This is a genomic window from Ensifer sp. SL37, from assembly GCF_026672675.1.
Classification (GTDB): Bacteria; Pseudomonadota; Alphaproteobacteria; order Rhizobiales; family Rhizobiaceae; genus Ensifer; species Ensifer adhaerens.
Window position 1 is genome coordinate 1 of record NZ_JAPPRN010000003.1, and the last position, 115,343, is coordinate 115,343.

The following is a 115,343-nucleotide window of genomic DNA, read 5'->3' on the forward strand; positions in this document are numbered from 1 at the left end:
GTCGAACGGCAAGGGCTTCGGGATGAGCGGGGCTGGCCGCTCGTCCATGTCGAGCTCGTATTTGCCGAACCGGCGGATATGCTTGCGGGCGTAAGGGCTGAGGGCTGCGGCGAACTCCGGCGTGACACGATGCCCGTCTGCGGTCATTGACGAGAGTACGTCCGTCAAATCGGAGACATTGGAGAGCATGATCGCGTTGGCGACCAGGCTGGCATATTTGAGCTGCTTTTCCTGTTCGACCGGATCGCCGCTCTTGATGATTGGACCGCCGAAGGTAATCCAGTCGAGGAAATCGTTGAAGGATTCGATTTTCGTGGTCTCGGCGCGGATTGTGCGCCGAATCTCGGGATTGGCGATGTAGCGCAGCAGGAACAGCGTGCGCTCGACCCGACCGAGTTCGCGGAATGCTTGGTACAGTCGGCTTTTGCGGTTGTGCGAGCCGAGTTTGCGCAGCAACATGGAGGGCAGGACCAAACCGGCCTGGATGGAGAGGATCACCTGCATCATGTCCTGCCAATGGGTTGCGATCAGGCGCCAATCAATTTCGCGGGTGAAGAGCCTGTCGATATGCTGGTAGCGCACCGATTGGTCGGGACGGTAAAAGGCGACGTCGCCCCAGTTGCGCATGCGCGGCATCAGCATGATGCCGAGAAGGCGCGAAAGACCAAAGACAGGCTCGCTCTGGCCTTGGGTGTCGGCATGGAGGGTATCCGGTTGGACCGTGGATCGGTTCTTCATAAGCCCATCCAGGATATGGACGGCCTCCCAGACGCCGCAGGGGATGAAGGTCGTGAACAGCGCGATATAGTTGTCGGCGATATGATGGTAGGCGATGCCGCCATAGGCGCCGTAACGGATGTGTTGGGCGCCCAGCAGGTTGTTTTCGCGAAGCGGGACGTGGGTGCCATCGGCGATCGCGGCGCGTCCCGCGCCCCAGAGTTTTGGCAAGGCAAAGCGATTGTAGGCGTTGATCAGATCGGTCATCGCGGCTTCGAGCTTGGGCGTATCGATATGCTGGGCATTGAGCCGGCGCAACGTATTGGCGCTGGCGATGCCGGGTGCGTGCCGAGCGGCTTGGACCGGGCCAAGATTGCAGCCGTAGCCGAAAGTGGTGAAGACATAGCGCTGCTCCGCTCTGCCGAGCTTCGGGTCAGCCCCCGACGGCGGGCCGAAGTGGCGCGTGAAGTTGGTCCAGAAGGTGCCGTCCCTGAGAATGTCGAGCAGGTGACGCTCGCGCATGCGGGCATGGATTTCCGTTTCGAAGGCCAACAATCCCTCGGGCTGGCATTTGGCCTTGAGCTGCTTCAGGTGGGGTACGCCGTCTGCGTCAATCGTCAATTCGACGTTGGAGGGGAAGCCCGCATCGACCGCCCCCGCCGTAGCCGTCAGTTCCTGCCGCAACTGGCCGACAAGCTGTTCGCCGCTACCGGGAAGGCCGAGGGCACCGCAATAATTCGCCAGCCGCGCCTCGCAGTCCGACCAAGGCAGGAGTTGGGTCCTGTAGTCATCGAAGGTTTCGGCGCCGACGACGAAGAGGTCGCCGGCCTGTAGCGCGTCCGCCAGATGAACGAAGACGCAGACTTCGAGCGCCCGCCGGTCCAGCACGACACGGCCCTTGCGGCGCTTCATCACGAAGCTTTGCCATCGCTGCGAGGCGAATCTCAGGTCAAGCTGCCCGGCCAGTTCGTCACGGCGCGCGGTACGGTGCTCGATGACGACCGTCAGCGCATCGAGCAGGCTGCGGTCCTGTGTCGCCGGGCGAATCTCCATCAGTTCCAGCAGCCGGAACAAAAGGCTGCGGGTTTTGGCGTGGATTGGCCACAGCAGCGGCAGATCGTTGTTACGATGCCAGGCGCTGACCGTTTCGCATTGTTCCGAGAGCGCCTCGACGCCGCCCTGCTCGGCCAGGAGGGCGCGGATGCGGTGTCCCGTGTCAGTGTCGCTCTCGCCGTCCTTTGCGGTTTCCAGCACCTGTCCCAGGACCCCGATCAGTTTCTCCTCCATCTCCCGGTGCTGCTCCTGAAGCGTCTTAAGCGCTTCCTTGGCGGCCGCCTGGGTCTTTCGAATGCGGCGCAACAACATTTCGATCAGCTCGTCACGACATTGTGCTCGGACCTGTCGAAGCAAGCTCAGTATCAGGATGTGGCGCCGTCCTGGCCGGGCAATGGCGAGAACCTCGCTCACCTCCAAAGCCCGGGCTTCGGCGGCGAATTGGCGGAGCTTGGTATGGGTAATGCCGTCCAGGAGCGGATCGGGATCGATCAATCGGGTCAGCCAGTCGAGGCGCTCTGTCCACAGTTTGATCGTCTCGGGGCGCGCCGGTCCCGGCGTCTGCTTGAGGCGGTTGAAGGCCGTTGTCGCGGCATCCGGCGGAACCGTCAGCAGCCCATCCAGGCCCGCGGTAACATCCGGCGTCAGCCGCCCCGCGACCTGGTCATACATGCGTGTGTGGACCTGGGCCCGCAGATGGTTGACCAGCCGATCCAGTGTGCTGAAGGCCGGCAAATCGATCGAGGCCTTACCCAGGACTTCAATGGCTCGATTGATCAGGTCCGCCGGATCGCTCATCATTTCTACCGCCGCAAGCACGGCGGCCGAAACCAGCTGCTCGGCCGCTTCAGAATAAGGCGACACGCCGAGATGAATGCGTACCGCCGTCCGATAACGGTGGAGCATCGTCTTTTGACGGGTCTCGTCGAGCAGCGGAGATGCGGCGGCCAGGTCCAGTTGCGCCCCCAGATGGGCCACCGTATCGATGTGAACGTCGGACGGCGCTGGAAAGTAGCCAAGGTCCTGCCGGCCCTTCAGCAGTGTCGCCAGTGTCAGGCGGCCGATATCGCCGGGCGCCTTGTCACGAATAAAGAAAAGGTCGGCTTCATTCAGGTGGTAGCGGGCGTCCAATTCCTCAGCCGTCAGAGGGTCGCCTGGACGCGGGTAAGCGGTGCGGTCAATCGCGGTCATGAGGTGTCCGGAAAAGGGTCCGCCGGAGGCGTGGCGAAACATGCGTGAATTGAAGGCGTTAGGACATAGCGATTCCTTGTCCGAAAAGGAAGACATTCTAGGACGGAACCGCCATCACATCCGGCCAAAAAACCGCACGGCGCTCTATCTGCGCGTCTCCACGCCGGACCAGAAGCCGGATCTCCAATATGACGGCCTGCACGGCTACGCCGCGCGCGCCGGGCTGGAGATCGTCGGAGACTACTGTGACGTCGCGGTGTCAGGCCGCCGCGAGGGACGCCCCCGGCTCAACGCCTTGATGGCGAGTGTTCGCAACCGTGAGGTTGACTGCGTCCTGGTCTGGAAATTCGACCGTTTCGCCCGTTCCACCCGCCACCTTTTGACCGCACTCGAGGAATTCGACCACCTCGGCGTGCGCTTCATCAGCGTCCAGGATCAGATCGACACCGCAAGTCCTATGGGGCGCGCCATGTTCACAATCATTGGAGCCATGGCTGAGCTGGAATCCTCTTTGATCAGCGAGCGCGTTACCGCCGGCATGAAGGCAGCCGCCGCGCGCGGCAAGCATCTCGGCCGACCACCGCTTGCGCCTCGGCTGATTGTCGAGATCGAAACGCTTGCCGCCTCTACCAGTCTCAGCGTGCGGCAAATTCATAAGAAAATTGGCGAAAAAGCCAGTCGCGGCCGCGTCGGCGAAATCGTCAAACGCATCCGATCACCAGGAGCACCGACCTTGTGAACTTTTTACACGTACTTTCAATCTACCCCATCTTCCGCCAGAACCATCCACCCGGTCGCCAGGGCATGTCGGACTTTACCGACTGCCGGTCGCTGGGCGTGACCATTGCCGGCGTGCCACTTGACCATCGGCTGTACCACTTCGTTCTGGTTTACAGCGGCTGGGAACACGGTGAAGTCGTTCTGGGCGGCGAGAGTTTTACTGCTCTGGCCAGCGGCCTGCAGAACGCATTGTGGAGCCTGGGTGCTTGTCCGATTGAGCACCGCAGCGATTCGTTGTCGGCGGCTTTCACCAACCGTGCCGACGAGACGCAAGAGGACCTGACCCGGCGTTACGAGGCACTTTGCGCCCATTACCAGATGACGCCGACCCGCAACAACCGCGGCGTCGCCCACGAAAACGGCAGCATTGAAAGCCGCAATGGTCATTTGAAGGACAGGCTCGAACAAGCGTTGCTGTTGCGCGGCTCGTACTGACTTCGCCACGCTCGACGACTACCGCCGCTTCGTCGCCGAGCAGATCAGCAGGCATAATGCCTTGCGCCGACAGGAACTGGCCGTCGAGATGGATCATCTCAGGGCGTTACCGCAACGCAAGACCACCGATTACGATGATGCCGTCGTTGTGGTGACGTCGTCTGGCGGCTTCACCTTGCGCAGGGTCTTCTATACCGCCCCTCCACCTATATCGGCCACCGCCTGCGGGTCCGGCTCTACGACGATCGCCTGGAATGTTATCTCGCATCCAGCCATGCCTTTACCCTGCCGCGCGGACGTCCACCGTCCAGTGGCAAGAGCGGCCAACACGCACATGTCGTCGATTACCGCCATGTCATTCACAGCCTTCGCCGTAAGCCGCAAGCGCTGGCCAATCTCGTTTACCGCGACCAGTTGTTTCCCCGTGCCGCCTTTGCCCGGACCTGGCAGGCCATGAACAAGAGGCTCGATCAGCGCACCGCCTGCAAAACCATGGTCGGCCTTCTCTGGCTTGCCCATTCCTGCGCATGCGAAGCCGAACTCGCATTGGCATTGGAGATGATCCTCGACGCAAGGAAGCTGCCCGATCTGGCCGCCTTGCAATCCCGCTTCGATGTCGCCGGCAATAGCGTCCCCGACATCGAGGTCGTGCTGCCCACAGCAGCCGACTATGACCGCCTTCTCACAGCAGGAGCAATGCAATGAACACCTCATCCGTCGATGTCGCAAAACTGCCGCTCATGCTGGCGAACTTGCGGCTTCCCACCTTCGCACGCCTCTGGTCTGAACTCACTCAACGGGCCGACCGCGAAGGCTGGCTTACCGCACGGCTGTTGGCCACGCTTTGCGAATTGGAGATGGCCGAGCGCGTGCAACGGCGCATCCAGCGTCATCTCGCCGAGGCCCGGCTACCAGCCGGAAAAACCCTCGACAGCTTCGACTTCGCAGCCGTTCCCATGATCTCAAAGGCTCATGTCATGGCGCTGGCAGCAGGCGATGCCTGGCTCGCCAAAGGCGGCACGATCCTTATGTTTGGACCGCCAGGATCAGGCAAGACCCACTTGAGTGCGGCCCTCGGTGCTGCTCTCGTCGAAAAAGGCTTGCGGGTTTTGTTCACGAGAACCATCGATCTCGTTCAAAAACTCCAGACGGCCCGGCAGGAACTCGCATTGACAGCCGCCATCGACAAGCTCGACAAATTCGATCTGCTCATCCTTGATGACCTGTCCTACGTTCACAAGGACCAAGCCGAGACCAGTGTGCTGTTCGAGCTCATTGCCGCCAGGTACGAACGGCGATCCATCATGATTACAGCAAACCGGCCATTTGGAGCCTGGGATAGCCTCTTTCCCGACAAAGCCATGACCATCGCCGCCATCGACAGGCTCGTGCACCATGCAACCATCTTCGAGATGAATGTCGAAAGCTTCCGACGCCGAACAGCCACAGAGCAACGGCACTCAGCGACAGTGGCCACCAGCGCCAGCGACATCGATCAAACAAATGAAAGCCAACACAGCATCAACAGACCGATGTCGCTCCACGACATCGATCAGCGACATCGCTCTTGATCAAAAGAAACGGATCAGTCACTACCTAAATGTGGCCGTAGAATCAGTCACCAGCGATGTCGCTCGCTATGTCATCTGCGATGTCGCGCTATAATGTCCTCAACGACGCCGCCTTCGACTATCTCGATCGCCGTCGCGTCGAGCCGGCGCTGGTCGCCAAAATCCGCAGCCATGAACCAAAACATTTCTGCAACCAGGTGCCGTTCCTCGAGCATTTGGCTGCCAGGGGGATCGACATCTTCGACCGGCAGGCGGTGCGTGTGCTGGCGGAAGCCGGCATCTGGGGATCGATCCGCCATCATGGTCTCATCGGTGATACCGTCATCGTCTCCGACGACGCCGGCCAGTTTCGGGTCGGCAACCATGCGCTCTGTTGGGTGCATGCGGAGCGGCTGCTGCAAAAGCTAATGCCGACAACGCCGCGGCAGGTGCGTCTGGTCGAGACGGTGCGCGATCTCGTGTGGCAGTTCTACCGGGCGCTGAAGAGCGTCAAACGGAAGCCGCCGCCTGGGCTCGCTGCCGCGTTCCACAAACGCTTCGACCGCATCTTCTCGCTCAGTACCGGTTACGAGGATCTCGACAAGCTTTTGGCGCGCCTGTTTCGCCGCAAGGACGAACTGCTCAAGGCGCTGGAACGACCGGGAACGCCGCTCCACACCAATGCGTCGGAGAACGATCTGCGCAGCTTCGTCACCAAGCGCAAGGTCTCCGGTGGCACGATGAGCCGAGAGGGCCGCGTGGCGCGCGACACCATGCTCGGGCTGATGAAAACCTGCCGGAAGCTCGGCCTGTCGTTCTGGCACTATCTCGGCGACCGCCTGCAACTCGACGGTCCGCCCATCCCGCCGCTGGCCACTCTGGTCGCGGCTAAGGCTTGAACACGCCTCTCCACTTTACAAACGGCCCTGGCTAGAAGAACTGCCTTGGTTCAGCGTCGATGCCACCGACATGTGTGCACGACGCCGCAAGACTGCTCCCTCCTCGACCCAATGCCCGCCGTGCTTCCGCGACTCAACCCGTCTGTGCTAGGCTGCGCATATAGAGCTTTTGCCTATCTCATCAGCACCGCCACAAAATCTGCCCCGGTTACGGCGTCTTGCGGGTGCTGCCTGTTCGCAGCCTCGCGTGAATGATCTGAGCGGACAATCTGTCGTTGTCCGATACCGTCTCGACCGGCAATCCATTGATGTCGTAGCGGACCGACCCCGGCTGCGCCATCGCAAGCTGATAGCCACGCGAGTACACATAACATCCGGTAGCCTTGCGCAAAGTCGAAACGCTTAGTTCCGGTTTCAGAAGGCAGCGGATCTCCTTCCAAAGCCCAAGGGCGAAGGGCTGGATTGGGTCGCCGACATTTGCGGGCAAGACTGCGATGCGCCGCGTCAGAAGTTCATTGATCGCCGCGCCGCGCGACACGTCCTTTTCGCGAGCCAAAACCTGGCCTGAGCTGCCTTTGAAGGCTCTTGTTGGGGACGGTCTGTCACGCATGGCGGTTGGTTTCTGCTCATCTCTCGCATGTAACCGTGGTTGACTTTCGAAGCGACTATCCATTCGCGGGTTCGCTACCGTATTTCCCATTTTTGTCGCAGGCCTTCCTCACTCAACGACGGGCGAAGCGAGACGCTTCCCCCAACGTGTCTCAAGGATTACCCACAGGGACCCCGCTAGCAATGGGCATCTCAAAGGACTGAGAGACGAGGGTGCCCTCGTGTGCCCTCGTCTCTCGCTTCGATCAAGGCGCGGCGGTTAGCGACGGTCGAGATCCATCACCTTGGTCCAGGCCTCGACGAAATCCATCACAAATTGCTGACGGGCATCATCGGACGCATAGGCTTCGGATACGGCGCGCAGCTCAGAGTTCGAGCCAAACACCAGATCAATTGGCGTGGCCTTCCACTTGAGTTGGCCGCTCGTGCGATCCTTCCCTTCATAGAGGCCGGCATCCGCCGCTGATTTCGACCATTGCGTGTCCATCGACAAAAGGTTGACGAAGAAGTCGTTGGTAAGCTGGCCGGGACGTGCGGTTAACACACCGTTGGCCGAGCCGCCCTGATTGGCGTTGAGGGCGCGCATACCGCCCACCAGCACGGTCATTTCCGGCACGGTGAGGGTGAGCATGTTGGCCTTGTCCACCAGAGCCTCTGCTGGGGGCAAGCGGTTATCCAACGCGTAGTAGTTTCGGAAACCGTCAGCCTTGGGTTCCAGCACCGCCAAGGTGGTCACGTCGGTCTGATCCTGCGAAGCATCGACCCGGCCCGGTGCGAATGGTACAGCCACGTCATAGCCTGCTGCCCGCGCGGCTTGCTCGACAGCGACATTGCCGCCCAGCACAATCAGGTCGGCAATCGACACCTGTTTCCCGTCCTTGCGTCCCTTGCCGAAGTCGGCCTGGATGCGGGTGTAGGCCCCCAGAACCGTTTTCAGCTCCGCTGGGTCATTCACCGTCCAATCGCGCGCCGGGGCGAGCCGGATGCGCGCGCCATTTGCGCCGCCGCGCATGTCCGTGCCCCGAAATGTCGAAGCGGATGCCCATGCAGTACGGACCAATTGCGGCGTGGTCAGTCCCGCCGCCAGTATCTTCGCCTTGAGCTGGGACACGTCCTGCGCGTCGATGGTTGTATAGGTCGCTGTCGGGAGTGGGTCTTGCCAGGAGAAAGCCTCCTTCGGCACGTCTTTACCGAGATAGCGCGAGCGCGGCCCCATATCGCGATGAGTCAACTTGAACCAGGCGCGGGCGAAGGCTTCAGCGAAGGCGTCCGGATCCTTGTGAAACCGTTGGGTGATAGCTCCAAAGCCTGGATCCATCTTGAGCGCAAGATCTGTGGTGAACATGATCGGCGCATGGCTCACATCTTGACGGTGAGCGTCGGGCACGAGCTTTTCCGCGTTCGGGTCGCTCGGCACCCACTGAATCGCGCCTGCGGGGCTGCGCGTTTGAACCCAATCGAAGGCATAAAGATTGTCAAGATACTGCGTCGTCCATGCGATCGGATTGGCTGACCATGCACCTTCAAGGCCGCTCGTGATTGTATCTTCGGCATTACCCTTGCCGCATTTGTTTTCCCAGCCTAGACCCTGCTGCTCCACACCGGAAGCGGACGGATCGGCCCCACGGCATTCTTCGGGCCTATGGGCGCCGTGGGCCTTGCCAAAGGTGTGACCGCCTGCGATCAGCGCGACCGTTTCATCATCACTCATCGCCATTCGGCCGAACGCTTCACGGATGTCATGTGCAGCGGCGAGTGGGTCGGGGTTGCCGTTGGGACCTTCGGGATTGACGTAGATTAGGCCCATCTGTGTGGCGGCGAGGGGGCCTTGCAGCCTTCGCTGGCCGTCGAAGCGGCCCTCGTCCGCATCCAGCAGTTTGGATTCCGGCCCCCAGAAAACAAGATCGGGCTCCCAGCTATCGATGCGGCCGCCGGCAAAACCGATGGTGGTGAAGCCCATATTTTCGAGCGCGACGTTGCCGGCGAGGACCATGAGGTCGCCCCAAGAGATTTTTCGGCCATATTTCTGTTTGATCGGCCAGAGCAGTCGACGAGCCTTGTCGAGACTCACATTGTCGGGCCATGAGTTCAGCGGCTCGAACCGCTGCTCGCCGCCGCCGCTGCCGCCACGCCCGTCGATCGTGCGATAAGTGCCCGCGCTATGCCAGGCCATCCGAATGAAGAACGGGCCGTAATTGCCATAGTCAGCAGGCCACCAAGGTTGCGAGGTAGTGAGTGCAGTGTTGATGTCGCGCTTTACGGCCGCGAGATCGAGCGAGGCAAATTCCTTCGCATAGTCGAAATCCGGGCCATAGGGATTGGACTGCGGCGCATGTTGGCGCAGTGGTGAGAGATCGAGCAGGTTCGGCCACCAATCGCGGTTCGCAATCGGCGTCGCGGTCTGCGCGGCGCTTGGTTTCGCCATGGCGGCCGAAGACATGGCGACGGCCGCCAATGCTATCAGTGATACTGCAGTGAAACGCATGTTCCCCCCAGTTGGGCTGTTAACGAAATGAAAAATTGGTCATCCCCACGTCCCATGGGCCTGGGGAGGTGATTAGATCGACGACGCGTCCATCCTTGGACTGCTCGTGCCATGGAGGGGTTATTCAGCCGGTCTAATCTGAATGCCCCCTAGCCGCACCCGATCTCCGAAAGATGAGGCTAATCTCTGCTACCATAGATTTTACCTAATAGCTGAATAAGGCGCAGGTTGCTGGAGGGTGGCGATCAGGGGTGCGATCGCACCGCGACAGGGACCGGCTGTAGATGTTGTATGTGGGCCATAGCACCTCGGCAACCTCGATGGCAGCCGCATGTTAGAATGAGATCATCGACGTGGCCCTGCTGCGAGTGAGCCAATTCCCGGCGAGGCCGGCAAAGCGCCTAGGTGACGCGTGCTGACGCAGAGGCAGTTCGGGTATTCCTGTACGGCGGGACAGGCAGGTGACGGTCGCAGAAGTGGCACCTTCACGGATGTGGCAGCTATTCACCGCTCGGGCGAAAGGCGGCAAATACGCTGCCAGGCGTCAGAGCACTTTGCGGGTTGGGGTGCACAAGGTCGAGGCATTGGTTTCTCGGGCAAGCATGGAATCAACGCGATCTCAAACCATCCGTTGCATTCCATGTCGGTGGAGCAGCTTGTCTCACGGTCGCCATCAGCAGAGACAAAGTGGCTTGGTCGCCGTGCTCACGATCCTCTTTACATGAGGGTTCAACTGTCAACGTGATTATCGCATTTGTTTCTCCGGTCGAGGATGGTCCTGCTTCGGTACGGTTAGGGTCCGGGGCTTCTGTGTCTCGCAGCTACAACTGCGTCACCTTACATACGGTCGGGCCACAACAATGGCGCGCACCAGAATGCCTCTTGCACGAGGCGTAGCCCCGGCGAGACGCGACCCACCTGAAACGCGGCAGCTATACGCTGCCAAAGAGGAAGACGGTCGCACTCCCCGTATCGCAGCCGACCAGGTCAGCGGCGAATCCTGGTTGTCTATGCTGCGGCTGCGGCCTCCGCACGGATATCGACGCCTGCCGGCACCACCCCGTCTTCGGCATAGCGCCAGAGTGCAAATCAGCAACTTTCGCGCCATTGCTACGATTGCGATCCGCCGTGTACGTCCGGTCAGCGTACCGACGCGATCACGAAACCACTTGGCCAGATCGCTACCTGGCTGGTAGCGAAGCCAGAGCCACGCAAGCTGAATCATTGTCGTTCTTGCGCGAGGGTTCCCGGCCCGACTGATCTGCCGATCCCTGTCCATGCCGCCGCTTTGGTAAGGCATCGGCGTGATGCCGACGTAGCTTGCCAGTTGCCTCCGGTTTTCGAATGAGCGGTAGAATACCTCGCGCGTGAGAACTGCCGCGAAGTTCGCGCCGACGCCGCGGATAAGACACAGGCTTGCAATCTTTTCGCAGGCCTGGTCTTTTGGATCGGCGTTGGTCGCCTCGTCACGTTCGGCTTCCACCTCCCGGATCAATTCCAAGGTCATGACGAGCCGTCGACGCAGGCGGTCCAGTTCAGCCCGAAGATGGTTCGGCAACTCACGGCCATCGCCGGTCCGGACAGAAGCAAGATCACGCTCCCAGAAGCGCAGAGAAGGCCTCTTGTGGATCCCCTGCGTGAACAGCAATGCCTGGATGCGGTTCTCGATGCGCAGCCGCTCTTGCACCAGGTGCTGGCGCTTGCGGTGAATACGTTTGGCGTCCTCCTCGTCGGGTGTCGGCACACGCACCATGCTGCAAACCTGTCGGTCTCCTTGAAGGTAGGCCGCCAACACGCGCAGCATACCTTCCGCATCCAGCCGGTCGGTCTTCGCCCGACGGGCTCGCCGATTGACGAGAATGCTGGTCGGCTCGAGCACATGGTTGGCGATGCCGTATGCGGTCAGTAGCCGGTGCAGCCAGAAGCCGTCACGCCCTGCCTCAAAGCAGCCGACTAACCCGGCCACTGCACCTGTCTTGGGCAAGACACGGGTTTGCAGCGCTGAGAGATACGATAGGAGAGCGGCGGTGTCGCCGGCGTCGATCTTGTTAAGCCGCGCCTTTTCCACCCCCGGTAAGCGGGCGGCAACGAGCCACGTTGAACGGCTGAGTTCGATCGCGATGTAGATTGTGTTCTCAAGGTCAATTTTGTTCGAGGACATGATGGCTTCCTTCGCGTGAGGTCGGACATCCGCCACTCTCGACGATCTCCGCTCTCATAGCATCTGGAACCTGTAGCCTGTTGGCTTTGCAAGCAGTTGCCGCCGAGATTTCTTTCGCAGTTCCGGTTTTTAGCGTGCGTTGACAAACAACTAGGGCAATCAGATAGTCGCCACCGAGGGGCAACTTCCAACAGGAGACGCAATAGATGATTCGCACGGTGCTTATCTCATCCTTCGCTCTGTTTGCTACTGCAGCGCTCACTTCTCCAGCATCTGCTCTTTCAATGAAGGAATGCAGCGTTAAATACCAGGCCGCCAAGGCTGACGGCTCGGCAAACGGCATGAAATGGAATGATTTCCGCGCTAAGAACTGCGGCTCCGACGCTGCTGCGGAAGATGCGGCAGATGAAAACGACATCGCCGCCACCCCGGACAAGGAGCCGGCGAAGTCCACGAAGAAAGCCTCTAAAAGTGTTGTCTTCCCGAAGGCCGTTGACAAGAAGTACTCAAGCGAAACCCCCGGCAAAGCCCGTCTTCATACCTGCGTCGATAGCTACAGGGCGAACAAGGACAACGGCACCCTCGGAGATCTGAAATGGATTCAGAAAGGTGGCGGTTATTGGAGCCTGTGCAATACCGCTCTGAAGAGCTGACAAGTCGCAAATAGATGCACAGTTGAGCGGCTGCCGATGAAAATGTGGCGGTCGCTTTTCGTAATTGTTTTGAGCCATGCGTCTATGAGGATAGCTGCCGCCCGCTATTGGTTGATCCGACAAGACTACGTTACACCTTGCTGGACTAGTCTCACGCATATGCGTCCATAAAACCGCGTTGGTTGAAGGGAGGGCAGCAGCCGCATATGCGCTAACTTAAGGGCTGGTGAGGCTTTCTGGCGGCGTTTGCCTGACTTTCCCGACGTCGCGGGGGATCGCAGATATGGCGCATGACGGTGGCAAATCGCTTCGAGATTTTCTTCATCGTGCGCACCGTCAATATTACGGACAGGATCGTATGCTTCAGGAGGCTATGCAACCTCGACAACGACAATGACCTGAGCGCCTGAGATGTCGTCTTCACAGGGGGGAGAGTCGACAGCGTCGGTGACGGCCTCGTCGATCAACAGCGCTACGATTAGATGCGCCATGAGCCAGCTTCGTGCGAGACGCTCGTCCCTGGCTGGCAGTTTGTGGATGCCCAAGCCGCTCTTTAAGCGTTTGAAGGCAATCTCTACCTGCCAGCGCAGCCGATAGGTATCGAGAACATCCTTGGCGGTCATCTCGCCGGCCGATATCGACGTCAGCAGAAGCAGAAACCCTGACGTAGCAACCGTCAATGGATGCATTGCTTTGCCATCTGCGCGTTTTTGATGTCGGCGGCGGGCGGACTTTTCTGCGCGAGCCGTCGCTTCCTCGTCTTTCCGCCGGACAATGAGCCGGGCATGAAACAGCGGTTTGCCGCGGTGTTTGCAGCCGGGGCCGGAATATTCGACCCGCACCTCTTGTTCGCAAACGTCACCGGGCATCATCGTGCTGTAAATTGTATTCCAGTCAATCAGCCGGCCATCAAGCGACGTGAGCCTGACATTGGACCAGGCCATACGCACGATGAAGTCCGCCCCGGCGGACACGACTTTATGGAGCGCCGGAGCGCGAGCATAGGCGCGATCGCCAAGAACGATGTCGCCCGGATCGATCGGCACGCGTGAAAAGCTTTCGCCACCGTGAACATCAGTGAATTCCAGATGCGTGAAGCGGGCGAGAGCGGGCTCATATGTCGCATGAAGCCGGAAATCCGTGCCAGTGCTGCCGGGCTGCGAGATGGAACTACCATCAACAATACGTAGGCGGCGCGCAGCTGTGGTGCGTGCCGCGTCTGAAGCATTGCGGAGCAGCGCTCCGGCGATGTCCCCCAGCCAATCGACCGATCCGCGCAGTCGCTTCAAAAGAGCAACGTCGGAAATCGCCGCCACATCATTCAGACCAGCCCAGGCGGCGGCTGAACGCAAGCTCATGCCGCCGGGCCCGTAAGCCAATGCCAGCCGCAGCAAGGTCGCGGCGTCACCAACACCACGTCGCCGCACAAGCGCACCCGAAGTACGCGCGGTCGCGCCGAGATCAATGACACGCTCCAGCTTCGACAGCAGCCTGGACCAATCGGGATCGATGGAATCAGTTGTTCGCATCTACCTTATGAATCACAGACAGATTCAGGTCGTCCAGCCCTTAAGTTAGCGCATATGGGCAGCAGCCGTCACTCGATGCGACGGCAGCTGAAAGTCCTGTCAGTGAGAGCTGAGAATATAGCGGTTACCGGCGACGACGGGCCGCGCGTTCCTTGCATAGAGTGCGGTGAACCTTTTGATGTCGGCGGCGTCGACCTCGACCGGTTCCATTGCGACCATCCAGTCGACGATCTCACTGCAAGGCGGGGTGGTGAGCGACCCTTTGTAGGCCCAATAATGGAGTGAGGCGGGCAGAAGGCCAGCCGGATCGACGGCGTCGAGTGCGACCTTCTCGCCGGCCTTCTGCGGGAACCTCGCCGCGAGGTTGGCGAAGGTCGGGTTTGCCGCGCCGGCCGTCAGAAAAACGCTGAGCACGCCAAGCGCGCTCGTTCCGGTTTGCCCATGGACGAAATGCACTTCCATCGGAAAGTCCTTGCCTTCGACCAGATGTTCGCTCGGGGCGTGGAAGTGGTATTGTAGCAGATCGTAGGATCTGTCGCCGCGCTTCAGCGTGCCTCCGGCTGCCTTCACCTGGATCGTATGGCCATTGTTGAGCAGCGTGCCGCCGCTCTTCCAGTTGATCGCAAGGGCAGGGATGTTGGCTTTGATCGGGTCGGTGATGTCGATCGGTGACTGTTGCGAGCCGGCCGAACAGGCCCTGTCTTCTTGGGCGAGCGATCCCCAATGCTTGGGCCCCGCGTCGCTGTCGTAGCTCCAGGGCACAGCTTCGGCGGCGTAGGCCGCCTTGACACAGAGTGGGCAAGCGGCCAGCAACGCCAGGCCCTGAAGGAAATCACGCCTTTCCATATGGCCCCCCCTTCGAAACGTCTCGGGTAAATGCCGCAATACCGTTCCGCTCTGGCAAGGTCGCTTTCCCGCAGCGGGATCTCACAACCCGCTGCGCTTGTCTGATGGCAGCGGCATGGCGGTTCATAACCGTCGCACCAAGGTAGATGCGGGGTCATTCGGCCGGCTCCAGTCCAGGGGAAACTGGCCGGTGCCACCTGAATGCCCCCTGACCGCCCCTGCTGCGCCCGCGGGGCGACCGAAACCCTTGTGCGAGAGATATCAGCTAATAGGCGAAGAAGGCGATGCGCCGACGTCGCGTCGTAGCCGGTCGATCTCCCGCGTGCCGCTTGCCGTTTCTGAATAGGCCTGTATAGGGCTCTCAATGAGAAGCCCCTAAACTGCGGGAACAAAGCGCGTCAGGGACTAGTACCTCTGCACAGAGGATTTGACGAGTTGGTTGGGTTGCAGCGTGGGTAGGCAGTTGTTGCTGACGAGCAGTTCGATGCTGCGGGCGACGCCGGGTTTCCTTCGGATTAATCCGGCCCGCTCGAGGGAGAGCACCATTTGGTGGACGGATGGTGGGGTGACGCCGAAATAGCGTTGCAGGTCACGCTCGGCCGGCGGCCGTTCGTTGATTTGGCTATAGGCCCAGATGAAGGCGAGGTACTGGCCCTGCTTTTCGGTGAAGTGGGGTGGCGCTGCCGGCTGCCCGTCAAGTAATTGATTCATTTTTCGATTCATCCGGAACCTCCGCAATTGAAGGAGGCTTTCCGGATGAATGTACGCCATCGTGTCGACCTCGACCAACCCGAACGCGACGAACTCTTGAGCATGCTGCGCGGCGGCAAGCACCCGGCGCGCAAGCTCAAGCGGGCGCAGATCCTGCTCGCCGCCGAGGCGGGGCTCAGCGACGAGACCATCGCCGCAACGGTGGCGGTCGGCGGTTCCACAGTCTACCGCACCAAGCGTCGCTTCGTGGAGATGGGCCTGGAGGCGGCGCTTGGCGAGGAGCCGCGCCCGGGCGCGCAACGCAAGCTGACCGGCAAGGAGGAAGCCCTGCTGGTGGCCACCGCCTGCTCCAGCCCGCCGCCGGGCTGCGCCCGCTGGACGCTGGAGCTGCTGGCCGACGCGTTCGTCAAGCTGACCGAGCACGAACAGCTGTCGCGCGAGACGGTGCGCCGGCGCCTGGCCGAGAATGATGTCAAGCCATGGCGCAAGGACATGTGGTGCATTCCCAAGATCGATGCCGAGTATGTCGCGCGCATGGAGGATGTGCTCGACCTCTATGCCGAAGCGTCCGACCCGCAGCGGCCGGGAGCTATGACGGAAACTGGGTGATGACGGTTTGAGGAGGGCGGCGTATCGAGGCGGGTGACAAGCCTGCCAGAACCTCATGAAAGAGCGATACGCCATGAAGACAGATAGCACTGTTGTTTCCTTTCCGCATCCCGAGACGCTCGATGATCCCCTGACATCGGTTCTACGCGAAGGCGCGCGCCGGCTTCTGGCACAGGCCGTGGAGGCGGAAGCCGAGGCGTTTCTTGCGGCCATGGCCAGCGAACGCCTGAGCGATGGGCGGGACCGGGTGGTGCGGCACGGCCATGGGCCTGAAAGAACGATCCAGACGGGGATCGGTCCGGTTGCGGTGCGCCGCGTCAAGCTGCGCGACCGGGCTTTGGAGACTTGCGGCGAGGATCGCATCACCTTCACGTCGGCGATCCTGCCGAAGTGGGCACGACGCACGAAGAGCCTCGACGCCCTGCTGCCGGTCCTTTACCTGCGCGGCATCTCGACCGGCGATTTCCAGGAGGCGCTTGCCGCGCTGCTCGGCAAGGACGCACCGAACCTGTCCCCCTCGGTGATTGGCCGGCTGAAGGAGGAGTGGCAGGCCGACTATGATCGCTGGCAACGCCGCGACCTGTCAGCCCGCCGCTACGTCTACATCTGGGCCGACGGGGTCTATCTTCAGGCACGCATGGAGGACGATGCCGCTTGCATGCTGGTCGTCATCGGCGCGACGCCGGAAGGCAAGAAGGAACTTGTCGGCTTTCAAGTCGGCGTGCGCGAAAGCACCCAGAGCTGGCGCGAGCTGCTCGTCGGGCTGAAGGCCCGCGGGCTTTCGATTGCGCCAGAAATTGCCGTGGGCGACGGCGCGCTCGGCTTCTGGAAGGCGCTGGAGGAGATATTCCCTTCGACCCGCCATCAACGGTGCTGCCAACACAAGCTCCTCAACATCCTCAACAAGGTGCCGAAGTCGGTGCAGCCGAACATGAAGGCCGATCTCAGGGAGGTCCGCGATGCCCCGGATCGGGCAACCGCCGAGGTCGCGATCGCCGTCTTCGTCGACAAATACAAGGCCAAATATCCCAAGGCCGTCAACTGCCTGACGAAGGACCACGAGGCATTGCTGACCGTCTTCGACTTCCCGGCCGAACACTGGGACCATCTGCGCACCTCGAACCCGATCGAAAGCGTCTTCGCCACCGTCAGGCACCGCACGGTGCGAACCAAGGGAGGTCTGTCCCACAACACAGCACGGCTCATGGTCTTCAAGCTCGTCATGAGCGCCGCCAAAACCTGGCGCCGGCTGAAGGGCGAAAATCAGTTGCCAAAGGTCATCGCCCGCGTCAAATTTACCGACGGTGTCGCCGACTCGACGACCCCAGACCATCGCGCCGCCTGATCGCCCTCGTCACCCATTTCCGACCATAGCTCAGCGGCCGGTGGTGTGCTTCGACGAAAGCCCGACCCAGCTCATCGGCGAGGTGCGCCAGCCGATCCCGGCCGAACCCGGAAGGCCGCAACGCTACGACTGCGAGTACAAACGCAATGGCACTGCCAACCTGTTCGTCTTCCTCGACGCGCACCGATCCTGGCGCAAGGTGAAAGTCACCGAACGGCGTACGGCCGAGGACTTCGCCCACTGCATGCGCGATCTCGTCGATGTCCATTATCCCGAGGCCGCCTGCATCCGCGTGGTGCTCGACAATCTGTCGACCCACACACCCGCTGCGCTCTACCAGGCCCTGCCTACCGATGAGGCGCGCCGAAGCCTCAGAAGGCTGGAATTCCACTACACGCCCAAGCACGCCAGCTGGCTTAACATGGTCGAGATCGAAATCGGCGTCCTGCGCGGCCAATGCCTCAACCGCCGCATCGAAAGCCGCGACCGCCTCGTCGACGAGGTTGCAGCCTGGGAACGCCGACGCAACGCCAGTGGTGCCCGCATCAAATGGATGTTCTCTACCGAGAAGGCCCGCGTCAAGCTGGCCAAAGCCTACCCAAAACCAACGGCCAAAGAATCATAACCTCTGTGCAGAGCTACTAGGATACACTGAAGTATGGCGGCGATCTGAGTTCGATCCGATCCTAAAATCGACGCTTGATAAAATCGGCTTGAAGAAGGTCTTCTAACCCTCCCTTGCGGCAGTCTATTCCCGCTTCTTTCGCTAGCGTTGTTCAGCGGGCAACCAACGCGATGCCCTCTAGAAAAGATTGAACTAAGCCGCTAGTCGCGGCAATTGGTGGCCTCTTTGAGAGATGTCTCCTGTCTGAGAGGATTTGGGTGTTGCAAACCCACCCTTCAGACAGGAGATCCAGATGGCCGAGATGAGCCCTCTGCGTCGCCGGATGATCGAGGACATGACGGTCCGCAATCTTTCTCCGGCCACGCAGCAATCCTATCTTTATGCAGTCGCAAAGTTTAGCCGCCATTTCGGCCGATCACCGGCTCGGCTCGGCCTGGACGAGGTCCACGCCTTCCAGGTTCACCTTGTGTCGACGGGCATCTCCTGGTCCGGATTGAACCAGATCGTCTGCGCCCTCCGGTTCCTCTATGGCGTGACGCTCGGCCAGAATACGATCCCGGAGCATATTCCGTATGCGCGCGAGCCACGCCAGTTGCCGGTTGTTCTTTCGAGCGACGAGGTGGTCGACTTTCTGCAAGCCGTCTCCAGCTTGAAGGCGCGGGTGGCTCTGACAACGGCTTATGCCGCCGGCCTGAGGGTTTCGGAGGTCTGTGGTCTTCGCGCCAACGATATCGACAGCTCAAGGATGGTGATCCACATCACGCGTGGCAAAGGCGGCAAAGCCCGCTACGTCATGCTGTCGCCGGAACTGCTCGGGATCCTGCGCAGCTATTGGCGGTTGGCGCGGCCCAAGGACATTGTGTTTCCTGGGCGCGATCCAGACAAGCCGATCGCGCCGTCGGTGCTGCATTCCGCCTGCCGTTCGGCGGTTGCGGCGGCGGGTCTTTCCAAGCACGTCACCGTCCATACGTTGCGGCATTCCTTTGCCACTCACCTGCTCGAGAACGGGACCGATATCCGCATCATCCAGGTCCTGCTCGGTCACGCCCACCTCTCCACGACAGCGCGCTATACGCAGGTCTCTACCGACACGATCCGGTCGACGGCCAGTCCGCTCGATCGGTTACGACTGGAGGTGACACCGCCGGAATCGTGATCGGTTGCGTCCCACCTTCGAAGTCGCCGACATCTTTCGGCGACATGGGAGCTCCTACAGACGTGAGAACGCCGGTCATCTTGGCCGCGGCAAACGACGCGTCATGGGCGCGATCGAAGCCTGCCGGACGCCGAGGCTCGGCGGTCACGTCGATGCCTGCGACGATTGCGGCAGGACCCGCATCTCCTATAATTCCTGCCGCAATCGCCATTGCCCGAAGTGCGAAGGCGCGGCCCGCAAGGAGTGGGTCGCTGCACGCGTCGCCGATCTGTTGCCGGTCCCGTACTTTCATGTGGTCTTCACGCTCCCACCGGGCATCGCCGAGATCGCTTTCCACAACAAGGCGGTCGTCTATGCATTGCTGATGCGCATCGTGGCCCAGACGCTGCAGACCGTTGCCGCCGATCCCAAGCGGCTGGGCGCCGAGATCGGCATCGTCGCCGTGCTTCACACCTGGGGCCAGGCCATGACCCATCATCCCCATGTTCATTGCGTCGTGCCCGGCGGCGGTCTCTCGCCCGACAGAGCTAGGTGGGTGGCATGCCGGCCGGGCTTCTTTCTGCCCGTGCGCGTACTGTCGCGGCTGTTTCGGCGGCTCTTTCTGACGGCCCTTGCTAGAGCCTTCGCTCACGGTGAACTCCGCTTCTCCAACGAACTCAGCCATCTCAACGATGACGAGGCGTTCACCCGCCATCTCGCGCGTGCGCGCCGCGTCGAATGGGTCGTCTATTCGAAGCCACCGTTCGGCGGCCCCGACCAGGTGCTCGCCTATCTCTACCGCTACACCCATCGTGTTGCCATCGCCAACAGCCGCATCGTCGAGGTCGATGATGACCACGTTGCCTTCCGATGGAAGGATTACCGTGGCAAGGGTCGCGACCGCGAGAAGATCATGCGCCTTGACCCGCACGAGTTCATCCGGCGTTTTCTTCTACACGTGCTCCCGGACGGCTTCCACCGCATGCGCCACTTCGGCTTTCTCGCCAATAGCCACCGACGGGATCGTATCGGCCTCTGCAGGCAGATCCTCGATCAACCATCATCAGCAGGGGAGCGGTCGCAGGCAGGCAAATCACAGCCCGGGCAATCCCACGAATGCCCTGACTGCCGGCGTCCCATGCGTAGGACAGGAATCACTGTTGCGCCTGTTTCGCCGCCCCGGCCATCATCTTTCTGGTGCGATACATCATGAACTCCGACAATCCGCACCCCCTCCCATATGCCCACAAAACCAAGCGCCGCGCCGGCGCGCGATACCGCGTGGCCCTGGCCACACCGAAAGACCGACAGTGTGCATTGAGAGCGCAAAAATCGCTTCCTATCGTCCGGCAAGCTGCTCGCGAAGGTCGCCAGATCACCACAAAAATCGGCGGTGCGATTGCCGTCCACGACGAATCCGCTATCGTCATCAAGCGGCGTGCTTTACTATTCCCATAACGGCGCCAAACAACCCGCGCCTTACTTCAATCCGGCTTATGTGAGGTCGCTCGAGCTCGCCGCGACGACGGATGCGACCTCACATAACCCTCCAGATTCACACTATGTGGCCCGACATACGCTATTGAGTACCCTTCTCCCAGCGCTGTTCTCATGAACCCGTTCGCCCCGACGAGATCTGTTCTGACGACGCTATCTCCCGTGAGGGAACTGATTTGGTAATTTGCCCGTAGCCACGAGCTTGCCCGCTCGGACAAAGCAAAGATCTCCCACAGGCGCTCTGCCGTCCTTTGGATGCGAAAATCAGCGCTCTGCGCGGTTTGCAAGGCAGAGCTACTTTGCGGGAACGGCGTATCTGCCTGCGCCTTGGTCAAATCTTTCGAGTGAGCCATGATCCTCCCCTATGCATTTTTCTGACATGCACCGCAGCGGTACCGCTATTGATTGCAGGCGTGAGCCTTAGACTAAGACTAGCCCGCCCTCTGCGCAGGGCTTCTGCTTCGGGTGATTGAAGAGAGGGTTGCATCTCACGGCGTGAATTGCCAACATAGATAGTAATGACTTTCCGCTCCATCGTTTGGTGGTTAACGCCAACCATAGTCCGGGTCACGCAGTTGGGGTTGCAAGCTGCTCACCTCGCCGGCCATCAGTGGCGTCGTTTTCAGATGAGCTTGTCGAACGGCGCTGCGCCCAACAGCAATCTGCCCGCCCCTTTAGACCGGCATTTTTAGCCAGATTGATAAATAGCGATCAATACGCCACGCGCGCGAAACACGTCTAGCATTACAGTTGCATTTTGGTTTTCACATCCGACCTATCTGAAGGTGCGCGAGGGCGGGCGTATCGTGTCGGTGGCGGCAATAATCGCGGTGGCGGTCAATACGGACGGGAAAAGGGAAATCGTCGGACTGCACATCGGTCCTTCCGAAGCCGAGCCGTTCTGGACGAGCTTCCTGCGCGATCTGGTGCGCCGGGGCCGATGCTCACGAAGGGCTCAAGGCTTTCCGCCACGATCCGCGCCTTCACAGCATCCGGCCAACGCCGGTTTCCGCGGCGCGGCTACGACAACTTCGTAGCGCCCAACAAATCCATCAGCTGCCATGCAAATCTCCAGATAGTCCTGGAAACCTTCTCGCACGCCCGGCCAGCCTCAAAATACAGCCTATCCAATGGGGCGGAGACGGCGCTTACCATAGACCCGGCTGATGAAACCGAAAAGCGGCCGCAAGGGGCCGCTTGCTTCCTCCGATATTCTCGGCGCCATCTATGCGCGCTTTTGGACAGCCACCAACATTCTTCTTCAGTTCACTGCGCCAGGTGTAGATTTTGCTGCCGCGTCACATCGTGCCGACGAGCCACCTCCGTCACCGTAGCGCCAGAAAAGTTGGAGTTAGGATGACGGAAATTTCGGCGGTTCCGGCTTGCAGCCCCACCTAGCGCATCACCCTGCCCGCATCGGGCGCCCCGGGTTTGCTTTCATCAAGGCCATCAGCACCGGACCAAGCGAAAACTCTCCTCGCCGTGTTTTTGCGGTGAGATTGCGCCGATAGCCGCCGGCGGAATTGATGTGCCCTGCCCGTTCGAGGATGCAGGCCATCGTCGCGGCGGCGTTTTCCGGCCCCATCACGTCGCAGGCCTCCTGGTAGGCGCTAGGGCTGACGCCGAGCATCGAGCGCACCACCACGGCGGCCGCCATCAGGTCGCGCCAGCTCGAAACCGCGCCACCTGGCCCATACATCGCGATCTCGGGGCAGGCCTGCAGCACCATTCCCAACGGAAACGCCTTCAGCGGCTTACGCCGGCGGTCCAGTTTTGGCTCGGCTTTCGCCCCCACCTCCTCTCCAGAGCTAGGTTCAAGTTCATGGATAGATTCGGGATTTGAATTCTGTATGTGACGCTCAAAATGAGCATCATTGGTGCTCAAATTTTCGAAATCTTGCTGAATTTCCAGCCGGTTGATGATTTCCTCACGCAACATCTCCATTTCTTCGAGGATTGGGGCTATATCCGCGTGCGTCGGCGTACGGGGGATGCGGCCGGTCAGCTCGAGGAATAACTCCTCGATGCGTCCCCAGTCGCCGGCAGCCCCTTCTTCGATTGCCGCCGAGATCAGCTTGCGGACATCGCGGCGGCAGATGGTGAGCGCTTCCTTCGCCTTGCGCAGGCGGGCGCGATCGGCGGCGACCTGCTGGGTCAATCGCGCGAGCTCATCGGCGCGAGCGAGCAATGGCGCCAGGTCGAAGCCGAAAGCATCGTCGATGTCCCCTGCTCCGTTCTTCCGCGCGAAACGCTTGCCGTTGGCGCTGTCGCGGCGGACGATCAGTCCGGCCTCCACCAGCGCGGCGAGGTGCCGGCGAAGCGTCGCGTGGGCGATGCCGTGCGCACGCACGGAGAGCTGCGCGTTCGACGGGAACACGATCAGGCTGGCGGTCGCGCTCAGTTCTGCCTCCGGATAGAAGCTGAGAAGCGCGTTCAAAACTGCAAGCGCACGATCCTGCAGGCCGAGAAACGCCCTTGCCTCGCAGGCATCACGAAAAATCTTCCACTTGTCGGCGGCCCTCGTCGGGCGCGCCTCTGCGGTTCGGATCTGCTGGCGCACGAGCGCAAGCGATACCGGCCGCCGCCCAAAGGGCGTCGTCACATTTCCGGTCTGCATTTTTCTTCACCTTTCATAAGGCAAAAGAAATCCGCTCACCAAAACGGCGCCAAAGACTCTTGACTAAGATTCGTGGAAATGTGATTCTCAGGTTGCAACATCCGAGAAGGGCTTCCACGATGGCGACGTTTGGGGGGCCTTTTTCTTTTGCGGGTCAGTCTCCTTTGCCCATTTCGGACTGCCGGAATTCGTCATAAAGCGCGGCAAGCCGGTCTTCGACAAATGAGCCAAATCTCGGGTCGACCGATTTATCGAAAGTGAGGCTAAGCTTGTCACTGGTCTCGTGAATTCTAACTGGCCGCATGCCGTTGTTCACTGTCCAGACAGCAGACCTTGCGTTTTCTTTTACGGGGCGAAGCCGATCATAGATCGCTTCAAAGCGCGAATCCGACGAAAGGGCTGCGAATTCGGGTTTTCTACTCATGTTAAGAGCGGTGGATTTATTCTCTGCGTGTTCAAGAAATGCAGCCAACTCAGCCCATCTCATCCGCCCGAAGCTCGGTGCTGAACCAATGGCCTCAATGAGCTCGATTGGAAACTGCTTCACGAGCGCGATCATGCGCGACAAGTTCGCTTTGTCGATACTGAGAGCGGACGTTATTAGGCTTCGCTCGAAGCCGCGGTCTTCGAGCCGCGCGGCGAAGACCGCGCGCTCGATAAACGTCAGGTCCTGGCGTGAGCTATTTTCCTGCCCCTGACTGACGATAAGTTGCTCATCAGTAAGGTTCTTCACAACGGCCTTTACCGGAATGCCTAAACGGCGAATGACGACGAGACGCCGATGACCATAAGCGGCCTGAAATCGTCCTTCATTCTCGGGATGTGGCCGAACTAGGATGGGTACTAACTGTCCGTCTGTACGAATCTGCAGTTCGAGGCCGTCCAGTTCCTCTGCACTCATCCCAAGGCGATCGGCCACGAATGAGCTATCGACCAGATTCGGATCTAGGTCGACAACCTGTTGACCGGAGGCAAGCGCTTTTTCGAGCGCGTCTGCCCGGTGTGCTTTGTCGTTAATGCTATTGAGTGATTGCGAAATGACCCCGACCGCGCTCGCTCGATTAAGCGGCTTTTCAAAACTCGCTAGCGGACGATTTGCCGATAGAGGTGCGGGCGCCTGGTCATCAACCGCTGCATCCGGACCAGCAATGTTAAAGACGTTCTTACGAGACATGGATTACTTTCTCCCCCAGGTCTGCTTGATCAGTTGCTCGATCTCGGCATTAACGGCAGTGAGAGATTCCAGAGCGCGTTCATACGTTCCCCGGGTAAATTGGTTCCGTTCAACTTCGTAAAGTGTCTGCTTTGTCAGGCCGGCGTCTGAGACGGCGGTTGACTTCACCATGGCGTTCTCAAGGACACGATTTCCGAAGATCGAACGCATAAATCCCGTCATCTGCGCTTGCGGGCCATCATTTGGCTCGTAGCGGGTGACCAGATAACGCAACCAATCGTACTCCATGGATCCGCCTGCATTCTCCACCACCTCCAGCAAATCACCGGTCATCTGGAGGAATTGGGACATCGACATGACGTCGAGCATTTGCGGGTGAACCGTAATGAGCACGGCTGTCGCTGCGCAAAGAGCAGAGAGGGTGAGAAAGCCCAACTGAGGTGGGCAATCTATCACGACTACGTCATACGCACTTTCGATATCGGCTAAGCTGAGCCCTACCCTCGCGAAGAACATTGAGTCGTGGGCTTGGCGATTCACCAACGCCTTGGGCGTCTCGTGCTCGAACTCCATGAGTTCAAGATTGCCCGGAACGATGTGGAGACCGGGGGTGTAAGTTGCTCGAACGATCTCGGTGATGTCGCGCCGGTGCTCGTCGTATCGGATGGCGCCGTAGAAGGTTTCGTTTTCGCCGACGTCCAGTTCGGGTTGGTGGCCGAAGAGCGCGGAAAGGGAGGCCTGTGGATCAAGGTCAATCGCGAGAACGCGATAGCCACGCAACGCGAGATATTGAGCGAGATGCGCAGAGGTTGTTGTCTTTCCTGATCCGCCTTTGAAATTCATGACGGATATGACTTGCAGCTTTTCAGTGGCTCGACGGTGTCGAACGTACTTGCCGGCACCACCCTTCGCTCCATCGTCCAACACTCTACGCAGTTGGTCGAGATCCTCAACGCTGTACATCCTGCGGCCATTCGGAAGCGGTGCGGGTCCATATCCCTCCGCAATTATCTGGCGTAGGTAACCCTGGTGAATGCCAATAAAGTCAGCAGCCTCAGCAGGCGTAAACAGGCGAATTGACTTCCGAGCCGAAGGCGGGAAGGTTCTTTGCTGGTGAGCCCTGAGTTGTCTGCCAAGTTCCTCGGCATCTGCCGTAATAAGGGAGCGCAGACTATTGGTACTGGTTTGGCGGACTGTGTTTTGCATTGAACCCTCGGAGGCAATCAGCGCTTACGCGACGAAAAACATTAGATATGCGCTGATATCTATGTAGCCCGATTCCCACGAGATTGGCAAAAGCTTTTTTACTACTAAAACGTTAACGCTCGGGGGCGCTTGAACCCATCCGGTTGCGCAAAGTCGGCTGATATCTTCCGGGACGTTTTGGTCGTTGTACGTGTACAACAGATCCGATTTTCGAGAGCTCTGTTGTACACGTAACAACGCATATCGTGCTCCAGTCGACGCGCTCCGGGTGGAGCGCGTCATGGTCCGGACAAACAATAGTCAAGTTTGACGACCGCCAACTTTCGCCAGTCACCGCGCCCGCGGCTAGAACAAACGCAACTGCTCGGTCTTTTCGCTGTCGAAGCGGCCGAGGTTGGCGTTTTTCCGTATCCGGTGCTGACGGAGAGGCTGAAGTATTTGCCTCCGTTCTGGTTTTCCTTTTCCCAGATACCGCCGATCTCGACGCGGCGGCCGCGGGGGGATTTGGCGAAGAGGCGGTAGACGGGCGCCTTCGGGTTGGTGCTTTGGTATGCCTCGCCGAAGATGTCGAGGTCGTAGGCCATTGAGGCGATGTTGCCGGCAAGATTGCCGTCTTCTTCGAACCGGATGAAGTTGACGAGATCGGTCATGGCAGTATCTCCTTTGTTTGCGTTGCCGATGGTCACGCACAGGCGGCCGGAAGACGGGCGGATTGAACCCGAAGGGGCGTAGCGAATGCGGAGCGCCGCCTACAACGGGGAATTTGTCTCGCGAGGAATGGCGCATGCCAGGGGAAATTCGTCGATGTTGGCGGTTGCTGTCCGGGCGGCCGGCCGCAGTGACCCATCGACTGGGGCAGCGCAAGCCAAGGGGATACGGGGGACTGGCGGTTTCTTCCTGTCCGCCTCGAGCACGACAAGCTCGCCCGGCAACATTATCTCCATCGGCGTTGTTCGCTGGCATCCTGAGAAAGCCATGACACACCTATAGGCAAGTCTCCGGTCTACCGGCTCTTTGCAAAGACGCGCCGCGGCCGCGTCAAGATCGGCGATGCGTTACGGAAGGCAGACGATGGCAGAACCAAGTCACGCTAAGCCTCGACACCGGATACCGGAAGGGTCAACGCGATGTCGATCCTTGAGGATCCGTTTGATGACGATCGCGAGCGGTTGCGTCCGGATGCGATTGACCGACAACCACGGCTGACGGGCAGGGGTCTAGTCGCGATCCGCGTCGTCTGCAGAACCAAACCAGAAAGAGAAAAAGGGGGCGGGCAGGGGTGCGCGAGGGGGAAGGGAACATGGGCAAATGCGCTAACTTAAGGGCTGGACGACCTGAATCTGTCTGTGATTGATAAGGTAGATGCGAACGACTGATTCCATCGACCCTGATTGGTCATTGGCGCGACAGCGCGTACATCCAGGGCGCTTGTGCGGCGACGCGGTGTTGGTGACGCCGAGACCTTGCTGCGGCTGGCATTGGCTTACGGGCCTGGCGGCATGAGCTTGCGCTCTGCCGCGGCCTGGGCTGGTCTGAATGACGTGGCGTCGATTTCCGATGTTGCCCTTCTGAAGCGATTGCGCGGATCGGTCGATTGGCTGGGGGACATCGCCGGAGCGCTGCTCCGCAATGCTTCAGACGCGGCACGCACCACAGCTGCGCGCCGCCTACGTATTGTTGATGGTAGTTCCATCTCGCAGCCCGGCAGCACTGGCACGGATTTCCGGCTTCATGCGACATATGAGCCCGCTCTCGCCCGCTTCACGCATCTGGAATTCACTGATGTTCACGGTGGCGAAAGCTTTTCACGCGTGCCGATCGATCCGGGCGACATCGTTCTTGGCGATCGCGCCTATGCTCGCGCTCCGGCGCTCCATAAAGTCGTGTCCGCCGGGGCGGACTTCATCGTGCGTATGGCCTGGTCCAATGTCAGGCTCACGTCGCTCGATGGCCGGTTGATTGACTGGAATACAATTTATAGCACGATGATGCCCGGTGACGTTTGCGAACAAGAGGTGCGGGTCGAATATTCCGGCCCCGGCTGCAAACACCGCGGCAAACCGCTGTTTCATGCCCGGCTCATTGTCCGGCGGAAAGACGAGGAAGCGACGGCTCGCGCAGAAAAGGCCGCCCGCCGCCGACATCAAAAACGCGCAGATGGCAAAGCAATGCATCCATTGACGGTTGCTACGTCAGGGTTTCTGCTTCTGCTGACGTCGATATCGGCCAACGAGATGACCGCCCATGACGTTTTGGAAACCTATCGGCTGCGCTGGCAGGTCGAGATCGCCTTCAAACGTGTCGATTCCAGAAGACGACTTCAATGAGTGCTGAGAGTTTTCAATCGGTTACCGGATCAGCGCTGCCGCGGTTGTTCAAAAGACGCTTTCAGTAAACCAGTTTTTTACCAGTAGTCGTGTTCAGTGGCCGGCATGGTAACCTCCTGTTCAGCAGCCGATATCCGAGCCAGAATTCGCGCGATCAAGTCCGATCAGGCAGTCAGGCGCAGGCATGGCGGCGCTCGCAGCAAGGCCGCCCGGCGTCTGCAGGCAGCGGCGGGACAGACGCCGGAAACGACAAGACCCATGGAGGTGCTGCAGATCGACCATACGCCCGTCGATATCATCCTCGTCGACGAAACCTTCCGCCAGCCGCTCGGACGCCCTTACCTGACAGTGGCGATCGACGTTTACAGCCGCTGCATTGCGGGTTTTCTGCTGTCATTCGATCCACCGTCTGCGACAAGCGTCGGCCTTTGCATCGCACATGCGGCATCCGCGAAGGATAGCTATCTCCGGGCGCTTGGCATTGACGATCATGAATGGCCCGTCTCGGGCATCCCTGGTGGGCTCTATGTCGACAACGCTGCCGAGTTCCACTCGGAGGCCCTGACGCGGGGTTGCGAGCAGCACGGCATCGCGCTGAACTACCGCCCGGTGGCAACACCGCATTATGGCGGTATTGTCGAGCGTCTGATCGGTACGTTGATGCAAATGATCCACGAAGTTGCCGGTACGACATTTTCCAATCCGGCCGAGCGCGGCGACTACGACAGTGACGGCCAAGCTTGCATGACACTGGCCGAATTGGAGCAGTGGATGGCATTGGCGATTGTAGGGCGATATCACGATGACTTGCATGGCGGGCTCCTCGAACCGCCGATCGCACGATGGCGGCGTGGCGTGTCGGTTATTGGCGCACCGCGATCCATCACGCAGTCGCAAGCATTCCTGGTCGACTTCCTCCCGGTCCTTCGTCGTCGGGTTACCCGCGAGGGCTTTCGGCTCGACCACATCAGCTATTTCAGCAACGCATTGCATCCATGGATCGCAGAGCGTGATCGGCTGGGGCTTTTCATGATCCGGCGCGACCCGCGAGATCTTTCGCGTATATTTGCGCTCGATCAGGCCGGACAATTCTATGTCGAGGTTCCATGCGCGAGGCTCGATCGGCTAAGCATCACCCTATTTGAGCATCGGCAGGCCGTCGCCCGGCTGAAGGCTGAAGGACGCTCGCATGTCGATGAGGATTCCATTTTCCGTGCCGTGGGGAAACAACGAGAATTGGCCCGCGCAGCCGCTGCAGCTCGGCCCGGCGTAAACTTGCCCGGATCGCTGGAAACAGCCGTCCTCTGAATCAACCCGAACACGTGGAGTTGGAAGGAAACGCCGAGCCGCCGATCGTCGTGACCACGCTCTATCCGGCGACAAAATGGTGACAAGCGTAAAAGAAGGCCTCCCAAACCAGACAATCGACGCAGCGTCAGAACTTGATGACGCCCTGCGGCTCGACCTTTTGGCGGGCGCTCAATGGTCGATCGGCTACGATCGGGCACAGGACGCGCTGCGACGGTTCGAATACCTTCTGCAGTACGGGCCGGGGAAGCTTCGCCCGCCAAACGCCTTGCTGCTCAGCCCCACCAACAACGGCAAAAGCATGGTGGTCGAGAAATTCCGTCGAGATCATACGCCGGCTCCGCAGGAAGAGACCGATGCCGAGAATCTGCCGTTGTCGTCGTACAGATGCCGACCAATCCAACCATCAGCCGATTTTACGCCGCGCTTCTTGCCGAGCTCGGGGCGCCTGGCCCACGCGCCGGTGGAGGGGTTCGCAGTCATGACCTGGAACAGATGGCGCTGAATATCCTGCGCGCGGTCAACGCACGGGTGCTGGTGATCGACGAACTCCACAATATGCTGGCCGGATCGGCTTCTGCGCGCCGAGAGTTTTTGAACCTGCTGCGTTATCTGGGGAACGCACTTCGTATTCCCTTGATCGGAGTTGGCACACAAGAGGCCTATCTCGCCATTCGCACCGATCCACAGCTTGAAAACCGATTCGAGCCGATCATCCTTCCTCTGTGGGAGCCCGGATCAGAGACGGCGAAATTACTTATGAGCTTCGCTGCCTCCTTGCCACTGAGACGGTCCTCGCCTGACCTGTTGCGCCCCGATGTGATCAAACTGCTCCTGATAAGGACCGGAGGCACGATAGGGGAAATGCTTGCCTTACTGCGCGCGGCAGCAATTGCGGCGATCGAAACCGGTGACGAATCGATCAGCGAGCGCACGCTGCGCATCGCGGACTACAAAGGACCGGTGGAACGCCGCATCAGCATCGAGCGCCAGCTTGTTCCGGGTTGATGAAGCGGCTGCCGATCCATCCTCAACCTTTGCCGAATGAGGCGCTATCCTCGTGGATCTATCGTCTGGCAGATTCTTACGGCTTGCCATCATCGACATTCATGGAGCGAGCTTTCGGCTACGCCCATCTATCTGACCAACAGCTCGACCTTGCGCCTCCGGCCGATCTACTCATGGCGCTCGCCGAGCGGACCCGGGTATCGACCAGCAGACTTCATTCGATGACACTGGCCGGGTACACGCCGCTCGTCCTCGATTCGGTAGCGCCGGCAGAGGGTGTATTCGCAACCTACATCAGTCAGTTTCCATCCTTTGCTTCTGTCGAGAAGCGGTTCGGGCGCGCAATATGCCGGCTTAATGAAGGGGACTGGTTACCGTGGATACCGGGATTCTCGCGCGAGCAGCCACCCATTTGCCGGAAATGCGTGGCGCAAGATTCAATCCCGTATCGGCGGATATACTGGTGTGCGGCCTGGATGACGTGCTGCCCCGATCATCATGAAATGCTGGAAGCCCAGTTCTTCCAACCGGGCATCAGGCGCGAAAATCTTTATGCTTTCACACCTCCCCGCGCCGCGTCGAGGGAAGTTGTGGCTCTCGACAGGTTGACCCTGCAGGCCGTCACCGGAGGCAGCGTCTTGCTGCCGCACGGTCGCGTGATCAGTGCCGTGGTCTGGATGCGGGCGCTACGCAGCCTCATCGACGAACTAATTCGTCCCGTATACACCTTAGCTCGCTCGAAACAGATCATTGTTCGCGCATGGAAAGCTGCCGGGATGTCCTTGCACGAGGGTCTGGGCCTAGTCCGCGTTTTTGAAATCATGTCGGCGGAACAAAGAGAAAGGGCATTTGCGGTGGCGGCGGCGGCCGTCGATCGTCTGCTGGAGGGTAGTCTCGATACCCGACCCGCCAACGTCAAATACTGGTCGATGTCGACCATCTTCGACCCGCCGCCAAAGCACCCCGAGGAAGATCTTCTTTCTCGCCCACCGCCGGGGCGCGCACACACCCAGCCAGCCCCCGCTAAGACGTGGGGGGAGCTATGGGAGGCGGCTGTCGCTGCCGCGAAACGCAGTCCACTCGAGGCGTATCATCTTCGTCAACTGATGATCTGGAATCTGGAGGGTTATGTGAGGTCGCATCCGTCGTCGCGGCGAGCTCGAGCGACCTCACATAAGCCGGATTGAAGTAAGGCGCGGGTTGTTTGGCGCCGTTATGGGAATAGTAAAGCACGCCGCTTGATGCCGATAGCGGATTCGTCGTGGACGGCAATCGCACCGCCGATTTTTGTGGTGATCTGGCGACCTTCGCGAGCAGCTTGCCGGACGATAGGAAGCGATTTTTGCGCTCTCAATGCACACTGTCGGTCTTTCGGTGTGGCCAGGGCCACGCGGTATCGCGCGCCGGCGCGGCGCTTGGTTTTGTGGGCATATGGGAGGGGGTGCGGATTGTCGGAGTTCATGATGTATCGCACCAGAAAGATGATGGCCGGGGCGGCGAAACAGGCGCAACAGTGATTCCTGTCCTACGCATGGGACGCCGGCAGTCAGGGCATTCGTAGGATTGCCCGGGCTGTGATTTGCCTGCCTGCGACCGCTCCCCTGCTGATGATGGTTGATCGAGGATCTGCCTGCAGAGGCCGATACGATCCCGTCGGTGGCTATTGGCGAGAAAGCCGAAGTGGCGCATGCGGTGGAAGCCGTCCGGGAGCACGTGTAGAAGAAAACGCCGGATGAACTCGTGCGGGTCAAGGCGCATGATCTTCTCGCGGTCGCGACCCTTGCCACGGTAATCCTTCCATCGGAAGGCAACGTGGTCATCATCGACCTCGACGATGCGGCTGTTGGCGATGGCAACACGATGGGTGTAGCGGCCGAGATAGGCGAGCACCTGGTCGGGGCCGCCGAACGGTGGCTTCGAATAGACGACCCATTCGACGCGGCGCGCACGCGCGAGATGGCGGGTGAACGCCTCGTCATCGTTGAGATGGCTGAGTTCGTTGGAGAAGCGGAGTTCACCGTGAGCGAAGGCTCTAGCAAGGGCCGTCAGAAAGAGCCGCCGAAACAGCCGCGACAGTACGCGCACGGGCAGAAAGAAGCCCGGCCGGCATGCCACCCACCTAGCTCTGTCGGGCGAGAGACCGCCGCCGGGCACGACGCAATGAACATGGGGATGATGGGTCATGGCCTGGCCCCAGGTGTGAAGCACGGCGACGATGCCGATCTCGGCGCCCAGCCGCTTGGGATCGGCGGCAACGGTCTGCAGCGTCTGGGCCACGATGCGCATCAGCAATGCATAGACGACCGCCTTGTTGTGGAAAGCGATCTCGGCGATGCCCGGTGGGAGCGTGAAGACCACATGAAAGTACGGGACCGGCAACAGATCGGCGACGCGTGCAGCGACCCACTCCTTGCGGGCCGCGCCTTCGCACTTCGGGCAATGGCGATTGCGGCAGGAATTATAGGAGATGCGGGTCCTGCCGCAATCGTCGCAGGCATCGACGTGACCGCCGAGCCTCGGCGTCCGGCAGGCTTCGATCGCGCCCATGACGCGTCGTTCGCCGCGGCCAAGATGACCGGCGTTCTCACGTCTGTAGGAGCTCCCATGTCGCCGAAAGATGTCGGCGACTTCGAAGGTGGGACGCAACCGATCACGATTCCGGCGGTGTCACCTCCAGTCGTAACCGATCGAGCGGACTGGCCGTCGACCGGATCGTGTCGGTAGAGACCTGCGTATAGCGCGCTGTCGTGGAGAGGTGGGCGTGACCGAGCAGGACCTGGATGATGCGGATATCGGTCCCGTTCTCGAGCAGGTGAGTGGCAAAGGAATGCCGCAACGTATGGACGGTGACGTGCTTGGAAAGACCCGCCGCCGCAACCGCCGAACGGCAGGCGGAATGCAGCACCGACGGCGCGATCGGCTTGTCTGGATCGCGCCCAGGAAACACAATGTCCTTGGGCCGCGCCAACCGCCAATAGCTGCGCAGGATCCCGAGCAGTTCCGGCGACAGCATGACGTAGCGGGCTTTGCCGCCTTTGCCACGCGTGATGTGGATCACCATCCTTGAGCTGTCGATATCGTTGGCGCGAAGACCACAGACCTCCGAAACCCTCAGGCCGGCGGCATAAGCCGTTGTCAGAGCCACCCGCGCCTTCAAGCTGGAGACGGCTTGCAGAAAGTCGACCACCTCGTCGCTCGAAAGAACAACCGGCAACTGGCGTGGCTCGCGCGCATACGGAATATGCTCCGGGATCGTATTCTGGCCGAGCGTCACGCCATAGAGGAACCGGAGGGCGCAGACGATCTGGTTCAATCCGGACCAGGAGATGCCCGTCGACACAAGGTGAACCTGGAAGGCGTGGACCTCGTCCAGGCCGAGCCGAGCCGGTGATCGGCCGAAATGGCGGCTAAACTTTGCGACTGCATAAAGATAGGATTGCTGCGTGGCCGGAGAAAGATTGCGGACCGTCATGTCCTCGATCATCCGGCGACGCAGAGGGCTCATCTCGGCCATCTGGATCTCCTGTCTGAAGGGTGGGTTTGCAACACCCAAATCCTCTCAGACAGGAGACATCTCTCAAAGAGGCCACCAATTGCCGCGACTAGCGGCTTAGTTCAATCTACCGGAAGCGAAGATCGGGTAGGCGCAGGATACGTGTAAAAACCGGTCACAAGGGTATTTCGAAGGGCAGAGGTGCCGGGGCGAGCGGCTTTGGGATATCCTGCATATCGATTGAGTATTTCCCGAAGCGCCTGATTTTCGCGCGGGCATAGGGGCTGAGGGAGGCGGCCAGCTCTGGCGTGACCGGCAGGCCGTCGGCGGCCATGGAATTGATGACGTCGGTCAGGTCGGCGACATTGGACAGCATGATGGCGTTGGCGACGAGGCTCGCATATTTGACCTGCTTTTCCTGTTCGACGGGATCACCGCTCTTGATGACTGGTCCGCCGAAGGTAATCCAATCGAGAAAGTCGTTGAAGGATTCGATCTTGGTCGTTTCAGCCCGGATAGAGCGCCGGACCTGCGGATCGGAGATATAGCGCAATAGAAAAAGTGTTCTTTCCACACGACCGAGCTCCCGGAAGGCCTGGTAGAGCCGGTTTTTGCGGTTGTGTGAGCTGAGTTTTCGCAGCAACATCGAGGGCAGCACCAGACCGGCCTGAATGGAGAGGATCACTTGCATCATATCCTGCCAGTGCGTCTCGATCAGCCGCCAGTCGATCTCGCGGCCGAAGAGCGCGTCGATGTGCTGATAGGAGACCGACTTGTCGGGCCGATAGAAAGTCACGTCCGCCCAGTTTCGCATGCGCGGCATCAGCTTGATCCCAAGCAGGCGCGCCAGACCGAAGACCGGTTCGCTCTGGCCCTGGGTGTCGGCATGCAGGGTGTCCGGCTGCACGGTGGAACGTTTTTTCAGGAGCCCGTCGAGGATATGGATGGCCTCCCAGACACCGCAGGGAATGAAGGTGGTGAACAGCGCGACGTAATTGTCGGCGATATGGTGGTAGGCGATGCCACCGTAGGCGCCGTAGCGGATATGCTGGGAGCCCAGCAGATTGTTCTCGCGCAAGGGAATGTGAGTGCCGTCGGCGGTCGCGGCCTGACCGGCACCCCACAGTTTCGGCAGTTCGAAACGGTCATAGGCATTGATCAGGTCGGTCATGGCGGATTCGAGCTTGGCCGTGTCGATATGCTGGGCATTGAGCCGGCGCAGGGTGTCGGCGCTGGCGATACCGACGGCATGACGGGCAGTCTGAACCGGGCCGAGATTGCAGCCATAGCCGAACACGGTGAGGATATAGCGCTGAAGCGCCCTTGCCACCTTCGGGTCGGCTCCCGATGGCGGCTCGAAGTGGCAGGTGAAGGCAGTCCAACTGGTGCTATCCTTCAGAATATCAAGCAAATGCCGCTCGCGCATGCGGGCATGGATTTCGGCTTCGAAGATCATGAGACCCTCCGGCCGGTTGGATGCCTTCTGTTGCTTCAGGTGTGGTACGCCGCCAACATCGATGCTCAGTTCCGTATTTTCCGGGAAGCCGGCATCCACGGCGGCGGTGGCGGCCATCAGCTGCTCCTTCATCCACGCGGCAAATTCTTCCCCATAGCGCGGCAATCCAAGGTCGGCGACGCGAGGGCCGCCCCAGACTCAACGCCCTGATGACCCGCGCCCGCAACCGCGAACTCGATTGCGTCCTGGTCTGGAAGTTCGACCGTTTCGCCCGCTCAACACGCCATCTCCTGACGGCGCTCGAAGAATTCGACCATCTCGGCGTGCGTTTCATCAGCCTGCAGGACCAGATCGACACGGCAAGTCCCATGGGACGGGCGATGTTCACCATCATCGGCGCCATGGCCGAACTGGAATCATCCCTGATCAGCGAGCGCGTCACCGCCGGAATGCAGGCCGCCCGATCGCGGGGTAAACATCTCGGCCGGCCGAAGCTCAGCTCCCATCTGGTCGAGGAGATCAAGACCCTCGCTACCTCCACCGATCTCAGCGTCCGCAAAATACAGGAGACGATCGACGGTCGGGCCAGTCGGGGCCGCGTGGGTGAGATCGTCAGGCAAGCGCGATTACACAATCAAAACAGCATGCGCCCTTCGGCGCCAGAGGACCGTCCATGAACGCAAACCACTTCAACTTGAACGAACTCGTCAAATTCCTGGGCCGCGACGACTGGGCTCTACAGTTCGAGGAGGTGATGGGCGACCACTTCTGGCCCGTCATGGACGAATTCGGCCTCGATCACGAGGAGATCGATGAGGTGCTTGGGCCCCATTGGACAATGACCCTTTGGGGATGCGCCTTCGAGGATTTCCTCACCCAGGCCTTCGAGCCGGATGGCCGGACTTTCGTCGATATCTATCTCAAGAGCCGGGGTTTTAAGGAAACCGCCCGCAGCAAGACCTATCTGAAGGCGATCAGCACCTCCGTCATCAGCCTTTACGAGGTCAGCGAGATCGTGCCTTGCAAATCTTTTCTGGCGCGCGATCTCTTGCGCGGTGGCGACCCCGTGACCGTCAGCGAAGGCACCGCAACCCAGACCCTGCGGCAATGGGAGAAGATTGCCGCCCGCATCGTCCATGTCGGCGACACCAACGTCATAACCGGTGGCCTGCTGCCATATTCACCGGAAGCATCGGAAGCCCTGCTCGAAGGGCTGAAGGAAATGTCCGGCAAAAAGCGGTCGCGCAAAAAACTGATTCTTGATGACGACACCCTGCGCCTGGCAGCGCCACTGTTCACCCATGCCTGGCTGTTCGACACCTTGCCCAGGATGCTTGGCGACAACCAGGCGATCGTCTGCAACAGCGATGGCGACGATATCGTGTTTCATGAGGTGCGATTTCCCCTCGAAACCGGCATCACCGAAAAAGACATCGCCGAGCGCTTCGCCGGGCTCGTGGACCTGCGCCAGGAGAACCCGACGTTCTGGAACTGGCTCGGCCGACCGCCGGCCAGAGGCGCAGCCCGGCCCGGTCACCCGGACGCTCTGGTCGCCGGCGTCACCATGGAAGACGGCACGCCTGTCCTCGGCAGCCTCGAAGTCAAGGGACGTTTCCTCGTCCTTATGGTCAATTCCGCAGAGCGGGCACAAAGAGGCACCGAACGCCTGCAAAATATCCTCGGTAAAATGGTTCGTACGCCGCTCACCAGTATCCAGACCATCGAACAGTTGAAAGCCGTGCATCAGGGGACGAGGCCGTCAGCCGACGATATCCCGCCCGAAGTGGCGACGCCTCTCGTCCATGCCATGCTCGACAGGCAATATCGCGCCACCCTGGATGAACCCGTCGGCATGCTCGGCGATATCTCCCCGCGCGCCGCGGCCCGCACCAAAGCTGGTCGCCAAAAGGTCGCCGAATGGCTCAAATATCTCGAAATGCGGTCGTCGGCCGCGCCAGACCCGAACGATCCTATGGCAACCTACGATTTCGGGTGGATATGGAAAGAACTCAAAGTCGAAGACCTCAGACGATAGCCTTCAAAAACGCTTGTGACCGGTTTTTACACGTATCCTGCCCCTACCCGAAAATCAGTTGCCAAAGGTCATCGGCGGCGTCAAATTCACCGACGGTGTCGCCGAAACGACGACCCCTGACCATCGCGCCGCCTGATCGGCCTCGTCACCCATTTTCGGCCATAGCATCCATTCGATGCGGATCGCAATCAGGCGCTGCCGCTGAAGTGCTTCGAAAATCCTTTCAAGCACGCCTTGCTCGGCCCACCGGCAAAGCCGCGTGTGGATGGTGTGCCAATTGCCGTATTCTTTCGGCAAGCGCCGCCATTTGCAGCCGTTCTCGGCAATATAGAGCAACGCATTGAGCAATTGCCGGTTATCGATTTTCACGTTGCCGCGTTGCACCGGCAGAAGCGGAAATAGCAGCGCGTATTGCCAATCAGTCAGTTCCATCCAAACTTCATGGCCACCTTAACCTTTCATTAGTGTTAACGGGCCCTAGCTTAGCTAAGTCTAGCGTCGTAATCAGGATCCGTCTATGCCAGCCTCTTCTCTCGCCGCCCTGCCGACTTTGGCCCATCGCAGCGCGTTGACCAGTTCTGGTTCTGTGCGCTGATGGACGAGTCGTTCTCGAGCCCTAAACAGGATCTCCCGGCTCTGCTGATCCGCGGATTTTGGCTCCACGAAGCGCATTTCCAGTCGCTGGGCAGCAATTACGATAGCCTCCGCGTCTGTCGATGCGCAGGATTGCGAACGCCGTAGCCCGATATTTGGCTATATTAGTTCTCCATAACATTTACTGCAGTTAGTTTGCCTGTGAACATTGCGCGGAGCACACTTCGTGACGAACTTTGAACGCCCGGCCCGAACCCGAACAACCGCTTGATGTGGTTGTTCCGTCAGTCCCGCGGAATTGACGGACAAGCGCCGGCAATCGCAACCAGCTCGTCTGTCTGAATGAACGCAAAACTGCAGCATCGGCTGGCCCGGGATCTGAGACGCCTCAGAACGCGGCTTCCGCTCAGTGCTGAGTGCACGTTCAGTTTCAGGTTGGAAGACGCACTTCGCAGTGCAAACCCAGTCATCAATGAGAACATCCATGGTTGTGATATCTGCTGCTTCCCAGTCCGCCTACGTACCTGTTCAAGAGCCGCCGAACGATAGTAGTGCGCCGGTATCTTCCTCTGAAGGCAAGTCTGCTGCAATCAGGCAAGCGCGCGCAGCACCTGATACCGCTGTGCAATCGACTGCAAGCACGGTCCCGCCGGAAACAGCAGAACCGGAAAGCGAGCTGGATACGTTTGTGACGGCTTCGCATGGGTTTGTGACAGATCCGTTGCGCAAGTATTATGAGGGGCTGGATTCGACCGGCAAGCGAGAGCTGCTGCGACACCAGCTATATTTGACCCAGACCACGTTCGGCGCCAAAAGGATTTTGGCCCTGGGAGATCTAAAAGAAAAATTCCTGCAGGACGACGCGGCCACCAAGCTGAACAACAATACGCCGGAACAGCAGAAGTTCCTGACTGCGCGGCGTCAAATGACGCTTGATGTTCTTCAGAGTATATTCAAGAATAGGAAAAATTCCGAGGTCGTTGACGAAACCGTGAAGGCGGCCCGGAAGGCGCTGATTGATCATGAAGACCCCGATTTCTCGGTCGAATCGGATCTGGACTCCCTGAATTCAATTCAGAGGAAGGTTATCGAACGCATCGAGGACTATGATTCTGACGTTGGCGATGACATCGACGCCTACGATAAGGCAGATGTACAGGAAGCCCTCTCCAGGTTTTTTGCGCAGTCTCCCCTCAGCCCTCGAGACGCTGACGTTATCACGACCGGCCCCGAAGTGCGCACGCAGGCCTTTGGCGATGTTGGGTACTTGCCCTACCTTCTGTGCTTCAACGATAGCCAGGGGCCATTCCGGCGCACAAACATGACCGATTCAGCCCTCAACGCCGCCTACGAGATCGCGTTTAACTCAAAGGAACTACAGGGTTTCCGCGCTGAAGTGCGCGCTTTGGCCGATCGTCCATCGCAAGATGGCGGTACGCTGGAGGCGCGCCGAGAGTATCGGAACGCAACAGCGCTTGCCTTGCCAGTCTCTGCGTTCAAAACCGAGCCTTACATCAATGCCGAGCTGCAGAAGATCGACCCTGAACTTTTCGCTGTGACCGAGCTGAGTGGATATCAATCCAGCGAGCACTTTACCCAGGAGACCTTGAGCAATGGGGTCACCACCCTCGCGATAGCTGCGCAGGGAGCCGCCCAACACGCCGCGCAGACGACACTCGGGGCAGATTTTGACGGGATACAACCAGGCCAAGGCTCATTCCATTCCCAAAGGCCGGAGATGTCGCAGATCGATATTGGTTTTTTCAAGCAAGCGCTGCTTGCGCAAATACCGGACGAGCCGACTGAATTTCTTGATGATGCCGACAGATACGATCCGGTTTTCTCGAGCGGAAAGTCGACCTTCCGCAACCCACTTGGGGGATTTTACAACGTAACCGAACCACTGGCGCGGACGTACTCGTACCGCGCCAAAAACGGTGAACTGTTCATCTACAATCCCTGGCCCCCGGGCTATAAGGAGCGCCAGAAGCTGGGGCAACCCCCTCTATTGCAGAAAGTCAACGAGACCCCAGGCAACCAGGAATACAGTGATGGAGAAATCATGACGTATCTGGGCGAATCGTTGAACTATACCGGCAGGGATAATGTCGTCATCGTTCCCAAAAGAAAGCAAGCGACCGCCGCCAGCGTTGCGCAAAAACGAGGAGAGGTTGTCTTTCCTTTCGGCATGAGCGAAACAGTCAAGAAGGTGTGGAACCTAAACCTTTCTCCTCGCCACACGCAGGATGTCGACCAATTCTTCCAGAAGAATCGGGATGAACTGGTCGTCAATGTCAGCCAGTCTCTGGATGCCATTCCTGTGTTCACGACCATTGCTCAAGAAGGTGAGCTGAATTCCACTGAACAAAAGAGAATTCAGGGGTATTTGTACGAGTTCCTCGACGGAAAACGCAAAGCTCTCAGAGGCAGTGCCTCTGAGCTATCCCTATCCGGGCGCAAAGAAGTCCTCAATCCGAATACACTCTTTTTGCCAACAGGAGAAGATGAACAATTTTCCGGCATGCTGATCAATCTAAATCAGCAAAAAATTGCGGTCATACCGAAAGGTCTGAAGGCGCAGTTGGCTCTCTTTAAGAGCGAGCAGTTCAGAGAAATTTTCGCCGAAGGGATCGACGCCAAAACCAAAGGCGAGATGGCGTCGAAACTAAAGAAGATGGAGCAATACAACAGCGGCAAATATCTGACCAATCCGAGTGTATACCTTAAGGCCTTGGAGGCCCGCGGGGGCAAATTCTATCTCCCAATTGACCGCCCTACGGCAGATGAGGCGGATGCTTTGGAATACGATCTTCGTGATTACATTGCGTGGACGGCCTCAGGGCTTGTGTCTCCCAACGACGAGGATATCGATTCGATCGTAAAGATCGCGGATATCCTATCTGAGGCGCCACGCAAGTCGGGTGCCAAAGAAAAACTGGTTGATTTTACCCGCACTCTCTATTTGAACAAGATAAAGCAGAGTGCCACGGGCCAGAGCATCGACGAACTGAAGTCTAAAGATAGCAATCCGATCGTTTCCGACTGGAAGAATTTGCTGAAGAGCGACTGGGATTATAACACCACGTCGGCATGGGAAAAATCAACCAAAGACGCTTTGCGCGTGTTGCGACCAGCACTAACCGGAGCTGGCTATGCCTTGTCCGTAGGATTGTCGGTCGCTTTTCCCGGAGTGGCAGCTGGCGTAATTGCTGGCGTCGCGGCAACGGCGGTGACAGACATAGCAGCAGACGCCGCTGAACTTGCCGCGACGGATGACCTGGAGGAAAGAGACCGCTTGGCCAGGGGCATGGTTGAAAAATTCTACACCTCGATCGCAGCCGAGATGACGCTGGGAGGCGCGACGAAGGCCATCGCGGTCTTGGCCAAGCAGACAATTGGCCGGCTCGTACGAAAAAGCGCTTCGCAGATCGAGGGCGTTGGGCGAGAAGCCGATGTATCGCAATTGATCCGTGACATCGAGACAGCCGTTGACGCTGAAGTGAAGAATTTGCCTGTTGGGCCTAAATCCAAGGCAGCATTACGTGGCTCCCGGAAACCCGCAGCCAGTCGTCAAGCATCGGACCCGCAGCCAGTCGAAATTGGGTCTGAGCTAGCAGAATTGTTGGTGAAGTGTGCTGACAACAACGTTTCACAGCTTGTCTGGTCTGAAGTCTACAAGCAGTCATTTATGCACATGCTCGCGTCTAACCCTGAGGGGTTTAGCGGCGACTATAAGGCATTGTTGAAAGCTGTTCAGGGGAAAATCGCAGCGGAGGCCGCCAAGGGTGGTCGTATCAGCTTGGAACAGTCACGAAAGATACTTGATGCTGGCAATCGGATCGATGAATCCAAGATGGTTCAAGAGCTCCTCGATGCCGGTGTCATTCACAAGAATACGAACGGGGCGCTAACGAGCCTCATTGAAGATCGGGGCGCAGCCACATTCAACAGAGCTGAGACTGCCTCGCCGTCAGGTTCCCTTGACGGACAGCGGACAAGCCCAGCCCCTCGGAGGAATTCTGATAGTGTATTGGCGGAAGTTTCGGCCGACGTATCAGGCCTCAAATATGGGCTCGGAATCGGTGAGCCTGAAAGCCTGATCACCGAAAAGCACGTGAAAATGTGGAAAGCCGGCTTCAAGGGCTGGAAGCCAAAACAACTGCAAGACGTCGCGGATGTTCTCGACGAGCTTCAGGGCAAGAATCTGGATACGGTTGACGCCCAGGCTCTGCTGGTCAAGTTGGGAGAGAAGCTCAACGCGCTGTCTATACCGGCGGATCCGTCAAGCCGAGCGTTTCAGGAAAAAACCAGATTGCTGGCTACCATTGACTGGCACAAGCCGATGAGCTCGGATGAGATTGACGCCTATGTCACCGCGAACAGAACCTCCCTGTTTCCACCTGTGGCAGAGGGCGATCTCGCGGATCCGGCAGTTCGCCAAATGCGAGAAACCATACTCAAGAGAAAAATGAAAGAAGAGGGCTATTCGAGACATCGTCTTGAAATCTCAAGGGGACTTTCGCGCCGCGGCACGAGCTTTGATGATCGCCAATGGACCGGATTACGCCTCTGCCAAGAGGCGACCGCTGCCTTGGGCGGACCTGTCCGGGAGTATACGCCAGCAAACAGCGGCTCGAACATTACGACAAATCACTTCATTATCGACAACGGCAAAACGTGGCGCGATCCCACCTGGAAACAATTCTTCTCCGAAAGTGAGACGCTCGGCAAGCCGCCCATATTCAGCGGGACCGCAGAGCAGTTCCGTGGGATGGGGCTGGATCGAAATCGAACGGAGAACTACCTGAAACTGATCCGAAAAGGACGGGCTGCTGCACCGAAAAAGCGGGTCTGGGACCCTATCCAAGGGTGGCATGAGAGCAGCGGTAGAAAAGTCGGAGGGTAGCGGCGGAATAATCGTAAGAGCGGGTAGGCCATTCGAGTATTCCGGCCCCGGTTGCAAACAACGCGGCAAACCACTGTTTCATGCCCGGCTCGTTGTCCGGCGCAAAGACGAAGAGGCAACGGCTCGCGCAGAAAAAGTGGTCCCGGTAGGGACGATGGTTACCCATCGCCCCCCGGTCAGATCCGTACGTGCGGCACTACCGCACGAAATGTGGCCGGCCACATTTTATGCGGGAAATCTGCACGTCCGGATCTGTGAGGGGCGGGGCTCGGTAACGACCCCGCCTACTCGGCATCCTGCAAGCTGGATCGTTTCGTTGCTGCCGGTTTTCGCCCGCGTCTTGGCGAGACTGGTATAGGCCGAGTAGCCATCCACTTGCAGGATGCCGCTGAATCCGGCGAGATGACGCGTCACGCAATCCGCGCCTCTGCTGTCTTCAAAACGATAGGCCACCATCGGCGGACTGGTCCCACCATAGGGGCGATCGTCGCGCGCATAGGTCCATATGTGGACGGCTCCCAATTGCAAGCCTTTTTGCAGATATTTTGAGCGGATCGCTTGCTTCCATATGTGCGGCCTTTCGATGTGGTCGCACATGACCACTGGCCAAGATGATTTCCGCAACGTGTGTTCCTAACATAGCCTCGGCCTTGGATGGCCATTGGACCTAACGGAGTTTGACACGTCTTGGATCGTCCGATCGCATCATCTGCTCTTCTCTTGCAAGATCACAGCATCAGCTCAACACGGTAGCACTTTTGTCGCCGCTTCCCGTGATGGCTAATCGCTTAAGCTGCTTGTATCTGTCGCTCGGCCCGCTGGTACGTTTCTCCGCTAGTCATCAGCTTCCATGCAATTCGAGCGATCTTATTGGCGAGCGCTACGGCAACCAGCTTTGGTCTCTTTCGTTGCAGAAGCCCAAGAAGCCATGGGGAGGCATGCCTGCTTCGACCCGATCGGACATGCTGAAGCAGAGATGTTGCACCGACAACCAGTACGCTTCGCAGCATTTCATCTCCGGCTCGAGTGATCACCCCAAGCCTCACCTTTCCGGCAGTCGAATGGTCTTTCGGTGTGAGACCAATCCAGGCTGCGAAGTCGCGGCCCGATTTGAACATCCGCGGATCTGGGGTTTTCATCATCAGAAGTGATGCCCCTACGGGGCCGACACCGGGGATTTCCGCTAGGCGCTTGCTGCACTCGTCAGCATGATGCAACTTCATCAGCTTTTCATCAATCGCTTCAATTTTGCAAATCAACTCGCGATGTTCCTCGCCATGCATGGCAAAGAGTTCGTGGGCCAGTTCCGGCAGGGATTGATCTGCCGCTAGGCGCTCTAGTAGCGGTTCGATCCTGCACATGCCCTTGGCCGCGACGATGCCAAACTCCATCGCAAATCCACGAATGGCATTCGCCAGCTGCGTGCGATTATGAAGTAATCTTTGCCTGACCCCGATCAACATCAAGGCTGCCTGCTGACTAGCTGTCTTTACCGGAACGAAGCGCATGGTCGGGCGGCTCATCGCCTCGCACAATGCTTCGGCATCCGCAGCGTCATTCTTGCCACGCTTGACATAGGGCTTGGCGAGCTGCGGGGCGATGAGTTTCACATGGTGGCCAAACGACCCCAGTAATCGGGCCCAGTGATGCGAACCACCGCATGCTTCCACCGCAACAGTTGTTGGCGGTGTCTTCTCGAAGAACTTCAGCATTTCCTTGCGCGAGAGCTTCCTGCGCAGGATTGGTTGCTCAATTACGTTCACGCCATGCAGCTGGAAAATGCTCTTTAACGTATCCATGCCAATTCGAATAATCTGTTCCACGGACGGTCTCCTTCGATTGAGATTTCAACGAACTCATTCTGGCACATTCGATGCCGCTGGGAGCCGTCCACTTCAACAAAGCCAGGCCTTGGTGGTTTTGCCCGAACCGGGCGCAAGAGTGGGCAGGGTCGTCTCGTCGGCAAAGATCCTTTCGCCCTCCTTGACCCTCTCCAGGATATAATCGGCCAGCATCTGCAGTTCGAAGCCGAGATGCCCCATCCATTGGGCCATCAGCGATCGGCTGATCTCGACGCCGTCACGCAGATAGATTGCTGCGCGACATCGCACTTGACTACTCAGCGACATCGCTGGTGACGCGCGGGGCCGACCGGAGGATGGGCGTAGCCCGTCCGTAGGTTGGCCCCGCGCGGCGCGGATTTTTCCGCGCCTTCGGCCGCGACGATTGCCTTAAGTCCTGGATCTTCAACTGCGAGGAAGAGGACCTGGATGCCAGGCAAACCGATCACGGATCAGCAAGCGAGACTGTATATGAGATTGAACAAAAAACATCCTCGGGAAACCGCCGCGGCGATGTCTGGCTTTAGCGCCAGCACCGCCTTTCGGCTCGACAAAGACCCGCGCCTTCCCTCCGAGAAAAAGGCGCAACGCGGCCACGGCGGCGCTCGGCCCGATCCTTTCACCGATCTCTGGGAAAGCGAGGTGGTTCCGCTTCTCGAGCGCGCGCCGAACTTGCGTCCGGTGACCATTCTGCGTGACCTTTGCCTGCGCTACCCCGAGCGCGAGCTGACAGCGGCACGGCGCACTCTTGAGCGGCGCGTGCGGGAATGGAAAGCCGCCCATGGGCCGCAACAGGAAGTGATCTTCCGCCAGAACCATCCACCCGGTCGCCAGGGCATGTCAGACTTTACCGACTGCCGGTCGCTGGGCGTGACCATTGCCGGCGTGCCACTTGACCATCGGCTGTACCACTTCGTTCTGGTTTACAGCGGCTGGGAACACGGTGAAGTCGTTCTGGGCGGCGAGAGTTTTACTGCTCTGGCCAGCGGCCTGCAGAACGCATTGTGGAGCCTGGGTGCTTGTCCGATTGAGCACCGCAGCGATTCGTTGTCGGCGGCTTTCACCAACCGTGCCGACGAGACGCAAGAGGACCTGACCCGGCGTTACGAGGCACTTTGCGCCCATTACCAGATGACGCCGACCCGCAACAACCGCGGCGTCGCCCACGAAAACGGCAGCATTGAAAGCCGCAATGGTCATTTGAAGGACAGGCTCGAACAAGCGTTGCTGTTGCGCGGCTCGGACGACTTCGCCACGCTCGACGACTACCGCCGCTTCGTCGCCGAGCAGATCAGCAGGCATAATGCCTTGCGCCGACAGGAACTGGCCGTCGAGATGGATCATCTCAGGGCGTTACCGCAACGCAAGACCACCGATTACGATGATGCCGTCGTTGTGGTGACGTCGTCTGGCGGCTTCACCTTGCGCAGGGTCTTCTATACCGCCCCCTCCACCTATATCGGCCACCGCCTGCGGGTCCGGCTCTACGACGATCGCCTGGAATGTTATCTCGCATCCAGCCATGCCTTTACCCTGCCGCGCGGACGTCCACCGTCCAGTGGCAAGAGCGGCCAACACGCACATGTCGTCGATTACCGCCATGTCATTCACAGCCTTCGCCGTAAGCCGCAAGCGCTGGCCAATCTCGTTTACCGCGACCAGTTGTTTCCCCGTGCCGCCTTTGCCCGGACCTGGCAGGCCATGAACAAGAGGCTCGATCAGCGCACCGCCTGCAAAACCATGGTCGGCCTTCTCTGGCTTGCCCATTCCTGCGCATGCGAAGCCGAACTCGCATTGGCATTGGAGATGATCCTCGACGCAAGGAAGCTGCCCGATCTGGCCGCCTTGCAATCCCGCTTCGATGTCGCCGGCAATAGCGTCCCCGACATCGAGGTCGTGCTGCCCACAGCAGCCGACTATGACCGCCTTCTCACAGCAGGAGCAATGCAATGAACACCTCATCCGTCGATGTCGCAAAACTGCCGCTCATGCTGGCGAACTTGCGGCTTCCCACCTTCGCACGCCTCTGGTCTGAACTCACTCAACGGGCCGACCGCGAAGGCTGGCCGGCCGCACGGCTGTTGGCCACGCTTTGCGAATTGGAGATGGCCGAGCGCGTGCAACGGCGCATCCAGCGTCATCTCGCCGAGGCCCGGCTACCAGCCGGAAAAACCCTCGACAGCTTCGACTTCGCAGCCGTTCCCATGATCTCAAAGGCTCATGTCATGGCGCTGGCAGCAGGCGATGCCTGGCTCGCCAAAGGCGGCACGATCCTTATGTTTGGACCGCCAGGATCAGGCAAGACCCACTTGAGTGCGGCCCTCGGTGCTGCTCTCGTCGAAAAAGGCTTGCGGGTTTTGTTCACGAGAACCATCGATCTCGTTCAAAAACTCCAGACGGCCCGGCAGGAACTCGCATTGACAGCCGCCATCGACAAGCTCGACAAATTCGATCTGCTCATCCTTGATGACCTGTCCTACGTTCACAAGGACCAAGCCGAGACCAGTGTGCTGTTCGAGCTCATTGCCGCCAGGTACGAACGGCGATCCATCATGATTACAGCAAACCGGCCATTTGGAGCCTGGGATAGCCTCTTTCCCGACAAAGCCATGACCATCGCCGCCATCGACAGGCTCGTGCACCATGCAACCATCTTCGAGATGAATGTCGAAAGCTTCCGACGCCGAACAGCCACAGAGCAACGGCACTCAGCGACAGTGGCCACCAGCGCCAGCGACATCGATCAAACAAATGAAAGCCAACACAGCATCAACAGACCGATGTCGCTCCACGACATCGATCAGCGACATCGCTCTTGATCAAAAGAAACGGATCAGTCACTACCTAAATGTGGCCGTAGAATCAGTCACCAGCGATGTCGCTCGCTATGTCATCTGCGATGTCGCGCTATAGAGGCCCGTCTAATCTGGAATTCTCCGCCACATAATACTCAAATGCTGTTCAGTAGTTGCAGCACGGCGTCATTTGGTCGGAAACGGACGCCAAGATCGCCGGCGACTCCAGCCTTCTCGAGACCTTTACGCATCATCTCGACATCGGCGGCGGCATAGCGATGGGTTGTAGCGACCTGTGCGTGCCCGAGCCAGGCTTGGATCGTCAGAAGGTCAACGCCCGACTGGAGGAGCTTCATGGCCAGTGAGTGTCGGAAGATGTGCGGCGATACAGGCTTTTGGGCCAAGGCCGGCCTGATGGTCATGGCCTGGGCCACCGCTCGCCGCACGATGTGGGTTGCTCCGAAGCGCGTCAAGCGCTCGTTGCGGGCGCCGACGAATATCGGTCGCGGCTCGTGGTTCGCGATTCCGTGTTCGGCCAACAAGGCTGTCAGTGCTCGCGCCAGATCCTGAGGAATGGGGATGACGCGGTCTCTGCGCCCTTTGCCGCGCAGCAGCACTTGCGGGTGCGACCGTTCCAACTGAAGGTCGTTTGCGTTGACGCCGGTAGCTTCGGAGACCCGCGCGCCGGTCCGTGCCAGGAACAGTAAAAACGCACGGTCACGCCGACCGCGGGGCGTCCTTGGATTAGGCGCCTCAATGAGGGCGTCCACTTCGGCCTTGATGAGGTGATGGGTCACCTCGATGTGCGCTCGTTTTATGGGAATCGTCAGCACGCGTTGGGCGACACCGAAGGACGCCGGATCGGCGGCTGCGACATGGTGGAAGAACGATCGGATCGCCGCTAGGCGGGCGTTGCGCGTGGCGATGGTGTTGTTCCGCTTCTCCTCGAGTTCGTCGAGAAAGGCGAGAATGAGGTCTCGATCGAGCTCCTCGAGCACCAACGCCGCCGGCTTCTTCCGCAACCGGGTGGCGGCAAAGAGGATGAGCATGCGCAAGGCGTCGCGATAGCTGGCCATGGTCGCGGGAGTCGCGTTGCGTTGCTTGGTCAGGCGCCGGCGAAAGTAGGACTCCAAGAGCGGCGCCAGGAGTAAGTGTTCATTCATGCTGCGCCTCCATCGAGGAAGGCGCGCTCCGCCGCCATGGCGAGAAGCTCCACCGAGCCAGTGAGGTAGTAGGCTGTGTCACTGTAGTTGGCGTGGCCGAGATAGGTGGCGAGCACCGGGAGTAGCGCCTGGACGTTGGCGCGTTGTTGATGCCAAAGGCTCATGCGGGTCACGGCAAACCGGTGCCTAAGATCGTGCGGCCGCAACGGCTTGCCGTCATCAAGGCCGGCGAACTTGCGGACCTGAGCAAATCCGCTTTGCAAGCCAGTCGCCGAGAGGCGGTTGCCACGAGAGCTGAGGAAGAAGGCCTGGTCCTTGGGACTGGGAAAAGCGGCATCGCGCTCACGGGCATAGCGGCGAAGCGCTGTTTGGGTCGTCGTGTGAACTGGAACGAGACGGTCCTTGCGGAACTTCGTCTTCCGAATGAGAAGAACCCCGTTGGTCAGATCGACGTCGGAACGATCAAGCCTGACCACTTCGCCGGATCGCAGTCCCGAACTTGCCAACAATCCGATCAGCGTCGCCATCGTCCGCCCCCTGAGGGGGATGCCTGGCGAAATGCGGGTGCATGCGTCGATGAGCGACGCCAACTCTGCCTCGCTGAGGATACGTGGAGGTGGAATCGCCCTGGATCTAGGAAAGGCTCTGCGCTCCAAGGCTTCGGTTTGGGCGTCATAGACGGCGAGATACTCGTAGAAGCGGCGGAGCACGCCGTGACGAGTAGCGCGGCTGTTGGCGGCGCCGCCGAACGACAGGACGAAGTCCAGCGCCATCGTCCGGGTGGCGGGCGCATCGAATTGAGTGCGTTCAACGTAGCGGACGAAAGCGCGCAACGTACCGGCTTGTTTGCTGAAAGAGTAGCCGAGTGAGTGGCGCAGTTCGATGTAACGCTCGACCTTCTCGCCGAGGAAACGGGAAAAGGCGGTCATGCAGCGCCTCCCGGAAAGGGGAGTGCGACCTCGGCGAGCTGCGAGGCCGCAACCTTCACGTACAGCGCCGTTGTGTTGATGCCCCGGTGACCAAGAAGATCGGCGACCTCGTTGATTGGCCTTCGCTGCCCGACAAGCTGGGTGGCGAGGCTGTGGCGCAGGAGATGTGCACCGGCGACCCGCCCGAGTTCGACCCCGCCATGCCGCAACCGCTTCCTCACGATCCTTGAAACAGGCGCCGCAGACTTGAACGCTCCCACCGGCGGCGTGAACGACAGGAACAGATACGGACTGTCCACCTTCGGTCGAGCGCGCAGGATGTAGTCGACGAGCGCCGCGCCGGTCTCCTCGAGGAGTGGCACCACCCGATCACGCTTGCCCTTGGTACGCCGGATAAAAACCTCGCCAGTACGCCAGTCGATATCCTGCAGCCGAATGGCACGTAACTCGCCGTTGCGAATGCCCGTGGTGGCGAGCAGCAGCAGGACGGCTCGATCGCGGATAGCGACCGGCGTCGTTGGGCCGATCGCATCGATTGCGCGCCGAACGTCACCCCATGCAAGGCGCGGCGGCAGATGCGCCAAACGCCAATACGGCGTTCTCGGGACGATGCGGGCAAGATCTTGGTGATGGTGGCCAGCCCAACATAAGAACCGAAGAAATGTTCGAATGTGAGAAGTCGCTGCCGTGCGGGTGCCGGAGGTCGCCGATAGCGACAGCCGATGCTCGACAGCAGCAAGCACGTGCTCAGCTGTCAACGCCTCAAGACTTTGGCCGGGGTGGCGATGGCGGAACCAATCCAGAAAGCGGCGGCCGCCCAGAAGAACGCCTTCGCGGGTCTTCGACTCCAGGCCCCGTACCCTGCGCAGATAGTCCGAAAAGGAGGCCAGAAGGGGAGCATCCGGATCATCCTCTTCACTTGAAACGGAAATAATGAACCGCTCCGGAGCCACTCGCCGAGCATGTGCCAGAGCCGATACTGCCCCAATGCGCGGAGTATCAGTGGTAAACGCGCCCAAATAGCTGTCGATGACATCTTGATGGATTGGCATCGGACCACAGCGCGTCAAGGCAAACTGGCTAAAACGCGCAATCCGGCTCAGGTAAATCTTGGCGGACGCCCGCTTATAACCGAGCGCGAAAAAATGCTCCGCGAGGCGATCCATCTCGCCACCAAGCGCACCACTACGCAGGCGCTTGAGCACCCCACGATACGAGAAATAGAACTCGAGCATGTTGTCCCTCCGAATAGCGGCGCGGGGGGATCCCGCACCCATCCCAAGAGGCACGAAATATTATGTGGCGGAGAATTCCAGATTAGACGGGCCTCGGCTGGCGCGGGGACGGAACCGCCACATAATCTCGCCCGGCACATAAGAACGGGTCGAGACCGCCATCTCTGACCAGAGCCATCAAGGATGCCGCACCTTTGCGGAAGTCGACCGGCTGGCACGACACGTAAACGACGACGCCGGACGCGATCATGCCTTGCGGACCGCCCGCAGTATCTTCGCCAGGTGATCCGACTCGATATCGCCGGCGACGCGCACCACGACATCACCGATGACGATTTCCACCGTAGAGCTTGCCACCGGCTCAACGCGCGCGAACTTGACCTCCTCCTTCGCGGCTTCCGTCAGGGGCGCAACCAAGCCTGATGACAGTGCCTTGCGCCGCCATCCGTAAAGCTGCGAAGGATCCAATCCCTCAGCACGCGCGATCGCCGAGACATTGGCGCCAGGCAACAACGTCTCGGCGATCAGGCGCTCCTTCTCCTCGTCCGGCCAGTCGCGCGGCTTGCGTCGCGCCCGCACCGGCGCCGCCGTCAAAACCTCGAATGTTCGCGGCTGATTCACACTGTCGCTCATAGGATTCTCCGCATGATTCATGCAGAAAATCCCCGATCAGCGGACCAAATGATACGTGGGGGTCCCTACGCGCTTACAAACCAACGACTGAGCGCTGACGCTGGCTGATTGCGTAGCCACAGCCACGACAGTTGAATCATCATGGTGCGCAGCCGAGGATTGAACTAAGCCGCTAGTCGCGGCAATTGGTGGCCTCTTTGAGAGATGTCTCCTGTCTGAGAGGATTTGGGTGTTGCAAACCCACCCTTCAGACAGGAGATCCAGATGGCCGAGATGAGCCCTCTGCGTCGCCGGATGATCGAGGACATGACGGTCCGCAATCTTTCTCCGGCCACGCAGCAATCCTATCTTTATGCAGTCGCAAAGTTTAGCCGCCATTTCGGCCGATCACCGGCTCGGCTCGGCCTGGACGAGGTCCACGCCTTCCAGGTTCACCTTGTGTCGACGGGCATCTCCTGGTCCGGATTGAACCAGATCGTCTGCGCCCTCCGGTTCCTCTATGGCGTGACGCTCGGCCAGAATACGATCCCGGAGCATATTCCGTATGCGCGCGAGCCACGCCAGTTGCCGGTTGTTCTTTCGAGCGACGAGGTGGTCGACTTTCTGCAAGCCGTCTCCAGCTTGAAGGCGCGGGTGGCTCTGACAACGGCTTATGCCGCCGGCCTGAGGGTTTCGGAGGTCTGTGGTCTTCGCGCCAACGATATCGACAGCTCAAGGATGGTGATCCACATCACGCGTGGCAAAGGCGGCAAAGCCCGCTACGTCATGCTGTCGCCGGAACTGCTCGGGATCCTGCGCAGCTATTGGCGGTTGGCGCGGCCCAAGGACATTGTGTTTCCTGGGCGCGATCCAGACAAGCCGATCGCGCCGTCGGTGCTGCATTCCGCCTGCCGTTCGGCGGTTGCGGCGGCGGGTCTTTCCAAGCACGTCACCGTCCATACGTTGCGGCATTCCTTTGCCACTCACCTGCTCGAGAACGGGACCGATATCCGCATCATCCAGGTCCTGCTCGGTCACGCCCACCTCTCCACGACAGCGCGCTATACGCAGGTCTCTACCGACACGATCCGGTCGACGGCCAGTCCGCTCGATCGGTTACGACTGGAGGTGACACCGCCGGAATCGTGATCGGTTGCGTCCCACCTTCGAAGTCGCCGACATCTTTCGGCGACATGGGAGCTCCTACAGACGTGAGAACGCCGGTCATCTTGGCCGCGGCGAACGACGCGTCATGGGCGCGATCGAAGCCTGCCGGACGCCGAGGCTCGGCGGTCACGTCGATGCCTGCGACGATTGCGGCAGGACCCGCATCTCCTATAATTCCTGCCGCAATCGCCATTGCCCGAAGTGCGAAGGCGCGGCCCGCAAGGAGTGGGTCGCTGCACGCGTCGCCGATCTGTTGCCGGTCCCGTACTTTCATGTGGTCTTCACGCTCCCACCGGGCATCGCCGAGATCGCTTTCCACAACAAGGCGGTCGTCTATGCATTGCTGATGCGCATCGTGGCCCAGACGCTGCAGACCGTTGCCGCCGATCCCAAGCGGCTGGGCGCCGAGATCGGCATCGTCGCCGTGCTTCACACCTGGGGCCAGGCCATGACCCATCATCCCCATGTTCATTGCGTCGTGCCCGGCGGCGGTCTCTCGCCCGACAGAGCTAGGTGGGTGGCATGCCGGCCGGGCTTCTTTCTGCCCGTGCGCGTACTGTCGCGGCTGTTTCGGCGGCTCTTTCTGACGGCCCTTGCTAGAGCCTTCGCTCACGGTGAACTCCGCTTCTCCAACGAACTCAGCCATCTCAACGATGACGAGGCGTTCACCCGCCATCTCGCGCGTGCGCGCCGCGTCGAATGGGTCGTCTATTCGAAGCCACCGTTCGGCGGCCCCGACCAGGTGCTCGCCTATCTCGTACCGCTACACCCATCGTGTTGCCATCGCCAACAGCCGCATCGTCGAGGTCGATGATGACCACGTTGCCTTCCGATGGAAGGATTACCGTGGCAAGGGTCGCGACCGCGAGAAGATCATGCGCCTTGACCCGCACGAGTTCATCCGGCGTTTTCTTCTACACGTGCTCCCGGACGGCTTCCACCGCATGCGCCACTTCGGCTTTCTCGCCAATAGCCACCGACGGGATCGTATCGGCCTCTGCAGGCAGATCCTCGATCAACCATCATCAGCAGGGGAGCGGTCGCAGGCAGGCAAATCACAGCCCGGGCAATCCCACGAATGCCCTGACTGCCGGCGTCCCATGCGTAGGACAGGAATCACTGTTGCGCCTGTTTCGCCGCCCCGGCCATCATCTTTCTGGTGCGATACATCATGAACTCCGACAATCCGCACCCCCTCCCATATGCCCACAAAACCAAGCGCCGCGCCGGCGCGCGATACCGCGTGGCCCTGGCCACACCGAAAGACCGACAGTGTGCATTGAGAGCGCAAAAATCGCTTCCTATCGTCCGGCAAGCTGCTCGCGAAGGTCGCCAGATCACCACAAAAATCGGCGGTGCGATTGCCGTCCACGACGAATCCGCTATCGTCATCAAGCGGCGTGCTTTACTATTCCCATAACGGCGCCAAACAACCCGCGCCTTACTTCAATCCGGCTTATGTGAGGTCGCTCGAGCTCGCCGCGACGACGGATGCGACCTCACATAACCCTCCAGATTCCCTGCTTTTGAGACACCCTGTTCATGATCAATCGTCCCGCTCATCCATGGGGTGGGTGTCAACCCGGCATAGGCGGCAATCTGCCGCCGATTATCAAAATGCCGGGACAGTGCTTCGGTCCAAAGAACGGCGGCAAATTCAGCGCCAACACCCTTTAAGGATAGCAGCATCGCTGCGGGCGAAGTTGCCTCAACCGCTGGCTGCTCGTACGTCGATAGGAGAGAATTACGCTCGCTCTCCACTGCAGCAATCTGTTCTAGCAGCAACTCGAGGCGGTCGAGTTCGCGATTGATCTGAGCCTTCAGGTGTTTCGGTAACTCGCGCCCATCTCCCGTCTGGAGCTCCTCCAACCGTTTACGGCGATCCTTACGGAGCGGTTGATAGCCGCTGACGCCTTGAGCGAAGAGTAGCCCCTTCACTCGGTTTACATGCCTGACCCGTTCAGCAATCAAAACTTTGCGTTCCCGGCAAATCCGACGCCGATCTTCGTCCTTCGGATCTGGTGCTCTGACCATCGCACATACACGTGGCTCGCCGCGCTTGAACGCGAGCAATGTGCGCGTCAGAGCCTCTCCATCGATCTTGTCGGTCTTCGCACGCCGACGTCGACGGGAGGTCGCTATCGAAGCTGCGTCGACGACGTAACTCTCGATGCCGTGAGCCTCCAGCACGCGATGTATCCAGAAGCCGTCTAATACCAACGAGCGCGATTTCTGACTCTCGTGGGATTCCTTTTGGGCTTCGAATCTGAATCGATGCTGCAAACAGGAGGTTTGCGGTGGGTTCAGCGATATCTTTGCGACAGGACTTTAATGGGTTGGCGCTCCGGCAGTTGGCTCGGCAAACGAAGAATGCCGATCAAGCCCGGCGCTTGCTTGCGCTGGCGTCGATCTACGACGGCGGCTCGCTCGCCTCGGCAGCGTGACGGTGCAGATCGTCCGCGACTGGGTCGTGCGGTTTAACGAGCGCGGTCCCGATGGACTGATCAACGGAAAAGCGCCGGGTGGACGCGCGAAGCTGAACGACGCGCAACGGCAGGCGCTGGCGAAGATCGTTGAAAGCGGTCCGATCCCCGCTATCCACGGTGTGGTGCGGATTTCGGATTAACGGGACAGCGATTCCGGTAAATCCCGGACAGTCGTTTCACTAAATCGCGGACAGTGGAGTGCACCCCCAGACTGAGACAAGGAAAATCGCACCGCCGTCATCGCGAACTGCCCTTCGGCAATGACAGCGAGCGCAACAGGTGTTTTTTTGGGCCGGTGGCGATCTCAAGCGCTTCCTTGAGGATTTCGCCTTCCATCGTCTTCTTGCCCAACAGGCGCTGCAGTTCCTTGACCTGGTTCTGAAGGGCTCGATATTCGGATGCCGGAACGACGTCTTCCTGCGATGCGGTTGCGGTGAAGGCTCCCTGCGCTGCAAGCTTGCGCCAATTGAACAACTGGTTCGGCTGGATGCCGTGACGCCGGAGCTATGGTCGGAAATGGGTGACGAGGCCGATCAGGCGGCGCGATGGTCTGGGGTCGTCGAGTCGGCGACACCGTCGGTAAATTTGACGCGGGCGATGACCTTTGGCAACTGATTTTCGCCCTTCAGCCGGCGCCAGGTTTTGGCGGCGCTCATGACGAGCTTGAAGACCATGAGCCGTGCTGTGTTGTGGGACAGGCCTCCCTTGGTTCGCACCGTGCGGTGCCTGACGGTGGCGAAGACGCTTTCGATCGGGTTCGAGGTGCGCAGATGGTCCCAGTGTTCGGCCGGGAAGTCGAAGAAGGTCAGCAATGCCTCGTGGTCCTTCGTCAGGCAGTTGACGGCCTTGGGATATTTGGCCTTGTATTTGTCGACGAAGACGGCGATCGCGACCTCGGCGGTTGCCCGATCCGGGGCATCGCGGACCTCCCTGAGATCGGCCTTCATGTTCGGCTGCACCGACTTCGGCACCTTGTTGAGGATGTTGAGGAGCTTGTGTTGCCAGCACCGTTGATGGCGGGTCGAAGGGAATATCTCCTCCAGCGCCTTCCAGAAGCCGAGCGCGCCGTCGCCCACGGCAATTTCTGGCGCAATCGAAAGCCCGCGGGCCTTCAGCCCGACGAGCAGCTCGCGCCAGCTCTGGGTGCTTTCGCGCACGCCGACTTGAAAGCCGACAAGTTCCTTCTTGCCTTCCGGCGTCGCGCCGATGACGACCAGCATGCAAGCGGCATCGTCCTCCATGCGTGCCTGAAGATAGACCCCATCGGCCCAGATGTAGACGTAGCGGCGGGCTGACAGGTCGCGGCGTTGCCAGCGATCATAGTCGGCCTGCCACTCCTCCTTCAGCCGGCCAATCACCGAGGGGGACAGGTTCGGTGCGTCCTTGCCGAGTAAGGCGGCAAGCGCCTCCTGGAAATCGCCGGTCGAGATGCCGCGCAGGTAAAGGACCGGCAGCAGGGCGTCGAGGCTCTTCGTGCGTCGTGCCCACTTCGGCAGGATCGCCGACGTGAAGGTGATGCGATCCTCGCCGCAAGTCTCCAAAGCCCGGTCGCGCAGCTTGACGCGGCGCACCGCAACCGGACCGATCCCCGTCTGGATCGTTCTTTCAGGCCCATGGCCGTGCCGCACCACCCGGTCCCGCCCATCGCTCAGGCGTTCGCTGGCCATGGCCGCAAGAAACGCCTCGGCTTCCGCCTCCACGGCCTGTGCCAGAAGCCGGCGCGCGCCTTCGCGTAGAACCGATGTCAGGGGATCATCGAGCGTCTCGGGATGCGGAAAGGAAACAACAGTGCTATCTGTCTTCATGGCGTATCGCTCTTTCATGAGGTTCTGGCAGGCTTGTCACCCGCCTCGATACGCCGCCCTCATCAAACCGTCATCACCCAGTTTCCGTCATAGCTCCTTGCCATTCCAGTCCGCTTCGAGTGCGTCGGCAACCAAGCGATTGTCGGGATCGACCTTCAGATAGCGGCGGCGTGCGAGTTCAGCCTCATACCGGGCGCGCTGTAACTGCTTGTCGCGCAGCGAGGCAGCTTGTTCGACACGTTGCGAGATCTCCTCCTGCACCGCAAGTGCGACCTCTATCGCCGTGGGTGCCATTGCTTCGAACAGCAACGCGCTGACCGCTTCATCGATCGCTGGTCCTCTTGCCCATTGGCAAGCCTTGCCCGCGTGGCGCACGACGGCCTCGTTGCAGATGTAATAGGGACGAAGCTTGCCCTCGAACTGTTCGTAATGGACCCGCATGCGAGCGCCGCAACGACCGCACAGAACTCTTCCTTGCAATAAGCCGTTGCCCTGGCGAGGCATACGACCCCGCAGGCCCGGAGAAAACCCGACTGCATTTTGTTCGAGACTTGTTTGATTGCGCTCGAACTCGTCCCACGAGATGTAGCCTTCATGGGCTTGAGGAATGAGCACCTGCCAGTCGGACCTCGGCATCTTCTGCTGTACGGACTTAAGCTTGGCATTGTAGACCGTGCGGGTGCGTCCGTATGCGAAAGCACCAGCGTATCGTGGATTGTGCAAAATCTGGATCACGCGAGAATGGTCGATCGCGCTCCACAGCACGTCGCCCTTGCCGATGCCGCGACGGATACGACGGGGAAACAGGATCTTCTCGCTGCGCAGGCGGCGCACGACCGCACAGGCTGTGCCCACCTCCCGGAAGGTATCGAACAGCATGCGCACCGTGTCCTGGATCTGGCGATCCGGATCGAGCACCACGCGCATATCAGGCGTGTAGACCAGTCCGATCGGCAACGGCAACTCGAGCTCGCCACGACGCGCCTTGTTGAGAATGCCGCCTTGCAGTCGAGACTTCAGGATGTGCAGTTCGGCCTCGCTCATCGTGCCCTTCAGGCCGAGCAGCATACGATCGTTGAACGACGCCGCGTCGTAAACGCCATCTTCGTCCATGATGAGCGTGCGCGACATGGCGGCCAGTTCCAGAAGGCGATGCCAGTCCGCATTGTTGCGAGCCAGGCGAGACACTTCCAGCCCCATCGCGACCTCGCTCACCAAGCGCTGAAATCCGTCGCGGTCCTGCGACTGTGCACCGGAAAGGCCGAGGTCGTTGTCGATGACGTGGACACGCTCAATCGGCCAACCCAGCGCCACCGCGCGGTCCCGCAGTGCATATTGCCGCTTCGTGCTCTCGGTGTTCTCAAACACCTGACGAAGGGAGGACTGGCGGACGTAGAGAAACGCATCGCGCCGCAGGTGATCGGCGCTAATCTTCATGGCATTATCAGTAGACATGGCTTCCTCCTGTCTCTGCTGCCAGCACCATATTGGCGAGCATGTGCACGAGCTGGCGATCGTGCGCGACCAGTGAAGTTGTCTTGAGCCGAGGCGTCGACTGCTGTCGCGCTATCGCGGATTGATGTGGTGCGATCAGTACTGCCAGGCCGCGCCACAGTCCGTGGAAGACGATGGCGCCCATGCGCCTCGCGCAAGCCGTACCGCAAATAACATCGGCGCGGAGCGCTTCGTAAACATCCTTGCCGTTCTCCGACATGGCGATTGCGTGCGTCGGCTCTTCATCGTTTTTTTTTACGCGCCACCGCGCGTTCGATGCTGCGAGGATGGACGCTGATGCCCAGTCTCGCATGCACTAGGTCCGCCAGAGAACGGGCCTGCAGTTGGCCGTTCGCATCGAGATGCTCCTCGACGAGACGCATCACCTCGCCAGTAAGCTTGTGGGCTGACTTCGGCCCGCGGGTGCGCGGCAAGAGGCCGGACATGCCATCGCGCTCGAACGCGGCCTCCGCTTGATAGTAGGTCTGCCGAGACAGCCCGAAAAGCGCGGCCGCATCCGCTTTGTTGGTGCCGTCTTCGCGGGCGTGCCGAAGCATCTCATACTTCACTTGCACGAGATCGAGCGGATCAAAGAAACCTGCTTCCCGAAACCAGGGGGCGCGGACGCCCTCGGGCTTGGGGTTCAGAGCGCCCATCTGGCGCAGGCGATCGGGCTTGCTTTCTTTGGTCATGGGAGCCTCCCTGTGTAATGCAAATTATGCCGCCCTTTGCTCACACGTCAATCAAATTATATCTCAAATACCGCCGAAACCCATGTAACATCGAGCCTTACCTATTGCTAGGACGATCAATGACATCGCGTCTCGGCATAATTAGGCTTACATATGCGGCGTAATTTACTTGACGCTTCGTCATTCTTCCTGGCGGCGCTTAATGCGATCAATCAACGACGCCAGCGCCGACAGATCGTCTGGGCGGGAGAAGGACCGACCTGCAGCAACCTGACTGAACAAGTCGGCCTCATTGACATCGGTCCACGAGGCCGGAAGCGAACGCAACCGTCCTTGGGCGTCGTAGAACATGACGCGGTCTTCGCCCCAGTTCTGTTTGCGTGTCGACAGCACGAAGCGCTGTCCGCGCCACGGATGGAACGGGTGCGTAACCTCGAACTCTATGCGGGCTTGAGTGTCAGTACGAACTGCAGTCCTGGACTTGAAAGAAGGGAATGGCGGAAGCCTTCGTCAAAACCTTCAAGCGCGACTCCGTCTCGGTTAATCCCATTCCGGACGCCGAAACCGTCATCGCCCAACTGCCCCTATGGTTCGAGCATTACAACACGCTTAACCCGCACAAGGCATTGGGATATCGATCACCGCGCGAGTTCTTAAACCGTCAAACAGAAACCTGATCCTGTCCGGTTTTTATGGGGCAACTCCAGGCACACCCTATCGTCAAACGCGCACATCTGATTTGCTCATAACGATTTCTTATGAAGGGATTACTCTTTGAGAGTTTTGATCTTCTACGTTGTGTCCCACATTTGACGGCTGAGTAGCGCATGGACAAAGCTGGCATGGTCTTCATTATGCTCATCTGCGGACTCGCTACGCTGGTTCTGAGCATTCTGATCATCACTCCGAGATTGGAGACCGCGCCCCGGGTGGCAACTGCGATAGTTCCTGGCTACTAGTGCGCGGCGGCAGAATAACGGCTGCATTCTATCTCGCGGCTTGTCACGAAATGGAAGGAGCCTCCACATAAGACGGATCGCGATTAACATGGCGGGCTGCTCTCAAGTTAACTGAACCTTGGCTAGCCTTTGCGCGTAGCAAGGTGTTCAAAATATCGAACTAGGGGAAAATGCTCAATCTGAAGGGAGCGGGAGAGATTGCCGTTAAAGGCGGATGGTTAAGTCTGACGCCCGCCGCCTTCCAGCGCGCCGTGCTCGACAGGGCCAAGCTACGCCGTATCAAGGCAAGGGAAACGTTGCACTATGAGGGCGACGACTCCATCGGGATGTACGGGCTTGTCGGCGGAAGCCTCAAGGTTAGGCATCGGCGGGTGAGCATGGCCCATATCTCGTACACATGCTGTGGCCGGGCACATGGATCGGAGAAGGTCCCACCATCACAGGCCGACCGCGGTTGGTCACCCCCATCGCCACGGAATGCTGCGATCTCCTGTTCCTGTCGCGAGCGGCGATTCACGAAATCGTACGGATCGAACCCAGGTTCTGGTCGCTTTTCCTTATCCCGCAGCAGAACCTTTTCGAGTTGGCGGTGCTGGCTGTGGCCGATACCATGCTTCCGAGCCACCTCAAGCGCCTTATCGCGACGCTCCTGCGCCTTGGCGGCGCGCGTAGTGGCCCTGCCAAGGACGCCCCCGGCCGCATCGATCTCGCTTTCAGCCAAGAAGAGATTGCCGTCATGACCAACGTCACTCGGCCGACCGCGGGGAGGGCGTTGCGCAGGCTCGCAGCCAATGGCCTCATCGAGGTGGGCTATGGTCGGCTCACCCTCACGAACATTGTAGGACTGCAGGCTCTACTCGAAGAATGAGGGGAACCTTCGACTCCGGCGGCGGTAGCCGTTCTGAGTACCCATTTAACGACGCATCACTCCGAGAGTGGGCCGGCCGAAGCTGCCTCCGCTCCCCTTCATTTCAATTCCGCGGGCCGGTAAACGACGACCAGTGATAACGGCGTGCGTGCATGTGTCCTGTATGCGCCGCCTACATCCCATTGATTTTGCGTGTTTGTGACCATTGAGGTTTCTGCCTTTCTGCCAAAAAGTGTTCGGCGACAGCTGGAGGTTTGGCATGACGGATGGCGGTGATGGATTTTTCGGGCGATGCGATGTTGTTGAGCCTCGTCGTGGAAACCGACGATGGCCTGACGCCGTGAAGGCGCGGATTATGGCGGAGAGCCTTCAGCCTGGAGTTCGGGTCGCTGACGTTGCGCGTCTTTATGAACTCGCTGCGCATCAGCTTTCGGACTGGCGACGGCAGGCGCGTCAGGGTCTGCTGACGCTGCCTGCCGAACTGATGAACTGATGACCTCCGTGCCGGCCTTTGCGGATGGCCTATCGTACCCGCCTTTGTGCCACTGGCGATTACGACGGAGCCGAAGACGGCTACCGAGGCTTTGTCGATCCCGGATCCCGACGCGGCCGCTTCACAGATCGTGACGGTAGAAATAGGCGCAGATTTCGTGGTGAGGGTTCCCGGCGATGTGCCGGTTGATCGGGTTGCAGCTTTGGTGCGTGCGATGCGAGGGACGGCGTGATCGTCGCGGGCCAACGATTACCGATCCTGATCGCGACGCGGCCGGTGGACTTCCGCTGTGGCCATCAGGCGCTGGCCTTGATGGTGCAGACCGAGTTCAAGCTTGAAACGCGAGGCCCAGGCGCTCGGAGTGTCCGACGAGCTGCCGGGGGAGTGCCAGGAATTCTGTGCGGTGGGCCGGTTTCATCAGTTGAAGAACCGCTCGCCGAAGATGACGGCGAACTGTGTCTTTGCCTTGATCCACTCCCTCGGCGCGCGCTTCCACTGCTCGGCCGCATTGTTGAGGACCAGATATAACAGCTTCATCGCGGCTTCGTCACCCGGGAAATGGCCGCGCGAGCGCACTGCCCGACGAAGTTTCGAGTTCAACGCCTCGATGGCGTTCGTCGTGTAGATGATGCGGCGGACGCCCTCTGGGAAGGCGAAGAAGGGAACAACGTGTTCCCAATTGCGCCGCCAGCTTTGAGAGATGGCAGGGTATTTCTGGCCCCAATACCCTTCCTCGAAAGCCTCCAGCGCCTTCATTCCAGCCTCGGCATCTCGAGCACGATAGATGGCTCTCAACGCCGGTACGACGGGTTTGCGATCCTTGTAGGACACGAACTCCAGAGAATGCCGGATCAGGTGGACGATGCAGGTCTGGACGATCGTCTGAGGGAAGACGGCCGTAATGGCTTCGGGAAAGCCCTTCAGGCCATCGACCACGGCGATCAGGATGTCCTGGCAGCCACGGCTTTTCAGCTCATTCATCACGCGCAACCAGAACTTTGCCCCTTCGGTCTGCTCGATCCAGAGCCCGAGGATTTCCTTTGTGCCGTCCGCCAGAACTGCGAGCGCGACATAAACGGCCTTGTTGCGAACGAAGCCTTCGTCCCGGATCTTGACCCGGATGGCATCGAAGAACACGAGGGGATAGCACAGCTCGAGCGGGCGGTTTTGCCACTCGCCAACGGCCTCCAGAACCTGGTCGGTCACCGCCGAGATCAGGTCCGGCGACACGTCGATACCGTAGATTTCTTCGAGGTGGCCCTGGATTTCCCGCACCGTCATGCCGCGCGCGTACATGGAAATGATCTTATCATCGAAATCGGGAAAGCGGCGCTGATATTTGGCGATCAGCTGCGGGTCGAACGTACCGGCCCGGTCGCGCGGGATGGTCAACGTCATCTTCGAGGTACCGGTCAGCACCGTCTTTTTCGAAGATCCATTCCGCCGATTGCCCGACGGTCCTTCGCTGCGATCGACGGCGAGATGTTCATCAAGCTCGGCGTTGAGAATACGCTCCGACAGTGCCTTCTTCAGGTCATCCAGCAAGCCGTCCTTGCCGAAAACATCGGATGGATCACGACCAGCAAGAAGTTGGTCCAGAAGTTCTTTTTCGATAGCCATGTGATGATTCGCTCCTTTTCATGAGCTATGACGGAAACTGGGTGATGACGGTTTGAGGAGGGCGGCGTATCGAGGCGGGTGACAAGCCTGCCAGAACCTCATGAAAGAGCGATACGCCATGAAGACAGATAGCACTGTTGTTTCCTTTCCGCATCCCGAGACGCTCGATGATCCCCTGACATCGGTTCTACGCGAAGGCGCCCGCCGGCTTCTGGCACAGGCCGTGGAGGCGGAAGCCGAGGCGTTTCTTGCGGCCATGGCCAGCGAACGCCTAAGCGATGGGCGGGACCGGGTGGTGCGGCACGGCCATGGGCCTGAAAGAACGATCCAGACGGGGATCGGTCCGGTTGCGGTGCGCCGCGTCAAGCTGCGCGACCGGGCTTTGGAGACTTGCGGCGAGGATCGCATCACCTTCACGTCGGCGATCCTGCCGAAGTGGGCACGACGCACGAAGAGCCTCGACGCCCTGCTGCCGGTCCTTTACCCGCGCGGCATCTCGACCGGCGATTTCCAGGAGGCGCTTGCCGCGCTGCTCGGCAAAGACGCGCCGAACCTGTCACCCTCGGTGATTGGCCGGCTGAAGGAGGAGTGGCAGGCCGACTATGATCGCTGGCAACGCCGCGACCTGTCAGCCCGCCGCTACGTCTACATCTGGGCCGACGGGGTCTATCTTCAGGCACGCATGGAGGACGATGCCGCTTGCATGCTGGTCGTCATCGGCGCGACGCCGGAAGGCAAGAAGGAACTTGTCGGCTTTCAAGTCGGCGTGCGCGAAAGCACCCAGAGCTGGCGCGAGCTGCTCGTCGGGCTGAAGGCCCGCGGGCTTCGATTGCGCCAGAAATTGCCGTGGGCGACGGCGCGCTCGGCTTCTGGAAGGCGCTGGAGGAGATATTCCCTTCGACCCGCCATCAACGGTGCTGCCAACACAAGCTCCTCAACATCCTCAACAAGGTGCCGAAGTCGGTGCAGCCGAACATGAAGGCCGATCTCAGGGAGGTCCGCGATGCCCCGGATCGGGCAACCGCCGAGGTCGCGATCGCCGTCTTCGTCGACAAATACAAGGCCAAATATCCCAAGGCCGTCAACTGCCTGACGAAGGACCACGAGGCATTGCTGACCTTCTTCGACTTCCCGTCCGAACACTGGGACCATCTGCGCACCTCGAACCCGATCGAAAGCGTCTTCGCCACCGTCAGGCACCGCACGGTGCGAACCAAGGGAGGCCTGTCCCACAACACAGCACGGCTCATGGTCTTCAAGCTCGTCATGAGCGCCACCAAAACCTGGCGCCGGCTGAAGGGCGAAAATCAGTTGCCAAAGGTCATCGCCGGCGTCAAATTCACCGACGGTGTCGCCGAAACGACGACCCCAGACCATCGCGCCGCCTGATCGGCCTCGTCACCCATTTCCCGCCATAGCTCAAATCAGATTCGCTTCGGTCATGCCGAAGAAGCGCCTCCCCTCACCCGAGCACGCCGACACGCTATCGCTGAACGCGTTGCGGTCGTTTGTGACGGGCCTGGTCAGTGAGGTCAGGGAGCTCTCCGCAGAAGTCACGAAGCTTCGCGCCGAGAACGCGGAGCTTCGTGAAGAGAATGCAGCGCTGCGCCAGGAAAACACCCGCCTGAAGGTGGAGAACCAGCTACTGCGCGACGAGATCGCCAGACTGAAGAACCTGCCGCCGCGGCCGCCGTTTCGCCCGTCGGGCATGGAGAAGGCGACGGATTTCAAACAGGATGATCCGCCGGCAGCCAAGAAGAAGCCGCGCGGCCCGAAGCTCGACATCAAACGGGTGAGCCGCGAGGAAGTGCTCCGCATGACGCCGCCTCCAGGTTCCCGTTTCAAGGGCTACAAGAGCTGCCATGTGCGTGACCTGATCATCTCGGCTGAGGTCGTTCATTACCGGCGCGAGTGCTGGCTGACACCGGACGGCAAGATGCTGCTTGCGCCATTGCCTGCAGGAATCATCGGCAGCTACGGCGCCAACCTGCGACGGTTTTGCCTGATGTTGCACGCGCAAGGACAGGTGACGATGGAGCGGCTGACGACGCTGCTCAACGATGTCGGCGTCGACGTCTCCAAGCGCCAGGTCGTGCGGCTGATGACCCAAGGGCTGGACAGCTTTGTCGCCGAGGATGCGGCGGTACTGCATGCCGGGTTGCTTTCGGCACCCTATATCACCGTCGACGATACCGGCGCCCGGCATGCGCGCGCCAATTTCCATACGACCCAGATCGGCGGGGCGCAGTTCACCAATTTCCGCACCACGCCCTCCAAGTCCCGACTGAACTTCCTGTCGCTGCTCAGAGGCAGCTATCAGGACTATGTCCTCAACGACGCCGCCTTCGACTATCTCGATCGCCGTCGCGTCGAGCCGGCGCTGGTCGCCAAAATCCGCAGCCATGAACCAAAACATTTCTGCAACCAGGTGCCGTTCCTCGAGCATTTGGCTGCCAGGGGGATCGACATCTTCGACCGGCAGGCGGTGCGTGTGCTGGCGGAAGCCGGCATCTGGGGATCGATCCGCCATCATGGTCTCATCGGTGATACCGTCATCGTCTCCGACGACGCCGGCCAGTTTCGGGTCGGCAACCATGCGCTCTGTTGGGTGCATGCGGAGCGGCTGCTGCAAAAGCTAATGCCGACAACGCCGCGGCAGGTGCGTCTGGTCGAGACGGTGCGCGATCTCGTGTGGCAGTTCTACCGGGCGCTGAAGAGCGTCAAACGGAAGCCGCCGCCTGGGCTCGCTGCCGCGTTCCACAAACGCTTCGACCGCATCTTCTCGCTCAGTACCGGTTACGAGGATCTCGACAAGCTTTTGGCGCGCCTGTTTCGCCGCAAGGACGAACTGCTCAAGGCGCTGGAACGACCGGGAACGCCGCTCCACACCAATGCGTCGGAGAACGATCTGCGCAGCTTCGTCACCAAGCGCAAGGTCTCCGGTGGCACGATGAGCCGAGAGGGCCGCGTGGCGCGCGACACCATGCTCGGGCTGATGAAAACCTGCCGGAAGCTCGGCCTGTCGTTCTGGCACTATCTCGGCGACCGCCTGCAACTCGACGGTCCGCCCATCCCGCCGCTGGCCACTCTGGTCGCGGCTAAGGCTTGAACACGCCTCTCCACTTTACAAACGGCCCTGGCTAGAAGAACTGCCTTGGTTCAGCGTCGATGCCACCGACATGTGTGCACGACGCCGCAAGACTGCTCCCTCCTCGACCCAATGCCCGCCGTGCTTCCGCGACTCAACCCGTCTGTGCTAGGCTGCGCATATAGAGCTTTTGCCTATCTCATCAGCACCGCCACAAAATCTGCCCCGGTTACCCCCCGGTTACCATCGCTCCGGCGATTTTACCGTTCCTTAACCATCTGATTTAGCTTCTCAAAATACACAAAACGGAAGCTAAATCATTCTAAATTACCGCCATCCGGACGCCGCTTTGCAGGAGACATCACTATCGATAGGTATCAAGTATCGATAGTGAAACGTACACTCTACTTGTACGCCCTGTGACTCAATGATATTCTCTCTCAGCGCTCAAAACAGCCGGAGATCGCGATGCCCCAGACCCTGTACAAGATCAGCGAGGCCCGCAAGCATTTCGCCGAGGTGCTCGACCGCGCCAACCACGGCGAGGAAATCATCATCATGCGCGGCAATGAAGTCTACGCCCGTATCGGTCCGGCCGACGGCGGCAAGCGCCCGTTCGGGCTCTTGCGCCAGCGTGGCCTGCCTGACGACCTTTTCGACGACGTCGACGCCGAACAAACCGCGATCGACGCCGGTGACTGGAACGACGATGTCGGCGTCTGGCAGGGAAAATCCAGCAACCGCGACACCTCCAAATGAAGGTTCTACTCGATAGCCACGCCGTCTACTGGTGGACGATCGGCAGCGACCGCCTCTCCCTGAGAGCTCGATCGCTGATCGAGGACAAGGCCAACACCATCCTCGTCAGCGCCGTCTCCTTCTACGAACTCGACAACAAGATGCGGCTGAAAAAGCTTGACCTGAAGCCACAGGAGTTGCGCGCCGCAGTCACAGCCAGCGGCTTGCAGACCCTTGCCATCACTGATCTGCATGCCGAGCTGGCTGCAAGCTTCGACTGGGACCACCGCGACCCGTGGGACCGACTTCTTGCCGCCCAGACGCGGCTGGAACATAGCACGTTTGTTTCCGTCGACGGCGCTTTCGATGCAGTGCTGCATGAGCGTATTTGGTAGGCAAGCGGATGAAGGTTTTGATCGAGCTCGAGGAGGCGGCAGAACGGCTGGAGGAGCTAATCGATTTGGCGCTACAGCAGGAGGAAATCTATGTGTGCCGGGGCGGACGACCCGTAGCTCAGCTCACCTCCTTCCCTGGGACGAAAGATGATACCCCTTCAGACGAATTCGCAGAGACACTTACTGATGTAGGGCTAACCGCCGCAGGCGAGCTGCCGCGATGACTGTCGTGTCATCGACATCCATTGCCGGCCGCGCCGAAGTGCTAGACGCGCTCGACGCCATCCTGCCCTTCGATCGGCGCGATCAGCTCGCCACCCTTCTGACCGACGAAGACGTCGCGACGCTCAAGCATCTCGCCAGTGAGGGCATGGGCGACAACACGCTGCGAGCACTCGCGTCCGACCTCGGCTATCTCGAGGCCTGGTGTCAGCTAGCCACAGCCACTCCCCTCCCGTGGCCGGCGCCGGAAAGTCTGCTGTTGAAGTTCGTAGCCCATCATCTCTGGGATCCGGCCAAGCGGGCGGAAGATCCGTCCCATGGCATGTCGGTGGAGGTGGAAGCGGGCTTGCGTTCCGGGCGACTGTTACGTGCCGACGGGCCGCACGCTCCAGAGACTGTTCGACGCCGGCTAACGAGCTGGTCGATCCTCACCCGTTGGCGGGGCCTGACCGGAGCCTTCGCTGGTCCTTCGCTCAAGTCGGCGCTGCGGCTTGCGGTCCGCGCCAGCGCCCGGCCGCGGCAACGTAAGAGCAGGAAGGCCGTCACCGGCGATGTCCTGGCAAAGCTGCTGCAGGCCTGTGCCGGCGAGCGCTTTGTCGATCTACGGGATCGGGCTCTGCTTTTGACCGCTTTCGCCTCCGGCGGCCGCCGCCGCTCCGAAGTAGCCGCGCTGCGTGTCGAAGACCTGGTTGACGAAGAACCAGTTCGAGCGGATCCGGCCGATCCCGCCTCCGCTCCCCTTCCCTGCCTGTCGATCCGCCTCGGCCGCACCAAGACGACGATCAGTGATGACGACGAGCAGGTGTTACTGATCGGTCCGCCGGTCGTGGCTCTAAGAGGGTGGCTGGAGCAAGCGGGCATCTTGGAAGGCCCGGTCTTCCGTCGCATCGACCAGTGGGGAAACATCGATCGACGTGCGCTGACGCCTCAGTCGGTCAATTTGATCCTGAAAGCCCGTTGCAAACAGGCAGGGCTCGAACCCAAGCAGTTTTCAGCGCATGGCTTGAGATCGGGGTATCTAACCGAAGCTGCCAACCGCGGCATTCCGCTGCCGGAAGCGATGCAACAGTCGCTGCATAAGTCCGTCACCCAGGCGGCGAGCTATTACAACAACGCCGAACAAAAAAACGGACGCGCGGCGCGACTGATTATTTGAGCTGCATTTCGGACACCGACAGGTCCATGGCCGCCGCTTAGCGAACTTGGAATAGAGGAAAGCGTCCCTTGGTTCGTTCGACAGGTTCGGATGGAGAAGGTACCGCCGAAGCAACGCCTCCTGAGTCATCCCGGCCTTTTCCATCACACGTGCCGAGGCCACATTCTTGACATCGCAAGCTGCCTCGGTGCGATAGATCATTGGATGGGAAAGAGCATGTTCGATTGCCCAATGCACCACTTCGGTCGCGACACCGTGCCCCCAATGGTCTTTGCGGATTAGCCACCCGTAAGAGACGCGCGGTCGAGCCAACCGAGCATCAATCCTCCCGACAAGTTCGCTCGGCGTTGAGCGCAAGCAAATCACGGCCGGAAAGATGGACCCGCCTTCCCACTCCAGGTTAGAGCGTTGCGCTGCTTCCCGTGTTTCGGAAATGTCCGTATGCGGACGCCAAGTGAGATACTTCGTCACGTCAGGATCAGTCGCCCAACCACCAAAGATGGCGTCGGCATCAGCCGGCACAATCCGCCTCACCAAAAATCGGTCGGTGAAGAACTCCTCCGGGAGGCGATATGTCGAGTTCATTCTGCAAACCTTTAACTGCTCGGCGCTTCTCCGCGCCGTCCCATCCAGCGAGTACGACGTTCACGATTTAAAGTCGAGTAGGGCCCAGTCGATGGGGTGGACGTCTCCTCGACTATAGCAACGTTTCGACACCGCTATATTGGCACATTGCGATGCCGTTAGGAGGCGTCCACCCCATCGACCGGGCCAACAGGATCAACATGAAGCTGATCGCCGACCATTGGGACGATCTGCTGCGTCTCGCCGGCTCCCTCAAGCTCGGCGTTGTCCAGGCCGCTGGCCTCACCCGAACCCTCCAGACCAACGACCGGCCAACCCGTCTCGCTCGCGCCCTGCAGGAACTCGGCCGGCTCATCAAGACGCTCTACCTCCTGCGCTTCATCGACGATGAACGCTACAGGCGCCGCATCCTCATCCAGCTCAATCGCGGCGAAGGTCGCCACCAGCTCGCCCGCGTCATCTTTCATGGAAAGCGTGGCGAACTACGCCAGCGCTATCGTGAAGGCCAGGAAGATCAGCTTGGAGCGCTCGGCCTGGTCGTCAATCTCGTCGTGCTCTGGAATACGATCTACATGGACGCCGCCATCAACCAGATCGTCACTGAAGGCTACGATGTCCGGCCGGAGGATGTTGCGCGCCTGTCACTACTCGGCTTCGGCCACGTCAACATGCTCGGCCGATACGCCTTCACACTTCCGGAATTCGTCGCTCGCGGTGAACTCAGGCCGCTGCGCGATCCGAAAACCGCCGACCCGGATGACGAGCCTTGAAATCCTTATGTAGGTTTTCTGTTCCGTTGCTACTCAGACCCCGAGATCGAGCGCCTGATCGAACTGCTCAGAAAGAAGCAATGAACCTCGAATCTGGTCTACATCGGCGTACTGGAGTTCCGTCCACGGTCGATTGCCAGTCCGTAACGGTGTGTCCTCTCCCACACCTTTCGAATTGATCGCGCACGCCTGCGCCAGAGGTGCGCCTATCGCATCAACCGGCCCGCATCGGGCGCACAGGGTTTGCCTTCATCAAAGCCATTAACATGGGGCCAAGCGAGAATTGCTCGCATCTAGCCTTGGCAGTGAGATCGCGGAGATAGCCGCCGGCGGAGTTGATGTGCCCTGCCCTTTCGAGGATGCAGGCCATCGTCGCGGCCGCGTTTTCCGGCCCCATCACGTCGCAGGCGTCCTGGTAGGCGCTCGGACTGACGCCGAGCATCGAGCGCACCACGACGGTGGCCGCCATCAGGTCGCGCCAGCTCGAAACCGCGCCGTCCGGTCCATACATCGCGATCTCGGGGCAGGCCTGCAGCACCATGCCCAACGGGAAGGCCTTCAGCGGTTCACGCCGGCGGTTCGGTTCTGGCTCGGCTTTCGCCCCCGGCTCCTTTCCAGAGCTAGGTTCAAGTTCATGGATGGATTCGGGATTTGAATTCTGTATGTGACGCTCAAAATGAGCATCATTGGTGCTCGAATTCTGGAAATCTTCCTGAAGATCCAGCTGGTTGATGATTTCCTCGCGCAACATCTCCAATTCTTCGAGGATTGCCTCTATATCCGCGAGCGTCGGCGTACGGGGGATGCGGCCGGTCAGCTCGAGGAAAACATCCTCGTTGCGTCCCCAGTCGCCGGCAGCTCCTTCTTCGATCGCTGCGGAGATCAGCTTGCGAACGTCGCGGCGGCAAATGGTGAGCGCTTCCTTCGTCTTGCGCAGGCGGGCGCGATCGGCGGCCACCTGCTGGGCCAATTGGGCGAGCTCATCGGCGCGGGCGAGCAGCGGCGCCAGGTCAAAGCCGAAAGCGTCGTCAATGTCGCCTGCTCCGTTCTTGCGCGCGAACCGCTTGCCGTTGGCGCTGTCGCGGCGGACGATCAGCCCGGCCTCCACCAGCGCGGCCAGGTGCCGGCGGAGCGTCGCGTGCGCGATGCCATGGGCGCGGACGGAAAGCTGCGCGTTCGACGGAAACACGATCAGGTTGGCGTCCGTAGTCAGCTCGGCCTCCGGATAGAAGCTCAGCAGTGCATTCAGTACCGCGAGCGCGCGATCCTGCAGGCCGAGCAGCGCCCTCGCCTCGCAGGCATCACGGAAGATCTTCCACTTGTCGGCGGCCCTCGCCGGGCGCGCCTCTGCGGTCCGGATCTGCTGGCGCACGAGCGCAAGCGATACCGGCCGCCGCCCGAAGGGCGTCGTCACATTTCCAGTCTGCATTTTTCTTCACCTTTCAGAAGGCAAAAGAAATCCGCTCACCAAAACGATGCCAAAGACTCTTGACTAAGATTCGTGGAAATGTGATTCTCAGGTTGCTACATCCGAGAAGGGCTTCCACGACGGCGACGTTTGGGGGCCTTTTTCTTTTGCGGTTTAATCTCCTAATTCGTTCCGTTTGAAGTCGCGGTATAGCTCCTCCAGCCGTTCGGCGACGAAGGTTCCAAAGCGAGAAGCATCCTTTGACTTCAATGCCATGGTGAAGGCTTTGCCGCGCTCGCTTACGGACACCTGAACGTCGGTTCCGGTAACAGCCCAACTTCTTGAGCTCGGCTTGCGCTCTGGCCTTGCCTTTTTCCCTTTTTTCAGATGTTCCAACAATGAATTGAAGCGCTCGTCAGACGAGGAGATACTGAAAGCTTCGCCCTGGACGAATTCAACGGCTTCCGCGGCCTTCCCCGGCACAATCACCAGCTTTTTCAACTCTTCCCATCGATCTCGTCCAACGCCTCGCGCGTTGCCGACAGCATCCAATACCGTTTCCGGCACGTTCTCGACTACTGAGAGCATCCGCGAGAGCAACGTGTCGTCGACAGTCAAAGCCGCCTTGATGGTATCCTTGGACATGCTGCCGCGCGCCAGCTTTTGAGCAAAAAGCGACTTCTCGATAAATGTCAGGTTCGCGCGAGCGGTGTTTTCCTGCCCCTGCGCAATTACGTGAGCAATATCCTCGATCGGTTTGATGACGGCGCGGACTGGGACTCCGAGTTCCTTCGCTACGCGCGCGCGTCTGTGGCCGAAGACGATCATAAAACGTCCACTGACCTCTGGGTGCGGCCGGACCAGGATCGGTGATGATTGACCGTGCTGCCGAATGGCATCTCGAAGAAGAAGATAGTCATCATCACCGACATCGATGCGATCAACGACGAACGATGCATCGAGAAGATTGGCGTCGAGCGAAACCACAGTCTCACCCTCAAGCACTCGCATTGAGTTTTCGGCCATCTCATCCAGAGACTGCATCATCGACCTGGAAGCGCCGCGTTTAGCGTACTCCGCGCGACTTCCGGAGGGCGACGGTGCGCTGTCGGCGACCGCGATCGACGCCGTCACATTTGCCAGTAGGTTCTTTCTAGCCATGCACGTCTCCAGAAATGTTCCTTATCGCTCTGAAATCACAGAGCAAAAGACGATTCTGCACGGCTGTCAAAAAGCCGTTCATTTCCGTCCCCAGGCTTTGTGAATAAGCTGTACGATTTCGCCGTTCACGGCGTTCAGGCTCTCGATCGCACGGTCGTAAGTGGACCGAATGAACTGGTTCTTTTCGACTTCATACAAGGTTTGCTTTGTAATGCCGGCGTCAGAGATCGCCGTGGACTTAAGCATGTGGTGTGCGAGCATCCGTTTGTTGAACATCGCTTGCATGAATCCAACCATCTGGGCCTGTGGCCCGTCGGTTGGCTCGTATCGTGTAACCAGATAACGGAACCACTTCAGCTTGACCTTGGCTCCCGCACTTTTAATCGACTGCAGTATGCCTCCGAGCATGAGCAAGAACTGGCTCATCGACATGATATCGAGCATCTGGGGGTGCACGGTAACAATGACCGACGTTGAGGCCGTCAACGCCGTGAGCGTGAGGTAGCCGAGTTGGGGAGGGCAGTCGATGACGACAACGTCGTATTTATCATCAACCTCCTTCAGTGCCGAGCTGATGCGAGTGAAGAACATCCGGCCTTCGGGCGAATTCTTGTTTGAGGCGGCAAGCGGCGTCTCGTATTCGTATTCCTGCAGCTCCAAATTGGCCGGCACAATATCGAGGCTAGGAAAGTTGGTGGGCAGGATTACGTCTTTGATCGGCGACTTCTTGTCGTCGTAGCGCAGCGCCTCGAACAGGGAAGGGTTCTTGTCCAATTCAGGCTGAATGCCGTGGAGGGCCGTTAGAGATGCCTGAGGGTCCAAATCGATCGCGAGAACTCGGTGACCGGTAAGCGCGAGATATTGGGCCAGGTGTGCGGCAGTTGTAGTTTTTCCGCTACCGCCTTTGAAGTTTACCACGGAGATGACCTGCAGGGTCTCTCCGGATCTGCGGTGTGGAACGTACCGTTTAAAGTCGGAACGACCGTGCTTGTCTAGGAAGTGACGTAGCTCCAACATCTGCGCTGCAGTGTACGATCGGCGCCCGGAACTGGACACTTCGGGCGCGGGCCCTTTACCTTCGAGGTGAAGCTTCTTGATGTGATTCTGCGTGACGCCCAGGTACTCGGCAACTTCCGCGAGGGAGAAGAGGCGCAGGCCCTTTTCCGCGTTTGGTGGGTATTGTTCAAGCCGAAGCAAGTGGAGTTTGTCCGAGATGAGTTCACCTTGCTCAAGAATCTCGTCGTCAAAGTCCAGCTCTGCGCTAATGTCAGCCGCTATGTTCATTTGCGTCCACTTTTAGAATAACGCTTTTCCGAAAAGAAGTGCTTCGAAAGCGTGATTAGTATGTCCGATTCTTTGCATGGAGCAATAAGTTTTTCGTTAACAAAACCTTAACGGCGCATCCAACCAAGCATGGTGAGCAACTGCGGTCCGAAGACGCCCGCTCCCGGCGTGCGTCCTCAGAAATGGCGGCGATGGGGAGGGCGGCAGGGTCAGCGCAGGAACTCCCCATATCAGAACAACCGCAACTGCCCGTTCGTCCCGATCTGAGGCACTGATGACCCCGTTCGAGTCGCGGTGGTTTTGACGGCCACGGCCTCGGTCTGTTCCAGCATGGATCGGGGATGGTCCCCTTTTTCCGCCCGGCCGACTCTATCTACCCCTGCAAGCTTCCACCGCCAACCACCGATGACATGAGCGAGGGTCACCCACTCCTCGCGGAATTTCATCGCCAGACTGTCTCCTTCGATGACGACGGCCGGAATGTGCATGAGGGAAAACTGAATGTAGGCCATATGGACGGCGCGGCGGTCGATATCCACGGCGGTCACATGGAGGCATTGCTGGTAGTTGTGGCCGGCTTCCTTCATGGCTTCGGCAAGAGCGATGATCATTGCGCCGGCGCCAACGGCTGGCTCCTGAGCGACGATGAAGCCGCGCCGGTTTATCGTGCGGGCGAGTTCGTCGGGTGAACCGATCAGCATCCGGGCCATCATCTGGCAGAGGGGGTAGGGAGTGAAGAATTGGCCCCGCGCCGTGTTGTGCAACTCGAGAGCGTGAAACACCTGGCCGAGAACGTCGCGGGGTGCCTGTTCCATCGCCAGGGTGAGCTCACCGAATATATGGGTGAAGGTTTCGAGTTCCGAGCGCTTGTATTTGCGCGCGATTTCCAGATAACGCGCTTCTCGCTTGTCGCGATGGCTGAGATCGGCGGCATTGCTGATTGAAATGGCCGCACATTCACACCAGTCGGAAAAGGTGGCGTGGAGGTCGTGCTTGTAGCGGAAGGTCTCGAAGAGTTTGACGATGGCTTTAAGGTGGTCGGTCATGTCGCGTCCCGTTGTCTGCAAGGCAGGAGGTCGTCTCCTGCCTCCCGGGGCCGCGCGAGCGGTGGGTTGGAGGGGGAAAACAGTCTTTGCGGGGAACCGCCTGCACGGAGTGGCAGGAGGCCGCGCAGGAAGGTGGGCGAAAGGCTGTTTGGGGAAGAGAAGGGCGAAGCCCTCGGCCCCCATCTTCGCAAAAAATGAGCTAAGTCCGCTTGCTCGTTTTCCAGCCGTGCTGCACCGGAGGGTCAAGGCGGCCCCTACTGGGGAGAGGGGGCAACGCTCTTTCTCCCCCTCTTAAAGGATCCAACCAGGACCGCCCTGGCGGGCCACCTTTTACGCTTCCGTGGTCGTCACCCGAAGGGCCGAGACGATCCGGGCGCCTAGCTCAACCCGATCGAGAACGAGCAATCGGTTCGGTCGCCGGCGTTCGGCGCCGGCGATAGGGCGCGGGCCGTGGCCGTTGATCGGTCGCGGATGCCCTTAGAAAGTCATCGCTGGTCTGCTAGATTCGGTTGCATTCAATGAATCAGGAGATGCAGATGCAGGAAATGTACGGACAAATGCTTCTGGAACTGGCCCGACGATTTTTAACGGCCGTGATTTTTGCCGCGGGGCTGTTTTCTGTGATCCTGGCCGCAATTCCCTACGTTCGTGTACCGGGGCTCGTCGTTGCCTACCTCGGTGAAATTCACCCGGTTCTCGGTATTGTGTCCGCTGGCCTCGGCTTAATTGTTTTCTTTCAAATTCCGCTCCGCGCTCCGACCATCACCGATCGGTCCTTGGATCTTATCTACAGAGGCGTGAAACGCGTTTTCTGAATGATGCCTCGTCAGAGTTTGCTTGCCAAAAGAAGGCCGGTGCTCGTGGTTACTACCGGCCCAGGTTTCCCACGAGGCTCCGGAAAACCCTACGGCGCTATGGGGAGCGCGGGTTTCCTCCGCCTGCTTCGCTGCGCCGCGCTTGCGGCTTGCTCCGGCCGCTGTCGCGCCGCCCAGCGGCACGGCGGCTGGAAAACAGGCATCGACCACGACGGCTTGAGCCTTTAAGGAAAAAGGAGATACCCCGACCCTCATGGACCGGGGTATCGGGTTGATCAATCCCAGGGGATGACTGCCATCAGATCTTCGTCGTCCTGGGCGGGGAAGCGGCCGAGGTTGGCGTTGAGTTTTCCGTATCCGGTGTTGACGGAGAGGCTGAAGTATTTGCCTCCGTTCTGGTTTTCCTTTTCCCAGATACCGCCGATCTCGACGCGGCGGCCGCGGGGGGATTTGGCAAAGAGGCGGTAGACCGGCGCCTTCGGGTTGGTGCTTTGGTATGCCTCGCCGAAGATGTCGAGGTCGTAGGCCATTGAGGCGATGTTGCCGGCAAGCTTGCCGTTTCTTCGAACCGGATGAAGTTGACGAGATCGGTCATGGCAGTATCTCCTTTGTTTGCGTTGCCGATGGTCACGCGAAAACGGCCGGAAGACAGCCGGATTGCACCCGAAGGGGCTTGAGCAAAGCGGAGCACCGGCGGAGGTGGGGATTTTGCTTCGCGAGGAATGGCGCGGCATGCGGCAGGGGACAATCGTCACCGCAGCCGGTTGTTGTCCGGATGCGCATTTCAGTGATCGTGAGCACGGATTTCAGACGATCGTGAGCAGTCATTTCACGGCATCATGAGCAGGGTGTTCTTCATCCGGGATGGTTTGTGAATCAGGCTACGGGGTCTGCGTCAAGAGCAGCTTTTCGAGCCCGGTGTTTCCGCATACTTTCTCCGGCGAGTTCGAGGCGGTGAGCGTTGTGGACGAGGCGGTCGAGAATGGCGTCGCCGAGTGTCGGATCGGCTATGATGTCGTGCCAGTTTTCGACAGGAATCTGACTTGTGACGATTGTGGACCCGCGTCCCTGACGATCATCGAGGATCTCGAGAAGATCCCTGCGCTCGGAAGCGCAGAGTACGGCAAGCCCCCAATCGTCGAGAACCAGAAGTTGAACGCGAGCGAGAGTCTTGAGCATGCGACCGTAGCGTCCGTCACCACGCGCCAGAGCGAGAGTTTCGAAGAGGCGCGGGACGCGATAATAGAGGACGGAGCGGTCGTCGCGGCAGGCTTTGTGGGCAAGAGCGCAGGCGAGCCAACTTTTGCCCAGGCCGCATGCTCCGGTAATGAGCAGGTTCTCGTGGCGACCGATCCAATCGCCGGCGACGAGCCTTGCGAAGACGGCGCGGTCGATGCCGCGCGGCGTGCGCAGATCGACATCTTCGACGCAGGCGCTTTGCCGCAGCGCGGCAAACTTCAGGCGGGCGGTGAGGCGTTTGGTGTCGCGCTCGGCAGCTTCGCGGTCGGCGAGCAGGCCTATCCGCTCCTCGAATGTCATGGCCTCGATGCCGGGCGATCGTCGTTGCTCTTCAAAGGCTTTGGCCATGCCGGTCAACCCGAGCGCGTTCAGCCGTTCATAGGTGGGGTGGGTAAGCATGTCGTTCTCCATGTTGGTTCAGTGGAAGTAATCCTGGCCACGGATGTTGCTGTGGTGCAGGGGGTGGTGATCGGCTTCCTCTTCGAGGAAAGCCCGATCCAGGCCATTCGTCAGGATCGAACGGATCGAGGCGACAGTGCGCGCCTTGATGAGAATGCCGCGCTGGCAGGCTGCATCGATACGGGCGGCGCTGTAGCTTTTGGCCAGAGACAGGACGCCGAGGCAGGTGCGAAAGCCTTGCTCTGGGTGCGGTCGAGCGGCGATGACGGCCTCGAAGAATGCAGCCGTGGACGGCCCGATCTTCTCGCCCGCCGCGACCAACCCTTGCGGTGTCCACTTGCCGTAGCGGCGGTGAGCGCTCGGCATGTGGTCAGCTATCGTTGTGTGGCCGCGTCGGTTGGGAGCCAGGGCATGGCTGGCAATCCGTTGCCCCTTGTGGAATATCTCGACCGTCTTGCCGGCGATGCGGACATCGACGAGTTCCTTGATCAGCCGGTACGGCGTGGAATACCAGTGCCCGTCGACTTCGACGTGGTAATCTGGCGCGACGCGGCAGCGCTTCCAGCGAGCGAAGACGTAAGGCTCGATCGGCAACTCTCCCAACCGCGGCTTGTCCAGTTCGGCGAAGAGCTCGGCCCGGCTCGCTTCGAAGCCGCGCATCTGGCGGGCGTTGAGCTCGTTGACCAGACTGAGGATCGCGGCATTGATCTCGGCCAGCGAGAAGAAGCGCTGGTTGCGCAGTCTGGCCAGGATCCAGCGTTGGGCGATCTGAACTGCCACCTCGACCTTGGCCTTGTCCTTCGGGCGACGCAATCTGGCCGGAAGCACCGTAGTGCCGTAATGAGCGGCCATCTCAGCGTAGGTGCGGTTGAGACCGGGGTCATAACGGTCGGGATTGGTGACGGCAGCCTTGAGATTATCGCAGATCACGAACTTCGAGACGCCGCCCAGAAAGGCGAACAGGTTGACGTGGACGCCTATCCAGTCCGGCAAGCTCTCACTCGCACAGGCCTCGGCGTAGGTATAGTTCGAGGCCCCCATTGCCGCCACGAACAGCTTCATCGCCTGCGCCTCGCCAGTGATCGGGTCGAAGATATCGACGGTATCGCCAGCAAAATCGACGAACACCTTCTCGCCGCCAACATGGGTCTGGCGCATCGAGATGCGGGTCCGTCCCTTCCAGGCGTCGAAGGTCGTGCAAAACCACGTGTAGCCGAAGCCATCGGGGTTGGCTGTGCGGTATTCTTCCCACAGCAGCGCCCGCGTGACGCTGCGACGGCGTAGCTCCTTCTCGACATAGGCCCAATCCGGCACTGGCCGGCGGTCGCTTTGGGAGCCGGGAACAGCAGCAACTCGAGGCCGGCGTCATCGAGTTCAGTAGGTAAAGGCCAGGCCAATCCGGCCTGGCGAGCCCGCACCAGGTAACTGTGCACGGCTCCGTTACTCAGCCCAAGCGTCCGGGCGATGGCTCGCTCCGACAGGCTCTGGGAATGATTCAATCGTAAAACTTCGCGGATCTGGCGCATCGACAATCTCTGGGTCGGCATAACGGTCTCTCATCGTGGAAAACGACGAAATCCGTAGGCCTATCTGTTGTCGGACGAAGCCCTGCCTGCGCACCCCAATGGGGTGCTCACGAGAGCCTGAAATCGGTGCTCACGATGCCGCGAAATGACTGCTCACGATCGTCTGAATTACGGTAAGCGCTCATTTCGGTGCGCGCTATTAGATTAGGCGGCTTGAGCCGGCGGTCAGGCAGGCTGCCTTTTGAAGTTGAATGGTAGCAGGTCGTCGATGTCGGCGTTGTCGGGACGCTGCGGCAGTTCGGTGAGAACGTGCCGCAACCACGCGAATGGTTCGACGCCACAGGCGCGACAGGTCAACATCAGGCTGTAGGTGACGGCGCTGGCCTTGGCTCCATCGACGGTGTCGCTGAACAACCACGATTTTCGGCCGGTGGCAAAAATTCTAATGTCGCGCTCGAGTAAATTGTTATCAATCGGCATCCTACCGTCGTCGGTATAGCGGGTCAGATATTCCCATTGATTGCGCGTATAGGAGACGGCGTCGCCAAGCTTGGTGTCGGGCACGACTTTTGGAGCGATCGCGTCGAGCCACGCCTTGAGGGCGTTCAGGACCGGGACGCTGTGTTTCTGGCGAAAGCGGCGCATGTAGTCGGCCTGTGGTTCACCGTCATCCGGCCTCTCGTCCCGCACCTGCCTTTCGATCCGGTAGAGCTGGTCGAAGAACTTGATGGCCTGTGCCGGCGGCCCGCCGGGTTTCTTGCGCGCCTTGAGAGCATCGACAAACTTCCGCCTGGCATGGGCCATGCACCCGACATGCGTGGCGCCTTTCAACGTGCGCCAGGCCTGATAACCGTCACTCATCAGGATGCCGCGGTAGTCGCCAAGGAAGGCCTGCGGATGCTCCTGCCCGCGGCCGGGCTGATAATCGAACAGCACGATCGGCTGTTTACTGTCCTCGCCGCTGCGAAAGGCCAACATATACGACGTGCTGGTCGCTTCCTTGCCGGCTTCCTTCAGCACCTGGACTGTGGGGCGAGTAGGCCGAAGGAATTTCACCTCCAGCCTCTCTCAGAACCGGGCGTGAGGCTCTCACCTCACCCGGCTCCCCTCAGGCGAGCTCCGTGCCATTACCAAGTTGCCAGTGTACGAACAGCTTCCGGTTTTCACGCGCAATCTTTGCAACAAAGAGGCGCGCTTGCCCCAGGCGTTTGCGGAAGCGCTTATATTTCCGTTTGAACCAAACATAGAGGGTTTCGTTGATGTATCGCGCCATCGGATAAAGTGCCGAGCGCGAGTATTGCCCATAGTATGCGATCCATCCCCGAACGATTGGGTTTATTTCGCGAGCAATGTCGTCCAACGTCACCTCCGTTCGTTTGCGGAGTTTCAGCCTTCTAATCCTCTCTCGCATCGAGTTCAGCGATGATATGCTGACGGCCGAGGTAAATCCGCAGAACGTTTTCTGCGAAAGTTGTCCCCGAACGGATCGCGGACGAAAGCAATACCCGAGAAAGTCAAATTTGACGGTCTCGTGCCTACCCCTCCGTCGATCATCTTTGCAGTAGACGATTTTCGTTTTCCCGGGATGCATTTCCAAGCGGCATTCCAAAAGACGAGCTGCGAGCGCTTCTCTGACGATCCGCGCTTCACTCTCGCTCCGGCAATGCACCAGCCCATCATCCGCGTAACGACACCATGGCAGGTCAGGGAACTGTCTGCCCATCCACACGTCGAATGCATAATGCAGGAACAGGTTGGCAAGTATCGGGCTAACGACACCGCCTTGTGGCGTGCCGCAGTTTCGCTCGAGCTATGACGGAAACTGGGTGATGACGGTTTGATGAGGGCGGCGTATCGAGGCGGGTGACAAGCCTGCCAGAACCTCATGAAAGAGCGATACGCCATGAAGACAGATAGCACTGTTGTTTCCTTTCCGCATCCCGAGACGCTCGATGATCCCCTGACATCGGTTCTACGCGAAGGCGCGCGCCGGCTTCTGGCACAGGCCGTGGAGGCGGAAGCCGAGGCGTTTCTTGCGGCCATGGCCAGCGAACGCCTAAGCGATGGGCGGGACCGGGTGGTGCGGCACGGCCATGGGCCTGAAAGAACGATCCAGACGGGGATCGGTCCGGTTGCGGTGCGCCGCGTCAAGCTGCGCGACCGGGCTTTGGAGACTTGCGGCGAGGATCGCATCACCTTCACGTCGGCGATCCTGCCGAAGTGGGCACGACGCACGAAGAGCCTCGACGCCCTGCTGCCGGTCCTTTACCTGCGCGGCATCTCGACCGGCGATTTCCAGGAGGCGCTTGCCGCGCTGCTCGGCAAGGACGCGCCGAACCTGTCACCCTCGGTGATTGGCCGGCTGAAGGAGGAGTGGCAGGCCGACTATGATCGCTGGCAACGCCGCGACCTGTCAGCCCGCCGCTACGTCTACATCTGGGCCGATGGGGTCTATCTTCAGGCACGCATGGAGGACGATGCCGCTTGCATGCTGGTCGTCATCGGCGCGACGCCGGAAGGCAAGAAGGAACTTGTCGGTTTTCAGGTCGGCGTGCGCGAAAGCACCCAGAGCTGGCGCGAGCTGCTCGTCGGGCTGAAGGCCCGCGGGCTTTCGATTGCGCCAGAAATTGCCGTGGGCGACGGCGCGCTCGGCTTCTGGAAGGCGCTGGAGGAGATATTCCCTTCGACCCGCCATCAACGGTGCTGGCAACACAAGCTCCTCAACATCCTCAACAAGGTGCCGAAGTCGGTGCAGCCGAACATGAAGGCCGATCTCAGGGAGGTCCGCGATGCCCCGGATCGGGCAACCGCCGAGGTCGCGATCGCCGTCTTCGTCGACAAATACAAGGCCAAATATCCCAAGGCCGTCAACTGCCTGACGAAGGACCACGAGGCATTGCTGACCTTCTTCGACTTCCCGGCCGAACACTGGGACCATCTGCGCACCTCGAACCCGATCGAAAGCGTCTTCGCCACCGTCAGGCACCGCACGGTGCGAACCAAGGGAGGCCTGTCCCACAACACAGCACGGCTCATGGTCTTCAAGCTCGTCATGAGCGCCGCCAAAACCTGGCGCCGGCTGAAGGGCGAAAATCAGTTGCCAAAGGTCATCGCCGGCGTCAAATTCACCGACGGTGTCGCCGAAACGACGACCCCTGACCATCGCGCCGCCTGATCGGCCTCGTCACCCATTTCCGACCATAGCTCGTTTCGCTCGACGTTTGTCCCATCCTCTTTCCGCATCGGTGCTGTCAGCCATCTTTCGATGTAGAGCAGCGCCCAGGCACATGTTATGTGTTTGCGAACAGCCCGTAGCAGAAGGTCATGGTCAATATTGTCAAACAGCCCTTTGATATCGAATTCCAGAACCCAATCATATTTCCAGCACCGCTTGCGCGTAACGCCGATGGCATCCAGCGCCGACTTGTCGGGCCGATAGCCATAAGAATCTGCCAGAAAGACTGCGTCCAGATCCGGCTCAATCATCTGCTTGACCACACTTTGGGCCACGCGATCTGCCACCGTTGGTACCCCGAGGATCCGCTCGCCTCCACTCTTCTTAGGAATGGAAACGGCGCGAACTGGCGGAGGGAAGTACGTGCCTGAGCTCATCCTGTTCCAGATCTTATAGAGATTCCCCTTCAGATCGGCCTCGAACTGCTCAATCGTTACCCCATCCACACCAGCTGCGCCTCCGTTGGATCGCACCTGCAGATAAGCTTCGTACACCTTCTGCTTACTGATATTGAACGGCTTGCTTTGCGTATCCATCAACGTCCTCCTGTTGCCAGTTGTGTTGATAATATGCCCACCTGATCCGACCTCTTCGCTCCAGCTCCATTACGAGCCTTCATCGCTACTACAAATCGGTCCGTCCCAGTGCTCCGCATCGGTACTCTCGCCTCACGGTTTTCTCCGCTTGTGCTTCTCCCTTTGCATCGGAGCGACTGGTTCCTGCAGTTCCGCGACAATGCCTGCATCCGCTTCACGCCCCCTCAACGCCGGTCGCCGCTTGCCCGGTCACCAGGCATCTGACAAGCTGATCCCAGAGAGACGAGAAATCTCTGGTTTTGACGACAGGTTTCACGTTACGACGCTTCATCGGAAGGTTCATTTTCATTCGTCTCTCGGATGCGTACCGGCCCAGGGTATACCCTGGACTTGGCTCCAACGCTTACGACCACGTCTCTTAAACGCAGCCGCTTGGAGTGGTTTGGACCCAGCTCCTGAAAGCCGAGCCCGAGGGGCCATCCCTCATCATCATCGCAGCTTTACGCACACAGTCTGTCAGGCCATCTAGACCATCCTTTCCGTGTGCTCTGCAGCACACTCTCGTCGCCATGGATGACGGTCTGGGATCGCAACCGCAGCTTCAGTGCGTCATAGACGCGAATGAGGTGTCTCTCGCTCGAACCGATCACCCAATGGCCCAGAGCGCCACGGCTGACAGGAACGCCAGCGCGCTCGAAGGCTTGCGCCAAACGATAGAGCGGCGTGCCGTCGACATATTTATGAACGAGCGCGAACAGGCGTGCTGTGGAGTTGCCCCCAAAAGACCGGACATGCTCAGGTTTGAGATTGCGAGCTGATGAACTCGCGCGGCGATTGATATCCTAAAGCACTGTGCGGGTGAAGATTGTTGTAGTGCTCGAACCAGAACGGCAGTTGCGCCATGACGGTTTCGGCGTCGGGGGTTGGATTCACCGAGACGTAATCGCGCTTGAAGGTTTTGACGAACGCCTCGGCCATGCCGTTCGACTGTGGGCTTCGCACCGGTGTCGTGCACGGTTCCATGCCGATCTCGCGCAGCAAGGATGCGGTGTCCCTGGCGATGAAGCAAGAGCCGTTGTCGGTGAGCCATTCGATGGGTTCGGACAGCATGTTGATGCGGTACGAAGCGGTTCTCGACAGCGGTGATCACGAGGTCCTGCACGTCTTCGCTCTTGATACCTTCGGTGGTGGCGACATGGGCGATTGCTTCACGGTCGCAGCAGTCGAGGGCGAAGGCGACACGGACCTTCTCCTTGTTGTCGCAGCCGATCTCGAAGCCGTCGGAGCACCATCTGATGTTCGAACGCTCGACGGCGACAAGGCCGTCGTGAAGGCGATCATCGACCGCTCCGGTATGACGCACCAGCAGCAGATTGTGCAGCTTCATCACCCGGTAGACCCGCTTGGCATTGGGCCACGAACGCCCCAGTTTCCGGGCATTCCGACGCAGGATGGCATGGACACGCCGATAGCCGTAGGTGGGCGTATCGGCGATGACGGCCTTGATGTCCTCCACCAGCTCGCGATCAGGTAGAGGCGGGCGTCCTCTGGCTCTGGAAGGGGAACCTGCGGCACGCGCAGCGATATTCGAGCGGGCGACACCTAGAGTTTCGCAGACGGTCTTCATTCCAAAATCCCCCTCGGAAGAGAGAGCGAGCGCAACAGATGTTTTTTTGGGCCACCGGCGATTTCGAGGGCTTCCTTCAGGATTTCGCTCTCCATCGTCTTCTTGCCCAACAGGCGTTGCAACTCCTTCACCTGGGCCTGAAGCGCCCGGTATTCGGAAGCCGGAACGACCTCCTCTTCGGCGGTAGCGTCGCCGTCAGTGCCCCTTGGGACGCCAGCTTGCGCCAGGCGAACAACTGGTTCGGCTGGATGCCGTGCCGACGTGCGACGATGCTCACCGTCGCGTCCGCCTCATAGGTCTCATGGATGATCGCCAGCTTCTCTGCCGTGCTCCAGCGCCGCCGACGCTCCGGCCCGGAGAGAACTTCCATCTTAAAATTGCTGCTAGTCATATTACCAACATTACTCCTACCCACTTAGCTAAGTGGGGGAGCATGTCCGGGCCTTTCGGGGGCTAATTCATGCTGATCCCGGTGCGGTCGCAGTTACGGCACGCATATTTGGCTCGCGCATTCTGCAGAACCGTGGCCTTCACCTCGATGTGAAGCTGCTCGGTAACCAGCTCGCCCATGCGATGCATCGGGTGGCTGCAGCACGGACAGACCTTCTGGTCGTCGGCAAGGTCATACTCGACGCGCTGGCGCGGCAGGTTCGCCGGCAACGGCCTGCGGCCGGGTTTCTTGCCGTCGGGTTTTTCGATCTCCGGCAATCCCGTGTCCGGTAGAGCGACGGCATCATCGGCGTCTTCGCTGTCCTCGTCCCCCTCAAGGGCAGCCTGCTCGGCTTCGTTGAAGATGCGATCCATGTGCTTTTCGCTGCGCGGCGCAAAACGATGCAACTGCGCCAGCGCCAGTTCTTCCTCAAGCTTGAAGACGCGCTGCGCGAGGATATCCTTCTCGGCCTTCAGCGCGGCGATTTCTGCAGCATTCGCCGCCAAAAGCGCCATCAATTCCGCAACATCAGGGGTGCCGGCTCGATTCATCATAGTCTTGAATCTGAGCCGTTCCCTTACGTCAACGGCAAAGTTCAGCCGACAAATTCATATTGCCGCACCGGATGGCGCACCATCGCGTCAAGATCAATGCCGTCGAGCAACCAGTGCAGTTGTTCGGCGTCAAGCGCCACCACCGCCTCCTGCCGCTTGGGCCAGCGGAACTTGTCTTCCGTCAGCGCCTTCAACACGAGCACAAAACCAGACCGATCGAAGAACAGCAATTTCATCCGGGTTCTGCGACGATTGCAGAAGGCGAACACCGCGCGCTCGAACGGGTTGAGGCCCATTGACTGCTCCACCAGGATCGCAAGGCTGTTGATCCCCGCACGAAAGTCGATCGGCTCCCGGTGAAGATAGACGCGCAGATCATCAGCCAGCCGGAACATCGCAACGCCCCAACGCTTCGATCATCGCCGACAGAGCCTCAGCATCCGCATCTTCAAGCTCAAGCCGCACACCGTTCGGTAGCGACGCCCTCAACCGCACCCGTGGCGATGTCGGCCGAGCCGACGGAGCCGGCGGTCGCGCAATCGGCGCGGCCGCAACCACCGGAACGAAGGCCGGCGGCGCGCTGTTCGGCAGAACCGTCAATTCCTTCTCGCTCGCTTGCCGGCGTCGCCGTAGCGCCACCCAGTTGCGCAACTGATTGGCGTTGACCGAGCTATGACGGAAACTGGGTGATGACGGTTTGATGAGGGCGGCGTATCGAGGCGGGTGACAAGCCTGCCAGAACCTCATGAAAGAGCGATACGCCATGAAGACAGATAGCACTGTTGTTTCCTTTCCGCATCCCGAGACGCTCGATGATCCCCTGACATCGGTTCTACGCGAAGGCGCGCGCCGGCTTCTGGCACAGGCCGTGGAGGCGGAAGCCGAGGCGTTTCTTGCGGCCATGGCCAGCGAACGCCTGAGCGATGGGCGGGACCGGGTGGTGCGGCACGGCCATGGGCCTGAAAGAACGATCCAGACGGGGATCGGTCCGGTTGCGGTGCGCCGCGTCAAGCTGCGCGACCGGGCTTTGGAGACTTGCGGCGAGGATCGCATCACCTTCACGTCGGCGATCCTGCCGAAGTGGGCACGACGCACGAAGAGCCTCGACGCTCTGCTGCCGGTCCTTTACCTGCGCGGCATCTCGACCGGCGATTTCCAGGAGGCGCTTGCCGCCTTACTCGGCAAGGACGCACCGAACCTGTCCCCCTCGGTGATTGGCCGGCTGAAGGAGGAGTGGCAGGCCGACTATGATCGCTGGCAACGCCGCGACCTGTCAGCCCGCCGCTACGTCTACATCTGGGCCGACGGGGTCTATCTTCAGGCACGCATGGAGGACGATGCCGCTTGCATGCTGGTCGTCATCGGCGCGACGCCGGAAGGCAAGAAGGAACTTGTCGGCTTTCAAGTCGGCGTGCGCGAAAGCACCCAGAGCTGGCGCGAGCTGCTCGTCGGGCTGAAGGCCCGCGGGCTTTCGATTGCGCCAGAAATTGCCGTGGGCGACGGCGCGCTCGGCTTCTGGAAGGCGCTGGAGGAGATATTCCCTTCGACCCGCCATCAACGGTGCTGGCAACACAAGCTCCTCAACATCCTCAACAAGGTGCCGAAGTCGGTGCAGCCGAACATGAAGGCCGATCTCAGGGAGGTCCGCGATGCCCCGGATCGGGCAACCGCCGAGGTCGCGATCGCCGTCTTCGTCGACAAATACAAGGCCAAATATCCCAAGGCCGTCAACTGCCTGACGAAGGACCACGAGGCATTGCTGACCGTCTTCGACTTCCCGGCCGAACACTGGGACCATCTGCGCACCTCGAACCCGATCGAAAGCGTCTTCGCCACCGTCAGGCACCGCACGGTGCGAACCAAGGGAGGCCTGTCCCACAACACAGCACGGCTCATGGTCTTCAAGCTCGTCATGAGCGCCGCCAAAACCTGGCGCCGGCTGAAGGGCGAAAATCAGTTGCCAAAGGTCATCGCCGGCGTCAAATTCACCGACGGTGTCGCCGAAACGACGACCCCTGACCATCGCGCCGCCTGATCGGCCTCGTCACCCATTTCCGACCATAGCTCGCGTTGACCCCGTGCGCCAGCGCAAGCCCTGCAATCGATACTCCCGGCTCAAGGGCCGCATCGACCAAGCGCTCCTTCTCAACCGGATCAAATCGTCGCTTACCGTTGCCAAGAACCCGAACCACTCGAAGCGGCCCTGATCTTCCCGCGCCATCCAATGTCATTGTGTCCACAGTCTCCGTTGTGGACACAGACTCCCTCACTGCCACGTCTATGAACAGGTGCGGGGAATTCCGCGCTTACGAATTACGCACCGGATGGCCGGCCGTAGTAACCCCTCGACTAAGGCGGCGCAGACGAAGGGGATACCGGAAGACAGGCGATTTCGTCGTGTCCGCCTCGAGCACGGCGGATGGCGTCGCTTGCTCGACGCCATCCCGGCAATCGATCATCCTCGTAACCTGATCGACCCGGGAACCTATCGGGTCCTGCTGCTTGTGTTGTACGGCGCCGGACTTCGCATCAGCGAAGCGCTCACCCTGACCCTAGCCAATGTCGATCTTGACGCAAGGATCCTCTGCATTCGAGAGAGCAAGTTCTACAAGACCCGGTTGGTGCCCATTGGTAGCGATTTGAGCCGTGTCTTGACGCCGTATGTCGACGGGCGCCGCGGCGACCCCGACGCGCCACTCTTCCGTTCCCGCCGCGGCGATGCAATCACGCGCCAGAATGCCGAGAATGCCTTCTGCCGGCTCCGTGTCCAGGCCGGCGTCATGCGCGACGACGGGAACCCACGACATCAACCGCGCCTTCACGACTTGCGCGCCAGCTTTGCCGTTCATCGCCTCGTTTCCTGGTACCGCGACGGGGCCGACGTCCAGCGCCTATTGCCGCAATTGTCGACCTATCTCGGCCATGTGCATATCGCCGGAACACAACGTTACCTCGCCTTCACTCCGGACCTGCTTGGCGAAGCGAGCATCCGCTTTGAGCGCTATGCCATGGAGGTCTTGTCATGAGCGACCATACGCTGCTGGGTCCGTGGGTCCGGCGTTTCCTGCTCGAACATGTCGTGGCCGAACGCAATCTCGCCCGCAATACGCAATACAGCTATCGCGATGCGCTCAGCCTGTTGATTCCCTTCATCGCCAAGACACGCAAGACGTCGGTCGATCGCCTTGCAGTCATCGACGTGTCAGCCGATCTTGTTGTCCGCTTTCTCGCCGAGATCGAGGCCGCGCGCCATTGCACCATCGCCACCCGCAACCAACGGCTTGCGGCGATCCGCGCCCTCGCAGGCTTTGTCGGCGAACATAGTCCGCAACATATCGAATGGTCGGGTCAGATCCGCTCGATCCCGTTCAAGAAAACCTACCGCGCTGTCGTTCCCTTCCTCGACAAGCCGGAGATGGACGCCCTGCTCGCCGCCCCGAACCAAAGGACGGAGCAAGGTCGGCGCGACCATGCCTTGTTACTGTTCCTTTACAACTCTGGCGCCCGGGCGACAGAGGCAGCCCAGCTGATGATCTCTGACCTCGACATCCGTGCCGCTTGCGTCAGAATCAGCGGAAAGGGGGGAAAGCAACGCCTTTGTCCTCTGTGGCCGGCGACCGTCGCCGAAATCGCCAAACTCATCGGCGGACGGTCAACGACTGAACCCGTTTTCCAGAATCGGCTGGGCCAGCCGATCAGGGGTCGGTTCCGGCTGAGGGCGGAATGACACCCTAAGCTTTTTCACCAATGGGCCAAAGGTATTCTCCGGTCAGTAGGATATGCGCCCAACCGAGCGGGGAGATATGCGCCAGCAGCTCCGGCAGCACATCGAGCCCTTCGTTTCTCCGATCCTCGATGGCGTGGCCGAGATGTGCGGTATTCCAGTAGATGATGATTGCTGTGAGCAAATTCAGCCCAGCGATCCGGTAATGCTGACCTTCCGTCGTTCGATCGCGGATTTCCCCTTGGCGTCCGATACGCAGGGCGTTTTTCAGGGCGTGATGAGCCTCACCTTTATTGAGGCCGATCTGCGCACGGCGTTGCATATCGGTATCGAGAATCCATTCTATTATAAAGAGAGTGCGCTCGACACGACCAACCTCCCGCAACGCGGCGGCCAGATCATTTTGGCGAGGGTAGGACGCGAGTTTGCGCAACAACTGGCTCGGCTTGATCTTTCCGGCGGCCATTGTAGCGGCGCAGCGAAAGAGATCAGGCCAGTTTGCGATAATCAGTTCTTCGCGGATTTTGCCGCCGACCAGACCGCGTAAATCCTTGGGCATTGTCACCGGATTGAACACATACAGCCGTCTCGATGGCAGGTCGCGGATGCGCAGAACGAGGCGATGGCCGAGCATGGCGCTGGTCCCGAACAGATGATCGGTAAACCCCGCAGTATCGGCGTATTGTTCTCCGATCTGACGGCCCGCTTCATTCATCAGCAGGCCATCGAGGATGTATGGCGCTTCGCTGACTGTTGCGGGAATCATCTGTGAGGCGAATGGTGCAAACTGGTCATTGACGTGGGTATAGGCTTTCAGCCCAGGCTCGTTGCCATACTTGGCATTGACCATGTTCATGGCCTCACCCTGCCGCGCGGACGGGAAGAACTGCCCATCGCTTGATGCCGTCGTTCCCATGCCCCAGACGCGGGACATGGGCAGCTTGCCCTGTGCGGCTACGACTATCGCTAGCGCCTGATCTAGGGCCTCGCTTTCGACATGCCAGCGTGCGAGGCGCGAGAGCTGCCAGTAGTCGTGCGTGTTGGAGGTCTCCGCCATTTTCCGAAGGCCAAGATTTAGTCCTTCGGCAAGCAGGACGTTCAGCAAGCCAACCTGGTCGCTGCATGGCGCTCCAGTTCTCAGATGAGGAAAAGCATCAGAGAATCCAACCGCAGCGTCAACCTCCAACAGAATATCGGTGATCCGTACGGGCGGCATCCGACGATAGAGATCAAGAACCAGTTCCTCGGCATCTTCAGGTACGTCGGCGATCAGCCTGTCGATCCGTAACACCCCATCTTCAATACTACCGTGAGGAATGGCACCATCGCGAGCAGCACGGGCCAGGCGCTTCAGTCCGTCAGAAAGCCGGATTTTACGGTCGGCAAGCCAAGCGTGAGGATCGATTGGAACCGCCATTCTCGCATTTGTCTGTGCCGAAGCCATTGGGACAAGAACCTGCTTGAGATCGCCGTAGCGGCGGGAATGATCCAGCCAAACATCACCGGATCGGAAGCCGTCCCGCAAGTGAAACAGGACTGCGATTTCCCATAGACGATTGTCGCCCTCATCTCGTGCACGCAGATATCGATGCCATTTCGAATTCGGACGCAGGAAGGAAGTAACCGGCGTCGTTGGGGTGCCTGTTGCGCCAATCACGTGTGCGGCGGCAATCAATGCCTCGGCTACGGGCGCGGCTTTGAGCTTCAGACATCGTAACATTCGTGGCGCGTATCGACGGAAGCGATGATACCCTTGCCCGACATACGCCAAAGGTTCATCCGTCAAGGCGCTGGTAAGTTGCGTCCCTGCCGCGACCAGTTGTTCAAGTCGCTGCCATTCGGTCGATCGTGCCAGGACATCGTCCAACGGGATGCCGTCATCATGTGCTTCCAGCAGCGACGCTCCCAACGCGGTGAATGCGCGAAGCGTATCAGTAACCGCCGTCTTGGAATTGGCAATCCGTTCGTCATGAAGCCGCTTCGCCTCGCGCCAGGTTTTTCCGACGATGCGATCATGGGTTTCCACAATGGTGTCGGCAATCGCCGCTTCCCATTCGACGGTACAGACTGCAAGGATGGCCCGCCGCCGATCTGAACTGATGTCGCGAAGGCCGTCCGTGAAGTAGCGCTCTCCTTGTCGGCGTAGACGCGCAACCCTATGTGCCGGAATGTCTGCGAGGATTTCGAGGTCAATTTCCAGACCGCGCAGAAACTCTAGGCGATCGAGTAGGCGATTTGCCGAGGCGGAATTGCTGCCAACCTCGAACTGGCGGAGCCAGATGAAGCGGCTGATGTTTCCATCCGCCATCTCGTTCAAGAGCCCATCCAGCCGCTCACGAACACCAATGTCGAGCCGATCGGCAATTCGTGTCTCGATTCGCCGTTCAGCGGCGACAAGAGCATCGGCGCACAATCGCTCGATTGTTGTCACCGCAGGCAGGATCGTCATCGTATTTCGGCATTGCATAACGAAACGCTGCGCCAAATCCTCGTTCGACCGCGCATCTTCTGCCTGCTCAAAAAGCCAGTCTCGCAGATCACGTGCGCCACGGCCCGCAAATGCCTTGTAGCCATAAATCTCACGCAGGGCTTCCATATGCTGCTGGCGAGTTTGACGGCGGGCGGCATAGGTAATCAGCGCATCTGCCGGAATGCCAAGCTGAGCGCCGATGAATGATAGAATTTCGTACGGGATCAACTCGCCTGATGCCAAGGCACGACCGGGATAACGCAAGGCGCACAGTTGCAAGGCGAAACCGAGCCTGTTTTCCGGTCTGCGCCGTTCCCGGATATGCTCAAGGTCATCATCAGCGAGTGTGCAGTGCCTGAGCAGCGACACTTCGTCGGTTGGCAGATCGAACAGTGCCGAGCGTTGTCGCTCGGTGAGAATATGTCGCCTTGGCATGCCGCAGTTGTCCCTGTTGAAGTATACTCTGTTTTGGACAACAATCAGGCCTTGTAAATCAAGGCCTTCCGGCACCAAAATCCACGAGGGTTCAATTGGGACAGCGCGCCGTCATCTACTGTCGGGTTTCGACCCTCGACCAGTCCTGCGAACGACAGGAAAGGGACCTCGCCGCTTTCGCTGATCGAGCGGGCTATGAGGTGGCCGCAATATTCAAAGAGACCGGTTCTGGCACCAAACTCGACCGTGCCGAACGGCGCAAAGTCATGGCACTGGCACAAGCCCGTAAAATTGATGCGGTACTCGTTACGGAGCTTTCTCGCTGGGGCCGTTCCACGGTCGACTTGCTCAACACCCTTCGCGAGCTGGAAGGGTGGAAGGTTTCCGTTATCGCCATGAACGGAATGGCGTTCGATTTATCGTCACCCCACGGCCGGATGCTAGCCACCTTTCTCTCGGGCATTGCCGAATTTGAGCGTGATCTCATCAGCGAACGGGTCAAATCTGGTCTTGCCGCCGCCAAGGCCCGAGGCAAAAGGCTCGGTCGCCAAGTCGGAGAGCGCCCTAAATCTGACCGACTTGCACCGAAAGTGACGGCTTCGATCGCAGAGGGCCGCAGCTATCGGTGGATCGCCCGTGATCTCGGCATCAGCAAGAACACCGTTGCTGAGATCGCCAAACGTGGTCGCGCGAATGTCGAATGACTTGGTGTGCCGCATGCTGTCATTGCAGATTCTCGGAATTCTCGTAACGTGAATGCAAATCGACTCCGCGCAATTGGACGCGGCTTATTTTGAAAAAACCGTTGGAATCGCGATGCCTTCGAAGCCGAACAAGGACTTTCTCGAACTTTATTCTTTTGCCGCAGGAAATCATTCTCGCGCTAGTAGACCGAGCAACCGAGCTGGCTAAGATTTGGGACGACCGCGCCAGAGCTATGACGGAAACTGGGTGATGACGGTTTGATGAGGGCGGCGTATCGAGGCGGGTGACAAGCCTGCCAGAACCTCATGAAAGAGCGATACGCCATGAAGACAGATAGCACTGTTGTTTCCTTTCCGCATCCCGAGACGCTCGATGATCCCCTGACATCGGTTCTACGCGAAGGCGCGCGCCGGCTTCTGGCACAGGCCGTGGAGGCGGAAGCCGAGGCGTTTCTTGCGGCCATGGCCAGCGAACGCCTGAGCGATGGGCGGGACCGGGTGGTGCGGCACGGCCATGGGCCTGAAAGAACGATCCAGACGGGGATCGGTCCGGTTGCGGTGCGCCGCGTCAAGCTGCGCGACCGGGCTTTGGAGACTTGCGGCGAGGATCGCATCACCTTCACGTCGGCGATCCTGCCGAAGTGGGCACGACGCACGAAGAGCCTCGACGCTCTGCTGCCGGTCCTTTACCTGCGCGGCATCTCGACCGGCGATTTCCAGGAGGCGCTTGCCGCCTTACTCGGCAAGGACGCACCGAACCTGTCACCCTCGGTGATTGGCCGGCTGAAGGAGGAGTGGCAGGCCGACTATGATCGCTGGCAACGCCGCGACCTGTCAGCCCGCCGCTACGTCTACATCTGGGCCGATGGGGTCTATCTTCAGGCACGCATGGAGGACGATGCCGCTTGCATGCTGGTCGTCATCGGCGCGACGCCGGAAGGCAAGAAGGAACTTGTCGGCTTTCAAGTCGGCGTGCGCGAAAGCACCCAGAGCTGGCGCGAGCTGCTCGTCGGGCTGAAGGCCCGCGGGCTTTCGATTGCGCCAGAAATTGCCGTGGGCGACGGCGCGCTCGGCTTCTGGAAGGCGCTCGAGGAGCTCTTGCCTTCGACCCGCCATCAACGGTGCTGGCAACACAAGCTCCTCAACATCCTCAACAAGGTGCCGAAGTCGGTGCAGCCGAACATGAAGGCCGATCTCAGGGAGGTCCGCGATGCCCCGGATCGGGCAACCGCCGAGGTCGCGATCGCCGTCTTCATCGACAAATACAAGGCCAAATATCCCAAGGCCGTCGACTGCCTGACGAAGGACCACGAGGCATTGCTGACCTTCTTCGACTTCCCGGCCGAACACTGGGACCATCTGCGCACCTCGAACCCGATCGAAAGCGTCTTCGCCACCGTCAGGCACCGCACGGTGCGAACCAAGGGAGGCCTGTCCCACAACACGGCGCGGCTCATGGTCTTCAAGCTCGTCATGAGCGCCGCCAAAACCTGGCGCCGGCTGAAGGGCGAAAATCAGTTGCCAAAGGTCATCGCCCGCGTCAAATTTACCGACGGTGTCGCCGACTCGACGACCCCAGACCATCGCGCCGCCTGATCGCCCTCGTCACCCATTTCCGACCATAGCTCACTGGAATTACACCATCAGCCCAAGCAAGCCGCTATCGATGCGATAATTTATCAACGGCTCCTTAGCGCATATGGGTGAGAGGAACTCCCTTTGACAGCCATGGCGACATGGCGATCCTATTCGCCCCGTCGGTGGCAGAAAAAGCGAGAGACGGCGCTTGCTGTATCTCATCTGGACCTTCGTCGACATCCGGTCCCCAACCGGGAATCCGCTCTGCATCCTCGATGAGGTTGTCTCGCAGTGGGCGATCTGGCTACATACAACGTTGCATAAGCCGATGAAGTCGACCGCTAATTCCGAAACGAAGCCCCGTTGCTCCTCTCATTGGTCGATGACCATGCACCCATCCGCAATTCCGCGTTCTGCGTCAGGAGCGCGAGCGTGGTGGGCCATGTGTGTTCGGCTTACCGCCGCAAAATAACCTTGCCATCTCGGCAAAAGCGAGCGCTCGGTCTCGCACATATCGCCGGCCAACCAAGCCGCAACATTTTCGCCGCTCAATGTCAGATAGGAGCCCTGGGCCCTCATTCATGTGGCGATAAGAACGCCCAAGACAAGGAACAAGGCTCGTCACTGGGATGAAATTGGGAAGCCGGCTTTTCTCAAGCCGGCGAGAAAGTGCTCTTGATCGATTGGGCGGGGCATCCGGATCGCCACTTCTTGCCGAAGGTTGCTGAGAAGATCAGGTGCATATTGCTCGACCCACTGCAATTCCTTACCTGCCTCAGCACTTTTGCCGAGCTGGCCGAGCGTGGCGGCAAATATGAAATGGTAAATGGGATCGTTCGGCAGGTTGCTTGCTCTCGCCCAGCGTTCCGCGCCGGCATAATCACCTCGAATGTAAGCGCAGAGCGCCAGTGCCTTTTGCAGTTGGGCCATCGGACCGACATCGCGGGCGGTCACTTTATCAAGAAGGCCGCAACCTTGTTCCCACGCGCCGGATAGGGCAAGCCGATAGCCGTATTCGAGCACGAGTTCACTATCGTTAGCGTTGAGAGCGTAAGCGCGGGCACCGACGCTTACGGCCGTTTCGATATCGCCTCGGAAAAACAGTGCGAGCATCCGGGCCTGAAGAGCGCGCGTGTTCTGAGGGTCCAGTTCAACGGCACGGCGGGAAGCCTCCTCGGCCAGGCCCAGCGATAACTTCGCCAATGCCGTCGTGTTAAAGCGGAAGCGAAACTCATCGACATAGCTCAGAGCAAGCAGTGCCCAGCCCGTCGAGTAATCAGGAAATCGCGCCACGGTGCTCTTTAGACACTTTTGAACTTCAGAGTGTGCTTGGGGGTTAGGGTTGGCGCTGTATCCGTAGAAGGCCAATGTGCAAGCGTATGCGCCCCAGTCATCCGGTTGCACCCGGGCCGCACGGACGGCGTCCGTCTGAAAAATGGCGCCATAGGGATCCGCCAGTGCGGCGGCTATCTCGTCGGCGATGCGTATCTCAAGTTCGACGATGTCCTTGACGCGCAGGTTTTCGTCATGGCTGCTGGCCCAAATGACCACATCCCCAATGCTGTCAATCAACCGCACTGTGAGGCGAAGTTTGTCGCCTCCTATCCGTACCTCACCCTGCAGGACGTACCGGATTTTCGCATTTGGATTGTCTCTGTGGGATCCTATGCTTGTTTCAATTTCCTTAAAGCTGGCGAGTTGTCCAATAATCTCACTCGTCAGACCTCTTGCGATCAAGGTTGAATTGCTATTGACGGGCAATGCCTCAAATGGCTGAACGAGCAGCCTTGGAGTTGCTGGAAGTTGCGCCTGCGTCGTCGGAAATTTTCCCTTGAGTACGGGCGCGAGGGCTATGAACGATAAAACAACGAGCAATTCTGCAAGCAGCCCGATTATCGCTTTGTTACGCCGGTTCCAGCGGCTAAAAGCTAACCTTTGAGCTTCAGGCATGTTCGAGGCACTCTCGGCGTCGGTTGCTTGCCCGTGTTCTCGTAATGAAAAGATCGGAACGTAGCTCCCCTTCGGTATTGTGAGGACGACCGGATCGTTCTGTCCGGAAAGCAGGTAGTAACGTTCCAGAGCCTTCCGAATTCGAGCGGCTTCGATGCGGACAATCGGGTCCATTTGCGGTTCAAACGTCGCATCGCGCCCGAAAACCTCGGTCGCGATCGAGTAAGCTTTGATCCTTTGGGCTCGGCCTACCAAAGTCTCTTCCACGATGTAAACGAGGAACCGTCGCGCTCGATCCGGGACGTCAAACTGCGCACTACCGGTAATGCGATCAAGCTGCGCGCGAACGGCGGTTGCATCGATCGTCCCGGGGCTTCGGTCTCCGTCAGAGGTTTCGGTGCCGACCAACTGTCCCTCCTGCCACACGTAAACTCGCTGCTCGCCACGCAACTTATGTTTCCGTGTCATCGAAGACAACCGTATATGCATGACACCTAAAAAGACAGGATGAAAGCAACGCGTCCCCACACGTTTGCGGCCCTCGAGCCGTCGAGGAGACGGCCAGATGGGCACGCCAACCATGGCGCGCGTCGTGAGCTCGAACTGAAGAACTTCGTCACCTGAGTGTACCACCGATGACGATTACGGTAAGTAGTTCGAGGCTGGCGGTCCGGTAGCCTCCGTGGGGCCGTCACGGATTTTCACCTTCGAGCCACGGCGCCATTTTGGCACGGCTTGGCTTCAGGCTCGTTTTCAAGAGCCCATTGCGGCGGCTCTGCAGGTGATTCGATTGTTGTTTGGCTTTCAACCGTCAACCGGGAGGCGATTCGCAGCTAACAAGCGGTTGCAAGCCGCCCAAAGCATTGTCCTTGCGGTTGTCTGAAGGCTGACCTTTTATAAACTTGTCACCGGAGGTCACTGAGAGTGCCGGTTTATTGATACCCTTAAACTGGAAATTATAGCCCAGGCGGGGCCGGAATTTTTGCAGCCAGTTGCACCAAACCGGGCATATGATCGTCACGACGTTCGGTAGGTTTTTGCCACGCCATTGTTCCCGATGCCTGACGCGGACGATTTTCAGCTGCCGCGCACGGCGCAGGGCGTTACGTACAGTAGTCTGACCAACGCCGGCGCGATCACCAATCTCCTTGGCGCTGATGCGGCAGGAACCATGCTGGCGGCAATCAGCGGCGACGATATAGAGCACGGCGCGCTCGCCTTCAGTGAACCGGCCACGCAGATGTGGCGGCATCGCTGACATATCGCCGAGCCGTCGTTTTCTGTCCCAGCGGGCCGGGCAGCGCTTGCCGCGAGCGGCCTTGGTGCGGGACTTTTGTGACTTCGGTCGCGTTGGGAAATAGGAGCGCTGCGGGGCCTCGTGTTTTTTCGAAGTGCGGAGCTCGCGCCGGCGCTCATCGACAGCCTCAAACATTTGTCCGGCCAGCAATTCGTATTCGGGCAGCTCAGCGATGAGCTTGAGCGCGAGCTGAAAGACGTTATCGGCATCTTCGATGGTCTTGATTCGGGCGAGCAGTCCGATGGCCTGCACGACGACAGGAGGGATGGGCTGTATATGGATCGTCACGGTTTTGTCCTTGAAAGAGGCAAAGGAGTTCCGTGGCGCGAAGGCGCATTTCTGCTTGCAGCGATGCAGGGAAATAACTATGTTGAGCTCACGCAGTGGCACTCAAACGGACGCCAATCCGTTAGTGATTTCCAAAGAGACCCGGCCTTCGCGCCGGGTTTTCTACGTTCTGGACATGTCGAATACTCCCTCAAAAGCGGACGGCCTTTTCGCCTAGCGTCAACACGATGCTGACGCCAAAAAGCGGGGTTTTGTCAGTCTTTGCCCTGGCTCGTTGTTGACGGATCAACCCCGACGCCAAGGCAAAATGAGCGTTACAAGCTCATAGGCGCGCAATTCGCGCGAAACGTCAATTGATATTGTAAGCTTATTTCCATATTCGAGAGCCAAAGGCTATTCGATGCGCGTTGATGGGCGCCTTGCGATCATCAAAGAAACTGAAAACAAGCACCGAACTCGATAGGTGATCGCCGTGTCGTATATTCTGGAACTGCTGCGTACAGAACAAAAACAAGTGGTCGCCGACATCGGCTGCTTTGGTTGGAATTTGGCCGCGATATGCGCCCAACAACAGCATTCCTACCTCGGAATCGATCGGCAGGAGCCACCGGGACGACCAGAGTTTGCGACATTTGGAACAATGGAGAATCACCGGCTACACGTCGCCGATGACGTTGCAGACTTCACGATAGCATCTCATGTCATTGAGCACCTTTCAGATCCAGTCAACTTCGCGATGGAATTGGCTCGAATTACGAAGCCAGGCGGGCGGCTGTTGATCGAAGCACCAAGCGAGTTCTCGGCCTTCGACGCGTCGACGAGAGATGTCGAGGATCATAGTTTTGACTGCTTTTGGGACGATCCGACCCACGTTCGCCCGTACACGCCTGGGGCCTTGTATCGGCTAGCGATTTCGGTCGGGGCTGTGCCGGAAGTGATATGTAGGGGGCTTGCAGGCACGATTCCTGTATCTTTTTTGCAGGCTCGCGTTCCGTTCTCTGGCTCGATCGGCAGTCGCTACGTCAGTTTCAAAGACGTCAAACCAGGCTTGATGAATGCATATCAAGCGATCTGGCCGGAGAGGTCGATTGCGCAAGCGGATGAAGAACGCTTTCGGCAAAGGTCGCGAGCGGTGGCTGGGATGAGGACTGCGACGAGGACCGAGCATTGAAAAGCAGGTTGATGCCTTTTCTGACATTACTCGGAATCGTATTTGCTGAAAATCCTGCTGGAGCAAATTTGTCAACGGCGAGTCCTTGCCGGAGGGGCGTGTTCCTGACGATTACAGGAAAAGTCGGAACAACAAGCAGCGACACAAATCGCGTCTATGAGATGTCGGAGCAAGAATTTCGTGCTTTGCCTGCCTCCCAGGTCTCGACAGAAACACCATGGGCCCCACGCAGCAACTTCGCCGGGCCGCTGCTCGGCAGCGTTCTCCAGAAGGTGGGAGCGCATGGAAACGAGCTGCATTTCTTCGCGCTCAACGGCTTTTCGATGAAGCTAGAACGCAATTACGCGGTCAAATATGGGATGATCCTTGCAACAAGTCGTGATGGGCAGAATCTGACCAGGCGAGATTGGGGGCCCATTTTTGCGATATATCCCGTTGATTCTTATTCGGCAGAACTGGATACGCCGGTCAATATATCGAGCATGGTTTGGCAATTGTGCGCTATATCTGTGGAGTAATATTTCGTGCCGCGTGGTATTCTGATTCCGGTTGCATTAATATCAGTATGTATTGCCCTGGTAGGGTATAACTGGAACTATATAAAATCGGAATATCTTGGATTCTTCAACACCAATACGGACAATCCTTTATACCTATATTGGCCAGCCGAACAGGCCTTTCATGCGATTCAAGATCTCGATCAGGACGCCCGACTGCTGGAGGCCGGATTAGTGATCGACGCGGATTTATTGGCAACCCACAACGATGTCCTTATTTCCAGCCTGAACATCATGCTTCGGCCATCCAAGCTGAACAGCGCTTATAGCAAGATGGACGAGTTTGTAGCCGTGCGACCCCTATTGCACGATTTTGCGAGCAACGTCCTGCCGTCGTTCGGTACGACTTTGTCACGATCGGAGGCGCAAGCCTTAAAGCCCCGATTGGAAGATATGAAGCAAGCGTTGCGAGAAATCGCCAAGGCTGCGTGGATCCACGACAGCTTCGAAAAAGAACGGTCCCTGAAAAACATTCGGTACGTGTCAGGCATTATGGGCATTGTCGCCGGATTGCTGTTTTGCGCCGTCATCGTGCTTGTCGTTCTGTGGTTACGCTATCAAGCGACGTTGACTGCGAAGGAGCGTGCCTTGGCGGGAGAGGCAAGGGCAGTTGCTGAAAAACTGCAGTTTTTGGGAATGATCGGCCATGAATTGAGAACGCCGCTGCAAGTCCTCATTTCCGCTGTGGACCTGATTGAGAAACGGTCTCCGAGAGATGAAGGCGACGCGATCAAGAGGATCCGCAGAGCGGTCAACAGTCTCTCGGTTCAGCTCCGGGATATTCTTACACTTGCGCGATCGGGGACCGGCCGCATCGAATTGCAGTCAGGTCCATTTGACGCGGTCGAACTCGTGAAGGAAGTGGTCAGGGATCACCGGCCAACGGCCGCGGCGAAGGGCATAGAGCTTCGGCTGGGCTGCTATGATGAGGCTATCTTTGTGTCGTCAGACAGCGAGCGGATCAGCCAAATCTTGAACAATCTGATTTCGAACGCGGTCAAGTCTACTTTGGCCGGATACGTTCATTTGGAGGTTCTGCCATTCGATCCGAGGTTGGCAGAGTTAAAATTGCGCGTGGCAGATACAGGGCCAGGACTGCCCGCTGGCATGCTAAGTGTCGGTGCTGACAAGTCGCCTCGAAGCCTGGTCCGCGGGCAGGGAATTGGCCTCACTGTGGTGCAAACGCTTTTGGCTCAGTTGGGCGCCAAGATGACAGTCGACACGAACAATGGCGGCGGAAGTATTTTCGATCTCAGCGTGCCGGTTGTTCCGTTAGACGACGCCAACGTGGGCAAGAATTCTTAGCGGCCGTCAGCTTGCGACCATCATGCAGGTCTGAAACTCGAGTGGAGAGCGGAGATGAGAATGGGCATACTTAGCGGCTTCTGAAAATACTTGAGATTATAGGCAGTCATAGCGGCCGCAATGCTCTGTTCGTCGGCTGCGCCCGTTGCAATCTGGCCGGTCAGCACAAGGATGGGGCAATAGGGGTTTCTCGCACGGATATGCTGAATAAGCGCGAATGCCGTGTGTTGTTGCGCGTCCTCTTCGATAATCCAATCCAGCACGTAAGCGTCGTAATCAGTACCGTCTTCCAACTGGCTTGGTCTGCCAAATACGAAAGCTTCAAAACCCGCTGCCTCGAGATGCTGCTTTAGCATTTCAGCGGTATCAGCGTGGTCGTCAAGAATAGCGACACGCCGACGCGGGTTGGTGGTCTCGACCAACAGACGCGTGACCGCATGCGCGCCGAACACCAGCTTGTTGTCTGCTGTCGTCACCCGCCAGGCACCACCTTCAATTTGCGCTGCAATCAAGGTGCCGGCCGGAACCTGTGTAATAGCTTCGCCGAGCTTAAGTCGGCACGGAATGATGCGATTGTTGATCACAACCGAAGCTTCGACCATGGAATCGGTTTTCGCGACGGCTACGAGTTCTTGAAGGGTCTCATTGAAGTGTTCGGCAATTTGCTTGAGCTCTTCCAGCGACCACGACGCGTTCATGGTCATGCGCCGATTTCCCGCTGAATAGGACAGGCCAAGGATTTCCGCGACTGTTACAGAGTGGCGATATTTTGGAACGCCGTGTCGGTTGAGGAGAGCGGTGACGCATTGCGCGGCAAGCGTGGCTCCGTTCTCATCTGAATTTTGTTGCGATTCATTTATCATTGCCTGGCCCTTAGCATCTGCTGAAATTCGCTCCTCTGCTCAAGTTAAACCCTTGAAGCGAGCTTTCTTTGCTCGTATAACGTTCAACAACTCGCGTAATCTGATTATATGAGCGTAATTACGATTTCCTTGACCCAATAAGTTTCCCCCAACAGCGATGGTGGGCACTCGCACCCGCAAACTCTAAACGGAGCGAAGTTTTGCGTCCACCGCGCGGCGGGTAACCGTAGCGCGTGTGCCTTGCCCGAAAGTGGTGCATTTTTGTGCAGCCGCTTTTAACTTTGCCGTGAGGTATTTTCCATGGTCGTTGTTCCATTTCCCAACAAGGAGGCGGCAGCCAGACGCTTTGTTTATCGCAACTGTCCAGCACGAAAAAGAGAGAAGGAAATTATGGACAAGACAAAGCGGCGAATCATCCGTCCCCGCGCACCCGCCAACGTTGCCGCCTTGCTTATAACCTTGGCCTGCTTCACAGCTTCAGGCCCCGGTTTAGCATCAGCTGATGCAGTGTGCGTCGATCCTGCCACCGGAGCATCCATGGGGACGACGACGGTCGGAGATGGACATGACTGACCTCGTGAGCTTCATCCGCTTCGACGGCGACAAACTGACGGGAAACATCGCCTCGATGGCCTACGACAATGATCTCACCGGCGAGGCTCTTCAGAGCGACAACCCGAAGGCACCCGTCTACCGGTTGTTCGGCAAGAGCCCCCGCGGCCGCAAGATCGACGTGGGCGGCATCTGGGAGAAAACGAACCAGAACGGCGGCAAGTATTTCACGCTGACCGTCAACACCGGCTTCGGCAAGCTCAACGCCAATCTCGGCCGCTTCCCTGGCCAGGACGACGAGGATCTGATGTCCGTCATCCCGTGGGATTGATTTAAGAGGCCATCAGTCGTGCAACTTGAGGCAGATCTGGCCTCTGAAATTCTTGGGACCGCGCGAATTATGCTTTCTCTTCATTATGAATTTTTCGATGCTCGTTGCCCCTCTTGTGACACCGTCATCGCCGTCGTTAGCGGCAAGGAAATGTCGTCGAAATCCCGTCATTCGCTCATTGAAGACCGCTACGAGATCACAGACATCTGGCCTAAGGGCGAAGCCCAGATGTTCGCCTGCTTTCTTGAGGTCGGTCGGTGCCACTATTGCGGCAAATCCTACGGTTTCACGAGCTGCAACATGCTTGCGGTGCCCTTCGAAGAAAGGGGAGCTGCGGAGGAGATCGTTTTCAGGCATATTGGCGCCGACCAGGAAAGCTATTTCCGTCTAAGCGGGAATGGCTTTGACGGTTTCGCCTCCATTGCATCATCCACGCTTGGCAATGTCGTCTGCTTCAGATCTGGGCCGTTTTGCCTCGAAGACGTCGACCTGGAGGCACTTGCCGATACAGATGTCGTGAGAAAGCGCTCAGCGGGAAGTTCCGAGCTGTGGGAGAAGACGACGCATATCTTGCTGCAGAACTGGAGCGAAATGCGTCGCATCGTCAATATGAGCCAAGGGCTACACCCAGTCCATGCCGCTGAACGTATCGCGACGCTCTGCAACACTTTTGCCCAACCGGAGATGTGGCTTACGGAAACGGTTTCGCGGATCGTGAAGCGGCATTGCGATGCCGCTATCGTGAATTCCGTTACGGCTGAGATCGTCGAAGCGACGATACCATTGCTCACCGCGTGGCACGGCATTGACAGTGGTCGCGAGCTCGCCGAGGTTCCCGCTCAAGGTTGGTACCGCAAATGAATTTCCGAACGTGGCGACCATTTATCACTCTTACCACGATCGTATTCACGATTGCTTCTGCATCGGCAGGACCGCGCCTTGCATCGCTCGATGTTCCAGGCGAAGTCGTACCATGGGGCTACCGTATGACCGTCGAGCGGCCGCTCGGCCCCTGGACGCTACGCTGCGCTCTTTCCGTTTCGCAAAACAAGCGCCTCTGCGCACTGGAACAGACGTTAACGACCAAGGGAGGCGGCCTCTTGTGGCGGCTGACGCTAACGGAAGAGGAAGAGCAGGTCCTGGTCTTTTCGGGACCTGCGGACCTCGACCGATCCGTAGGTCTCTCGATCGGCGCCGGTTCGTTCGCCGGCATCATCAAGGATGATGAGTGGTCTTACCAGCGCGTCTGCATCGCCGTGGTACGATTTGACGGTCTGATGCAGATGCTGCTCCTGGAGTCGCAACAGATCGGCATGCATTACCGTACGCGTGCGGGCAAAGACGTGCAGCTCACGGCGGCGATGGATGGTTTCGAGAAGGCTCTGGAAGAGGCAGGAGAGGATCCATTCGGCAAGCGACCCGTGAAGGCCTTGCTAAAGAGCGTGCCAATTCCAATGAACCGCCCCGCCGGAGCAGCTGATGCCTCCACAAGCGAGTGACCCTGTGGGGCTTCGGTAATCGGAGCGGCGCACGGTGTGATGACGCCGCTCCGGGGCGTCCAACGGGTGGCGGGCGCCTCAGTAGCGTACCACTTCGGTGTAATACACGCCTTTGTAATCCTTGAAGCGCATGACGATCGCTCGAAGAGTTCCTATGGCTAAACTGGGCTGGTTTCGATAACCGATCACACGTTGATATTCTCTGTTGCGGCCGTAAGTCTGATAGATCGGGACGCGGCTGCCCCCAACGGCTTCGACAAGCCACCCAGGACCGGACTCAAAACTAGCACCTTTCCAGCGGAAAGTGCCATTCTGGTCGTAGTATCCGGATCTCGTGTTGTCGCTCACTCTTGTTCCATGGTCTTCCCGGTAACGCCGATACTTGACGTCAAAGAGTTCGATGGCATCGCGGTAGTGCCAAACGTCGGGCGTTAAACCGTCGGAACCCAAGCTCATCGCTGAGGGGCCGATTGCGGACGCAACATCTGCGGAGAGCCCCATTGGGCAGTTCCAAAGCTGCAGCGGAGGCTCGACAGGTACAGGGGTAATGCGACGGATCATTTCGGCTTTCGCTGCGGTACATTCTGTGCTGGCAGGAAAGCCGCCGGCCAGGCAAAGCAAGATTGCGCAGTCAATAGGATAGGCATTGGCGGGAGTAGGGGAACCGATCGCCCCAAGTACGCAGGTCGCAGCCGCGGATGCGAGTAGCTTGATCTTAAACATGATTCATCTCCTGGAATGAGCACGGAAGGCCAGCGGTCAAAGGGTAACATCCACGTGACACCGATGGCGTGTTTGAGAAGTACTAACCGTTTATTTAGCAGCAATACCGTGTATTGACAAACGATGGGCGATCGCTGTAGACCGATTCAGTAAATGGGGTGCAAAAATGCGCGCAAACTGGATAGAGTCCGCCGATTCTAAGTCCAGAGCGGGTCAGGAGGGCACCTTTGATGGCTGTATTTCGGTTGGAAAACGGCGTGAGCGAGCAGGCCTTTAAGGAGCAACTCCAAAGCAGCGGCAAGCTGCTGATTGTTTGCACCGAGACGGCCGTGCGTGACGGCAGTCGCTTACATGGACTCTGGCAGTTTTACGTTCACAACGAGGCGAATAACAGATGGACGCCGCTCCACATGTTCCGTCTTGTGAAAGGTAAAGCGCAACCGCGGGTATTCAAAACGATCGATGGCGTTTTCGGATACATGCTGGAACTGGGTCTAACCGTTGCTCCCGTACCGATGAAGAAGGGCGACGGGTGTGAGGTTGAGGCAAGCGGTACCCCTACTTATCACCCTGACGTCAGTTTGGACTGAATGGGCATGGGCGGACGACCTTGTTCTTGTGTTGAACAGGGACACCGGGTCGTTCACAGCACGAGATCAAGCCTCATCCTTCGCCCGCCATTTTGGCAATGGCGGAATTCCCCTCGACATTGAACCTGCAGCAACAAGCGAGAGTGCTGCCGCGCCTCGCACTGCCCTGCGCACTCCCCCAGCCGAAGTCGCCTCAGCCATTGAAGATGTTGCGTCGCGTTACACGACTCACATCGGACTTAGGCGCGCCCAGATGTCGCCGGCCGAGTGGCAGTCGTTCTACCGCGCCAACATTGAAATCGAGAGTGGCTACAACCCCGCGGCCATCAGCAAGGCCGGCGCGATCGGGCTCGGCCAGCTCATGCCCGCGACCGCCGCGCTACTCGGCGTCGATCCCACCGACATGAAACAGAACCTCGACGGCTCGGCCCGGTATCTTCTGATGCTGCTCGACCGTTTCGCCTCAAAGGAACTGGCGCTCGCCGGCTACAACGCCGGGCCTGACGCCGTGACGAGATATGGCGGCATTCCGCCATACGCCGAAACACAAGGCCACGTCCGCAAGGTGATGGCGGTGTTTCACAGAATGACTGTCGCAACAGCAAGCAAGGAGTGAAACCTATGTCAATTGCGATACCGGCCAACGCCCGGCCGGCAAGGGCCACCGGCCTCAATCTTCATCTCGCCGATGCGCAGGCTGGCTTCATCACCAGAACGGCTGTCTTCATGGCAATCGTTTTTGCCATGTGGATCCTGATGATGGAACCGGCCGCCGCGCAGCAAATCAACCTCAATCCCGTGACGACTTTCCTCACCTCGATCACGACAGCACTAACGGGAACGCTCGGCAAGACAATTGCCACACTGGCATTGATTGGCGTGGCCATCACCTGGTTCTTCGGCGTCATCGACTTCCGCCAGGCCATGTGGGTGATCGTGGCAATCGTGTTCGTCGGCTCGGCGTCCACCATCGTCAGCAGCTTGTGGGCGAGCTGACGAAGGGAGCGGGGCCAAATGATGGTGGAGCGTGACACGATCTACATGGGCCTGTTGCGGCCGGCAAAGCTGCTTGGGCTTCCGAGCATGGCTGCCCTCATTTGGTTCGTCTCCGGGGCTGTCGTCTTCATGTGGAGCGAGAGCTTCTGGGGCCTCGGAACGCTGGTCCTGACCTATCCGGCTCTTTACGGCCTGACGCTCTGGGACCCCCATTTTTTCGACGTGATCGCCGTGACGACGAAGCATTTCGGCGTCGCGAGAAACAAGGCACTTTGGCAGGGGTACTCGTATGAGCCGTAAGAGCAGGAGAGAGTTTTCGCCCGGTTTTCTGCAGCTCTTCCATTCGCAGCAGGGAAAACGGGTTTTTCCCCGCGCGATGAAACACGAGCTGCAATTTGAGGACGATCTGCCGTTCGTGTCGCTGCAGGAGGACGACAAGACCATCCTGACGCGCGGCGGCGAGCTCCTGCAGTGCATCCGGATTGGCGGCCTCAATTCAATGACGGCGAATGATGCCGACATCGAGGCGCTGAAGGGCCAGATCGCCGATATCGTCTCCCACGCCGGCGTCGGCCATAGCCTCTACGTGCACAAGATCAGCCGGCCGTTCAAGCCGGAGATGGCGTTGATCGAAAGCGACAGCTTTGCAGGATCGCTCGACAAGGCCTGGCGCGACAATCTCGCGCAGCGGCGCCTTCGCGACAAGACGCTGACCATTACCGTTCTCAATCGGCCCACCAGCATCGTGCGGACGCTGAAGTGGGGCGAGAAGCTGCAGGAATTGCGCGCACGGTCGCGCCGGGCCGACAACATCGAGCTGTTCATTGCAGACAAGGAAAATCGCCTTGCCGCGCTCAGCGACCTGGTCGGCGTGATCGTTTCGGCAATGTCCGCCCATGGCGGGCGTGTTCTCACCGGGACGAGCGGCGAACTCATCGGCTTTCTCGAAGGGATCGGAACGGGCATCGAACTTCCCACCTACCCCAGCCAGGAGCTCGCGATCCTCGCCCGCAACGTCGCGAACTATCGCCCGACGTTCCGCGGTACGAAGATCTTCATTTCCGGCGGCACGGTTTCCAACCGGGTCGGGCAGATCTTCGCGATCAAGAACTACCCGCGGCAAGCCTATGCCGGCATGTTCGACGAACTGAATCTGCCACTCGACATGGTCATCACCAATTCGTTTGTGCCGATTTCGGAAGACAAGGCCGGCGAATTGTTCCGCCGCACGGTCAAACAGCGCCGAAGCATCGGGGATCCAGCGCAGACGGACCAGGCGATCCTGGAGGAAGGGCGGGACAAGGTCGCAAGCGGCCTTGAAAGCTTCGGCCATCATCACATGACGGTGGCGATCTACGCTGAGGACGAGGAAACCCTTCGCAAGGCGGCTCAGGAAGTTCACGAGATCGCCGGGGCGAAGGGAACGAAGCTGATCACGGAGGCCTTTGCAGGTCAGGGCCACTATTTCGCGCAATGGCCGGGCAATGCCAGCTATCGCGCGCGCACCGGCCTCATCAGCAACCGCGCCTTTGCCGGCATGGCGGCACTGCACAGGACTCCAACCGGTCTCGAGGGCTCGGAGCTGCCGTGGCGGACACCGATTACCGTTTTCCCGACGCCGGAAAACAGCGCCTACCAGTTCTCCTTTCATCCGGCCGGTCGGCCGGATGCGGAGCCGCCATCCGGGCACATGATGATCTACGGCCCGACGGGAGGCGGCAAGTCGGTGTTGATCGCCTTCCTGGCGGCGCAGGCGGCACGCGTCGGCGCCCGGATATTCGCCTTCGACTACCGTCGGGGTCTGGAGGTCCAGATCAAGGCGCTCGGCGGCAGCTATTCGACGATTTCGCCTGATGTGCCGACCGGGCTCAATCCGCTCTATTCAGAAACAGACGCGGCCGGGCAGATGTGGCTCAGCGACTGGCTGACCGCGCTGTTGAACCGAAAGGATCGGCCGTTTTCGCCCGTCCAGATACAACAGCTGCATGATGCCGTCGTGCAGAATGCCCGGGCGCCAGAGCATCTTCGCAATTTCTCGAACTTTCCGGCGCTCTTTCGTCACGTCGACGATCAAAGCGACCTCGAGCAGCGGGTCGGGGAATGGGCGCCGGGCGGCCGGTACGGCTGGGTATTCGGCAGTAACGCCACCGATAATTTCGCGCTGAACAGGTCGGTCATGGGTTTCGACCTGACGGCGCTGCTTGATTCCGATCATGAGAAGGAACGCACGGCGATCCTTGGTTATGTGTTCCAGCGGCTCGAGAGGAAGCTGCAGGACCGTCGGCCGACACTCATCGTCATCGATGAGGCGTGGAAGGCGCTGGCGACCGATTACTTCGCGGCCAAGCTGCAAAACTGGCTGGTGACGGCCCGCAAGCTGAATGCGGTCGTGATGATGGTGACGCAGTTTCCGTCACAGCTCGAAATGAGCCCGGCCGGCCTGTCGATGCTTCAGGCCGTGCAGACACAGATCTGCATTCCGAACCCGCGTGCGACGGAAGACGACTATGCGGTGCTCAACATGACCAGCCGCGAGCTCAAGGTGATCCTCGGTTCGTCTCCGGCCTTACGCCTGGCGCTCGTGCGCAACGATCGGGAGTCGGTCGTCGTCGACGCGAACCTGAACCGGCTTGGCGACACCTTAAAAATCCTTGGCGGCGGTCCAACGGGACAGCGGGCGCTCGATCGGTTCAACGAAAATGGGGACCTGAAATGACCAGACTTATCCTGTTGTGCCTTCTCGCCGGCGTCCTTTCCGGTTGCAATTCGGTCGAGCCGGCGCGCTCGAAATGTTTCCGCTTCGGCAGTGCCTGCACCTTCACGCCCTTGCCTGAACTGTGGGCGCGCCAATGAGGGGGCGGGTTCCACGCTTGCGCATCACCTTTGCGATCGCGCTCGCCGCCAGCACCCACCTCGCATGGGCGCAAGGCGTGCCGATCATCGACGGCAACGGTCTGGCGAAAAGTCTGGCGATCACGTCGACGCTCGAACAGGACGTCGCGGTTCAAGGCCAGAAACGCTCGCGCCAGTTGGAACTTCTAAGCCTCGACGCCGACATCATCGCGGAACTGGACAAACTGATTGCCGCCGGTGAACTGCCGGCGGCCGATACCGCGCAAATGGTCGAAACGCTCGAAGAGGGGGCGGGAGATCCGAAAGCATCGGCCGACAACCTCTACAGTCCGGACGAAAAGAACCCGGCGGCTGACAAGACCTTTGGCGACGCGGCGCTGACGGTCGAGCAGGTGATCATCGCCGGCGCCAAGGCAACCTACGGCCATGCCGGCGTCAGTGCTGCCGGCCTGAGCCAGGCGCAGTGGCGTGCCCTGCTGCAGGCGCTGATCTGGCAGGAGAGCCGGTTCAATCCGTTTGTCGGATCACCGGTCGGCGCCTGGGGCCTGACACAGCTGATGCCCGGCACGGCGGCGGAAATGGGTGTAGCCGGCGATTATCGGACAAACCCCTATTCGCAGGTCGTGGGCGGCGCGACCTATCTCGCCAAGATGCTGAACATGTTCAACGGGGACGTTGTGTTGGCGTTGGCAGCCTACAATGCCGGCCCTGGCAACGTTCGCAAGCACGGTGGCGTACCGCCGTTCAAGGAGACGCAAAACTACGTTCGCGTCATCCCGGCGAAGTACAACGAATATCTGGCGAAGATCGGCGGGGTCGACGCCGAGGGAACGATCGAGCCGGTGCTTGCAGCCGGCGCCAATCTGGCCATGACCGGCGACGCCACGTCTGGATACGGCAGCAACACGGCCTCAGAGATCGCCGCCATTGCCCACCGTCTGAAGGCAATCATCGGCAAGATGGAGCAGAACGAAAATCCGACGCAGGCGTGGGCGCTCAATACCTACGCCCGCGCAGAAATGGCGCGGATCATGACTTTGCGCGTGCGCGTGCTCGCCGCCCAAACAAAGCAGTTCAGTGCTGAGGCACTGAACGAAGCGACCGCCCAGGCGGTCGAGCGCCAGTACATGCAATTCTCAAACGATTGAGGCTTAATATGAAGATCAGACGTTTTTGTTTGGCCGCAGTTCTCTCCGTCTCGCTTGCTTCCGGCGCCAATGGGCAGGGCGTGCCAACGATCGACAGCCAGAACATCCTCCAGACCATCAAACAGCTCGAAGTCCTGTTGAAGGACGCCGGCATCCAAAGTGACATGCTGGCGAACGGGCTGAAGCAGCTGGAGCAGTTGCAGCAACAACTGACGCAACTGCAGGACATCTACAGCAAGTTTACCGGCATGCGCGACATCGTCGGCATGGTGATGGACGGCGACCTCAACGGTCTGCTGAACGGCAACTTGACTGACGTCCTCGGCACGATCCAGGCGGGGATGAACGGCGACTGGTCGGGCTTCACTTCGGGCAAGGCCTCCGCGCTGAAGCAGGGCGTGCAGAAGACCCTGTCGGCGGCCGGTCTCAGCCAGGAGAAGGTTTCGAGCATGGCGTCATCAGCCGTGCCAGGCGCTCAGCGGGCAGCGGCCCAGGCCTCCGGTGGGGCAGTGCTGGCGGCAACAGCGCAGCAAACCTACAAGGAAAGCGGCCAGTCGCTGTCGCGCGTCAACAAGATGGTCGAGCTGACGAAGTCGAGCACGGACATCAAGGAGTCGATCGACCTCAATACGCGCATGCTGGCTGAGCTGTCGCTACAGCTGGCCAAGAGCCTCGAGCTGCAATCGGTTGAAGCGGTCTACACCGGCCAGGCCGGCGTTAACGCCGCGGCCGCGATTGCCGAAGAGCGCGCCTACATGACCTTTTCGAACGAGTGAGCGCGGCCATGGCGACGGTAAAGGAAGTCCTCGAAGAGGAACTGATCTTCGGCGCACGCGACCGCGAGGCGCGATGGCGCAAGATCGCATTCGTCAGCATGGGTTTTGGCGCGGCTGGCTCAATTTTGGCAGGTGTCACCGCGCTTGTGGTCGACAAGCCGGCGCCGGCGCTGATCCCGTTCGATCCATCGACTGGCTCGGCCCTGCCGATGGCGAATGTCGGAACGATCAGCATGGCCGAGAAAGAGGCGGTGATGCAGTCGCTCGTCTATGCCTATGTGCGTGACCGGGAGAGCTATAACCAGCTCGACAACGACCTACGCATAGAAAGCGTGTTCGCGCGCTCGACCGGACAGGCGCAAAGATCGTTGCAGGGCCTGTGGGACGCCAGCAATCCGGAATATCCGCCAACGGTCTACGGGGCCAACGCCCGGATCGACGTAGCGGTCTCGTCGATCGCCAATATCGGCAACAACCGGGCGCAGGCGCGGATCACCAAACGGCTGACGACGTCCGAGGGCATGACCGAAGGCACGTTCATCGTGACGCTTGCCTATGCCTATGACCCGTCGACGCTGCGCAACCTCGACGGCGTTTGGGCGAACCCGTTCGGCTTTACGGTGGGCGAGTACACGGTCGCCGCCGAGCGATACCGGGAAGCCGCGGAAGGGCCGCAAGAGGGCAAGGCGGAAGGAGGCAAGCAGTGAAAAGAAGTCTCATTTGGACAGCACTTCTGTCGATCGGTGTTGCCGGCTCCGCGCTCGCCGAGGCCGTGCCGCCGTCGGGACGCTACGACAATCGGGTGCGCAACGCGAGCTACGTCGACGGGCAGGTTTATCGGGTTAACACCGGCGTCATGCGCGTAACCTCGATCGAATTCGGTGTCGGGGAAGAGATCGTCAGCATCGTTGCCGGCGACACCGAAGGATACAAATACGATGCCGTGCCAGGCGGCCGCGCCCTTGTGGTCAAGCCGCTCTTGGCGGGCGCCACGACCAACATGACTGTCTATACCAATCTGCGGGCCTATTACCTCCAGTTGCAGGAATCCGGCCGAGGAGCGAACTACGTCGTGCGCTTCAATGGCGGTGTCGCCGCGCAATCGAAAGCAGGCGCTGACCAACCGATAAAGACGGTGCAAAAATCGGCGCCCTATACGCGCTACGGGGCAAACGTGCTGACCGACATCACACCTCAGCAGGTGTCGGATGATGGCGCCTTCACCTATTTCCACTTCAGCCTGAGGGGAGAGGTTCCCGCGATCTTCAAAACGACGACCGGCGTCGAGAAGACGGTAAACAGCACGACCATGCCGGACGGGACTGTGCGGGTGAGCGGCATTTCCCGGTACTGGGTCGTGCGGCTCGGCAAGAGCGAGGCAGTGATCAAAAGAATGGAGCCGGCGCGATGACAGAAAACCCGGACAACGATCTCGAATCGGGTGCGGCGCGGCTGGCGGCCGAAGTTCAGGAGGCGCAAAAGCGCAATCGCCAAGGGGTGCACCCGGGCGGCGCCAAGCAAAAGCTGCTCGGAGCCGCCCTGTTCGGGGCGACGTCGTTGGCCGTTGCCGTGATGTTCTGGCCGAAATCTGATAGCGACGCGAACCAGGAGCTGAAGACCGCTGAAGCGGACCAGTTCCAGACGGCGGACGGTTCGCCGTTCGGTAAAATGATGCTGCCGAAACGCATGCCGAGCCTGCCGGCGGAACCCGATCCCGCATTGCTGCAACAGATCGCGGCTCTTCAGGCCGAGCTCGAGCGGCTGAAGAATGCGCCGGCGCCGGAGACGAAGCCCGACCCGGAAAAGGAAAAGCAGCTTAAGGCGCTGATCGCGCAACTGTCGGAAGTCCAGAAGTCGCTCACTGACGCGCAAAAGGCCAATGAGCGGGCGCTCGCCGATCGCGATCTGCAGCTCAAGCAGCTCCAGGCGCAACTGGATGCGGCACGTTTGCAAGGAGGCTCGGGGCCGGTGGACACCGGCGCGGAAAACTTCAATCAACGCCGGGCGACATCGCCGATGATTGCCTATGGCGGCCAGGCGGCAGCGCAGGCAAGTGCGAGCGAGAAGGCGTCGGCCGACCCCAACGAAGGCCGGCGGCTGAGCTCGAATGAGAAGTTCGCGCGCGAGCAAGGCAAGATATTGCCGATCCAGCGCGCCAAGATCATCGCCAATCCGTCGCATACCGTCATGCAAGGCACGATGATCCAGGCAGCACTTGAAACCGCCATCAACACCGACCTGCCCGGCGCCATTCGCGCCATCGTTTCGGAAGACGTACACAGTTTCGACGGCTCGCGGGTGCTGATTGCACGCGGGTCGCGGGTGATCGGTGCCTATTCCGACAACGTCTCGCTTGGACAGCGAAGGGCGATGGTCGTCTGGCACCGGATCATCATGCCGGACAATCAGACGGTGGAGATCGGCGCCTATGGCGGCGATGCGATCGGCCGGTCCGGTGTCGGCGGCAAGGTGGACACCCACTTCATGGAACGTTTCGGCTCCGCGGCGTTGATCAGCGTGATCGCGCTTGCGCCCTCGGCGCTTACCGCCAGCGGGGACACCAGCGAGACCGTGTCGGACACGGCGGAAGCCATGTCGGACAACATGAGCGAAGCGATGAGCAATACGCTGAGTGCCTACCTGAACAGGCCTTCGACGATCGGTGTAGACCAGGGATCGGCCGTGACCATCATGGTCGATCGCGACCTGGAGATCTTCTGACCCGTGAGCTACCTCGAACATTACCTGAAGCGGTTCTCGAAGTGGTTCGAGGATCCCGCCATGGTGGAGCTGGCAATCAACCCCGACCGCAGGATCTGGATTCTGCGGCGGGGCGACGTCTCGATGAAGGACACCGGCGAAACAGTCGACCCCGGGCTTTCCAAGGCGCTAACGGATCAGATTGCCGGCGCCAGTCATGCGCAAACTGGACGCGAAAAACTCCTGGTATCGGCGACCGTCACCTTCAAGGACCGTCCGATCCGGACGCAGTCGGTGGTGGCGCCGGCGACCGCCGGAGAGGCCGCCCTTTCGTTTCGTCTGTTCGCCTCGTTGCCGATCGACGAGATCGAGCTCAAATATCTGCACGGCAAGCAGGTGTCGCTCAGACACGAAAGGCAAGAGCGCAACAAGAAACTGCTGGCGCTCGCGGCCGCGGGCGATCTGATGGACGCGCTCAGGTTCTGCGTCGAGCACAGGCTCAATATCGTCATTTCCGGGGGGACCGACACGGGCAAGTCGGTGGCATTGCGCAAGCTCATCTCGATGATCCCCGACGACGAGCGCATCGTCACCATCGAGGATGCGCGCGAGCTGTTCCCGGCACAGCCGAACGCCGTGGCGCTTCTCGCCGATCGGGCGGGCACGACGCGCACGACGGACATGCTGCTGGAGGCAACGCTGCGCATGCGCCCGGACCGGCTGATCGTCGGCGAGGTTCGCGGCAAGGAGGCGATGACTTTCCTCGAGGCCGTGAACACCGGCCATGGCGGCTCGATGACGACGATACACGCGGAAACGCCTGAACTGGCGCTCGACCGGCTGGCTATCGCCGCCGGGCGGTCCGACGTGCCGATGAGCTATGGCGATCTGCGCAATTACGTGCTGCGCACGATCGACGTGATCATTCAAACGGGCCGTGTTGGCGACACGCGTGGCATTGCAGAGATTTTCATTCCGGAGAAAGCAGCATGAACAAAACGGTACTTCTCGGCCTGGCTTCTGTCGTTGCTGTCGGCATCGGCGTTGCGATTGCGGCGATCGGACTTCAGAGCTCCGCGGCTGAAACAGCTGCCGCCCCAAAAGTGGCGGCCGATCTTGAGGCCGGCGCCGTCAAGGCAATCGAAAAAGAGCGGAACTACATGACGTTCTCCAACGACGTCAAAATGCCGCCAACCTACAAGACCGCTGGAGGCTGCACCGCCTACGATCCTCCAGAAATCGCCTACAAGACGCTCGTCGGATCAAGCAGTGACCGCATTCTTAGGAAGATTTATCGGCGCCAGGTCGTCGCCGGTATCGAGAAAGCTGGCAACAAATGTTCCTGTGAGCTGCGTTTCCCGACCTGGGATGCTGCCTTGCAGGAATACGAAACGCGATTTGCCAATCTGGCCGATGACGATTCGAGCGCCTGGGTGTTTGATTTTGTGCATACCGAGATGCTCGTGAACGGCGAAAATCTCGACGATTTCTGCTCAAAACAGGGTG

84 protein-coding genes and 28 pseudogenes (1 of these 112 running past the window's edge) are annotated in these 115,343 nt (G+C 59.5%); 58 read left to right on the forward strand and 54 right to left on the reverse strand.

The features are described from left to right. The coding region (locus OVA00_RS11035; RefSeq protein WP_268088882.1) for a Tn3 family transposase at positions 1–2,961 on the reverse strand (2,961 nt) is incomplete at its 3' end. Between the two features lie 40 nt (positions 2,962–3,001). Between OVA00_RS11035 and OVA00_RS11040 the strand changes: the two genes are divergently transcribed. The 4 genes and pseudogenes from OVA00_RS11040 to OVA00_RS11055 form a co-directional block, all read left to right on the forward strand. Continuing rightward, positions 3,002–3,700, forward strand: a complete 699-nt coding sequence (locus tag OVA00_RS11040; RefSeq protein WP_268088883.1) for a recombinase family protein — start codon at positions 3,002–3,004, stop codon at positions 3,698–3,700. A gap of 29 nt (positions 3,701–3,729) precedes the next feature. Beyond that, positions 3,730–4,881: pseudogene (locus OVA00_RS11045) on the forward strand (IS21 family transposase); the annotation flags it as partial. Then, positions 4,878–5,747, forward strand: a complete 870-nt coding sequence (gene istB / locus OVA00_RS11050; RefSeq protein WP_268088884.1) for an IS21-like element helper ATPase IstB — start codon at positions 4,878–4,880, stop codon at positions 5,745–5,747. The pseudogene OVA00_RS11045 and the gene istB (OVA00_RS11050), both read left to right, overlap by 4 nt. Positions 5,748–5,842: 95 nt before the next feature. Beyond that, positions 5,843–6,625 (forward strand): annotated as a pseudogene (locus OVA00_RS11055) (IS66 family transposase); the annotation flags it as partial. Between the two features lie 208 nt (positions 6,626–6,833). Here OVA00_RS11055 and OVA00_RS11060 read toward each other — a convergent pair. The 3 genes and pseudogenes from OVA00_RS11060 to OVA00_RS11070 all read right to left on the reverse strand — a co-directional run bounded on the left by OVA00_RS11060 (position 6,834) and on the right by OVA00_RS11070 (position 11,880). Further along, positions 6,834–7,235 (reverse strand): ProQ/FINO family protein, encoded by a 402-nt coding sequence (locus OVA00_RS11060; protein WP_268088886.1) that lies wholly within the window; start codon positions 7,233–7,235, stop codon positions 6,834–6,836. A 258-nt stretch (positions 7,236–7,493) separates the two neighbouring features. Beyond that, positions 7,494–9,674 (reverse strand): catalase/peroxidase HPI, encoded by a 2,181-nt coding sequence (katG, locus tag OVA00_RS11065; RefSeq protein ID WP_326494131.1) that lies wholly within the window; start codon positions 9,672–9,674, stop codon positions 7,494–7,496. Positions 9,675–10,727: 1,053 nt separating this feature from the next. Next, a pseudogene (locus OVA00_RS11070) lies at positions 10,728–11,880 on the reverse strand (IS110 family transposase). A 206-nt stretch (positions 11,881–12,086) separates the two neighbouring features. On the opposite strand from OVA00_RS11070, the gene OVA00_RS11075 reads away from it, so the two are divergent. Beyond that, positions 12,087–12,533 carry a hypothetical protein gene (locus tag OVA00_RS11075; RefSeq protein WP_268088888.1) on the forward strand — a complete coding sequence of 149 codons (447 nt, stop codon included), beginning with the start codon at positions 12,087–12,089 and terminating at the stop codon, positions 12,531–12,533. 371 nt (positions 12,534–12,904) lie between these two features. Here OVA00_RS11075 and OVA00_RS11080 read toward each other — a convergent pair whose 3' ends face one another. The 3 genes from OVA00_RS11080 to OVA00_RS11090 form a co-directional block, all read right to left on the reverse strand. Further along, complete coding sequence (locus tag OVA00_RS11080; RefSeq protein ID WP_268088889.1) at positions 12,905–14,062, reverse strand: IS4 family transposase; 1,158 nt, start codon at positions 14,060–14,062, stop codon at positions 12,905–12,907. Positions 14,063–14,161: 99 nt separating this feature from the next. Beyond that, the gene (locus tag OVA00_RS11085) at positions 14,162–14,908 is read right to left on the reverse strand and encodes a carbonic anhydrase (RefSeq protein WP_268088890.1); all 747 of its coding nucleotides are present in this window, start codon (positions 14,906–14,908) and stop codon (positions 14,162–14,164) included. Between the two features lie 405 nt (positions 14,909–15,313). Beyond that, the gene (locus OVA00_RS11090; RefSeq protein ID WP_268088749.1) at positions 15,314–15,619 is read right to left on the reverse strand and encodes a LexA family protein; all 306 of its coding nucleotides are present in this window, start codon (positions 15,617–15,619) and stop codon (positions 15,314–15,316) included. 45 nt (positions 15,620–15,664) lie between these two features. Here OVA00_RS11090 and OVA00_RS11095 point away from each other — a divergent pair. The 6 genes and pseudogenes from OVA00_RS11095 to OVA00_RS11120 form a co-directional block, all read left to right on the forward strand. Then, positions 15,665–16,204: pseudogene (locus OVA00_RS11095) on the forward strand (IS630 family transposase); the annotation flags it as partial. Between the two features lie 97 nt (positions 16,205–16,301). After that, complete coding sequence (locus OVA00_RS11100; RefSeq protein ID WP_268088967.1) at positions 16,302–17,573, forward strand: IS256 family transposase; 1,272 nt, start codon at positions 16,302–16,304, stop codon at positions 17,571–17,573. Positions 17,574–17,604: 31 nt separating this feature from the next. Continuing rightward, positions 17,605–18,198: pseudogene (locus OVA00_RS11105) on the forward strand (IS630 family transposase); the annotation flags it as partial. A gap of 292 nt (positions 18,199–18,490) precedes the next feature. Continuing rightward, positions 18,491–19,354, forward strand: coding sequence for a tyrosine-type recombinase/integrase (locus OVA00_RS11110; protein WP_268088550.1), 864 nt, complete (start codon positions 18,491–18,493; stop codon positions 19,352–19,354). Between the two features lie 4 nt (positions 19,355–19,358). Then, on the forward strand, positions 19,359–20,546 hold the full coding sequence (locus OVA00_RS11115) for an IS91 family transposase (RefSeq protein WP_268088891.1): 1,188 nt from the start codon (positions 19,359–19,361) through the stop codon (positions 20,544–20,546). A gap of 1,027 nt (positions 20,547–21,573) precedes the next feature. Beyond that, positions 21,574–21,768 (forward strand): annotated as a pseudogene (locus OVA00_RS11120) (transposase); the annotation flags it as partial. A gap of 1 nt (position 21,769) precedes the next feature. Here OVA00_RS11120 and OVA00_RS11125 read toward each other — a convergent pair. The 5 genes and pseudogenes from OVA00_RS11125 to OVA00_RS11145 form a co-directional block, all read right to left on the reverse strand. Continuing rightward, a pseudogene (locus tag OVA00_RS11125) lies at positions 21,770–21,893 on the reverse strand (IS66-like element accessory protein TnpA); the annotation flags it as partial. Between the two features lie 339 nt (positions 21,894–22,232). After that, positions 22,233–23,447, reverse strand: coding sequence for a plasmid replication protein RepC (repC, locus tag OVA00_RS11130; RefSeq protein WP_268088892.1), 1,215 nt, complete (start codon positions 23,445–23,447; stop codon positions 22,233–22,235). Positions 23,448–23,601: 154 nt separating this feature from the next. Continuing rightward, positions 23,602–24,621 carry a plasmid partitioning protein RepB gene (gene repB / locus OVA00_RS11135; RefSeq protein WP_268088893.1) on the reverse strand — a complete coding sequence of 340 codons (1,020 nt, stop codon included), beginning with the start codon at positions 24,619–24,621 and terminating at the stop codon, positions 23,602–23,604. A 3-nt stretch (positions 24,622–24,624) separates the two neighbouring features. Then, a complete protein-coding gene (gene repA / locus OVA00_RS11140; RefSeq protein WP_268088894.1) occupies positions 24,625–25,827 on the reverse strand; it encodes a plasmid partitioning protein RepA in 1,203 nt (400 codons plus the stop codon). Positions 25,828–26,105: 278 nt separating this feature from the next. Continuing rightward, on the reverse strand, positions 26,106–26,477 hold the full coding sequence (locus OVA00_RS11145; RefSeq protein WP_268088895.1) for a DUF736 family protein: 372 nt from the start codon (positions 26,475–26,477) through the stop codon (positions 26,106–26,108). An 813-nt stretch (positions 26,478–27,290) separates the two neighbouring features. On the opposite strand from OVA00_RS11145, the gene OVA00_RS11150 reads away from it, so the two are divergent. The 4 genes from OVA00_RS11150 (at position 27,291) to OVA00_RS11165 (ending at position 31,657) form a co-directional block, all read left to right on the forward strand. Further along, positions 27,291–28,154, forward strand: a complete 864-nt coding sequence (locus OVA00_RS11150) for a transposase (RefSeq protein WP_268088896.1) — start codon at positions 27,291–27,293, stop codon at positions 28,152–28,154. Positions 28,155–28,418: 264 nt separating this feature from the next. Next, on the forward strand, positions 28,419–29,462 hold the full coding sequence (locus OVA00_RS11155; RefSeq protein ID WP_268088897.1) for a transposase family protein: 1,044 nt from the start codon (positions 28,419–28,421) through the stop codon (positions 29,460–29,462). A 174-nt stretch (positions 29,463–29,636) separates the two neighbouring features. Beyond that, positions 29,637–30,470, forward strand: coding sequence for a TniB family NTP-binding protein (locus tag OVA00_RS11160; RefSeq protein ID WP_268088898.1), 834 nt, complete (start codon positions 29,637–29,639; stop codon positions 30,468–30,470). Continuing rightward, the gene (locus OVA00_RS11165) at positions 30,470–31,657 is read left to right on the forward strand and encodes a TniQ family protein (RefSeq protein WP_268088968.1); all 1,188 of its coding nucleotides are present in this window, start codon (positions 30,470–30,472) and stop codon (positions 31,655–31,657) included. The genes OVA00_RS11160 and OVA00_RS11165 overlap by 1 nt, the downstream gene beginning before the upstream one ends. A gap of 271 nt (positions 31,658–31,928) precedes the next feature. Here the strand turns inward: OVA00_RS11165 and OVA00_RS11170 are convergent, their stop codons facing one another. From OVA00_RS11170 to OVA00_RS11180, 3 genes and pseudogenes are all read right to left on the reverse strand, one after another. Next, positions 31,929–33,116: an IS91 family transposase gene (locus OVA00_RS11170; RefSeq protein WP_268088899.1), complete on the reverse strand. Its 1,188-nt coding sequence runs from the start codon at positions 33,114–33,116 to the stop codon at positions 31,929–31,931. 4 nt (positions 33,117–33,120) lie between these two features. Continuing rightward, on the reverse strand, positions 33,121–33,984 hold the full coding sequence (locus OVA00_RS11175) for a tyrosine-type recombinase/integrase (protein WP_268088550.1): 864 nt from the start codon (positions 33,982–33,984) through the stop codon (positions 33,121–33,123). 154 nt (positions 33,985–34,138) lie between these two features. Further along, positions 34,139–35,593: pseudogene (locus tag OVA00_RS11180) on the reverse strand (transposase); the annotation flags it as partial. 35 nt (positions 35,594–35,628) lie between these two features. Between OVA00_RS11180 and OVA00_RS11185 the strand changes: the two are divergent. Both OVA00_RS11185 and OVA00_RS11190 read left to right on the forward strand, forming a co-directional pair. Beyond that, complete coding sequence (locus OVA00_RS11185; RefSeq protein WP_268088901.1) at positions 35,629–36,096, forward strand: recombinase family protein; 468 nt, start codon at positions 35,629–35,631, stop codon at positions 36,094–36,096. Continuing rightward, positions 36,093–37,454 carry a hypothetical protein gene (locus OVA00_RS11190; protein ID WP_268088902.1) on the forward strand — a complete coding sequence of 454 codons (1,362 nt, stop codon included), beginning with the start codon at positions 36,093–36,095 and terminating at the stop codon, positions 37,452–37,454. The genes OVA00_RS11185 and OVA00_RS11190 overlap by 4 nt, the downstream gene beginning before the upstream one ends. A 54-nt stretch (positions 37,455–37,508) precedes the next feature. Here OVA00_RS11190 and OVA00_RS11195 read toward each other — a convergent pair whose 3' ends face one another. Then, complete coding sequence (locus OVA00_RS11195; RefSeq protein ID WP_442780491.1) at positions 37,509–37,886, reverse strand: transposase; 378 nt, start codon at positions 37,884–37,886, stop codon at positions 37,509–37,511. Positions 37,887–38,012: 126 nt separating this feature from the next. Continuing rightward, a pseudogene (locus tag OVA00_RS11200) lies at positions 38,013–38,168 on the reverse strand (IS110 family transposase); the annotation flags it as partial. A 364-nt stretch (positions 38,169–38,532) separates the two neighbouring features. Between OVA00_RS11200 and OVA00_RS11205 the strand changes: the two are divergent. Next, entirely contained in the window at positions 38,533–42,954 is a 4,422-nt protein-coding gene (locus OVA00_RS11205; RefSeq protein ID WP_268088903.1) for a hypothetical protein, read from the forward strand. A gap of 291 nt (positions 42,955–43,245) precedes the next feature. On the opposite strand, the pseudogene OVA00_RS11210 reads toward OVA00_RS11205, so the two are convergent. The 3 genes and pseudogenes from OVA00_RS11210 to OVA00_RS11220 form a co-directional block, all read right to left on the reverse strand. After that, positions 43,246–43,461 (reverse strand): annotated as a pseudogene (locus tag OVA00_RS11210) (IS66 family transposase); the annotation flags it as partial. A 281-nt stretch (positions 43,462–43,742) separates the two neighbouring features. Continuing rightward, positions 43,743–44,777 carry an IS110 family transposase gene (locus tag OVA00_RS11215; protein WP_268088904.1) on the reverse strand — a complete coding sequence of 345 codons (1,035 nt, stop codon included), beginning with the start codon at positions 44,775–44,777 and terminating at the stop codon, positions 43,743–43,745. Between the two features lie 78 nt (positions 44,778–44,855). Then, a pseudogene (locus OVA00_RS11220) lies at positions 44,856–45,050 on the reverse strand (IS66 family transposase); the annotation flags it as partial. A 174-nt stretch (positions 45,051–45,224) separates the two neighbouring features. On the opposite strand from OVA00_RS11220, the gene istA (OVA00_RS11225) reads away from it, so the two are divergent. Both istA (OVA00_RS11225) and istB (OVA00_RS11230) read left to right on the forward strand, forming a co-directional pair. Continuing rightward, positions 45,225–46,748, forward strand: coding sequence for an IS21 family transposase (gene istA, locus OVA00_RS11225; protein WP_442780493.1), 1,524 nt, complete (start codon positions 45,225–45,227; stop codon positions 46,746–46,748). Continuing rightward, the gene (istB, locus tag OVA00_RS11230) at positions 46,745–47,614 is read left to right on the forward strand and encodes an IS21-like element helper ATPase IstB (RefSeq protein ID WP_268088741.1); all 870 of its coding nucleotides are present in this window, start codon (positions 46,745–46,747) and stop codon (positions 47,612–47,614) included. The genes istA (OVA00_RS11225) and istB (OVA00_RS11230) overlap by 4 nt, the downstream gene beginning before the upstream one ends. Positions 47,615–47,745: 131 nt before the next feature. Here the strand turns inward: istB (OVA00_RS11230) and OVA00_RS11235 are convergent, their stop codons facing one another. From OVA00_RS11235 to OVA00_RS11250, 4 genes are all read right to left on the reverse strand, one after another. Then, the gene (locus OVA00_RS11235) at positions 47,746–48,753 is read right to left on the reverse strand and encodes a tyrosine-type recombinase/integrase (protein WP_268088906.1); all 1,008 of its coding nucleotides are present in this window, start codon (positions 48,751–48,753) and stop codon (positions 47,746–47,748) included. After that, positions 48,750–49,682 (reverse strand): tyrosine-type recombinase/integrase, encoded by a 933-nt coding sequence (locus OVA00_RS11240; protein WP_268088907.1) that lies wholly within the window; start codon positions 49,680–49,682, stop codon positions 48,750–48,752. Before OVA00_RS11240 ends, OVA00_RS11235 begins: the two co-directional genes overlap by 4 nt. Then, positions 49,679–50,917, reverse strand: coding sequence for a site-specific integrase (locus OVA00_RS11245; protein WP_268088908.1), 1,239 nt, complete (start codon positions 50,915–50,917; stop codon positions 49,679–49,681). Before OVA00_RS11245 ends, OVA00_RS11240 begins: the two co-directional genes overlap by 4 nt. Before the next feature lie 246 nt (positions 50,918–51,163). Further along, a complete protein-coding gene (locus OVA00_RS11250) occupies positions 51,164–51,550 on the reverse strand; it encodes a transposase (RefSeq protein WP_060610999.1) in 387 nt (128 codons plus the stop codon). A gap of 264 nt (positions 51,551–51,814) precedes the next feature. On the opposite strand from OVA00_RS11250, the gene OVA00_RS11255 reads away from it, so the two are divergent. Both OVA00_RS11255 and OVA00_RS11260 read left to right on the forward strand, forming a co-directional pair. Continuing rightward, complete coding sequence (locus OVA00_RS11255; RefSeq protein WP_268088550.1) at positions 51,815–52,678, forward strand: tyrosine-type recombinase/integrase; 864 nt, start codon at positions 51,815–51,817, stop codon at positions 52,676–52,678. 4 nt (positions 52,679–52,682) lie between these two features. Beyond that, positions 52,683–53,871, forward strand: a pseudogene (locus OVA00_RS11260) (IS91 family transposase). A 340-nt stretch (positions 53,872–54,211) separates the two neighbouring features. Here the strand turns inward: OVA00_RS11260 and OVA00_RS11265 are convergent. Continuing rightward, positions 54,212–54,910 (reverse strand): annotated as a pseudogene (locus tag OVA00_RS11265) (IS110-like element ISRel9 family transposase); the annotation flags it as partial. An 83-nt stretch (positions 54,911–54,993) separates the two neighbouring features. Between OVA00_RS11265 and OVA00_RS40020 the strand changes: the two are divergent. After that, positions 54,994–55,310, forward strand: a pseudogene (locus OVA00_RS40020) (helix-turn-helix domain-containing protein); the annotation flags it as partial. A 101-nt stretch (positions 55,311–55,411) separates the two neighbouring features. Here the strand turns inward: OVA00_RS40020 and OVA00_RS11275 are convergent. From OVA00_RS11275 to OVA00_RS11300, 6 genes and pseudogenes are all read right to left on the reverse strand, one after another. Continuing rightward, positions 55,412–55,683 (reverse strand): annotated as a pseudogene (locus OVA00_RS11275) (transposase); the annotation flags it as partial. Between the two features lie 32 nt (positions 55,684–55,715). Next, positions 55,716–56,987, reverse strand: a complete 1,272-nt coding sequence (locus tag OVA00_RS11280; protein ID WP_268088969.1) for an IS256 family transposase — start codon at positions 56,985–56,987, stop codon at positions 55,716–55,718. A gap of 96 nt (positions 56,988–57,083) precedes the next feature. After that, a pseudogene (locus tag OVA00_RS11285) lies at positions 57,084–58,442 on the reverse strand (recombinase family protein); the annotation flags it as partial. Next, a complete protein-coding gene (locus OVA00_RS11290) occupies positions 58,432–58,701 on the reverse strand; it encodes a hypothetical protein (protein WP_013850832.1) in 270 nt (89 codons plus the stop codon). The gene OVA00_RS11290 and the pseudogene OVA00_RS11285, both read right to left, overlap by 11 nt. A 22-nt stretch (positions 58,702–58,723) precedes the next feature. Continuing rightward, positions 58,724–59,173, reverse strand: coding sequence for a helix-turn-helix domain-containing protein (locus OVA00_RS11295; protein ID WP_018210163.1), 450 nt, complete (start codon positions 59,171–59,173; stop codon positions 58,724–58,726). Between the two features lie 180 nt (positions 59,174–59,353). Continuing rightward, entirely contained in the window at positions 59,354–59,566 is a 213-nt protein-coding gene (locus tag OVA00_RS11300) for a transposase (protein ID WP_010875248.1), read from the reverse strand. A gap of 98 nt (positions 59,567–59,664) precedes the next feature. Here OVA00_RS11300 and OVA00_RS11305 point away from each other — a divergent pair. From OVA00_RS11305 to tnpA, 3 genes and pseudogenes are all read left to right on the forward strand, one after another. Then, positions 59,665–59,850 (forward strand): annotated as a pseudogene (locus OVA00_RS11305) (integrase core domain-containing protein); the annotation flags it as partial. A 736-nt stretch (positions 59,851–60,586) separates the two neighbouring features. Further along, on the forward strand, positions 60,587–61,000 hold the full coding sequence (locus OVA00_RS11310) for a Crp/Fnr family transcriptional regulator (protein ID WP_268088911.1): 414 nt from the start codon (positions 60,587–60,589) through the stop codon (positions 60,998–61,000). A 259-nt stretch (positions 61,001–61,259) separates the two neighbouring features. Beyond that, positions 61,260–61,725 (forward strand): annotated as a pseudogene (tnpA, locus tag OVA00_RS11315) (IS66-like element accessory protein TnpA). A gap of 185 nt (positions 61,726–61,910) precedes the next feature. Here the strand turns inward: tnpA and OVA00_RS11320 are convergent. Beyond that, positions 61,911–63,113 carry an IS256 family transposase gene (locus OVA00_RS11320; protein WP_268088617.1) on the reverse strand — a complete coding sequence of 401 codons (1,203 nt, stop codon included), beginning with the start codon at positions 63,111–63,113 and terminating at the stop codon, positions 61,911–61,913. A 118-nt stretch (positions 63,114–63,231) separates the two neighbouring features. Here OVA00_RS11320 and OVA00_RS11325 point away from each other — a divergent pair. The 5 genes and pseudogenes from OVA00_RS11325 to OVA00_RS11345 all read left to right on the forward strand — a co-directional run bounded on the left by OVA00_RS11325 (position 63,232) and on the right by OVA00_RS11345 (position 68,712). Next, positions 63,232–64,502 (forward strand): annotated as a pseudogene (locus OVA00_RS11325) (IS256 family transposase). A gap of 52 nt (positions 64,503–64,554) precedes the next feature. Continuing rightward, positions 64,555–66,222 carry an IS66 family transposase gene (locus OVA00_RS11330; protein ID WP_268088912.1) on the forward strand — a complete coding sequence of 556 codons (1,668 nt, stop codon included), beginning with the start codon at positions 64,555–64,557 and terminating at the stop codon, positions 66,220–66,222. A 447-nt stretch (positions 66,223–66,669) separates the two neighbouring features. Continuing rightward, positions 66,670–66,960, forward strand: coding sequence for a type II toxin-antitoxin system Phd/YefM family antitoxin (locus OVA00_RS11335; RefSeq protein WP_176356511.1), 291 nt, complete (start codon positions 66,670–66,672; stop codon positions 66,958–66,960). Beyond that, positions 66,957–67,334, forward strand: a complete 378-nt coding sequence (locus OVA00_RS11340; RefSeq protein WP_268088913.1) for a type II toxin-antitoxin system VapC family toxin — start codon at positions 66,957–66,959, stop codon at positions 67,332–67,334. Before OVA00_RS11335 ends, OVA00_RS11340 begins: the two co-directional genes overlap by 4 nt. A 220-nt stretch (positions 67,335–67,554) precedes the next feature. Further along, positions 67,555–68,712, forward strand: coding sequence for a site-specific integrase (locus OVA00_RS11345; RefSeq protein WP_268088914.1), 1,158 nt, complete (start codon positions 67,555–67,557; stop codon positions 68,710–68,712). A gap of 135 nt (positions 68,713–68,847) precedes the next feature. Here OVA00_RS11345 and OVA00_RS11350 read toward each other — a convergent pair. Further along, positions 68,848–69,297 (reverse strand): annotated as a pseudogene (locus OVA00_RS11350) (GNAT family N-acetyltransferase); the annotation flags it as partial. Positions 69,298–69,488: 191 nt separating this feature from the next. On the opposite strand from OVA00_RS11350, the pseudogene OVA00_RS11355 reads away from it, so the two are divergent. Beyond that, positions 69,489–70,067: pseudogene (locus OVA00_RS11355) on the forward strand (Tn3 family transposase); the annotation flags it as partial. Positions 70,068–70,281: 214 nt separating this feature from the next. On the opposite strand, the gene repC (OVA00_RS11360) reads toward OVA00_RS11355, so the two are convergent. The 4 genes from repC (OVA00_RS11360) to OVA00_RS11375 form a co-directional block, all read right to left on the reverse strand. Beyond that, positions 70,282–71,496, reverse strand: coding sequence for a plasmid replication protein RepC (gene repC, locus OVA00_RS11360; protein ID WP_268088915.1), 1,215 nt, complete (start codon positions 71,494–71,496; stop codon positions 70,282–70,284). Positions 71,497–71,649: 153 nt separating this feature from the next. Further along, the gene (repB, locus tag OVA00_RS11365; protein ID WP_268088917.1) at positions 71,650–72,636 is read right to left on the reverse strand and encodes a plasmid partitioning protein RepB; all 987 of its coding nucleotides are present in this window, start codon (positions 72,634–72,636) and stop codon (positions 71,650–71,652) included. A 78-nt stretch (positions 72,637–72,714) separates the two neighbouring features. Then, positions 72,715–73,920: a plasmid partitioning protein RepA gene (repA, locus tag OVA00_RS11370; protein ID WP_268088918.1), complete on the reverse strand. Its 1,206-nt coding sequence runs from the start codon at positions 73,918–73,920 to the stop codon at positions 72,715–72,717. Positions 73,921–74,150: 230 nt separating this feature from the next. After that, positions 74,151–74,966: an N-6 DNA methylase gene (locus OVA00_RS11375; protein ID WP_268088919.1), complete on the reverse strand. Its 816-nt coding sequence runs from the start codon at positions 74,964–74,966 to the stop codon at positions 74,151–74,153. A gap of 536 nt (positions 74,967–75,502) precedes the next feature. On the opposite strand from OVA00_RS11375, the gene OVA00_RS11380 reads away from it, so the two are divergent. Further along, positions 75,503–75,781, forward strand: a complete 279-nt coding sequence (locus tag OVA00_RS11380; protein ID WP_268088920.1) for a hypothetical protein — start codon at positions 75,503–75,505, stop codon at positions 75,779–75,781. A 275-nt stretch (positions 75,782–76,056) separates the two neighbouring features. Here OVA00_RS11380 and OVA00_RS11385 read toward each other — a convergent pair whose 3' ends face one another. The 6 genes and pseudogenes from OVA00_RS11385 to OVA00_RS11410 all read right to left on the reverse strand — a co-directional run. Continuing rightward, complete coding sequence (locus tag OVA00_RS11385) at positions 76,057–76,311, reverse strand: DUF736 family protein (RefSeq protein ID WP_268088921.1); 255 nt, start codon at positions 76,309–76,311, stop codon at positions 76,057–76,059. Between the two features lie 346 nt (positions 76,312–76,657). Continuing rightward, positions 76,658–77,419 carry an IS21-like element helper ATPase IstB gene (istB, locus tag OVA00_RS11390; RefSeq protein ID WP_268088922.1) on the reverse strand — a complete coding sequence of 254 codons (762 nt, stop codon included), beginning with the start codon at positions 77,417–77,419 and terminating at the stop codon, positions 76,658–76,660. Between the two features lie 18 nt (positions 77,420–77,437). Continuing rightward, positions 77,438–78,966: pseudogene (istA, locus tag OVA00_RS11395) on the reverse strand (IS21 family transposase). Between the two features lie 204 nt (positions 78,967–79,170). Further along, positions 79,171–79,974, reverse strand: a pseudogene (gene tnpC, locus OVA00_RS11400) (IS66 family transposase); the annotation flags it as partial. A 79-nt stretch (positions 79,975–80,053) separates the two neighbouring features. Further along, a complete protein-coding gene (locus OVA00_RS11405) occupies positions 80,054–80,356 on the reverse strand; it encodes a group II intron maturase-specific domain-containing protein (protein ID WP_268088970.1) in 303 nt (100 codons plus the stop codon). Positions 80,357–80,458: 102 nt separating this feature from the next. Further along, a pseudogene (locus tag OVA00_RS11410) lies at positions 80,459–80,737 on the reverse strand (reverse transcriptase domain-containing protein); the annotation flags it as partial. Positions 80,738–80,848: 111 nt separating this feature from the next. Here OVA00_RS11410 and OVA00_RS11415 point away from each other — a divergent pair. After that, positions 80,849–82,120, forward strand: a complete 1,272-nt coding sequence (locus OVA00_RS11415; protein WP_268088859.1) for an IS256 family transposase — start codon at positions 80,849–80,851, stop codon at positions 82,118–82,120. Between the two features lie 32 nt (positions 82,121–82,152). On the opposite strand, the pseudogene OVA00_RS11420 reads toward OVA00_RS11415, so the two are convergent. From OVA00_RS11420 to tnpB, 5 genes and pseudogenes are all read right to left on the reverse strand, one after another. Next, positions 82,153–82,716: pseudogene (locus tag OVA00_RS11420) on the reverse strand (reverse transcriptase domain-containing protein); the annotation flags it as partial. A gap of 548 nt (positions 82,717–83,264) precedes the next feature. Continuing rightward, positions 83,265–83,471, reverse strand: a pseudogene (locus OVA00_RS11425) (IS66 family transposase); the annotation flags it as partial. A 40-nt stretch (positions 83,472–83,511) separates the two neighbouring features. Continuing rightward, positions 83,512–84,734: pseudogene (locus OVA00_RS11430) on the reverse strand (IS3 family transposase). A gap of 71 nt (positions 84,735–84,805) precedes the next feature. Then, positions 84,806–85,324, reverse strand: a pseudogene (locus tag OVA00_RS11435) (IS66 family transposase zinc-finger binding domain-containing protein); the annotation flags it as partial. Between the two features lie 44 nt (positions 85,325–85,368). After that, positions 85,369–85,722: an IS66 family insertion sequence element accessory protein TnpB gene (gene tnpB / locus OVA00_RS11440; protein WP_173516751.1), complete on the reverse strand. Its 354-nt coding sequence runs from the start codon at positions 85,720–85,722 to the stop codon at positions 85,369–85,371. A gap of 368 nt (positions 85,723–86,090) precedes the next feature. Here tnpB and OVA00_RS11445 point away from each other — a divergent pair, with 368 nt between their 5' ends. After that, positions 86,091–87,362 (forward strand): IS256 family transposase, encoded by a 1,272-nt coding sequence (locus tag OVA00_RS11445; RefSeq protein WP_268088860.1) that lies wholly within the window; start codon positions 86,091–86,093, stop codon positions 87,360–87,362. On the opposite strand, the gene OVA00_RS11450 is transcribed toward OVA00_RS11445, so the two are convergent. Next, positions 87,313–87,558, reverse strand: coding sequence for a transposase (locus tag OVA00_RS11450; protein WP_442780495.1), 246 nt, complete (start codon positions 87,556–87,558; stop codon positions 87,313–87,315). The genes OVA00_RS11445 and OVA00_RS11450 overlap by 50 nt on opposite strands. Positions 87,559–87,756: 198 nt before the next feature. On the opposite strand from OVA00_RS11450, the gene OVA00_RS11455 reads away from it, so the two are divergent. Together OVA00_RS11455 and OVA00_RS11460 are read left to right on the forward strand one after the other, a co-directional pair. Further along, on the forward strand, positions 87,757–88,353 hold the full coding sequence (locus tag OVA00_RS11455; RefSeq protein ID WP_268088923.1) for a tyrosine-type recombinase/integrase: 597 nt from the start codon (positions 87,757–87,759) through the stop codon (positions 88,351–88,353). Then, the gene (locus tag OVA00_RS11460) at positions 88,350–89,054 is read left to right on the forward strand and encodes a tyrosine-type recombinase/integrase (RefSeq protein WP_268088924.1); all 705 of its coding nucleotides are present in this window, start codon (positions 88,350–88,352) and stop codon (positions 89,052–89,054) included. Before OVA00_RS11455 ends, OVA00_RS11460 begins: the two co-directional genes overlap by 4 nt. 4 nt (positions 89,055–89,058) lie before the next feature. Here the strand turns inward: OVA00_RS11460 and OVA00_RS11465 are convergent, their stop codons facing one another. Next, positions 89,059–91,956: a Tn3 family transposase gene (locus OVA00_RS11465; RefSeq protein WP_268088925.1), complete on the reverse strand. Its 2,898-nt coding sequence runs from the start codon at positions 91,954–91,956 to the stop codon at positions 89,059–89,061. A gap of 95 nt (positions 91,957–92,051) precedes the next feature. Between OVA00_RS11465 and OVA00_RS11470 the strand changes: the two genes are divergently transcribed. Continuing rightward, positions 92,052–92,660, forward strand: a complete 609-nt coding sequence (locus tag OVA00_RS11470; protein ID WP_268088926.1) for a recombinase family protein — start codon at positions 92,052–92,054, stop codon at positions 92,658–92,660. Between the two features lie 324 nt (positions 92,661–92,984). Next, entirely contained in the window at positions 92,985–94,256 is a 1,272-nt protein-coding gene (locus OVA00_RS11475; protein WP_268088971.1) for an IS256 family transposase, read from the forward strand. Between the two features lie 603 nt (positions 94,257–94,859). Here OVA00_RS11475 and OVA00_RS11480 read toward each other — a convergent pair. After that, positions 94,860–96,596 (reverse strand): hypothetical protein, encoded by a 1,737-nt coding sequence (locus OVA00_RS11480; protein WP_268088927.1) that lies wholly within the window; start codon positions 96,594–96,596, stop codon positions 94,860–94,862. Between the two features lie 403 nt (positions 96,597–96,999). Next, the gene (locus OVA00_RS11485; RefSeq protein WP_268088928.1) at positions 97,000–97,875 is read right to left on the reverse strand and encodes a hypothetical protein; all 876 of its coding nucleotides are present in this window, start codon (positions 97,873–97,875) and stop codon (positions 97,000–97,002) included. A 361-nt stretch (positions 97,876–98,236) separates the two neighbouring features. On the opposite strand from OVA00_RS11485, the gene OVA00_RS11490 reads away from it, so the two are divergent. The 3 genes from OVA00_RS11490 to OVA00_RS11500 are packed head-to-tail and all read left to right on the forward strand — an operon-like array spanning position 98,237 to position 100,806. Then, a complete protein-coding gene (locus tag OVA00_RS11490) occupies positions 98,237–98,944 on the forward strand; it encodes a class I SAM-dependent methyltransferase (RefSeq protein ID WP_268088929.1) in 708 nt (235 codons plus the stop codon). Positions 98,945–98,955: 11 nt separating this feature from the next. Next, entirely contained in the window at positions 98,956–99,462 is a 507-nt protein-coding gene (locus OVA00_RS11495; protein ID WP_268088930.1) for a hypothetical protein, read from the forward strand. A gap of 6 nt (positions 99,463–99,468) precedes the next feature. Then, positions 99,469–100,806, forward strand: coding sequence for a sensor histidine kinase (locus OVA00_RS11500; protein WP_268088931.1), 1,338 nt, complete (start codon positions 99,469–99,471; stop codon positions 100,804–100,806). Positions 100,807–100,826: 20 nt separating this feature from the next. Here OVA00_RS11500 and OVA00_RS11505 read toward each other — a convergent pair whose 3' ends face one another. Then, positions 100,827–101,669, reverse strand: coding sequence for a helix-turn-helix domain-containing protein (locus tag OVA00_RS11505; protein ID WP_268088932.1), 843 nt, complete (start codon positions 101,667–101,669; stop codon positions 100,827–100,829). 565 nt (positions 101,670–102,234) lie between these two features. On the opposite strand from OVA00_RS11505, the gene OVA00_RS11510 reads away from it, so the two are divergent. From OVA00_RS11510 to OVA00_RS11520, 3 genes are all read left to right on the forward strand, one after another. Further along, positions 102,235–102,552 (forward strand): DUF736 family protein, encoded by a 318-nt coding sequence (locus tag OVA00_RS11510; protein ID WP_268088933.1) that lies wholly within the window; start codon positions 102,235–102,237, stop codon positions 102,550–102,552. Positions 102,553–102,570: 18 nt separating this feature from the next. Beyond that, the gene (locus tag OVA00_RS11515; RefSeq protein WP_268088934.1) at positions 102,571–103,413 is read left to right on the forward strand and encodes a hypothetical protein; all 843 of its coding nucleotides are present in this window, start codon (positions 102,571–102,573) and stop codon (positions 103,411–103,413) included. A gap of 125 nt (positions 103,414–103,538) precedes the next feature. Further along, positions 103,539–104,051, forward strand: coding sequence for an invasion associated locus B family protein (locus OVA00_RS11520; RefSeq protein ID WP_268088935.1), 513 nt, complete (start codon positions 103,539–103,541; stop codon positions 104,049–104,051). Positions 104,052–104,129: 78 nt separating this feature from the next. Here the strand turns inward: OVA00_RS11520 and OVA00_RS11525 are convergent, their stop codons facing one another. Then, a complete protein-coding gene (locus OVA00_RS11525; protein WP_268088936.1) occupies positions 104,130–104,774 on the reverse strand; it encodes a hypothetical protein in 645 nt (214 codons plus the stop codon). A gap of 230 nt (positions 104,775–105,004) precedes the next feature. On the opposite strand from OVA00_RS11525, the gene OVA00_RS11530 reads away from it, so the two are divergent. The 13 genes from OVA00_RS11530 to OVA00_RS11590 form a co-directional block, all read left to right on the forward strand. Then, positions 105,005–105,364 (forward strand): hypothetical protein, encoded by a 360-nt coding sequence (locus OVA00_RS11530; protein WP_268088937.1) that lies wholly within the window; start codon positions 105,005–105,007, stop codon positions 105,362–105,364. Positions 105,365–105,617: 253 nt separating this feature from the next. Next, positions 105,618–105,980, forward strand: coding sequence for a lytic transglycosylase domain-containing protein (locus OVA00_RS11535; protein ID WP_268088938.1), 363 nt, complete (start codon positions 105,618–105,620; stop codon positions 105,978–105,980). Positions 105,981–105,985: 5 nt separating this feature from the next. Then, positions 105,986–106,360 carry a TrbC/VirB2 family protein gene (locus tag OVA00_RS11540; protein WP_268088939.1) on the forward strand — a complete coding sequence of 125 codons (375 nt, stop codon included), beginning with the start codon at positions 105,986–105,988 and terminating at the stop codon, positions 106,358–106,360. 18 nt (positions 106,361–106,378) lie between these two features. Beyond that, positions 106,379–106,660: a type IV secretion system protein VirB3 gene (locus OVA00_RS11545; RefSeq protein ID WP_268088940.1), complete on the forward strand. Its 282-nt coding sequence runs from the start codon at positions 106,379–106,381 to the stop codon at positions 106,658–106,660. A 76-nt stretch (positions 106,661–106,736) separates the two neighbouring features. Beyond that, the gene (locus OVA00_RS11550) at positions 106,737–109,076 is read left to right on the forward strand and encodes a TraG/VirB4 family ATPase (RefSeq protein ID WP_268088941.1); all 2,340 of its coding nucleotides are present in this window, start codon (positions 106,737–106,739) and stop codon (positions 109,074–109,076) included. After that, positions 109,073–109,213, forward strand: coding sequence for a hypothetical protein (locus OVA00_RS11555; protein ID WP_268088942.1), 141 nt, complete (start codon positions 109,073–109,075; stop codon positions 109,211–109,213). Before OVA00_RS11550 ends, OVA00_RS11555 begins: the two co-directional genes overlap by 4 nt. A 17-nt stretch (positions 109,214–109,230) precedes the next feature. After that, entirely contained in the window at positions 109,231–110,361 is a 1,131-nt protein-coding gene (locus tag OVA00_RS11560) for a lytic transglycosylase domain-containing protein (RefSeq protein ID WP_268088943.1), read from the forward strand. Between the two features lie 8 nt (positions 110,362–110,369). Then, entirely contained in the window at positions 110,370–111,137 is a 768-nt protein-coding gene (locus OVA00_RS11565; RefSeq protein WP_268088944.1) for a type IV secretion system protein, read from the forward strand. Between the two features lie 8 nt (positions 111,138–111,145). Further along, complete coding sequence (locus OVA00_RS11570) at positions 111,146–111,844, forward strand: virB8 family protein (RefSeq protein ID WP_268088945.1); 699 nt, start codon at positions 111,146–111,148, stop codon at positions 111,842–111,844. Continuing rightward, the gene (locus OVA00_RS11575) at positions 111,841–112,548 is read left to right on the forward strand and encodes a TrbG/VirB9 family P-type conjugative transfer protein (RefSeq protein ID WP_268088946.1); all 708 of its coding nucleotides are present in this window, start codon (positions 111,841–111,843) and stop codon (positions 112,546–112,548) included. The genes OVA00_RS11570 and OVA00_RS11575 overlap by 4 nt, the downstream gene beginning before the upstream one ends. Next, the gene (locus OVA00_RS11580; RefSeq protein ID WP_268088947.1) at positions 112,545–113,858 is read left to right on the forward strand and encodes a TrbI/VirB10 family protein; all 1,314 of its coding nucleotides are present in this window, start codon (positions 112,545–112,547) and stop codon (positions 113,856–113,858) included. Before OVA00_RS11575 ends, OVA00_RS11580 begins: the two co-directional genes overlap by 4 nt. A 3-nt stretch (positions 113,859–113,861) precedes the next feature. Continuing rightward, complete coding sequence (locus OVA00_RS11585) at positions 113,862–114,830, forward strand: ATPase, T2SS/T4P/T4SS family (protein ID WP_268088948.1); 969 nt, start codon at positions 113,862–113,864, stop codon at positions 114,828–114,830. Positions 114,831–114,940: 110 nt separating this feature from the next. Next, a protein-coding gene (locus OVA00_RS11590) for a hypothetical protein (RefSeq protein ID WP_268088949.1) crosses the window boundary here: on the forward strand, positions 114,941–115,343 show its 5' portion. It continues 8 nt past the right edge of the window; only the first 403 of its 411 coding nucleotides appear in the window; it begins with the start codon at positions 114,941–114,943; the stop codon falls past the right edge of the window.

Excerpts from the sequence above, each read along its gene's own strand:
- OVA00_RS11040 (WP_268088883.1), top strand. The coding sequence starts at position 3,002 with ATGCGTGAATTGAAGGCGTTAGGACATAGCGATTCCTTGTCCGAAAAG.
- istB (WP_268088884.1), top strand. The coding sequence starts at position 4,878 with ATGAACACCTCATCCGTCGATGTCGCAAAACTGCCGCTCATGCTGGCG.
- OVA00_RS11060 (WP_268088886.1), bottom strand. The coding sequence starts at position 7,235 with ATGCGTGACAGACCGTCCCCAACAAGAGCCTTCAAAGGCAGCTCAGGC.
- katG (WP_326494131.1), bottom strand. The coding sequence starts at position 9,674 with ATGTCTTCGGCCGCCATGGCGAAACCAAGCGCCGCGCAGACCGCGACG.
- OVA00_RS11075 (WP_268088888.1), top strand. The coding sequence starts at position 12,087 with ATGATTCGCACGGTGCTTATCTCATCCTTCGCTCTGTTTGCTACTGCA.
- OVA00_RS11080 (WP_268088889.1), bottom strand. The coding sequence starts at position 14,062 with ATGCGAACAACTGATTCCATCGATCCCGATTGGTCCAGGCTGCTGTCG.
- OVA00_RS11085 (WP_268088890.1), bottom strand. The coding sequence starts at position 14,908 with ATGGAAAGGCGTGATTTCCTTCAGGGCCTGGCGTTGCTGGCCGCTTGC.
- OVA00_RS11090 (WP_268088749.1), bottom strand. The coding sequence starts at position 15,619 with ATGAATCAATTACTTGACGGGCAGCCGGCAGCGCCACCCCACTTCACC.
- OVA00_RS11100 (WP_268088967.1), top strand. The coding sequence starts at position 16,302 with ATGAAGACAGATAGCACTGTTGTTTCCTTTCCGCATCCCGAGACGCTC.
- OVA00_RS11110 (WP_268088550.1), top strand. The coding sequence starts at position 18,491 with ATGGCCGAGATGAGCCCTCTGCGTCGCCGGATGATCGAGGACATGACG.
- repC (WP_268088892.1), bottom strand. The coding sequence starts at position 23,447 with ATGCAGACCGGAAATGTGACGACGCCCTTTGGGCGGCGGCCGGTATCG.
- repB (WP_268088893.1), bottom strand. The coding sequence starts at position 24,621 with ATGTCTCGTAAGAACGTCTTTAACATTGCTGGTCCGGATGCAGCGGTT.
- repA (WP_268088894.1), bottom strand. The coding sequence starts at position 25,827 with ATGCAAAACACAGTCCGCCAAACCAGTACCAATAGTCTGCGCTCCCTT.
- OVA00_RS11145 (WP_268088895.1), bottom strand. The coding sequence starts at position 26,477 with ATGACCGATCTCGTCAACTTCATCCGGTTCGAAGAAGACGGCAATCTT.
- OVA00_RS11160 (WP_268088898.1), top strand. The coding sequence starts at position 29,637 with ATGGTCGATCGGCTACGATCGGGCACAGGACGCGCTGCGACGGTTCGA.
- OVA00_RS11165 (WP_268088968.1), top strand. The coding sequence starts at position 30,470 with ATGAAGCGGCTGCCGATCCATCCTCAACCTTTGCCGAATGAGGCGCTA.
- OVA00_RS11175 (WP_268088550.1), bottom strand. The coding sequence starts at position 33,984 with ATGGCCGAGATGAGCCCTCTGCGTCGCCGGATGATCGAGGACATGACG.
- OVA00_RS11185 (WP_268088901.1), top strand. The coding sequence starts at position 35,629 with ATGACCCGCGCCCGCAACCGCGAACTCGATTGCGTCCTGGTCTGGAAG.
- OVA00_RS11190 (WP_268088902.1), top strand. The coding sequence starts at position 36,093 with ATGAACGCAAACCACTTCAACTTGAACGAACTCGTCAAATTCCTGGGC.
- OVA00_RS11195 (WP_442780491.1), bottom strand. The coding sequence starts at position 37,886 with ATGGAACTGACTGATTGGCAATACGCGCTGCTATTTCCGCTTCTGCCG.
- OVA00_RS11205 (WP_268088903.1), top strand. The coding sequence starts at position 38,533 with ATGGTTGTGATATCTGCTGCTTCCCAGTCCGCCTACGTACCTGTTCAA.
- istA (WP_442780493.1), top strand. The coding sequence starts at position 45,225 with ATGCCAGGCAAACCGATCACGGATCAGCAAGCGAGACTGTATATGAGA.
- istB (WP_268088741.1), top strand. The coding sequence starts at position 46,745 with ATGAACACCTCATCCGTCGATGTCGCAAAACTGCCGCTCATGCTGGCG.
- OVA00_RS11235 (WP_268088906.1), bottom strand. The coding sequence starts at position 48,753 with ATGAATGAACACTTACTCCTGGCGCCGCTCTTGGAGTCCTACTTTCGC.
- OVA00_RS11240 (WP_268088907.1), bottom strand. The coding sequence starts at position 49,682 with ATGACCGCCTTTTCCCGTTTCCTCGGCGAGAAGGTCGAGCGTTACATC.
- OVA00_RS11245 (WP_268088908.1), bottom strand. The coding sequence starts at position 50,917 with ATGCTCGAGTTCTATTTCTCGTATCGTGGGGTGCTCAAGCGCCTGCGT.
- OVA00_RS11250 (WP_060610999.1), bottom strand. The coding sequence starts at position 51,550 with ATGAGCGACAGTGTGAATCAGCCGCGAACATTCGAGGTTTTGACGGCG.
- OVA00_RS11255 (WP_268088550.1), top strand. The coding sequence starts at position 51,815 with ATGGCCGAGATGAGCCCTCTGCGTCGCCGGATGATCGAGGACATGACG.
- OVA00_RS11280 (WP_268088969.1), bottom strand. The coding sequence starts at position 56,987 with ATGAAGACAGATAGCACTGTTGTTTCCTTTCCGCATCCCGAGACGCTC.
- OVA00_RS11290 (WP_013850832.1), bottom strand. The coding sequence starts at position 58,701 with ATGTCGGAGAACGGCAAGGATGTTTACGAAGCGCTCCGCGCCGATGTT.
- OVA00_RS11295 (WP_018210163.1), bottom strand. The coding sequence starts at position 59,173 with ATGACCAAAGAAAGCAAGCCCGATCGCCTGCGCCAGATGGGCGCTCTG.
- OVA00_RS11320 (WP_268088617.1), bottom strand. The coding sequence starts at position 63,113 with ATGGCTATCGAAAAAGAACTTCTGGACCAACTTCTTGCTGGTCGTGAT.
- OVA00_RS11330 (WP_268088912.1), top strand. The coding sequence starts at position 64,555 with ATGCCGAAGAAGCGCCTCCCCTCACCCGAGCACGCCGACACGCTATCG.
- OVA00_RS11335 (WP_176356511.1), top strand. The coding sequence starts at position 66,670 with ATGCCCCAGACCCTGTACAAGATCAGCGAGGCCCGCAAGCATTTCGCC.
- OVA00_RS11340 (WP_268088913.1), top strand. The coding sequence starts at position 66,957 with ATGAAGGTTCTACTCGATAGCCACGCCGTCTACTGGTGGACGATCGGC.
- OVA00_RS11345 (WP_268088914.1), top strand. The coding sequence starts at position 67,555 with ATGACTGTCGTGTCATCGACATCCATTGCCGGCCGCGCCGAAGTGCTA.
- repC (WP_268088915.1), bottom strand. The coding sequence starts at position 71,496 with ATGCAGACTGGAAATGTGACGACGCCCTTCGGGCGGCGGCCGGTATCG.
- repB (WP_268088917.1), bottom strand. The coding sequence starts at position 72,636 with ATGGCTAGAAAGAACCTACTGGCAAATGTGACGGCGTCGATCGCGGTC.
- repA (WP_268088918.1), bottom strand. The coding sequence starts at position 73,920 with ATGAACATAGCGGCTGACATTAGCGCAGAGCTGGACTTTGACGACGAG.
- OVA00_RS11375 (WP_268088919.1), bottom strand. The coding sequence starts at position 74,966 with ATGACCGACCACCTTAAAGCCATCGTCAAACTCTTCGAGACCTTCCGC.
- OVA00_RS11380 (WP_268088920.1), top strand. The coding sequence starts at position 75,503 with ATGCAGGAAATGTACGGACAAATGCTTCTGGAACTGGCCCGACGATTT.
- OVA00_RS11385 (WP_268088921.1), bottom strand. The coding sequence starts at position 76,311 with ATGGCCTACGACCTCGACATCTTCGGCGAGGCATACCAAAGCACCAAC.
- istB (WP_268088922.1), bottom strand. The coding sequence starts at position 77,419 with ATGCTTACCCACCCCACCTATGAACGGCTGAACGCGCTCGGGTTGACC.
- OVA00_RS11405 (WP_268088970.1), bottom strand. The coding sequence starts at position 80,356 with ATGCGAGAGAGGATTAGAAGGCTGAAACTCCGCAAACGAACGGAGGTG.
- OVA00_RS11415 (WP_268088859.1), top strand. The coding sequence starts at position 80,849 with ATGAAGACAGATAGCACTGTTGTTTCCTTTCCGCATCCCGAGACGCTC.
- tnpB (WP_173516751.1), bottom strand. The coding sequence starts at position 85,722 with ATGTTCCGGCTGGCTGATGATCTGCGCGTCTATCTTCACCGGGAGCCG.
- OVA00_RS11445 (WP_268088860.1), top strand. The coding sequence starts at position 86,091 with ATGAAGACAGATAGCACTGTTGTTTCCTTTCCGCATCCCGAGACGCTC.
- OVA00_RS11450 (WP_442780495.1), bottom strand. The coding sequence starts at position 87,558 with ATGACATTGGATGGCGCGGGAAGATCAGGGCCGCTTCGAGTGGTTCGG.
- OVA00_RS11460 (WP_268088924.1), top strand. The coding sequence starts at position 88,350 with ATGAGCGACCATACGCTGCTGGGTCCGTGGGTCCGGCGTTTCCTGCTC.
- OVA00_RS11465 (WP_268088925.1), bottom strand. The coding sequence starts at position 91,956 with ATGCCAAGGCGACATATTCTCACCGAGCGACAACGCTCGGCACTGTTC.
- OVA00_RS11475 (WP_268088971.1), top strand. The coding sequence starts at position 92,985 with ATGAAGACAGATAGCACTGTTGTTTCCTTTCCGCATCCCGAGACGCTC.
- OVA00_RS11495 (WP_268088930.1), top strand. The coding sequence starts at position 98,956 with ATGCCTTTTCTGACATTACTCGGAATCGTATTTGCTGAAAATCCTGCT.
- OVA00_RS11505 (WP_268088932.1), bottom strand. The coding sequence starts at position 101,669 with ATGATAAATGAATCGCAACAAAATTCAGATGAGAACGGAGCCACGCTT.
- OVA00_RS11510 (WP_268088933.1), top strand. The coding sequence starts at position 102,235 with ATGACTGACCTCGTGAGCTTCATCCGCTTCGACGGCGACAAACTGACG.
- OVA00_RS11520 (WP_268088935.1), top strand. The coding sequence starts at position 103,539 with ATGACCGTCGAGCGGCCGCTCGGCCCCTGGACGCTACGCTGCGCTCTT.
- OVA00_RS11525 (WP_268088936.1), bottom strand. The coding sequence starts at position 104,774 with ATGTTTAAGATCAAGCTACTCGCATCCGCGGCTGCGACCTGCGTACTT.
- OVA00_RS11530 (WP_268088937.1), top strand. The coding sequence starts at position 105,005 with ATGGCTGTATTTCGGTTGGAAAACGGCGTGAGCGAGCAGGCCTTTAAG.
- OVA00_RS11535 (WP_268088938.1), top strand. The coding sequence starts at position 105,618 with ATGTCGCCGGCCGAGTGGCAGTCGTTCTACCGCGCCAACATTGAAATC.
- OVA00_RS11540 (WP_268088939.1), top strand. The coding sequence starts at position 105,986 with ATGTCAATTGCGATACCGGCCAACGCCCGGCCGGCAAGGGCCACCGGC.
- OVA00_RS11545 (WP_268088940.1), top strand. The coding sequence starts at position 106,379 with ATGATGGTGGAGCGTGACACGATCTACATGGGCCTGTTGCGGCCGGCA.
- OVA00_RS11550 (WP_268088941.1), top strand. The coding sequence starts at position 106,737 with ATGAAACACGAGCTGCAATTTGAGGACGATCTGCCGTTCGTGTCGCTG.
- OVA00_RS11555 (WP_268088942.1), top strand. The coding sequence starts at position 109,073 with ATGACCAGACTTATCCTGTTGTGCCTTCTCGCCGGCGTCCTTTCCGGT.
- OVA00_RS11565 (WP_268088944.1), top strand. The coding sequence starts at position 110,370 with ATGAAGATCAGACGTTTTTGTTTGGCCGCAGTTCTCTCCGTCTCGCTT.
- OVA00_RS11570 (WP_268088945.1), top strand. The coding sequence starts at position 111,146 with ATGGCGACGGTAAAGGAAGTCCTCGAAGAGGAACTGATCTTCGGCGCA.
- OVA00_RS11580 (WP_268088947.1), top strand. The coding sequence starts at position 112,545 with ATGACAGAAAACCCGGACAACGATCTCGAATCGGGTGCGGCGCGGCTG.